The 111,925-nt window shown below is 61.2% G+C and carries 108 protein-coding genes and 1 pseudogene (2 of these 109 only partly in view); 68 read left to right on the top strand and 41 right to left on the bottom strand.

What is annotated here, in order from left to right:
• From PverR02_RS06230 to recX, 11 genes are all read left to right on the top strand, one after another.
• A protein-coding gene (locus PverR02_RS06230; RefSeq protein WP_046384528.1) for a phage tail assembly protein crosses the window boundary here: on the top strand, nt 1-198 show its 3' end. The gene continues 375 nt to the left of window position 1, outside the view; 198 of the gene's 573 nt are visible here — the last part of the coding sequence; the start codon falls outside the window, past its left edge; the stop codon is at nt 196-198.
• A complete protein-coding gene (locus PverR02_RS32855; RefSeq protein ID WP_017844653.1) occupies nt 195-320 on the top strand; it encodes a hypothetical protein in 126 nt (41 codons plus the stop codon). Before PverR02_RS06230 ends, PverR02_RS32855 begins: the two co-directional genes overlap by 4 nt.
• A gap of 5 nt (nt 321-325) precedes the next feature.
• Nucleotides 326-1,498, top strand: coding sequence for a hypothetical protein (locus PverR02_RS06235; protein ID WP_079442962.1), 1,173 nt, complete (start codon nt 326-328; stop codon nt 1,496-1,498).
• Nucleotides 1,498-1,881: a phage tail protein gene (locus PverR02_RS06240; protein ID WP_079442963.1), complete on the top strand. Its 384-nt coding sequence runs from the start codon at nt 1,498-1,500 to the stop codon at nt 1,879-1,881. Before PverR02_RS06235 ends, PverR02_RS06240 begins: the two co-directional genes overlap by 1 nt.
• Nucleotides 1,874-2,086 (top strand): tail protein X, encoded by a 213-nt coding sequence (locus PverR02_RS06245; protein WP_017844656.1) that lies wholly within the window; start codon nt 1,874-1,876, stop codon nt 2,084-2,086. Before PverR02_RS06240 ends, PverR02_RS06245 begins: the two co-directional genes overlap by 8 nt.
• Nucleotides 2,087-2,098: 12 nt before the next feature.
• Nucleotides 2,099-3,109: a contractile injection system protein, VgrG/Pvc8 family gene (locus tag PverR02_RS06250; protein ID WP_079442964.1), complete on the top strand. Its 1,011-nt coding sequence runs from the start codon at nt 2,099-2,101 to the stop codon at nt 3,107-3,109.
• Nucleotides 3,110-3,131: 22 nt separating this feature from the next.
• Complete coding sequence (locus PverR02_RS06255) at nt 3,132-3,689, top strand: glycoside hydrolase family 19 protein (RefSeq protein ID WP_079442965.1); 558 nt, start codon at nt 3,132-3,134, stop codon at nt 3,687-3,689.
• Nucleotides 3,677-4,177, top strand: coding sequence for a lysis system i-spanin subunit Rz (locus tag PverR02_RS06260; RefSeq protein WP_079442966.1), 501 nt, complete (start codon nt 3,677-3,679; stop codon nt 4,175-4,177). The genes PverR02_RS06255 and PverR02_RS06260 overlap by 13 nt, the downstream gene beginning before the upstream one ends.
• A gap of 81 nt (nt 4,178-4,258) precedes the next feature.
• Entirely contained in the window at nt 4,259-4,759 is a 501-nt protein-coding gene (locus PverR02_RS06265) for a CinA family protein (RefSeq protein ID WP_017844660.1), read from the top strand.
• Between the two features lie 83 nt (nt 4,760-4,842).
• Nucleotides 4,843-5,901 carry a recombinase RecA gene (gene recA / locus PverR02_RS06270; RefSeq protein ID WP_017844661.1) on the top strand — a complete coding sequence of 353 codons (1,059 nt, stop codon included), beginning with the start codon at nt 4,843-4,845 and terminating at the stop codon, nt 5,899-5,901.
• Between the two features lie 8 nt (nt 5,902-5,909).
• Nucleotides 5,910-6,377, top strand: coding sequence for a recombination regulator RecX (gene recX / locus PverR02_RS06275; protein ID WP_079442967.1), 468 nt, complete (start codon nt 5,910-5,912; stop codon nt 6,375-6,377).
• Between the two features lie 60 nt (nt 6,378-6,437).
• On the opposite strand, the gene PverR02_RS06280 is transcribed toward recX, so the two are convergent.
• Together PverR02_RS06280 and PverR02_RS06285 are read right to left on the bottom strand one after the other, a co-directional pair.
• Nucleotides 6,438-7,550 carry an LOG family protein gene (locus PverR02_RS06280; protein ID WP_046384508.1) on the bottom strand — a complete coding sequence of 371 codons (1,113 nt, stop codon included), beginning with the start codon at nt 7,548-7,550 and terminating at the stop codon, nt 6,438-6,440.
• Between the two features lie 379 nt (nt 7,551-7,929).
• The gene (locus PverR02_RS06285) at nt 7,930-8,370 is read right to left on the bottom strand and encodes a PA3611 family quorum-sensing-regulated virulence factor (RefSeq protein WP_046384507.1); all 441 of its coding nucleotides are present in this window, start codon (nt 8,368-8,370) and stop codon (nt 7,930-7,932) included.
• A 198-nt stretch (nt 8,371-8,568) separates the two neighbouring features.
• Here PverR02_RS06285 and PverR02_RS06290 point away from each other — a divergent pair, with 198 nt between their 5' ends.
• The 3 genes from PverR02_RS06290 (at nt 8,569) to PverR02_RS06300 (ending at nt 10,629) form a co-directional block, all read left to right on the top strand.
• Complete coding sequence (locus PverR02_RS06290) at nt 8,569-9,288, top strand: tRNA-uridine aminocarboxypropyltransferase (protein WP_026139758.1); 720 nt, start codon at nt 8,569-8,571, stop codon at nt 9,286-9,288.
• 252 nt (nt 9,289-9,540) lie between these two features.
• The gene (erdR, locus tag PverR02_RS06295) at nt 9,541-10,191 is read left to right on the top strand and encodes a response regulator transcription factor ErdR (RefSeq protein WP_017844666.1); all 651 of its coding nucleotides are present in this window, start codon (nt 9,541-9,543) and stop codon (nt 10,189-10,191) included.
• 75 nt (nt 10,192-10,266) lie between these two features.
• The gene (locus tag PverR02_RS06300; protein ID WP_017137081.1) at nt 10,267-10,629 is read left to right on the top strand and encodes a diacylglycerol kinase; all 363 of its coding nucleotides are present in this window, start codon (nt 10,267-10,269) and stop codon (nt 10,627-10,629) included.
• 3 nt (nt 10,630-10,632) lie between these two features.
• Here the strand turns inward: PverR02_RS06300 and PverR02_RS06305 are convergent, their stop codons facing one another.
• Nucleotides 10,633-11,559 (bottom strand): LysR family transcriptional regulator, encoded by a 927-nt coding sequence (locus tag PverR02_RS06305; RefSeq protein WP_046384505.1) that lies wholly within the window; start codon nt 11,557-11,559, stop codon nt 10,633-10,635.
• A gap of 125 nt (nt 11,560-11,684) precedes the next feature.
• On the opposite strand from PverR02_RS06305, the gene fpr reads away from it, so the two are divergent.
• Nucleotides 11,685-12,464 carry a ferredoxin-NADP reductase gene (fpr, locus tag PverR02_RS06310; protein ID WP_017844669.1) on the top strand — a complete coding sequence of 260 codons (780 nt, stop codon included), beginning with the start codon at nt 11,685-11,687 and terminating at the stop codon, nt 12,462-12,464.
• Between the two features lie 117 nt (nt 12,465-12,581).
• Here fpr and tsaA read toward each other — a convergent pair whose 3' ends face one another.
• The 5 genes from tsaA to rimO form a co-directional block, all read right to left on the bottom strand.
• Entirely contained in the window at nt 12,582-13,277 is a 696-nt protein-coding gene (tsaA, locus tag PverR02_RS06315; protein ID WP_046384504.1) for a tRNA (N6-threonylcarbamoyladenosine(37)-N6)-methyltransferase TrmO, read from the bottom strand.
• A 3-nt stretch (nt 13,278-13,280) separates the two neighbouring features.
• Nucleotides 13,281-13,742: a YehS family protein gene (locus PverR02_RS06320; RefSeq protein ID WP_017844671.1), complete on the bottom strand. Its 462-nt coding sequence runs from the start codon at nt 13,740-13,742 to the stop codon at nt 13,281-13,283.
• A 68-nt stretch (nt 13,743-13,810) separates the two neighbouring features.
• A complete protein-coding gene (locus PverR02_RS06325) occupies nt 13,811-14,521 on the bottom strand; it encodes an rRNA pseudouridine synthase (protein WP_017844672.1) in 711 nt (236 codons plus the stop codon).
• Between the two features lie 71 nt (nt 14,522-14,592).
• Nucleotides 14,593-15,066 carry a GNAT family N-acetyltransferase gene (locus tag PverR02_RS06330; RefSeq protein WP_046384503.1) on the bottom strand — a complete coding sequence of 158 codons (474 nt, stop codon included), beginning with the start codon at nt 15,064-15,066 and terminating at the stop codon, nt 14,593-14,595.
• A gap of 115 nt (nt 15,067-15,181) precedes the next feature.
• Complete coding sequence (rimO, locus tag PverR02_RS06335) at nt 15,182-16,522, bottom strand: 30S ribosomal protein S12 methylthiotransferase RimO (RefSeq protein ID WP_046384502.1); 1,341 nt, start codon at nt 16,520-16,522, stop codon at nt 15,182-15,184.
• A 313-nt stretch (nt 16,523-16,835) separates the two neighbouring features.
• Here rimO and PverR02_RS06340 point away from each other — a divergent pair, with 313 nt between their 5' ends.
• From PverR02_RS06340 to PverR02_RS06350, 3 genes are all read left to right on the top strand, one after another.
• On the top strand, nt 16,836-18,737 hold the full coding sequence (locus PverR02_RS06340; RefSeq protein ID WP_046384501.1) for a potassium transporter Kup: 1,902 nt from the start codon (nt 16,836-16,838) through the stop codon (nt 18,735-18,737).
• Between the two features lie 225 nt (nt 18,738-18,962).
• Nucleotides 18,963-20,069, top strand: coding sequence for an NADH:flavin oxidoreductase/NADH oxidase (locus PverR02_RS06345; RefSeq protein WP_079442968.1), 1,107 nt, complete (start codon nt 18,963-18,965; stop codon nt 20,067-20,069).
• A 271-nt stretch (nt 20,070-20,340) separates the two neighbouring features.
• Nucleotides 20,341-20,526: a hypothetical protein gene (locus tag PverR02_RS06350; protein WP_017844677.1), complete on the top strand. Its 186-nt coding sequence runs from the start codon at nt 20,341-20,343 to the stop codon at nt 20,524-20,526.
• Nucleotides 20,527-20,585: 59 nt separating this feature from the next.
• Here the strand turns inward: PverR02_RS06350 and PverR02_RS06355 are convergent, their stop codons facing one another.
• The 8 genes from PverR02_RS06355 to PverR02_RS06390 form a co-directional block, all read right to left on the bottom strand.
• Nucleotides 20,586-22,211 carry a glucan biosynthesis protein D gene (locus PverR02_RS06355; RefSeq protein WP_046384499.1) on the bottom strand — a complete coding sequence of 542 codons (1,626 nt, stop codon included), beginning with the start codon at nt 22,209-22,211 and terminating at the stop codon, nt 20,586-20,588.
• Between the two features lie 355 nt (nt 22,212-22,566).
• Nucleotides 22,567-23,991: a gamma-aminobutyraldehyde dehydrogenase gene (locus PverR02_RS06360; RefSeq protein WP_017844679.1), complete on the bottom strand. Its 1,425-nt coding sequence runs from the start codon at nt 23,989-23,991 to the stop codon at nt 22,567-22,569.
• A gap of 82 nt (nt 23,992-24,073) precedes the next feature.
• Nucleotides 24,074-24,883: an ABC transporter permease gene (locus PverR02_RS06365; RefSeq protein ID WP_010563467.1), complete on the bottom strand. Its 810-nt coding sequence runs from the start codon at nt 24,881-24,883 to the stop codon at nt 24,074-24,076.
• A complete protein-coding gene (locus tag PverR02_RS06370; protein ID WP_057005800.1) occupies nt 24,873-25,796 on the bottom strand; it encodes an ABC transporter permease in 924 nt (307 codons plus the stop codon). The genes PverR02_RS06365 and PverR02_RS06370 overlap by 11 nt, the downstream gene beginning before the upstream one ends.
• A 1-nt stretch (nt 25,797) precedes the next feature.
• Complete coding sequence (locus tag PverR02_RS06375) at nt 25,798-26,832, bottom strand: ABC transporter ATP-binding protein (RefSeq protein WP_079442969.1); 1,035 nt, start codon at nt 26,830-26,832, stop codon at nt 25,798-25,800.
• Nucleotides 26,833-26,952: 120 nt separating this feature from the next.
• Nucleotides 26,953-28,104: a putative ABC transporter substrate-binding protein YdcS gene (ydcS, locus tag PverR02_RS06380; RefSeq protein WP_017844682.1), complete on the bottom strand. Its 1,152-nt coding sequence runs from the start codon at nt 28,102-28,104 to the stop codon at nt 26,953-26,955.
• Nucleotides 28,105-28,177: 73 nt separating this feature from the next.
• Nucleotides 28,178-29,635: a gamma-aminobutyraldehyde dehydrogenase gene (locus tag PverR02_RS06385; RefSeq protein WP_169881156.1), complete on the bottom strand. Its 1,458-nt coding sequence runs from the start codon at nt 29,633-29,635 to the stop codon at nt 28,178-28,180.
• A gap of 132 nt (nt 29,636-29,767) precedes the next feature.
• Nucleotides 29,768-30,679 (bottom strand): LysR family transcriptional regulator, encoded by a 912-nt coding sequence (locus PverR02_RS06390; RefSeq protein WP_017844684.1) that lies wholly within the window; start codon nt 30,677-30,679, stop codon nt 29,768-29,770.
• A gap of 168 nt (nt 30,680-30,847) precedes the next feature.
• Here PverR02_RS06390 and PverR02_RS06395 point away from each other — a divergent pair, with 168 nt between their 5' ends.
• Nucleotides 30,848-31,558: a tellurite resistance TerB family protein gene (locus tag PverR02_RS06395; RefSeq protein WP_017844685.1), complete on the top strand. Its 711-nt coding sequence runs from the start codon at nt 30,848-30,850 to the stop codon at nt 31,556-31,558.
• A gap of 368 nt (nt 31,559-31,926) precedes the next feature.
• Here the strand turns inward: PverR02_RS06395 and PverR02_RS06400 are convergent, their stop codons facing one another.
• Complete coding sequence (locus PverR02_RS06400; protein ID WP_057005795.1) at nt 31,927-32,538, bottom strand: hypothetical protein; 612 nt, start codon at nt 32,536-32,538, stop codon at nt 31,927-31,929.
• Complete coding sequence (locus PverR02_RS06405; RefSeq protein ID WP_152031988.1) at nt 32,535-33,974, bottom strand: PAAR domain-containing protein; 1,440 nt, start codon at nt 33,972-33,974, stop codon at nt 32,535-32,537. Before PverR02_RS06405 ends, PverR02_RS06400 begins: the two co-directional genes overlap by 4 nt.
• A gap of 218 nt (nt 33,975-34,192) precedes the next feature.
• On the opposite strand from PverR02_RS06405, the gene PverR02_RS06415 reads away from it, so the two are divergent.
• From PverR02_RS06415 to PverR02_RS06485, 15 genes are all read left to right on the top strand, one after another.
• The gene (locus tag PverR02_RS06415) at nt 34,193-35,815 is read left to right on the top strand and encodes a methyl-accepting chemotaxis protein (RefSeq protein ID WP_046384494.1); all 1,623 of its coding nucleotides are present in this window, start codon (nt 34,193-34,195) and stop codon (nt 35,813-35,815) included.
• On the top strand, nt 35,815-36,327 hold the full coding sequence (locus PverR02_RS06420) for a chemotaxis protein CheW (RefSeq protein WP_046384493.1): 513 nt from the start codon (nt 35,815-35,817) through the stop codon (nt 36,325-36,327). The genes PverR02_RS06415 and PverR02_RS06420 overlap by 1 nt, the downstream gene beginning before the upstream one ends.
• Nucleotides 36,324-37,583, top strand: a complete 1,260-nt coding sequence (locus tag PverR02_RS06425; protein ID WP_079442971.1) for a CheR family methyltransferase — start codon at nt 36,324-36,326, stop codon at nt 37,581-37,583. Before PverR02_RS06420 ends, PverR02_RS06425 begins: the two co-directional genes overlap by 4 nt.
• The gene (locus PverR02_RS06430) at nt 37,576-38,277 is read left to right on the top strand and encodes a chemotaxis protein CheW (RefSeq protein WP_079442972.1); all 702 of its coding nucleotides are present in this window, start codon (nt 37,576-37,578) and stop codon (nt 38,275-38,277) included. Before PverR02_RS06425 ends, PverR02_RS06430 begins: the two co-directional genes overlap by 8 nt.
• Nucleotides 38,274-40,553, top strand: a complete 2,280-nt coding sequence (locus PverR02_RS06435) for a hybrid sensor histidine kinase/response regulator (RefSeq protein WP_079442973.1) — start codon at nt 38,274-38,276, stop codon at nt 40,551-40,553. Before PverR02_RS06430 ends, PverR02_RS06435 begins: the two co-directional genes overlap by 4 nt.
• On the top strand, nt 40,550-41,560 hold the full coding sequence (gene cheB / locus PverR02_RS06440; RefSeq protein ID WP_046384489.1) for a chemotaxis response regulator protein-glutamate methylesterase: 1,011 nt from the start codon (nt 40,550-40,552) through the stop codon (nt 41,558-41,560). The genes PverR02_RS06435 and cheB overlap by 4 nt, the downstream gene beginning before the upstream one ends.
• A 51-nt stretch (nt 41,561-41,611) precedes the next feature.
• Nucleotides 41,612-42,613 carry a response regulator gene (locus PverR02_RS06445; protein ID WP_046384488.1) on the top strand — a complete coding sequence of 334 codons (1,002 nt, stop codon included), beginning with the start codon at nt 41,612-41,614 and terminating at the stop codon, nt 42,611-42,613.
• A gap of 240 nt (nt 42,614-42,853) precedes the next feature.
• A protein-coding gene (gene prfB, locus PverR02_RS06450) for a peptide chain release factor 2 (RefSeq protein WP_098100956.1) occupies nt 42,854-43,949 on the top strand; the annotation gives its coding sequence in 2 pieces (ribosomal slippage) (nt 42,854-42,925 and nt 42,927-43,949; 1,095 coding nt in all).
• Nucleotides 43,950-44,019: 70 nt separating this feature from the next.
• Nucleotides 44,020-45,522, top strand: coding sequence for a lysine--tRNA ligase (gene lysS / locus PverR02_RS06455; protein WP_024073787.1), 1,503 nt, complete (start codon nt 44,020-44,022; stop codon nt 45,520-45,522).
• Between the two features lie 106 nt (nt 45,523-45,628).
• Nucleotides 45,629-46,345, top strand: a complete 717-nt coding sequence (locus tag PverR02_RS06460; RefSeq protein ID WP_017844698.1) for a TetR/AcrR family transcriptional regulator — start codon at nt 45,629-45,631, stop codon at nt 46,343-46,345.
• A gap of 15 nt (nt 46,346-46,360) precedes the next feature.
• Nucleotides 46,361-46,909, top strand: a complete 549-nt coding sequence (locus PverR02_RS06465) for a hypothetical protein (protein WP_079442974.1) — start codon at nt 46,361-46,363, stop codon at nt 46,907-46,909.
• 21 nt (nt 46,910-46,930) lie between these two features.
• Nucleotides 46,931-48,208 (top strand): flavohemoglobin expression-modulating QEGLA motif protein, encoded by a 1,278-nt coding sequence (locus tag PverR02_RS06470; RefSeq protein WP_017844700.1) that lies wholly within the window; start codon nt 46,931-46,933, stop codon nt 48,206-48,208.
• Between the two features lie 106 nt (nt 48,209-48,314).
• Nucleotides 48,315-49,220 (top strand): alpha/beta hydrolase, encoded by a 906-nt coding sequence (locus PverR02_RS06475; RefSeq protein ID WP_046490139.1) that lies wholly within the window; start codon nt 48,315-48,317, stop codon nt 49,218-49,220.
• On the top strand, nt 49,217-49,543 hold the full coding sequence (locus PverR02_RS06480) for a hypothetical protein (protein ID WP_017844702.1): 327 nt from the start codon (nt 49,217-49,219) through the stop codon (nt 49,541-49,543). The genes PverR02_RS06475 and PverR02_RS06480 overlap by 4 nt, the downstream gene beginning before the upstream one ends.
• Before the next feature lie 119 nt (nt 49,544-49,662).
• Nucleotides 49,663-50,013: a hypothetical protein gene (locus tag PverR02_RS06485; RefSeq protein WP_046384486.1), complete on the top strand. Its 351-nt coding sequence runs from the start codon at nt 49,663-49,665 to the stop codon at nt 50,011-50,013.
• Nucleotides 50,014-50,060: 47 nt separating this feature from the next.
• On the opposite strand, the gene PverR02_RS06490 is transcribed toward PverR02_RS06485, so the two are convergent.
• From PverR02_RS06490 to PverR02_RS06500, 3 genes are all read right to left on the bottom strand, one after another.
• Nucleotides 50,061-50,846: an OmpA family protein gene (locus tag PverR02_RS06490; RefSeq protein WP_017844704.1), complete on the bottom strand. Its 786-nt coding sequence runs from the start codon at nt 50,844-50,846 to the stop codon at nt 50,061-50,063.
• Nucleotides 50,847-50,902: 56 nt separating this feature from the next.
• On the bottom strand, nt 50,903-51,328 hold the full coding sequence (locus tag PverR02_RS06495) for a DUF4398 domain-containing protein (protein ID WP_026139763.1): 426 nt from the start codon (nt 51,326-51,328) through the stop codon (nt 50,903-50,905).
• 284 nt (nt 51,329-51,612) lie between these two features.
• A complete protein-coding gene (locus PverR02_RS06500) occupies nt 51,613-51,957 on the bottom strand; it encodes a hypothetical protein (protein ID WP_017844706.1) in 345 nt (114 codons plus the stop codon).
• Nucleotides 51,958-52,155: 198 nt separating this feature from the next.
• Between PverR02_RS06500 and ppc the strand changes: the two genes are divergently transcribed.
• The 6 genes from ppc (at nt 52,156) to PverR02_RS06530 (ending at nt 58,680) form a co-directional block, all read left to right on the top strand.
• Complete coding sequence (ppc, locus tag PverR02_RS06505; protein ID WP_079442975.1) at nt 52,156-54,801, top strand: phosphoenolpyruvate carboxylase; 2,646 nt, start codon at nt 52,156-52,158, stop codon at nt 54,799-54,801.
• Between the two features lie 279 nt (nt 54,802-55,080).
• A complete protein-coding gene (adk, locus tag PverR02_RS06510; RefSeq protein ID WP_017844708.1) occupies nt 55,081-55,728 on the top strand; it encodes an adenylate kinase in 648 nt (215 codons plus the stop codon).
• A 90-nt stretch (nt 55,729-55,818) separates the two neighbouring features.
• Nucleotides 55,819-56,505: a tRNA (adenosine(37)-N6)-threonylcarbamoyltransferase complex dimerization subunit type 1 TsaB gene (gene tsaB / locus PverR02_RS06515; protein ID WP_079442976.1), complete on the top strand. Its 687-nt coding sequence runs from the start codon at nt 55,819-55,821 to the stop codon at nt 56,503-56,505.
• 160 nt (nt 56,506-56,665) lie between these two features.
• The gene (locus PverR02_RS06520) at nt 56,666-56,965 is read left to right on the top strand and encodes a hypothetical protein (RefSeq protein WP_079442977.1); all 300 of its coding nucleotides are present in this window, start codon (nt 56,666-56,668) and stop codon (nt 56,963-56,965) included.
• Entirely contained in the window at nt 56,965-57,825 is an 861-nt protein-coding gene (locus tag PverR02_RS06525) for a DUF72 domain-containing protein (RefSeq protein ID WP_046384482.1), read from the top strand. The genes PverR02_RS06520 and PverR02_RS06525 overlap by 1 nt, the downstream gene beginning before the upstream one ends.
• 27 nt (nt 57,826-57,852) lie before the next feature.
• Nucleotides 57,853-58,680: an isocitrate lyase/PEP mutase family protein gene (locus PverR02_RS06530; protein WP_079442978.1), complete on the top strand. Its 828-nt coding sequence runs from the start codon at nt 57,853-57,855 to the stop codon at nt 58,678-58,680.
• A gap of 40 nt (nt 58,681-58,720) precedes the next feature.
• On the opposite strand, the gene PverR02_RS06535 is transcribed toward PverR02_RS06530, so the two are convergent.
• Nucleotides 58,721-59,341, bottom strand: a complete 621-nt coding sequence (locus tag PverR02_RS06535; protein WP_046384481.1) for a hypothetical protein — start codon at nt 59,339-59,341, stop codon at nt 58,721-58,723.
• 96 nt (nt 59,342-59,437) lie between these two features.
• Between PverR02_RS06535 and PverR02_RS06540 the strand changes: the two genes are divergently transcribed.
• On the top strand, nt 59,438-60,220 hold the full coding sequence (locus tag PverR02_RS06540) for a class I SAM-dependent methyltransferase (protein WP_079442979.1): 783 nt from the start codon (nt 59,438-59,440) through the stop codon (nt 60,218-60,220).
• A gap of 18 nt (nt 60,221-60,238) precedes the next feature.
• Here the strand turns inward: PverR02_RS06540 and PverR02_RS06545 are convergent, their stop codons facing one another.
• The gene (locus PverR02_RS06545) at nt 60,239-60,898 is read right to left on the bottom strand and encodes a TetR/AcrR family transcriptional regulator (protein WP_026139764.1); all 660 of its coding nucleotides are present in this window, start codon (nt 60,896-60,898) and stop codon (nt 60,239-60,241) included.
• A 93-nt stretch (nt 60,899-60,991) separates the two neighbouring features.
• Between PverR02_RS06545 and PverR02_RS06550 the strand changes: the two genes are divergently transcribed.
• Complete coding sequence (locus PverR02_RS06550; RefSeq protein WP_046384480.1) at nt 60,992-62,092, top strand: efflux RND transporter periplasmic adaptor subunit; 1,101 nt, start codon at nt 60,992-60,994, stop codon at nt 62,090-62,092.
• 6 nt (nt 62,093-62,098) lie between these two features.
• Entirely contained in the window at nt 62,099-65,170 is a 3,072-nt protein-coding gene (locus PverR02_RS06555; protein WP_079442980.1) for an efflux RND transporter permease subunit, read from the top strand.
• Nucleotides 65,171-65,295: 125 nt separating this feature from the next.
• Here the strand turns inward: PverR02_RS06555 and PverR02_RS06560 are convergent, their stop codons facing one another.
• Both PverR02_RS06560 and PverR02_RS32185 read right to left on the bottom strand, forming a co-directional pair.
• On the bottom strand, nt 65,296-65,751 hold the full coding sequence (locus PverR02_RS06560; RefSeq protein ID WP_046490157.1) for an Lrp/AsnC family transcriptional regulator: 456 nt from the start codon (nt 65,749-65,751) through the stop codon (nt 65,296-65,298).
• Between the two features lie 196 nt (nt 65,752-65,947).
• Nucleotides 65,948-66,103 (bottom strand): hypothetical protein, encoded by a 156-nt coding sequence (locus PverR02_RS32185; RefSeq protein ID WP_161493715.1) that lies wholly within the window; start codon nt 66,101-66,103, stop codon nt 65,948-65,950.
• Between the two features lie 53 nt (nt 66,104-66,156).
• Here PverR02_RS32185 and PverR02_RS06565 point away from each other — a divergent pair, with 53 nt between their 5' ends.
• Both PverR02_RS06565 and PverR02_RS06570 read left to right on the top strand, forming a co-directional pair.
• On the top strand, nt 66,157-66,774 hold the full coding sequence (locus PverR02_RS06565) for a LysE family translocator (protein ID WP_079442981.1): 618 nt from the start codon (nt 66,157-66,159) through the stop codon (nt 66,772-66,774).
• A 49-nt stretch (nt 66,775-66,823) separates the two neighbouring features.
• On the top strand, nt 66,824-67,417 hold the full coding sequence (locus PverR02_RS06570; RefSeq protein ID WP_057004712.1) for a LysE family translocator: 594 nt from the start codon (nt 66,824-66,826) through the stop codon (nt 67,415-67,417).
• Between the two features lie 477 nt (nt 67,418-67,894).
• Here the strand turns inward: PverR02_RS06570 and PverR02_RS06575 are convergent, their stop codons facing one another.
• The 3 genes from PverR02_RS06575 to plsB are packed head-to-tail and all read right to left on the bottom strand — an operon-like array spanning nt 67,895 to nt 71,583.
• Nucleotides 67,895-68,584: a DUF4197 domain-containing protein gene (locus PverR02_RS06575; protein WP_017844721.1), complete on the bottom strand. Its 690-nt coding sequence runs from the start codon at nt 68,582-68,584 to the stop codon at nt 67,895-67,897.
• Nucleotides 68,585-68,611: 27 nt separating this feature from the next.
• Nucleotides 68,612-69,013: a YbaY family lipoprotein gene (locus PverR02_RS06580; protein ID WP_046384477.1), complete on the bottom strand. Its 402-nt coding sequence runs from the start codon at nt 69,011-69,013 to the stop codon at nt 68,612-68,614.
• Nucleotides 69,014-69,063: 50 nt separating this feature from the next.
• The gene (gene plsB / locus PverR02_RS06585) at nt 69,064-71,583 is read right to left on the bottom strand and encodes a glycerol-3-phosphate 1-O-acyltransferase PlsB (protein ID WP_046384476.1); all 2,520 of its coding nucleotides are present in this window, start codon (nt 71,581-71,583) and stop codon (nt 69,064-69,066) included.
• A gap of 180 nt (nt 71,584-71,763) precedes the next feature.
• Between plsB and PverR02_RS06590 the strand changes: the two genes are divergently transcribed.
• Nucleotides 71,764-71,973, top strand: a complete 210-nt coding sequence (locus tag PverR02_RS06590; protein ID WP_017844724.1) for a cold-shock protein — start codon at nt 71,764-71,766, stop codon at nt 71,971-71,973.
• Nucleotides 71,974-72,116: 143 nt separating this feature from the next.
• On the opposite strand, the gene PverR02_RS06595 is transcribed toward PverR02_RS06590, so the two are convergent.
• From PverR02_RS06595 to dapE, 3 genes are all read right to left on the bottom strand, one after another.
• Nucleotides 72,117-72,494 carry a hypothetical protein gene (locus PverR02_RS06595; protein ID WP_079442982.1) on the bottom strand — a complete coding sequence of 126 codons (378 nt, stop codon included), beginning with the start codon at nt 72,492-72,494 and terminating at the stop codon, nt 72,117-72,119.
• A 71-nt stretch (nt 72,495-72,565) separates the two neighbouring features.
• Nucleotides 72,566-73,375 carry a putative RNA methyltransferase gene (locus PverR02_RS06600; protein ID WP_017844726.1) on the bottom strand — a complete coding sequence of 270 codons (810 nt, stop codon included), beginning with the start codon at nt 73,373-73,375 and terminating at the stop codon, nt 72,566-72,568.
• Nucleotides 73,375-74,526: a succinyl-diaminopimelate desuccinylase gene (dapE, locus tag PverR02_RS06605; RefSeq protein ID WP_046384474.1), complete on the bottom strand. Its 1,152-nt coding sequence runs from the start codon at nt 74,524-74,526 to the stop codon at nt 73,375-73,377. The genes PverR02_RS06600 and dapE overlap by 1 nt, the downstream gene beginning before the upstream one ends.
• Nucleotides 74,527-74,579: 53 nt before the next feature.
• On the opposite strand from dapE, the pseudogene PverR02_RS32495 reads away from it, so the two are divergent.
• A pseudogene (locus tag PverR02_RS32495) lies at nt 74,580-74,684 on the top strand (outer membrane lipoprotein carrier protein LolA); the annotation flags it as partial.
• 68 nt (nt 74,685-74,752) lie between these two features.
• Here PverR02_RS32495 and PverR02_RS06610 read toward each other — a convergent pair.
• Nucleotides 74,753-77,344 carry a glycosyltransferase gene (locus PverR02_RS06610; protein WP_046384473.1) on the bottom strand — a complete coding sequence of 864 codons (2,592 nt, stop codon included), beginning with the start codon at nt 77,342-77,344 and terminating at the stop codon, nt 74,753-74,755.
• A 218-nt stretch (nt 77,345-77,562) separates the two neighbouring features.
• Between PverR02_RS06610 and tcdA the strand changes: the two genes are divergently transcribed.
• Nucleotides 77,563-78,372 carry a tRNA cyclic N6-threonylcarbamoyladenosine(37) synthase TcdA gene (gene tcdA / locus PverR02_RS06615; protein ID WP_407691834.1) on the top strand — a complete coding sequence of 270 codons (810 nt, stop codon included), beginning with the start codon at nt 77,563-77,565 and terminating at the stop codon, nt 78,370-78,372.
• Nucleotides 78,373-78,494: 122 nt separating this feature from the next.
• Here tcdA and PverR02_RS06620 read toward each other — a convergent pair whose 3' ends face one another.
• The 4 genes from PverR02_RS06620 to PverR02_RS06635 form a co-directional block, all read right to left on the bottom strand.
• Complete coding sequence (locus tag PverR02_RS06620; RefSeq protein ID WP_079442984.1) at nt 78,495-78,902, bottom strand: SufE family protein; 408 nt, start codon at nt 78,900-78,902, stop codon at nt 78,495-78,497.
• Entirely contained in the window at nt 78,899-80,104 is a 1,206-nt protein-coding gene (locus PverR02_RS06625; protein ID WP_079442985.1) for an aminotransferase class V-fold PLP-dependent enzyme, read from the bottom strand. The genes PverR02_RS06620 and PverR02_RS06625 overlap by 4 nt, the downstream gene beginning before the upstream one ends.
• A 64-nt stretch (nt 80,105-80,168) precedes the next feature.
• Nucleotides 80,169-81,203, bottom strand: a complete 1,035-nt coding sequence (gene dapD, locus PverR02_RS06630; protein ID WP_046490174.1) for a 2,3,4,5-tetrahydropyridine-2,6-dicarboxylate N-succinyltransferase — start codon at nt 81,201-81,203, stop codon at nt 80,169-80,171.
• Between the two features lie 32 nt (nt 81,204-81,235).
• Nucleotides 81,236-81,598, bottom strand: a complete 363-nt coding sequence (locus PverR02_RS06635) for an ArsC family reductase (protein WP_026139766.1) — start codon at nt 81,596-81,598, stop codon at nt 81,236-81,238.
• A 212-nt stretch (nt 81,599-81,810) separates the two neighbouring features.
• Here PverR02_RS06635 and PverR02_RS06640 point away from each other — a divergent pair, with 212 nt between their 5' ends.
• Nucleotides 81,811-83,454, top strand: coding sequence for a Na+/H+ antiporter (locus tag PverR02_RS06640; RefSeq protein ID WP_046384470.1), 1,644 nt, complete (start codon nt 81,811-81,813; stop codon nt 83,452-83,454).
• Between the two features lie 44 nt (nt 83,455-83,498).
• Here the strand turns inward: PverR02_RS06640 and PverR02_RS06645 are convergent, their stop codons facing one another.
• The 5 genes from PverR02_RS06645 to map all read right to left on the bottom strand — a co-directional run bounded on the left by PverR02_RS06645 (nt 83,499) and on the right by map (nt 89,986).
• Nucleotides 83,499-84,281 carry a M12 family metallopeptidase gene (locus PverR02_RS06645; RefSeq protein ID WP_079442986.1) on the bottom strand — a complete coding sequence of 261 codons (783 nt, stop codon included), beginning with the start codon at nt 84,279-84,281 and terminating at the stop codon, nt 83,499-83,501.
• 113 nt (nt 84,282-84,394) lie between these two features.
• Complete coding sequence (locus PverR02_RS06650) at nt 84,395-85,108, bottom strand: M12 family metallopeptidase (RefSeq protein ID WP_079442987.1); 714 nt, start codon at nt 85,106-85,108, stop codon at nt 84,395-84,397.
• 89 nt (nt 85,109-85,197) lie between these two features.
• Entirely contained in the window at nt 85,198-86,397 is a 1,200-nt protein-coding gene (gene dapC / locus PverR02_RS06655; protein WP_046490180.1) for a succinyldiaminopimelate transaminase, read from the bottom strand.
• A gap of 39 nt (nt 86,398-86,436) precedes the next feature.
• On the bottom strand, nt 86,437-89,139 hold the full coding sequence (locus PverR02_RS06660) for a [protein-PII] uridylyltransferase (RefSeq protein ID WP_046384468.1): 2,703 nt from the start codon (nt 89,137-89,139) through the stop codon (nt 86,437-86,439).
• Nucleotides 89,140-89,203: 64 nt separating this feature from the next.
• Nucleotides 89,204-89,986: a type I methionyl aminopeptidase gene (gene map, locus PverR02_RS06665; RefSeq protein ID WP_017844739.1), complete on the bottom strand. Its 783-nt coding sequence runs from the start codon at nt 89,984-89,986 to the stop codon at nt 89,204-89,206.
• A 389-nt stretch (nt 89,987-90,375) separates the two neighbouring features.
• Here map and rpsB point away from each other — a divergent pair, with 389 nt between their 5' ends.
• The 19 genes from rpsB to PverR02_RS06760 form a co-directional block, all read left to right on the top strand.
• Nucleotides 90,376-91,113 (top strand): 30S ribosomal protein S2, encoded by a 738-nt coding sequence (rpsB, locus tag PverR02_RS06670; RefSeq protein WP_017844740.1) that lies wholly within the window; start codon nt 90,376-90,378, stop codon nt 91,111-91,113.
• A gap of 191 nt (nt 91,114-91,304) precedes the next feature.
• Nucleotides 91,305-92,168 (top strand): translation elongation factor Ts, encoded by an 864-nt coding sequence (gene tsf, locus PverR02_RS06675; protein ID WP_046384467.1) that lies wholly within the window; start codon nt 91,305-91,307, stop codon nt 92,166-92,168.
• Nucleotides 92,169-92,378: 210 nt separating this feature from the next.
• Nucleotides 92,379-93,122 (top strand): UMP kinase, encoded by a 744-nt coding sequence (gene pyrH / locus PverR02_RS06680; protein ID WP_003172271.1) that lies wholly within the window; start codon nt 92,379-92,381, stop codon nt 93,120-93,122.
• Nucleotides 93,119-93,676 carry a ribosome recycling factor gene (gene frr, locus PverR02_RS06685; RefSeq protein ID WP_046384466.1) on the top strand — a complete coding sequence of 186 codons (558 nt, stop codon included), beginning with the start codon at nt 93,119-93,121 and terminating at the stop codon, nt 93,674-93,676. The genes pyrH and frr overlap by 4 nt, the downstream gene beginning before the upstream one ends.
• 16 nt (nt 93,677-93,692) lie before the next feature.
• Nucleotides 93,693-94,448, top strand: a complete 756-nt coding sequence (gene uppS / locus PverR02_RS06690) for a polyprenyl diphosphate synthase (RefSeq protein ID WP_017844743.1) — start codon at nt 93,693-93,695, stop codon at nt 94,446-94,448.
• Nucleotides 94,448-95,254, top strand: coding sequence for a phosphatidate cytidylyltransferase (locus tag PverR02_RS06695; protein ID WP_017844744.1), 807 nt, complete (start codon nt 94,448-94,450; stop codon nt 95,252-95,254). Before uppS ends, PverR02_RS06695 begins: the two co-directional genes overlap by 1 nt.
• The gene (gene ispC, locus PverR02_RS06700; protein WP_017844745.1) at nt 95,251-96,441 is read left to right on the top strand and encodes a 1-deoxy-D-xylulose-5-phosphate reductoisomerase; all 1,191 of its coding nucleotides are present in this window, start codon (nt 95,251-95,253) and stop codon (nt 96,439-96,441) included. Before PverR02_RS06695 ends, ispC begins: the two co-directional genes overlap by 4 nt.
• Before the next feature lie 53 nt (nt 96,442-96,494).
• Entirely contained in the window at nt 96,495-97,847 is a 1,353-nt protein-coding gene (gene rseP, locus PverR02_RS06705; RefSeq protein WP_017844746.1) for a sigma E protease regulator RseP, read from the top strand.
• A 74-nt stretch (nt 97,848-97,921) separates the two neighbouring features.
• Nucleotides 97,922-100,309: an outer membrane protein assembly factor BamA gene (bamA, locus tag PverR02_RS06710; RefSeq protein ID WP_046384464.1), complete on the top strand. Its 2,388-nt coding sequence runs from the start codon at nt 97,922-97,924 to the stop codon at nt 100,307-100,309.
• A gap of 44 nt (nt 100,310-100,353) precedes the next feature.
• Complete coding sequence (locus PverR02_RS06715; RefSeq protein WP_003172279.1) at nt 100,354-100,857, top strand: OmpH family outer membrane protein; 504 nt, start codon at nt 100,354-100,356, stop codon at nt 100,855-100,857.
• 3 nt (nt 100,858-100,860) lie between these two features.
• Complete coding sequence (gene lpxD / locus PverR02_RS06720) at nt 100,861-101,916, top strand: UDP-3-O-(3-hydroxymyristoyl)glucosamine N-acyltransferase (protein ID WP_017844748.1); 1,056 nt, start codon at nt 100,861-100,863, stop codon at nt 101,914-101,916.
• 110 nt (nt 101,917-102,026) lie between these two features.
• The gene (fabZ, locus tag PverR02_RS06725) at nt 102,027-102,467 is read left to right on the top strand and encodes a 3-hydroxyacyl-ACP dehydratase FabZ (protein WP_003172281.1); all 441 of its coding nucleotides are present in this window, start codon (nt 102,027-102,029) and stop codon (nt 102,465-102,467) included.
• Entirely contained in the window at nt 102,464-103,240 is a 777-nt protein-coding gene (lpxA, locus tag PverR02_RS06730; protein WP_046384462.1) for an acyl-ACP--UDP-N-acetylglucosamine O-acyltransferase, read from the top strand. The genes fabZ and lpxA overlap by 4 nt, the downstream gene beginning before the upstream one ends.
• Nucleotides 103,241-103,242: 2 nt before the next feature.
• Nucleotides 103,243-104,382 (top strand): lipid-A-disaccharide synthase, encoded by a 1,140-nt coding sequence (gene lpxB / locus PverR02_RS06735; RefSeq protein WP_017844750.1) that lies wholly within the window; start codon nt 103,243-103,245, stop codon nt 104,380-104,382.
• On the top strand, nt 104,379-105,011 hold the full coding sequence (rnhB, locus tag PverR02_RS06740) for a ribonuclease HII (RefSeq protein ID WP_079442988.1): 633 nt from the start codon (nt 104,379-104,381) through the stop codon (nt 105,009-105,011). The genes lpxB and rnhB overlap by 4 nt, the downstream gene beginning before the upstream one ends.
• A gap of 76 nt (nt 105,012-105,087) precedes the next feature.
• Entirely contained in the window at nt 105,088-108,609 is a 3,522-nt protein-coding gene (dnaE, locus tag PverR02_RS06745) for a DNA polymerase III subunit alpha (protein ID WP_046384461.1), read from the top strand.
• Nucleotides 108,610-108,747: 138 nt separating this feature from the next.
• Nucleotides 108,748-109,695, top strand: a complete 948-nt coding sequence (locus tag PverR02_RS06750; RefSeq protein ID WP_017844753.1) for an acetyl-CoA carboxylase carboxyltransferase subunit alpha — start codon at nt 108,748-108,750, stop codon at nt 109,693-109,695.
• 161 nt (nt 109,696-109,856) lie between these two features.
• Nucleotides 109,857-111,176 (top strand): tRNA lysidine(34) synthetase TilS, encoded by a 1,320-nt coding sequence (gene tilS / locus PverR02_RS06755; protein WP_079442989.1) that lies wholly within the window; start codon nt 109,857-109,859, stop codon nt 111,174-111,176.
• A 273-nt stretch (nt 111,177-111,449) separates the two neighbouring features.
• On the top strand, nt 111,450-111,925 hold the start of the coding sequence (locus PverR02_RS06760; RefSeq protein WP_026139768.1) for a CTP synthase. Its footprint extends 1,156 nt past the window's final position; only the first 476 of its 1,632 coding nucleotides appear in the window; the start codon lies at nt 111,450-111,452; its stop codon lies off the right edge, out of view.

Raw genomic sequence — 111,925 nt, forward strand, 5'->3', positions numbered from 1 at the left:
GCCCTGCGCGCGACCAAAGTGATGAAAAAACTCGCCACCAACAAAGAGCGCGCCGAGTTCATCACCGCCCACTGCACTGGCCTGATGATCCCCGACCTGGCCGGCCTGACCGTGCCTGACTGGACGGAATTGCAGGAGCGCATCGATGATTTTTTAAACAAACCGGCGGACTTCTTTCGGAGCGCGACATCGAAGTGATCCTCGACGTGGTGCCGCTGATTTACTCGGTCAATGAAGCGGAAATCCTCGACTGGGACGCCGGAAAAGCACTGCGCCGCTACGACATCGCGATCACTCGCCTTGGCGTCAAACAGGAGTAAGCGGGATGCAAGAGACTCAATACGAGATCAGACTCGCCGAAGAAGACAAGCGCTGGATGACCTTTGCGGCCCTGTCCAACGAGGCGACACTCAACAGTGTGCTGAGCCCCCTTCCTGATAGTTTTGTCGGGCCTTCCAGCCTGGATGCCGAACCGCAGCCATCGTCGGAACTCGGTCTGGCGCTGGTCACGGTGAGCCTGGATATCAACGCCTTGACCCTTGAGCAAGTGCGGTTGCGCGAGACGTTGGAAACGCTCAACAGCACATTATTCATTACCAGTGATTCACTGGCGCTCAGGACGGTCGATAGCGCCTCGCAGGCGCAGAACAGTCAACCCAAGGAGCCGTCGCCGGCCGCAGACTCCTGGGTCGACAAAAGCCTGCAGTTCGGGGCCGATGCGGCGAAGACCATTGCCAAGGATGTGGGCTCGAGTTTGTGGGATACGGCCAAGAGCAGGGTCTCGGGCAAGGCCATCGATGCACTGGCGCAAAAGTTTCCCAAAGCCGGCAAGTGGCTTAAAGACGACAAAGACAAAGACAAAGACAAAGACAAGGACTGCTGCTGCAGCGGCGAGTCTCTTCGTGGCGCCGTTACCCCGAGCATCATCTTGCCGCCTGGCTATGAGCGTTCTGGCGGGAAAAAGACTTCCGCGAAAAAAACCGCCAAGTCGACGCGGTGGCGGGAGTTGCCCGTCCCCCGTGGCCTCGGCCCGTTGAAGTATGCCGACACCGCCATCAATGTGATCCAGGGCATACGCGATGGCGACGCAAAAGCAGTCACCACCGGCCTGTCTACGGCCGGTGGTGCCTGGGCCGGCGCCTCTGCCGGCGCGGCCATTGGCACTCTGGTTTTGCCTGGCATCGGCACGGCTGTAGGCGGCGCAATCGGCGGCTTGCTCGGCAGCGAAGCGGGCGCTTGGCTTGGGGACAAACTGTTCAGCCCCGCTGACCGCCTACCCGCACCCAATGCCGTCAGCAAGGAACTCAACAGCGCACGCACGGACAACGTGCAAGTCACCCTGGCCCCCAGCATCCAGATCACCGGCGTCAACCCCGCCGATGCCCAGCAGGTGGTCAATCAGGTGATCCAGGCTCTGCAATTCCAATGCCTGCCGATGCTCTCCGACACCCTCGGGGTTCGGCGCAATGCGGCACTGGCCGATCCAGGAGGTGATTGATGCGACAACAGATGGTGCTGGGCGATTTTATTTTTGGGCTGTCCCGTGGGTTTGCCTATTCCTCGCTGACCCGTAACAGTGACGGCGGCTGGGCTGACCTGACGATTATCGCGAGCAAACCGCAGTCGCGACAGAACGGTCAGAAGCTGGAAAAACTCACCTTCAGCGGCACGGCGATGTACGGCGTGGGCATGCAACGCCTGGACGAGTTGCGCGCCCTGCAAAATCTACGCGTGCCGCTGCCACTGGTGGATGGCATTGGCCGCAACTGGGGCCTGTGGCGGATCAATTCGGTGATGGAAACCCAAAGCAACGTGATCGATGACGGTACCGCCATGCTCATGACCTGGAGCCTTGAATTGGAGGAATTCATCAATGCGTAGAGTGCGAAGTATTGCCGGTGATTCGGTCAACCTGCTGCTCTACCGCGAGCTGGGGCGTTGCGATGATGCCGCGGAAGAAACCCTCTGGCGCTTGAACCCCACGCTTGCCGAATACGGCCCGGTGCTACCGGCTGGCGTGTGGGTGATCGTGCCCGAAATGGCTTCGCGGCCGGCGGCGTTGCGCCTCGTTTCGGCGTGGGATTAAGAAGGAGGCTACATGGCTCAGGGATTTACGCCCATTGTGGAGTTCTATGGCGCCAACGCGGCGCTGCTCAATCAACGTCTGATGCACTGGAGCCATACCGACGCGGCGGGCCTTGAGTCCGACCGCCTTGAACTGACGCTCAACATCGAGGGCCTGGAGGGCCTGCCCAGCCTGAGTGGCAAGATCGGTTTGCGCGTCGGTTATCAAGAGTCCGGCTTGGTGGAAAAAGGCGAATTTGTCATTACCCAGCGCACGCCGGTGCTGTTTCCCATGCGCTTGCTGATCGTCGCCACCGCGGCGCCCTTCAGCGCGGGCGATGCCAGTGGTTACCGCCAGCGTCGATCCGCCAGTTATGGACCGATCACCCTGGGCGCGCTGTTTCGCCAGCTGGTCAGCCGCCACGGCTATTCGCCGAGGGTGGCACCGGCGCTGGAGGGCATTGCGATTGCCCACATCGACCAATCCAATGAAAGCGACATGGCGTTCATCACCCGCCTTGCCAAACGTTATGGCGCCGTCACCAAACCGATCAACGAACTGTACGTGCTCGCCGAGGCCGGGCAGGTCAAGTCACTCTCCGGCCAGCAACTGCCGGACGTGACACTGTCGGTCACCGAGGACAATCGCCCCGGCGATCAAGCATTCATCACCGCCAAGCTCGACGAAACCTCGCGCGCCAAATACCAGGGCAGCCGCGTCACCTGGTGGGATGCCGCCGCGGGCAAGCAGCGGGTGGTTCAGGTCGGGGTTGCGCCCTTCAAGACCTTGCGCCAGCGCTGCCAGAACGAAGCCGAGGCGCGGGCGGTGGCTGAGGGTGAATTGCGCCGCGTGGGCCGTGAAGACCTCAAGCTGCAGATCGATTGTCCGGGGAACCCGCTGTTATCGGCCGAAGGGCTGTTGCTGCTGGATGACACCTGGCCTTCCTACATGCAGGGGCGCTGGTCGATCACCAAGGTGACGCATGTCGGTGACCCGGTGACGGGCTATCGCAGTTCGGTCACGGCCGGCGGGTTGTCGGCGTAGTACCTTTTACGGAGTAGGCACCATGCTGATAACACTGCCCCAGCTTCTTTACATCATGCCGGGCGCCCGCCTCAGCGCGGGCATTTTTCTATCCCCGTTAAATGCGGCATTCGCTCGCTACGCGATCGACAATCCGAAACGCCTCGCCGCCTGCCTCGCCCAGATCGGCCACGAATCCGGCGAGTTGCACTACGTCCGCGAACTGGGCAGCGATCAATACCTGAGCAAATACGACACCGGCAGCCTGGCCGTTCGCCTGGGCAACACCGCCGACGCGGATGGCGACGGCCAGAAGTACCGGGGCAGGGGGCTGATTCAGGTCACCGGGCGTCGCAACTATTTAATCTGCAGCCAAGCGCTGTTTGGCGATGAGCGCCTGCTGCTGCAACCGGAACTGTTGGAGCAGCCGCAATGGGCCGCCGAATCCGCCGCCTGGTTCTGGCAAAGCAACGGCCTGAACGAACTGGCGGACAACGACCAGTTCACCACCATCACTCGGCGTATCAACGGCGGGCTCAATGGTTTGGAAAACCGCCTGCAGCTGTGGGCACGGGCGAAGGCGGTGTTATGCGTTTCCTAGGGGCTTGGCGCCTGATCGGTGTGTGCCTGTTGGTGGCGCTGACTTGGCAGGTGCAGGCCTGGCGATTGGGTGCGCAGATGGAGCGGCAATCAACTGCTCATGCCCAGGCGCTCAGTCAGCAAAATCAGGCGGCCTTGCGTCAACAACAGGCCGAATACGACAAACGGCTGGCCCTGGAGCAACAACTCAGCGCCATTGACCAACAACATGCTCGGGAGTTGAGCGATGCACAACGTCATCAGGCCGCTCTGCGCGATCGCCTGGCCACTGCTGATGTGCGGTTGTCAGTCCTTCTCGACGCCAGCGACAGCGCCAGTGGTTGCGCAATGCCTGCCGCCACCGCCGCCGGCGGCGTGGTTCATGCAGCCACGCGAGCCCGACTTGACCCGGCGCATGCTCAGCGAATTATCGCCATCACCGACGACGCGGATAACGCCGTGATCGCCTTGCGCGCCTGTCAGGCGTATGTGCGGGCCATCGTGCGTTAGTGTCTTGATGCACGCTGCAACTTGCATGGCCGATGGGCTCATGTAGGGTAGGCCAATGCCCGCTCATTCCAGGAGACCTCCGTGAAAGAAATCACCCAACTGGCCGCTGAACTGGGTCGACGTCTACAGGTGCTCAATGCCCACGTCACCACCGCCGAGTCCTGTACCGGCGGCGGCATCGCCGAAGCCATCACGCGCATACCGGGGAGTTCGGCGTGGTTCGAGGCGGGATATGTCACCTATTCCAACCGGCAGAAAACTCGGCAGCTGGATGTGCCGGAGGCACTGTTCGGCAAAGTGGGGGCGGTCAGCCGCGAGGTGGTGGAGGCCATGGTCAGGGGCGCCCAGGAAAAAAGCCTGGCGCGCTTTGCCGTGGCGGTCAGCGGCGTGGCCGGGCCCGATGGCGGCTCGCCGGAAAAACCGGTGGGCACGGTATGGCTGGCGTTCGGCGTGGGTGACGAGGTCACGGCCGAGCGCCAGCACTTCCCCGGCAACCGCGATGAGGTCCGCCGACAAACGGTAAAGGCCGCGCTAGAGGGCTTGTTGCGACGAGCTGCAGCAGAAATAGAAAATCAGGGGTAGGCGATCTCCGATCTTTGTGGAACAATACTGTCTACTTATACAGGTGTTGGCCGTCAGGCCTTATTGATTACGTGAGGACTTTAATGGACGAGAACAAGAAGAAAGCCTTGGCTGCGGCCCTGGGTCAGATCGAACGTCAATTCGGCAAGGGTGCCGTAATGCGTATGGGCGATCACGACCGTCAGGCGATCCCGGCTATTTCCACTGGCTCTCTGGGTCTGGACATCGCGCTCGGCATTGGCGGCCTGCCAAAAGGCCGTATCGTTGAAATCTACGGTCCTGAATCTTCCGGTAAAACCACCCTGACGCTGTCGGTGATTGCCCAGGCGCAAAAGATGGGCGCGACCTGCGCGTTCGTCGACGCCGAGCACGCCCTGGACCCTGAATACGCCGGCAAGCTGGGCGTGAATGTTGACGACCTGCTGGTTTCCCAGCCGGACACCGGTGAGCAAGCCCTGGAAATCACCGACATGCTGGTGCGCTCCAACGCCATCGACGTGATCGTGGTCGACTCCGTGGCGGCCCTGGTGCCAAAAGCTGAAATCGAAGGCGAAATGGGCGACATGCACGTCGGCCTGCAGGCCCGTCTGATGTCCCAGGCGCTGCGTAAAATCACCGGTAACATCAAGAACGCCAACTGCCTGGTGATCTTCATCAACCAGATCCGGATGAAGATCGGCGTCATGTTCGGCAGCCCGGAAACCACCACCGGTGGTAACGCGCTGAAGTTCTACGCGTCGGTCCGTCTGGACATCCGCCGTACCGGCGCGGTGAAGGAAGGTGACGAGGTTGTCGGTAGCGAAACCCGCGTCAAAGTCGTTAAGAACAAAGTGGCCCCGCCATTCCGTCAGGCTGAGTTCCAGATCCTCTACGGCAAGGGTATCTACCTGAACGGCGAGATGATCGACCTGGGCGTGCTGCACGGTTTCGTCGAGAAATCCGGTGCCTGGTATGCCTACAACGGCAGCAAGATCGGTCAGGGCAAGGCCAACTCGGCCAAGTTCCTGGCGGACAACCCGGATGTCGCCGCCGCGCTTGAGAAGCAGATCCGCGACAAGCTGCTGACCCCCGCGCCGGACGTGAAAGCTGCAGCCAACCGTGCGCCGGTTGACGAAATGGAAGAAGTCGACACTGACGTCTGAAGCAAACGATGACCGTTGTGCTGGATACACTCGTCGCCGTTCGGCGCACTGCGATGGACCTGCTCGCGCGTCGCGAGCATGGTCGAGTCGAACTGACGCGTAAACTGCGTCAGCGCGGTGCGTCCGCTGAGATGATCGACACTGCCCTCGACCGGTTGACGGAAGAAGGGCTGCTGTCGGAAGCCCGTTACCTCGAAAGTTTTGTGTCCTACCGAGCGCGCTCCGGCTACGGCCCGGCGCGAATTCGTGAAGAGCTGAGCCAGCGCGGCCTGCAACGCGCCGACATCGACCTCGCCCTGCGCGAGTGCTGTATCAGCTGGCAGTCACAGCTGGAAGATACCTGGCGTCGCAAGTTTTCTGGGCATCTTCCGATTGATGCCAGGGAACGCGCGAAACAAGGGCGCTTCCTGAGTTATCGCGGGTTTTCGATGGAAATGATCAATCGGTTGTTCAGCGGTCGGGACATGGACGACTGAACAACGCAAAAAATAAAAGGCCCGCTATGAAAATAGCGGGCCTTTTTTTTTGCTCAAAAATCACGCCGGCTCCGGCGCCACCCGTTGTTGTGTCTTGCCCTGAGCCTGCGCCCAGTTCTCCGGCAAGTTGATGTAGTCCACCAACTCCCGCAACCGACCCTGATCACGCCCGTTGAAGTTGAACACCAGTCGCGTCAGATGACTGAACTGCGGCTCATCGTGCTCTTCTCCGGTGTAGGCGAGCTGCTGGAAGTCTCCACTCAGTCGCAGGCTGGCGAACTCTTTTTGCACCTGAGCCAGCGCCCGCTCACTGAGCGGATGATTCATGCGTATCACAAACTCACGCTTCAGCCAGCGGGTAGAGTGGAAGTTGGCATAAAACTGGTTGATCTCGTCTACCGCGGCTTCAGCGCTGTACACCAGGCGCATCAGCTTCAGGTCGGTGGGCAGCACATAGCGATTGGCTTCCAGCTGGCTGCGGATAAAGTCCAGGGCGCCTTGCCAGAAACCGCCACCTGGTGCATCGAGTAACACCACCGGCACCAGTGGGCTCTTGCCGGTCTGGATCAGCGTCAGTACTTCAAGCGCTTCATCCAGGGTGCCGAAACCGCCGGGGCACAACACCAGCGCATCGGCCTCCTTGACGAAGAACAGCTTGCGCGTAAAGAAGAAGTGGAACGACAGCAGGTTCTCGGTGCCGTCGATGGTCGGGTTGGCATGCTGTTCGAACGGCAGGGTAATGTTGAAGCCCAGGCTGTGCTCCAGGCCGGCACCTTCGTGGGCGGCGGCCATGATCCCGCCGCCGCCGCCGGTGATCACCATCAGATCGGAGCGCGCCAGTGCCGCGCCCACTTCCCGGGCCAGGGCATAGAGCGGGCTTTCCACCGGCGTGCGCGCCGAGCCGAACACCGTGACTTTGCGCCGCCCCTTGAACTGTTCCAGCACGCGGAAGGCGTGGTCCAGTTCGCGGATGGCTTGCAAGGTGATTTTGGCGTTCCAGCGGCTGCGGTCGTCCTGCGCCATGCGTAGCGCGGTGAGGATCATGTCGCGATAAAGGGGGATATTCGGGCTGTTGGGTGCGATCAACTGGAGTTGAGCTTCGACCTGCTGCGTGAGGTCGACCCCGTTTGCTTCAAAATGCTGGAGCAGGCGGTCATTCGGTTCGTAAGGCATTCAACTTCTCCTTCTTCACAGAGCCTGGGCGGGCGGCGAAATATTCGTCCGTGGCCACGACACTGCATGTGTCGCTGCATGCCCATGGCATTGCACAGTGTTCGCCAAGCGGCAAAGCGCGACTCTGTATGTTCCTTGTGATTTAAAAACCTTTGCACTGCACATGGCAGGAGGACAACTCTGTTTTGCCCTGAAAATGTTACAGAACAGCATGGGAACTGGGCTGAGCGGGTTGTGGGAATGAGACGATCATGGGCCGAAAAACCCTTGGCTGGCAACCGCTTATTGGTCTCACGTCACAGCGTGCAGCGTTCGGCGGCAAACACAAACGAGGGAATTGCGCGCCACTGGACAGCAGCGCGCGGGGGGCATGCGCGAGTTACTTTTTCTTCTTCGCCGCAGTCGGTGCCGGGCAGTCTGCTTCGACGAATTTCACCGAAGCCACCGGGCGGTTGGTCTTGTTTTCGGTGATCTCGTAGCGCATCACCGCGCCCTTGGCCATCAGCTCGCGGTAGCCGTGGTTCAGGCACACGCTTTGTCCGAGCTGGAAATACACCGCCTTGGGGTTGGCACGCATCTGTTCGGCACGATCGGGCAGCACGCTGAGGTGATCGATCAACTGCATGCCTTCAACGGTGTAGGCGACTTCCAGGGTTTTTTCATCGATTTCCCGGGGCAGGTCTTTGTTGCTTTCAGCCGCGACGCTTTGCAGCTTCTTGTTCATTTGGGCCTCCAGCAGCGAGGCCGCCTGGGCGCCAACAGGCAAGACCAGCGCGAGGGCGACGGATGGGGCGACAAGACGCAGCATGGAACGCAGCATGAAACTCTCCTGATTCGGTTACTGGTGCATAGACCAGCCACTGGGCTGTGCGTTCAGTGGCGCGCAATTATAGGTGAGCCCTGGCCGGTACAGCCAGGCGTATTGCTGGGAAGTGCGTGTGGCTCTGGTAAACTGCGGCCACTTAAGCCTTCCTCGAGTTCCCCCAGTGTCGATTTTCCTTTCCGTGCGGCGCATCCGATGAGCCACGCCGTCTCTCGTCTGCGTACCCAGCGCCTGGCGCGCGCCATCAGGCCTTTCGTCAATCGGGGGTCGCGTGCCGAGCGCTGCCCCGGCTGCCGGGTGATCCCCGCGTATTGCTTGTGTGCCTGGCGGCCCAAGGTCCAGGCCCGGTCTGCAATGTGCCTGTTGATGCACGACGTCGAACCGATGAAGCCCAGCAACACCGGCTGGCTGATCGCCGATGTGATTGACGACACCAGCGCGTTCGCCTGGTCACGCACCGAGGTCGACCCCGGGCTGCTCACTTTGCTGGCGGACCCGCAGTGGCAACCCTACATCGTGTTCCCCGGCGAATTCGTCGCGCCGGAACGGGTTGTCAGTGAGGTCAAGGTGGGGGAGGGCAAGCGCCCGCTGTTTATCCTGCTGGACGGCACGTGGAGCGAAGCGCGCAAGATGTTCCGCAAAAGTCCCTATTTGGAGCATTTGCCGGTCCTCAGCCTGGCCCCCGAGCAGCTGTCGCGCTACAAACTGCGTCGTTCCAAGCGGGATGATCATTTCTGTACCGCCGAAGTCGCCGCGCTGTGCCTGGAGCTGGCCGACGACGGCGCGGCCAGCGAAGTGCTGGACGCTTACCTCGACGTGTTCAGCACCCATTATCTGGCCGCCAAGTTCCAGTTACCGCTGGACTCGACGGATATCGTCCATACTCGTCTAGCGCCCTACATCCCGGCGGTATAACCAGACGACGTTTGCATGATGGCACCGTAAATCCGACAACCGCTAAACTGCCCATTGGCGTAGTGCTTGACCACCCAGGCTACGCTGGGCATGCTGGGCGCCGATCAGGGCGCAACCGTGAATTTCCAACGTCGTTTCAGGTGCTTTTGACGTTGAGCATGCCCTGTGGTGATGGCTGCCTGGCCGTTACCTTGTGTATTGGCGAACCCTGAACCCATCAGGGCTGCCATAAAAAACAGGATCATTTAATCAATGGCCACATACGAAATCCTGATAGCTGATGACCACCCGCTGTTTCGCAGTGCGCTGCATCAGGCAGTAACGCTGGGCTTGGGCCCCGATGTCCGTCTGGTTGAAGTGGCCAGCATTGCCGAGCTGGAAACCCGCCTCACCGAAAAATCCGACTGGGACCTGGTGCTGCTCGACCTGAACATGCCTGGCGCCTATGGGTTTTCGGGGCTGGTGCTGTTGCGCGGGCAATACCCGCAGATTCCCGTGGTGATGGTCTCGGCTCAGGAAGAAGCCGATGTAGTGGTGCGCTCCAAGGAGTTTGGCGCCAGCGGTTTCATTCCCAAGTCGAGCTCCATGGAAGAGATCCAGAAAGCCGTGCGCGCGGTGCTGGAGGGCGATGTGTCCTGGCCGCCGCAAGCGTTTGAAGAGATCAACGTGTCCGACGAAGCCAAGGCTGCCCGCGATGGCCTGGCCAGCTTGACGCCCCAGCAGTTCCGGGTGCTCACCATGGTCTGCGAAGGCTTGTTGAACAAGCAGATCGCTTACGAGTTGAGCGTGTCGGAAGCGACCATCAAGGCCCATGTCACCGCGATCTTTCGCAAGCTGGGGGTGCGAACGCGAACCCAGGCGGCGTTGCTCTTGCAACAACTTGAGTCAATTTCGCAGCATTAAGCTATTGTCGATTCACGCTTTTTTGACTTTGCGTGATCTAGTTTTCCCACTTCTTTGGTTCAGTTGCCTACATCTATGTCGCCTTTCAAGGGTCAAACCGGTATCAAACGTATCTTCAACGCAGGGGGCTATTCCCTGGATGGCCTGCGCGCAGCCTTCACCGGTGAGGCGGCCTTCCGTCAGTTGGTGTTGCTGAACGTCATCCTGATCCCGCTGAGTTTTTTCCTGCATGTCAGCCGCGTCGAACGGGCGCTGTTGATCGCGGTGTGCCTGCTTGCGTTGATCGTCGAGTTGCTCAACTCGGCCGTGGAAGCGGCCATCGACCGCATTTCCCTGGACCGTCACCCACTGTCGAAAAACGCCAAGGACATGGGCAGCGCCGCGCAATTCGTGGCACTGACCATGATCACCCTGGTGTGGGCCGTGATCCTGATCTAAGCCTCAGGCAATGTTCGGCAGCACGATTTCGTCGCTGCGCTGAACCCCGGCGGTGAAGGCGCGGCACAGCTCGAGAAACTCGCGCATCGCCGAGGTTTGGTACTTTTGCTTGTGCCAGATGAAGTAGAACTGCCGGGCCAGGTCCAGGTCCGGGGTTTCTACCGGTACCAGGCTGCCGCGGCGGAAAGCATCGCGCAGCGCCAGCCGGGAAATGCAGCCAATCCCCAGCCCCGACTCCACCGCACGCTTGATCGCTTCGGTGTGTTCCAGCTCGAGGCGAATGTTCAGCGCGCTGCGATGATGGCGCATGGCCTGATCAAAGGTCAGGCGCGTGCCCGAGCCCTGTTCGCGCAGGATCCACGCTTCGTGGGTCAATTCTTCCATGCTGGCGACACCGCGCTGGGCCAGGTGATGCTGAGGCGCGCAAAATACCACCAGCTCATCTTCCACCCAGGTCTGCACTTCGATATCCGGGTGGCTGCAGTCGCCTTCGATTAGACCCAAGTCAATTTCATAATGCGCAACCTGGTGCACGATATGTGCAGTGTTCTGCACGTGCAGCTTCACCTGGCTCTCGGGGTGCTGCTGCATGAAGCTGCCGATCAGCAGCGTGGCCAGGTAATTGCCGATGGTCAGCGTGGCGCCGACGGCCAGTGAACCGAAGCCAGACTTGCCGTTGAGCAGGTCTTCGATCTCCTTGGCCTGGTCCAGCAGGGCTACCGCCTGGGGCAACAACTGACGGCCGAGGGCGTTGAGGCTCAGGCGTTTACCCGCCCGGTCGAACAACTGACAGCTGGATTGACGCTCCAGCTCGGTGATTGAGGTGCTGGCGGCGGATTGAGATAAGGCCAGAAGGCCAGCAGCGCGTGAGACGCTTTCCTGCTGGGCGACGGCGACGAAGACTTGCAGCTGACGGAGAGTAAATCGCATATCGATATAACCGATAACCCTTATCTTAATAATCCAGTTAACAGATATTGTCGCCGCCATTAGAATGCTGTGCAATTGCGCACTTATCATTTTGGCGCAGACCCATCTCCAGGAGTCCCCCGTACATGAGCAACATGAACCACGAGCGTGTCCTCAGTGTTCATCACTGGAACGACACTCTGTTCAGCTTCAAGTGCACCCGCGATCCGGGCTTGCGCTTCGAGAACGGTCAGTTCGTGATGATCGGCCTGCAACAACCCAACGGCCGCCCGCTCATGCGCGCTTATTCGATTGCCAGCCCGAACTGGGAAGAGCATCTGGAGTTCTTCAGCATCAAGGTGCCTGATGGCCCGCTGACCTCCCAGTTGCAGCATCTGAAGGAAGGCGACGAGATCATCATCAGCAAAAAACCGACAGGCACCCTGGTGCTTGACGATTTGAAGCCGGGTAAACACCTGTACCTGCTCAGCACCGGTACCGGCCTTGCGCCATTTATGAGCGTGATCCAGGACCCGGAAACCTATGAGCGTTTCGAAAAAGTGATCCTGTGCCACGGCGTGCGTTACGTCAACGAAGTCGCCTACCGCGAATTCATCACCAAGCACCTGCCGCAGAATGAGTTCTTCGGCGAAGCCCTGCGTGAAAAGTTGATCTACTACCCCACCGTGACCCGCGAACCGTTCGAAAACCAAGGCCGTCTGACCGACCTGATGCGCAGTGGCAAGCTGTTCCGCGATATCGGCCTGCCACCGATCAACCCCCAGGACGACCGCGCCATGCTGTGCGGCAGCCCAAGCATGTTGGACGAGACCAGCGAAGTGTTGAACAGCTTCGGCCTGAAAGTTTCGCCACGCATGCGTGAGCCGGGTGACTACCTGATCGAACGCGCCTTCGTCGAGAAGTAAACGCGGTCAAAAAAATGTGGGAGGGAGCTTGCTCCCGATTGCTGAGTGTCAGTCAATGCATCCGGTGACTGACCCGCCGCTATCGGGAGCAAGCGCCCTCCCACATTGGTTTTTGGTTTATTTAGCTGCAATCACTTCCAGCACACAGATGACGCCCGCCTCGGGATAGTGCCAGCGCACATCCACGTCCCAGAACTGCGCGCCATATTCCCGCTCGGGCCCGGGTGTTTGATAGGCCGGCCGCGGGTCTTGCGCCAAACACTGTTCGATCAACGCCACCAGCGGTTCAGCAAGGCGCTGAGCGTGGCCTTGCGCCTGGTGCAGAGCCGTCTTCAGCCATTGCACGGGAATCAGTGGCGGCGTGCCATTGGCGATGCCGTTGGTGGCGTTGTCGACAATGTCGGCATACGGCACATACGGCTTGATATCCAACACCGGCGTGCCATCGAGCAGATCGATCCCGGAGATCCACAACCGGCCCGGTTCGACCTTGTCCAGCTTCACCACCGACTGGCCAATCCCGTTGGGCCGATGGGTCGCACGGGTGGCAAACACGCCCATGGACTTATTGCCGCCCAGACGGGGCGGGCGCACTTTCAGGCGGGGTTTGTCTTCCAGGGCCTGGTGGAACAGAAACAGCAGCCACACATGGCTGACCTGCTCCAGGCCCTGCACCGCCTCGCCGTGGTCGAACGGCGCGACCAGCTCCAGCACGCCGCGGGCGGCAGGCGCCAGTTGCGGTTGGCGCGGGATGGCGAACTTCTCCTTGAAGCAGGAGCGCACGAAGCCGACGGGCGAGACCTGGTAACTCATGGCTTACGCGCGAACCCGCAGGGTCAGGCCCTTGAGGAAGTTGCGCAGCAACTGGTCGCCGCAGGTGCGGTAATTGGTGTGGCCGAACTTGCGGAACAGCGCGCTCAGCTCAGGCTTGGACACCGGGAACTCGGCCGCCTTGAGGATGGCGTGCATGTCGTCTTCCTTCAGTTCGAAGGCCACGCGCAGCTTCTTGAGGATGATGTTGTTGGTCACCGGGGTTTCGATCGGTTGCGGCGGACGGCTGTCGTCCTTGCCGCGCTTGAAAATCACCAGGCCGTCAAGGAAGTGCGCCATGACCTCGTCCGGGCAGAACACAAAGCCTTCTTCCTCGTCTTTCTTGAGGTAAGTCAGCAGGTCTTCCTTGGTCACGTCCATGCCGCCGAGTTTGATCAGCTCGACCATCTTGTTGTCGCTGATGTCGAGCATGTAGCGCACGCTGCGCAGTACGTCGTTGTGAATCATGGTGGGCAATCCTGGTTTTCAACGGTGGACACCGCCCACGCAGGCGGTGTCGAAAAAGGGGGAGTGGCTCAGAACTTCTCTTTGCCGGACAGGTAACGCCATTGGCCGACCGGCACCTTGCCGATGGACACGCCGCCGATGCGGATACGACGGATGGCGATGACTTTCAAGCCGACAGCTTCGCAGAACAAGGCGATCACCCCCGGTTGCGGGTTTTTCATCGCAAAGCGCAGGCGGTTTTCGTTCTGCCAGCTGGCTTTCACCGGCGGCAGCTCTTTGCCTTTGTAGGTCAGGCCATGGTTGAGGCGGTTCAGGCCGTGAGCAACCATGTCACCTTCGACCTCCACCACGTATTCCTGCTCGATCTTGGCGGCATCGGCGGTCAGTTTGCGCAGAATCTTCCAATCCTGGGTGAACACCAGCAGGCCGCTGGCCTTGGCTTGCAGGTCAGCGCTGGCGGTCAGGCGCAGGAAGTGGCCCTTGAGCGGGCGCTTGCTGAAGCGGTGTTCTTCCGACAGCGTTTCGGCGCTGATCGACGCCATTGCCGTCTCGGCATCCACGCCCACCGGCGCGTGCAGCAGGATGGTCACAGGCTCTGGCGCGGTGGCCTTGGCCTCGGGGTCCAGTTCGACCTTCTGGGTGGTGACCTTGAACTGTGGCTCGTCGATCACTTCACCGTCCACCGAGACCCAGCCGCCTTCGATAAACAGCTCAGCCTCCCGACGGGAGCAACCGACCAGTTCGATAAGGCGTTTGGAGAGGCGTATGGGGTCAGTCATGACAAGGGCCGTAGCAAAAGGGGGCCGCTATTGTACCTGTGTGGGCGCGGTTAATCCCGGCCCCATTTCATTTAGCCCCGACGCGCCTCTTGCTGCACCTGGCGCAAACGCATGTGCAGCAGCGGATAAGGCTGCCCCAGGCCATCATGCTCCGTGCGGCCGATGACTTCGAAGCCTTGCTTGAAGTAAAAGCCCAGCGCCTGCGGGTTCTGTTCGTTGACGTCCAGCTCATCGGCGTTCATGCGCTCGATCGCGTAACGCAGCAATTGCCGGCCGAGGCCCTGGCCACGGTGCTGCGGGTCGATGAACAGCATCTCGACCTTGCCCGCGGCCACCCCGGCGAACCCGGTGATGCGCTGGCGCGTGTCCTTGGTGCAGATCAGCATCACCGCATCGAGGTAGCGGGTCAGCACCAGGTTTTTCAGCAGCGTGATGTAGCTGTCCGGTAGAAAGTCATGGGTGGCGCGCACCGACGCCTCCCAGATCCGCGCCAACTCGGCGTAGTCGCTGGTTTTTGGGGTGTGGATAACCGAATGCTGACGCATGCCCGCTGCCCTTTGTGGATGTTCGGTGTCGATGGGCAAAACGATAGACCTAAAAAAGCCCCGCATCTTGTCCAGAAGCAGGGCTTTTTCACTTTTTTATCCGCGCCTGATGCGATCAGTCGCGCTTTTCGGCCCACAGGTCGTATTCGTCGGCATCGGTCACCGTACACCAGACCTTGTCGCCGGGTTTCAAACCGCTGGCATCGTCGATAAATACGTTACCGTCGATTTCCGGGGCGTCGAAGAAGCAGCGGCCTACGGCGCCTTGCTCGTCGACTTCGTCGATCAGCACTTCGATTTCCTTGCCGATGCGCAGTTGCAGGCGCGCCGAGCTGATCGCCTGCTGGTGCGCCATGAAGCGCTCCCAACGGTCTTGCTTGACGTCATCCGGTACTACGGCCAGGTCCAGCAGGTTGGCCGGTGCGCCTTCGACCGGCGAGTACTGGAAGCAGCCGACGCGGTCCAGTTGGGCTTCGGTCAGCCAGTCGAGCAGGTACTGGAAGTCTTCTTCGGTTTCGCCCGGGAAGCCGACGATGAAGGTCGAACGGATGATCAGTTCCGGGCAGATCTCGCGCCAGTTCTTGATGCGCGCCAGGGTCTTGTCTTCGAAGGCTGGGCGTTTCATGGCCTTGAGCACTTTCGGGCTGGCGTGCTGGAACGGGATGTCCAGGTACGGCAGGATCTTGCCGGCGGCCATCAACGGGATCAGCTCGTCCACGTGCGGGTACGGGTACACGTAGTGCAGGCGCACCCACACGCCCAGGCTGCTCAAGGCTTCGCACAGCTCGGTCATGCGGGTTTTCACCGGCGCGCCGTTCCAGAAACCGGTGCGGTATTTCACGTCGACGCCGTAGGCGCTGGTGTCCTGGGAGATCACCAGCAGTTCTTTAACGCCGGATTTGACCAGGCGCTGGGCTTCGTCCAGCACATCGCCCACCGGGCGGCTGACCAGCTTGCCGCGCATCGACGGGATGATGCAGAAGCTGCAACTGTGGTTGCAGCCTTCGGAAATCTTCAGGTACGCGTAGTGGCGCGGGGTCAGCTTGATGCCTTGCGGCGGCACCAGGTCGATCAGCGGGTTGTGGTCCTGGCGCGGCGGCACCACTTGATGCACGGCGTTGACCACCTGCTCGTACTGCTGCGGACCGGTCACGGCCAGCACGCTCGGGTGTACGTTGCGGATATTGCCTTCTTCCACGCCCATGCAGCCGGTGACGATGACCTTGCCGTTTTCCTTGATGGCCTCGCCGATCACTTCCAGGGATTCCGCCTTGGCCGAGTCGATGAAGCCGCAGGTGTTGACCACCACCACGTCCGCGTCCTGGTAAGTGGACACGACGTCATAACCTTCCATGCGCAGTTGCGTCAGGATGCGTTCGGAGTCGACCAGAGCCTTCGGGCAGCCCAGGGAAACAAAGCCGACCTTGGGGTTGGCTTTTGCGATGGTGGTGGACATGTCTAACCTCGGTATTGAATGACGCCGCCAGTCGGGCACGACAAGGCGGTAGACGGGCACTTAGCGCGCTCGTAAAAGAGCATGCTTTTGTGCCTCTGATCAAAAAGTGCGCAATTCTAGCGACGGGCAACGCACTTGACCAGCTTTATGCAGGGAAATACGACGAGTGCTGCGCTATGCTTCGCGCCGTTGCGAACGGGTGAAATCCTTGGGTCAACAAAACGTCTGTTACGAGAAGTAAAACAGCGCATGCTAAGGTCAGCTTAGATGCGTTGTTTATAAGAGACCTCAGGTCATAGGGCAGGAGTGGTTGATGGGTCAGGCAAGTAGTCAGGCAGCGGGTGCCGAGCATTCCAATGCCAAGCCGATTGGCATGCTGGTGGCAGCGGTCGGGGTGGTTTATGGCGATATCGGGACCAGCCCGCTCTATACCCTTAAAGAGGTGTTCGGTGGAGGGTATGGGGTTCAGGTCAACCAGGACGGAGTCTTCGGGATCCTGGCGCTGATCTTCTGGTCGCTGATCTGGGTCGTTTCGATCAAGTACGTGTTGTTCATCCTGCGCGCCGATAACCAGGGCGAGGGCGGCATCATGGCCCTCACCGCGTTGGCGCGGCGAGCGGCGTCGCCGTATCCGAAGCTGCGTTCGGTGCTGGTGATTCTCGGGTTGATCGGCGCGGCGCTGTTTTACGGCGACAGCATGATCACCCCGGCAATCTCGGTGCTCTCGGCGGTAGAAGGCCTGGAACTGGCCTTCGAAGGGCTTGAACGCTGGGTCGTACCGCTGTCGCTGGTGGTGCTGGTGGGGCTGTTCCTGATCCAGAAACATGGCACCGACCGTATCGGCAAGCTGTTCGGGCCGGTCATGGTGTTGTGGTTCCTGGTGCTGGCGGGCCTGGGCGTGCATGGCATCAGCCAGCATCCGGAAGTGCTCAACGCATTGAACCCGGTGTGGGGTGTGCGTTTCTTCATGGTCCACCCTGGCATGGGTGTGGCGATTCTCGGCGCCGTGGTGCTGGCATTGACCGGTGCCGAAGCGCTGTACGCCGACATGGGCCACTTCGGGCGTAAACCCATTGCCCGTGCCTGGTTCGCCCTGGTGCTGCCGGCGCTGGTGCTCAACTATTTCGGCCAAGGTGCGTTGCTGCTGGAAAACCCCGAAGCGGCGCGTAACCCGTTCTACCTGCTCGCACCGAGCTGGGCGCTGATTCCGTTGGTGGTGTTGTCTACCCTGGCCACGGTGATTGCGTCCCAGGCGGTGATTTCCGGCGCGTTCTCCCTGACCCGTCAGGCGATCCAACTGGGTTACATCCCGCGCATGCACATTCAGCATACGTCCAGCGCCGAACAGGGCCAGATCTATATCGGCGCGGTGAATTGGTCGCTGATGGTCGGCGTGATCCTGCTGGTGCTGGGCTTCGAGTCGTCCAACGCGCTGGCTTCGGCCTACGGCGTGGCGGTGACCGGCACCATGCTGATCACCAGCATCCTGGTGTCGGCAGTGATGCTGTTGCTGTGGAAATGGCCACCGGTGTTGGCGATTCCGGTGCTGATCGGTTTCCTGTTGGTCGACGGGCTGTTCTTCGCCGCCAACGTGCCGAAAATCGTCCAGGGCGGTGCATTCCCGGTATTGGCGGGGATTGTGCTGTTTATCCTGATGACGACGTGGAAACGCGGCAAGGAACTGCTGATGGACCGCCTCGACGAAGGCGGCCTGCCGCTGCCGATCTTTATCAGCAGTATCCGCGTGCAGCCGCCCCATCGCGTGCAGGGCACCGCGGTGTTCCTCACCGCGCGGCCCGACGCGGTGCCCCATGCGCTGTTGCATAACCTGCTGCATAACCAGGTGTTGCACGAGCAAGTGGTGTTGCTGACGGTGGTCTACGAAGACATTCCCCGCGTTCCCGCCGCACGGCGCTTCGAGGTGGATGCCTACGGCGAAGGGTTCTTCCGCGTGATCCTGCACTTCGGTTTCACCGATGAGCCGGACGTGCCCGAAGCGCTGAAGCTGTGCCACCTGGATGATCTGGATTTCAGCCCGATGCGTACCACGTACTTCCTCAGCCGCGAAACGGTCATCGCCTCGCGCATCAAAGGCATGGCCCGTTGGCGCGAAGGCTTGTTCGCGTTCATGTTGAAGAATGCCAACGGCAACCTGCGGTTCTTCAAACTCCCGGTCAACCGGGTGATCGAGCTGGGCACCCAGGTCGAAATGTAAGCGGTTGTTGGACGGGAGCCGGCAATCGGCTCCCGCTTTGTCTTCTGAACCCTGTGCAATCCCCCGTTGTCGACTAGGCTCTAAGCACTGTTGTGTAGGAGCGGGCTTGCCCGCGAAAAACCTTAACGGTAACGCGTCGATCCTGGATAAACGCGGCGCCCATGAGGCTTTCGCGAGCAAGCGCGCTCCTACAGAAGTGCCCAAAAAGCCAAGAAGAGGTGCGCCATGAGTCAGTTGCTCGAACCGTATACCCTGCGCCAATTGACCCTGCTCAATCGCATTGCCGTGTCGCCGATGTGCCAGTACTCCAGCGTCGATGGCCTGGCCAACGACTGGCACCTGGTCCACCTCGGCAGCCGCGCTGTCGGCGGGGCGGGGCTGATTTTCACCGAAGCCACCGCCGTGACCGCCGAGGGCCGTATCACCGCCGAAGACCTGGGCCTGTGGAACGACGCACAGATCGCCCCGCTGCAACGTATCACGCGCTTTATCACTGCCCAGGGCGCCGTGGCCGGGATTCAACTGGCTCACGCCGGGCGCAAAGCCAGCACCCATCGGCCGTGGATCGGCAAACACGGCAGCCTCAAGCCGCAAGACGGCGGCTGGGTGCCGGTGGGGCCCTCGCCGATTGCCTTTGACCCGAACCATACGCAACCCCGGCCGCTGGATGAGGCGCAGATCGAGCAAGTGATCGCCGACTTCGTCACCGCCGCCAAGCGCGCGTTGACCGCCGGTTTCAAAGTGGTGGAGATCCACGCCGCTCACGGTTACCTGCTGCATCAATTCCTCTCGCCCATCAGCAATCAGCGTCAGGACCAGTACGGCGGCACCTTTGAAAACCGTATCCGCCTGGTGCTGCAAGTCACCGAAGCGGTGCGCGAAGTCTGGCCGCAAGACCTGCCGCTGTTTGTGCGGGTGTCAGCCACCGATTGGGTGGAGGACGGCTGGAACCCCGATGAAACCGTGGAACTGGCACGTCGCCTGAAAGCTTTGGGAGTCGACCTGATCGACGTGTCCTCCGGCGGCACCGCCGCCAACGCCGAGATCCCCATCGGCCCCGGCTACCAGACGCGGTTTGCCGAGCGTGTGCGCAAGGAGTCGGGCATCGCTACCGGCACCGTGGGCATGATTACCGAGCCGGCCCAGGCCGAACACATCCTGCGCACCTGCCAGGCCGACATCATCTTCCTCGCCCGCGAGCTGCTGCGTGACCCGTATTGGCCATTGCATGCCGACGATGACCTGGGCGGGCGCAAGGCGACCTGGCCGGCCCAGTACCAGCGGGCGACCCATCGGGAGCAGCCGATTCATGAATCTGATCTCAGGGATTGAGCCTTCTTAGGTTCCAACAAAACCCACCCTTATCCGGTGGGTTTTTTTTGCCAGGAGCTGTGGGATAGGGCTGTAGGTATTTATTCCTGACCCAATTATTTAAGTGAATACTCTAAAAAAATCCCACACGTCATGAGATTGTTTCTACGCTTAGAGTACGCCTGATTTCTGGCCCAGGGAGCCAGTCGGTTTGTCTACCGAGGCATTGCGCTTCACGGCAGGCGGGTAATGGGCACACGGAGTTTTTGATCGATATCAGGAGAAACAGTCCATGGCCAAGTCCTATGGTGTAGCGGGTGTGGTGGCGTCTTTTCTGACCCGCAGGGTGTCCTTGCGTGCCCGAAGGTTGAGTTCCGATGAAGCTGAATTGCTCGCGCAGTATCGCGCTCTGACCGAGAACGATCAGGTGGCGATGCGCTATTTGATTGGGGCGATGAAGAGTGTGTCGCGGTTCTGAGCGGGCTGTGACCCCATGTGGGGGCGGGCAAGCCCGCGCTCACATGGTCGGTCACGGTGTCAGGTGTATTTACGCTGCTCCGGTGCCGGCGGGAAGTACTGATACAACCAGGTTTCACTCAAGGTGCGGTCCTGCGTGCGGATAAACAGGCGCAGTTCCACTGGCTCCACGCTGTCGCTGGTCGGGTACCAGTCGAAGAGGATGCGATAGCCCTTGATGCTGTCGAGCACCAGCACGCTGAAGTCTTTCACCTCGCCGTGGGAACAGGTCACCACCGGCTCGATCCCGGTGCCGGCTGCCAGGCGATCCAGGCCGCCGCCCTTGAAGTCCACGGCAAACCGCCGCGCCCAGACTGGCGGGTAATGTTCGCCCGGTGCCCAGCCTTCGGTGAAGCCGCCCATGCCTGAACGCGTGGCGTCGACTTGCGCCAACGGCGTGCTCACTGGTGGCAGGGCGCTCCAGTACAACTTGTAGCCATAGTTGAGTGAATCACCGGCGGCCACCGGTTTTTTCGGGGTCCAGAAGGCCACGATATTGTCCAGGGTCTCGCCGGTGGTCGGGATCTCCAGCAGGTCGATCGAGCCTTCGCCCCACGCGGTGGTCGGTTCGACCCACAGGCTTGGGCGCTTGCTGTACCAGTCGACGGTGTCCTGGTAGCTGGCGAATTCATGGTCGGTCTGCACCAGGCCGAAGCCTTTCGGGTCGGTGTCGGCGAACGCATTGAATTGCAGCTTGGCCGGGTTGTTCAGCGGGCGGCAGATCCACTCGCCGTTGCCGCGCCACATCGCCAGGCGGTCCGAGTCGTGGATCTGCGGGTGGATGGTGTCGCACATGCGCCGCTCGTGGGTGCCGCAACTGAACATGCTGGTCATCGGCGCGATGCCCAGTTGTTCGATGGCGGTGCGCGCATTGATATGGGCGTCGATTGCCATGACCACCTGGTTGGCCTGGCAGTCGATATCGAAACGGTAGGCGCCGGTGGCGCTCGGCGAGTCGAGCAGGGCGTAGACCACAAAGCGCGTGGCATTTTTATCCGGGGTTTCGAACCAGAACTGCGTGAAGTCGGGGAATTCCTCGCGCTTTTTCGCGTAGGTATCGATCGCCAGGCCGCGTGCGGAAAGGCCATATTGCCCCGTGGAATCCACCGCGCGGAAGTAGCTGGCGCCGAGAAACGACAGCACGTCATGGCGATCCAGTTCCGGCGCCTTGAACAGCTTGAAGCCGGAGAAACCCAGGTCGCCGGTCAGTTGTTGGGTGTCGACCGTGGTTTTTTCATAGTTGAACAGCGAAGGGCGGAAATGCACTTCGCGGGCCTCGCGGGTCGTGGGGTCGACGGCGTGCATGCGAACGGGCGTCTTGAAGCCCATGCCGACGTGGAAAAACTGCACGTCCAACTGGCCGTTCACTTCCTTCCACAGCGAGTGTTTGCCGTCGTAGCCGATGGCGTTGAAATTTTGCGGGGTCATGGTCGCCAGGGTGGGCGGCAGCACCTGTTTGGTGTCTTTATACGCGGTCCCGGCGAGTTGCCTGGCCTGGGCCTTCAGCGTTTCGAAGTCGAACGCCACGGCCTTGCCGTCGGCGGCGCGGTTCCCGGCCCAGGCTTGCGCAGCCAACAGGCCGCTGGCCGATAAACCGGTGTAAGCCGCAATGGCCATGGACGCTTTAAGCAAATTCCTGCGGTGCATAGAGACAACCTGTCGTGAGCAAATCCCGCGCCGGCCCTGGCGCGTGCTGGATCAAAGATAACGGTTCGGACATGCCTTCGGCCAAACGCAACGGACATTAAACAGACGCCGCATAGCTTAAGCGGTTCGATGGCGTAGGAAAAATGATTGATGGCGGGATGATGGCTTGGCAAATGAGACAAGACATTTCCGGGCTTTGAGAGAGCACATTACCCAGGAATTATGAAGATCCAATGTAGGCGGGGGCTTGCTCGCGACAGGCGCCTGGACACCGCGTTTAATCGGATGCCCCGCATTATCATTGGCGTTCTTCGCGAGCAAGCTTGCTCCTACAGTCAAGGTATCAGGGCGAGGTTCAGTGCTTGAACATCACGTGGCGCACGGTGGTGTAGTCCTCCAGCCCGTACATGGACATGTCCTTGCCATACCCCGACAGTTTCTGACCGCCGTGAGGCATTTCGCTGACGAGCATGAAGTGGGTGTTCACCCAGGTGCAGCCATACTGCAAGCGCGCAGCCAAGCGATGGGCGCGTCCCACGTCGGCGGTCCATACGGATGACGCCAGACCGTAGTCCGAATCGTTGGCCCAGCCCAGCACCTGTGCTTCATCGGCGAACTTGGTCACCGACACCACCGGCCCGAACACCTCGCGGCGCACGATCTCGTCGTCCTGCTGCGCATCGGCCAAAACCGTCGGCTCAAAGAAGAAGCCATTGCCTTCCACCGCCTTGCCACCAGTCACCAGACGGATATGCGGCTGCGCCACGGCACGTTCGACGAAACCGGCCACGCGGTCGCGGTGTTGCGCGGTGATCAGCGGGCCCAGCTCGGTGGTCGGGTCGTCCTGCAAGCCGTACTTGATACTGGCGACTGCCGCGCCGAGCTTCTCGACGAACGCGTCATAGATTTCCGCTTGGGCATAGATACGGCACGCCGCGGTGCAATCCTGGCCGGCGTTGTAGAAACCGAAGGTGCGGATGCCTTCCACCGCCGCGTCGATGTCCGCGTCGTTGAAGATGATCACCGGCGCCTTGCCGCCCAGTTCCATGTGCATGCGCTTCACGCGGTCGGCGGTGTTGGAAATGATGTTGGCGCCCGTGGCGATGGAGCCGGTCAGCGACACCATGCGTACTTTCGGGTGGTTCACCAACGGGCTGCCCACGGTGGGCCCACGGCCGAAGACCAGGTTGAGCACGCCGGCCGGGAAGATCTCCGACGCCAGTTCGACCATACGCAACGCGGTCAGCGGGGTTTGTTCCGACGGCTTGAGCACCACGGTATTACCGGCGGCCAGGGCTGGGGCGATTTTCCAGGCGACCATCATCAGCGGGTAGTTCCACGGGGCGATGGAGGCGATCACGCCCACCGGATCGCGGCGGATCATCGAGGTGTGGCCCGGCAGGTATTCACCGCCGGCCGAGCCGCTCATGCAGCGGCTGGCACCGGCAAAAAAGCGGAACACGTCGGCAATCGCCGGGATCTCGTCGTTCAGTGCCGCACTGTAGGGTTTGCCGCAGTTGTCCGATTCCAGCTTGGCCAGTTCTTCGCCGTGGGCTTCGATCACGTCCGCCAGTTTCAGCAGCAACAGCGAGCGATCCTTGGGCGTGGTCTGTGACCAGCTTTCAAACGCTGCATCGGCGGCCCGCACGGCGGCGTCGACCTGGGCTTCGCTGGCTTCGTTGATTTCCACCAGCACACGGCCCAACGCCGGGTTGAATACGGCCTGCGCCGGGCCTTCGCCTTTGACCAGTTGGCCGTTGATCAAGAGTTTGGTTTGCATGGTTCACTCCTCCAAAAAACTGTTGTTATTGCCCTGAAGAAACCGGCTCTGAGTGTGGGGGGGCACTTCTCCAATACCCACATTATTTACCGCCACTGCCTGCCACGCTTTCACCGCCGCGGGTCAGGTAATAGGCACCCAGAATCGGGAACATCGTCACGATCATCACCAGCATCGCCACCACGTTGGTCACCGGCACATCCCGTGGGCGACTCAACTGGTTGAGCAGCCACAGCGGCAAGGTGCGCTCATGCCCGGCGGTGAAGGTGGTGACGATGATTTCGTCGAACGACAGCGCAAACGCCAGCATGCCGCCGGCCAGCAGCGCCGAGCCGAGGTTGGGCATGATGATGTAGCGGAAGGTCTGCCAGCCGTCGGCGCCCAGGTCCATCGAGGCTTCGATCAGGCTGTGGGAGGTGCGGCGCAAGCGGGCGATGACGTTGTTGTAGACGATCACCACGCAGAAGGTCGCGTGGCCGACGATGATGGTGAACATCCCCGGCTCGATGCCCAACGTCTTGAACGTCGCCAGCAGGGCGATACCGGTGATGATCCCCGGCAGCGCGATCGGCAGGATCAGCATCAGCGACACGCCTTGCTTGCCGAAGAACTCGCGGCGATACAGCGCGGCTGAAGCGAGGGTACCGAGGACCATGGCGATCAGGGTAGCGATCGCCGCGATCTGCAGCGACAGCTTGATCGCTTCGAGCACGTCCGGGCGGGCGAACGCCACGCTGAACCACCTCAGGGTGAAGCCCTGGGGTGGAAAGCTGAACGCCGCCTCTTCGGTGTTGAAGGCATACAGGAAGATGATCAGGATCGGGAAGTGTAGAAACACCAAGCCGCCCCAGGCCGCGATCTTCAGGCCGATGGATGATTTCTCAGAGTGCATCGAAGGCCCCCAGGCGTTTGACGATGGACAGGTAAACCGCGATCAGCACGATCGGCACTAGGGTGAACGCCGCGGCCATTGGCATGTTGCCGATGGCGCCTTGCTGGGCGTACACCATGCCGCCGACGAAGTAACCCGGCGGCCCGACCAGTTGCGGCACGATGAAGTCGCCCAGGGTCAGCGAAAACGTGAAGATCGAACCGGCGGCAATCCCCGGCACCGACAGCGGCAGGATCACCTGCATGAAGGTCTGGCGCGGCTTGGCGCCCAGGTCGGCCGAGGCTTGCAGCAACGACGGCGGCAAACGCTCCAGCGACGCCTGGATCGGCAGGATCATGAACGGCAGCCAGATGTAGACGAACACCATGAACCGCCCCAGGTGCGAGGTGCTCAAGGTGCTGCCGCCCACGCCGGGGATTCCCAGCACGAACTGCAACAGCGGCTCCAGCCCCAGGTGCTGCACAAACCATTGCGCCACGCCGCCCTTGGCCAGCAGCAGGGTCCAGGCATATGCCTTGACGATATAGCTGGCCCACATCGGCATCATCACCGCGATATAGAAGAACGCCTTGGTCTTGCCCGTGGTGTAGCGCGCCATGTAATAGGCGATGGGGAAGGCGACGATGGCGCTGGCGAGCGACACCACGATCGCCATGCTCAGGGTGCGCAGGATGATGTCGAAGTTCGATGGCTGGAACAGTGCGGCAAAGTTGGCCAGGGTCAGGTCCGGCGTGACCGCCATGGTGAAGTCGTCGAACGTGTAGAAACCCTGCCACAGCAAGGTCAGCAACGAGCCCAGGTAGATCGCGCCGAACCAGATCAGCGGCGGTATCAGCAGCATTGCCAGGTAGAGGTTGGGTCTGCGATACAGCAGGTTGGAAAACCTGCGCATCGGCGCTTGGGTCAGGCTCATGTCACACCTCGCCTGCGTGGTCGGTCAGGGTGGTCATGGCGGCCCGCGCCCAGCGTGCGGTGATGGTCTGGCCGACCTGATAGCCGTTGCTGATGTCCAGCCACTGGTTATTCGCCTGGCTGATGTTCAACGCCTGGCCGTTCGCCAGTTTCAGTTCGTAGCGGGTGGCGCTGCCCTGGTACTGGATGTCATGCAACAGGCCGCTGATTTCCACTTCGTCGGCCGCCAGCGGGCCTTCGGCAAAGCGCACGTGCTCCGGGCGGATCGAGAACGGCTGCGGGCTGCCGCTGAGGCGCTGGGCCAAATCGCCGCGAATCACATTGGAGGTGCCGACGAATTCGGCGACGAACGCGGTGGCCGGTTTCATATAGAGGTTGCGCGGGGTGTCGACCTGTTCGATGCGGCCCTTGTTGAACACGGCCACGCGGTCGGACATCGACAGCGCTTCGGTCTGGTCGTGGGTCACGAAGATAAACGTGATGCCGAGCTGGCGTTGCAGCTTTTTCAGCTCGCTTTGCATCTGTTCGCGCAGCTTGAGGTCGAGGGCACCCAGCGGTTCATCCAGCAGCAACACGCGCGGGCGATTGACCAGCGCGCGGGCCAGGGCGACCCGTTGGCGCTGGCCGCCGGAGAGCTGCACCGGCTTGCGCTCGCCGTAGCCGCCGAGGGCGACCATGGTCAGGGCTTCTTCGGCGCGGTCGAGGCGCTCGGTCTTGCCCACGCCTTTGACTTTCAGGCCGTAGGCCACGTTGTCGCGTACATTCATGTGGGGGAACAGCGCGTAATCCTGGAATACCGTGTTGACGTCACGCTGATACGGCGGCAAGCCGGCGGCTTCCTCGCCATGAATCCGGATCGAGCCTGCGCTCGGCTGCTCGAACCCGGCGATCAGGCGCAGGCAGGTGGTCTTGCCGGAGCCGGAAGGGCCGAGCATGGAAAAGAACTCGCCGTCCTGGATATCGATGGAAACCCGGTCAACGGCTTTCACTTCGCCGAACTGACGGGAAACGTGGGTGAATTGGACTGCAAGCGTCATGGTGCGGTGCTCCCAAAAGGCGCGGGTCGTCGCAGCGGCCCGGCCTGGACTTCTGAAAAAACAGAACATCTGTGAATGCGCTCAATGTGGGAGGGAGCAAGCCCCCTCCCACAGGGGGGATTAGCGCCCGCCCATGATCGCGATGTAATCCTGGGTCCAGCGGCTGTACGGCACGAACTTGCCGCCCTCAGCCTGCGGGGTTTTCCAGAAGGCGATCTTGTCGAACTGGTCGAAGCCGTTGGTCTTGCAGCCCTCGGCGCCGAGCAATTCGCTACCGGTGCAGGCCGCCGGCACCGCCGGCAGGGAGCCGAACCAGGCGGCGACATCGCCCTGGACCTTCGGCTGCAGCGACCAGTCCATCCATTTGTAGGCGCAGTTCGGGTGCTTGGCCTCGCTGTGCAGCATGGTGGTGTCGGCCCAGCCGGTGGCGCCTTCCTTGGGAATGGTCGAGGCAATCGGCTGCTTCTCGTTGATCAGGCCGTTGACCTGATACGGCCAGGCGCTGGAGGCGACCACGCCTTCGTTCTTGAAGTCACTCATCTGTACGGTGGTGTCGTGCCAGTAGCGGTGGATCAACGGTTGCTGTGCGCGCAACAGGTCGAGCACGGCTTTGTATTGGGTTTCGGTCAGTTCGTAGGGGCTCTGGATGCCCAGCTCCGGCTTGGTCGACTTGAGGTACAGCGCCGCATCGGCGATGTAGATCGGGCCGTCGTAGGCTTGCACGCGGCCTTTGTTCGGCTTGCCGTCCGGCAGGTTCTGCGCCTCGAACAGCACATTCCAACTGGTGGGCGCGGTCTTGAACACGTTGGTGTTGTACATCAGCACGTTCGGCCCCCACTGGTACGGAGTACCGTAGGTTTGCTGGCCGACCACGTACCACGGCGCGTCTTTCAGGCGCGGGTCGATAGTCTTCCAGTTGGGAATCAACGCGGTATTGATCGGCTGCACCCGCTTGCCGACGATCAACCGCAGCGACGCATCGCCTGACGCGGTGACCAGGTCGTAACCGCCCTTGGCCATCAAGCTGACCATTTCGTCAGAGGTAGCGGCGGTTTTCACATTGACCTTGCAGCCGGTTTCCTTCTCGAAACCTGTGACCCAGTCGTAAGCCTTGTCGCTTTCGCCCCGTTCGATATAGCCGGGCCAGGCGACGATATCCAGCTGGCCTTCGCCGGCGCCTACCGCTTTGAGCGGTTCGGCGGCCTGCAGGCTGGCGCTGGCCAGCAGCGCGGTGGTCAGGGCACTGAGCAGTGCGGTCTTATGCGCGGACATGGGGAATCCCTCTTCTTTAATTATGGTCGGGGCAGTTTTTTGCAGCCGGTGACGCTTGAGCTTAGTTGTTGTTTTAAAGGTGCTGGCCGTGGCGAGCCATGATGTGCCGCACCACGCTGTAGTCCTGTAGCGAATCGCTGGACAGATCTTTGCCATACCCGGAGCGCTTCAAGCCGCCGTGGGGCATTTCGCTGACCAGCATGAAATGACTGTTGATCCAGGTGCAGCCGTATTGCAGGCGCGCCGCGACCTGCATGGCCTTGTCCAGGTTCTGCGTCCACACCGACGAGGCCAGGCCGTATTCGGAGTCGTTGGCCCAGTCCACCGCTTGTTCCAGTTCGTCGAAGCGGGTCACGGTGACCACCGGGCCGAACACTTCGCGCTGGACGATTTCATCACTTTGTTTACAGCCGGCGAGCAACGTCGGCTGATAAAAGAAGCCCGCGCCGGAATGCACGGCGGCGCCGGTGACGCGTTCGATATGCGGCTGGCCGAGGGCGCGTTCGACAAAGCTGGCGACGCGGTCGCGCTGGCGCGTGCTGATCAGCGGGCCGAGTTCGTTGTCGGCATCGCGCTTGCCGGCAAAGCGCAGGCTGCTGACCGCCGCGCCCAGGTCGGCGACCAATTTGTCGTGAATCCCCGCCTGGGCGTAGATACGGCACGCGGCGGTGCAGTCCTGGCCGGCGTTGTAGTAACCGTAGGCGCGCACGCCTTCGACCACGGCTTGCAGGTCGGCGTCGTTGCACACAATCACTGGCGCCTTGCCGCCCAGTTCCAGGTGCGTGCGTTTAAGGGTTTTCGACGCGGCTTGCAGGATCTTTTGTCCGGTGACGATATCGCCGGTCAACGACACCATCCGCACCTTCGGGTGGCTGACCAGATGGCTGCCGACGCCTTCGCCGCCGCCGCACACAATGTTGATCACCCCGCGCGGCAACAACTGGTTGAGCGCTGGAGCGAGGGCGAGGATCGACAGCGGCGTGTGTTCCGACGGCTTGAACACCAGGGTATTACCGGCGGCCAGGGCGGGGGCGATCTTCCACGCGGCCATCATCAGCGGGTAATTCCACGGCGCAATCGAGGCCACCACGCCAATCGGGTCACGCCGCACCATGCTGGTGTAGCCCGGCAGGTATTCGCCGCTGAGCTGGCCGGTCTGGCAGCGCACGGCGCCGGCAAAGAAGCGGAACACATCGACGGTGGCGCTCAAGTCATCCTGGCGGGCCAGGTGCAACGGTTTGCCGCAGTTCAGGGATTCGAGGCGAGCCAGGTAGTCAGCTTGGTGCTCGATGGCATCGGCGATGCCCAGCAGAATGTTCGAACGTTGCTGCGGCGTGGTGCGGGACCAGCCGGCAAATGCGCGGTGGGCGGCAAGGATCGCGGTTTCGACCTGTTCGATGCTGGCTTCGGCGATCTGAGTCAGCACTTCGCCCGTGGCTGGGTTGAGAATCGGTTCGACAAAGCCCTGGCCCTGGACCAGTTCGCCGTCGATCAGCAACGCAGTGAGCAGCGGGGTGGGCGCAGCGGACATTTTTCGCGATCTCTTTTCTTGTGTGGCCATGGGCGTTCTCTTACAAGGCGCCCGACTTTCTCTTATGGATGCACAGAGACTAGAGGTCAGGCGCGAGGTCAACAAATACTAAATACTGAATGCAGCATTCGATTAAATAGATGGCTTGCGTGGGTGCGGCTGTTCCCGCGCCACGGTCAGGAACGGGTCGACCAGCGCCGGGCGCGCGGTGCCACGGCGCCAGGCGAGGCCGACGTCGAGGGTCTGGCTGAGGTCGGCGATGGGGCGCGCTTCGATAATGTCGCCCTCCAGGGACCAGGGGCGGTAGGTCATGTCCGGCTGGATCGACACGCCCAGGCCGGCGGCCACCAGGCTGCGCACGGCTTCGGTGGAGGCGGTGCGCAAAGTGACGTGTGGTTGCAGGCAGGCAGAGGCCCACATGCGTTGAGCGTTGTGGCCCATTTCGTCGACGTTCAGCTGAATCAACGGCTCACGCGCCACATCGGCCAGGTTGATGCTGTCGTGCTCCAGCAGCGGATGTTGCGCCGGCAGCCACAGGCGGTGGGGCGAGTGGGTGAGTACTTCGGTCTGCAGGGCGTGGCGGTCTTCGAGGTTGGAGAGGATCAACACGCCCACATCGATCTCGCCGCTGACCAGCAAATGCTCGATGTACGGGCGCTCATCCTCCATCACGCGGATTTCCACATTGGGGTAGGCGCGTTGGAAGCGGGTGAGCAGGTCGGCCAGGTAATAACCGGCCACCAGGCTGGTCACGCCGACGATCAATTGCCCGGCCACCTGGTCGGTGCTCTGCTGCAGGCTGCGCTTGGCGTTGTCGACGGTGGCCAGGATCAAGTGCGCCTGGCGCAGGAACTGATGGCCCTGGTGGGTCAGGGTCATGCCCTTGGCGTGGCGGTTGAACAGGTTGACGCCGATTTCCTGTTCCAGTTGCTGGATCGCCAGGGTCAGGGTCGACTGCGAAATAAACGCGGTTTGCGCAGCGGCGGAGATCGAACCGGTCTCGGCCACGGCGATGAAGTGGCGGATCTGACGCAAGGTCATCATGCTGGAATTACCAGTGGGGTGTTTTTATCGATTTGCTCGAGTGTATATCGATTTAACCGAAGGATAGCCGCGTTACATCTGGAAGCACTCTAGATCGGGGTTTTTTGGCGCTAAGTTTTACGCTGGGAGTCTATTGGTCTTATGAACCCTGGTGTCTGGAGGCTACGCATGAATACCCGTGGATTACTCGAACAACTGCTCAAGTCTGGTCAGGACATGTTGCAGAACAAGGCCGGCGGCCAGCGCAAATCCGACGACAAAGGCGCCCTTGGCGGCCTGCTCGGCAGTGGCGGGCTCGGCAGTTTGCTCGGCGGCGCTGGCGGCGGGGCCCTGGCCGCTGGGGCCATGGGCCTGCTGCTGGGCAATAAAAAAGCGCGCAAATTCGGCGGCAAGGCCCTGACCTATGGCGGGTTGGCGGCATTGGGCGTGATCGCCTACAAAGCCTATGGCAACTGGCAGGCGCAACAGGCCAGCGCGCCCCAAGGCGAACCGCAGACCATCGACCGCCTGCCGCCAGCCCAGGTCGAGCAACACAGCCAGGGCATCCTCAAGGCATTGGTGGCGGCGGCCAAGGCCGACGGGCATGTGGATGAGCGCGAGCGCGCGCTGATCGAAGGTGAATTCAACAAGCTGGATAACGACCGTGAATTGCAAAGCTGGCTGCACGGCGAGCTGAACAAACCCCTCGACCCGGCCGACGTGGCGCGGGCCGCCGGCACCCCGGAAATGGCCGCCGAGATGTACATCGCCAGTGTGATGCTGGTGGATGAGGAGAACTTTATGGAGAAGGCGTACCTGGATGAGCTGGCGCGGCAGCTCAAGTTGGAGCCCGGTTTGAAGGTTGAATTGGAGAAACAGGTGCGCCAGGCGACGCTTTAGGGATCGTTCCTCCTCATAAATGTTCTGGCGCGACCGCAAGCAGGTCTCAAGTGAGCCCAACCCCCGGTCCTCACCTTCAAGGGCGATGTCCACTTGGGTGATGCGAAAGCCCGTCAAACCGCCGACGACGGTCCCGCCAGCGGTGGTCTTGGCTCCTCGGGTAATCAAATAGCGGCGCATGCCAGCGATGTCCTTTTGTTCGCAGGGACCAGCACGCTAGGCTCGGCGAGAAAAGCCTGGTAGTCGGACGCTTCGCGGGTTTTTGTAGGTTGGTTCTGTGAAAAGGGTGCCTCAGGCCACCCTCTAGGCATGCCTGCGCACGATGAAGATCGTTCTCACGTTCTGTGGAAACGATTTAACAAATCTATTTATGGCAGCCCCCACGGTCTGGATAATTCCAGTGTAATGAGGTACCGCTCTTCTGTGGGATGCCGATAGTCCTTGAAGCGCCCAACTACCAACATGACTTGGTATTTGTTTTCTGCCCGCCAGTAAGACTTGCCACCCCGGTTCACATTTCGCAATCGAGCACGCCATTCAGGTGTGTCGGCGAATGGAGGGTTGGAGGCGACTCGGATGGGCAGCCAGCCGGCATTGCTCCATTGTTTTTGCAAATACAGCACGACGTTGAGGGTGTCATCGAGCAATAGCGGTTCGATTTGGGGGGACATGCGGATACTACCAACGCGCTCCTTGTCGAAACTTACCGCGAGGAAGCGGGCAGGCGGGGTAACGAATCCATATTGAGGGTCTATGAAGCGTAGACGGGCGTCGGACTTTGGTAGCCTCCCCCATATTTCTCCGGGAATAGCAGGGGCGATTGCTGCACTGGAGCGCTGACGCATGTCTTCCCAAGGCTCCCCAAGCATCAGTGCGATTTCTGGCGTACTGGTGAAGAAACGTATCATTCCTACCAGTAGTACGGCAGCGAACAATACAAGTGCGGCATGTCGCCAGTTTACTTGTGAGAGCCGGTTCATCGCATGCCCCGACCTGCAGCGACATCATCCAGCGCTTGTTCGATTCGATGCCGCTCACCGCTATTTAACAGCTTGTCAAATTGCGCCGCGGCCTTGAGCACAAAGGTCATGCGTTGATCGATATCGGCCAAGTTGGCGATGGGGTTGTTGCTGAACTCAATGACCCTGCCGTCATCAACAGAGCGGCATTGGCTTGCCAGCGTTAGCTCAATGGCCTGTGCTGCTCCGGACGGTATGCCCGTGACGTATGAAAGATGGTTGCTACGTAGCAGAGCCACTAATTTTTGGTCGGTATACATGGTTGGCTGAAGGATATTCTGCTGTTCATGCCAAGCCAGATACTTAACACTTTCGGCGATATTTCCTTCGTCAATGGCCTGAAAGGCTTGCAGAATGTAGTCGTGGTCAAGCCCAAACCTTAAATTTTCCTGCCCCACCGGCCACAACACCCGCTGCAGCCCATCCTCAAAAATGTTCTGGCGCGAGGACAGGCAGGTCTCAAGCAACCCCAATCCCCGCTCCTTATAAAACGCATGCAACGGAAAAACATCCAAAAACAGCGTGGTATTGCCCATCGCCATCCTCTCGTACACATGTTGATAAAGCTGCTGCACGCTCGATAACGGTTCACCCTCGCGCCGCCAATCAACATCAGGCACCGGGTTATTACGGCTGGCCTGTTCATACTCCCGCAGGCGCCGCTCGTACTCCCGCAGCTTTGCCTGCCGTTCACGCTCCTCGGCGCTGAACAATCCCCAAACCCCTTTCCGGGCACTTCTTCGCAATTGCTCCGCCGCTTCAAATTCCGCCTGAATTTTCTCGATGGACTCTGCCGCGTGCAGCAAACCGCACCCCACTTGCTTGGAGGCAAACGCCGCAAGGCCCGCCCACTGAAAACGGTTATCGAGGCGCCAGAGCTGGGCATACGCCGAGTTGATGAGCCGGTTGCGCAACCTGGGGTCGGCGATCAGCTTGCCGCCGGGGGCGATCACGTCTTCTGCCTGCTTCTGGTAGAAGCGCCAATTGCGCTCGCAGGCTGACTCGAGTATTTCGCTGAAAGCGGAAGGCGTTGAGCTCGGGGTGGGATTTTTCGCGGGCGCTGGCGCTTCCGATGCGGTCGCGCTTCGGCGGTGTACCGCGGAGTCTTCGGCGGTAAGGGTCTGAAACCGCTCGAACTGGTCGGCCAGCAGGCGAGGGGGCGGGTCGCATTGGCAGCGGCAGAGATCGTCCGAGAGCGCCACCCGTCGCCCTCGTGCCCACTGCTCCAGGCGCGGGCCAACACAAACTATGACCCCGGTGGTTTTGCACATCGGGCAAAGCACCTCATGACCTTCAAGGGCGATGTCCACTTGGGTGATGCGAAAGCCCGTCAAACCGCCGACGACGGTCCCGCCAGCGGTGGTCTTGGCTCCTCGGGTAATGAAATAGCGGCGCATGCCAGCGATGTCCTTTTGTTCGCAGGGACCAGCACGCTAGGCTCGGCGAGAAAAGCCCGGTAGTCGGACGCTTCGCGGGTTTTTGTAGGTTGGTTCTGTAATTACCTTCAGGGATGTTTTTGCATTCTGTGGGCACCACGTCGAAACCCATTGATAAATGAAGGCTTGTGCTCAGCTATACTCCCCCCCCCATTTGAATGGCTCTTCGAGGAAACACTGTGAAGAATTGGACCTTGCGCCAGCGGATTTTGGCGAGCTTTGCGGTCATTGTCGCGATCATGCTGCTGATGGTTGTGGTGTCCTACTCGCGGTTGCTGAAGATCGAAGCCAGCCAGGAATCGGTCCGGGACGATGCGGTTCCGGGGGTTTACCTCAGTTCGATGATCCGCAGCGCATGGGTCGACAGCTATCTGCTGACCATCGATATCATCGGCCTGCGCGCAGATAAAACCCTCACCAGTGCCGATAAGACGGACTTCAAGTCTTTCGAAGCGCGTATTGAACAGCAGATGGCCAATTACGAAAAAACCGTCAACAGCCAGGCTGATCGCATGGAGTTCGATAACTTCAAGGCGGCGCATATCAACTACAACAAGGCCCTCGCCGAGGTGCTGGCGCGCATTGAAGCCAATGATTTGCCGGGTGCGAGCGTGCTGGTCGAAGAGCAATTGACGCCGATCTGGACCGAAGGGCGCATGAAGCTCAACGACATCATCACCGAAAACAAGAGCGTGTCTGACCGCGCCACATCGGCCATCGACGAGTCGGTGATGTCGGCCAAGCTCAGCATGGCGGTTTCGCTGATCATCGCCATCTTCGCCGCTGGCCTGTGCGGTCTGCTGTTGATGCGCGCAATCATGGCGCCGATGCAGCGTATCGTCGAGATCCTCGACGTCATGCGTACCGGTGACCTGAGCAAGCGCTTGAACCTGGAGCGCAAGGACGAATTCGGCGCGGTCGAAACCGGCTTCAACGACATGATGACCGAACTGACAGCCCTGGTGTCCCAGGCCCAGCGTTCGTCGGTGCAGGTGACTACCTCGGTCACCGAGATTGCCGCCACCTCCAAGCAACAACAGGCCACGGCCACGGAAACCGCGGCAACTACCACCGAGATCGGCGCCACTTCGCGGGAGATCGCCGCCACTTCCAAGGACTTGGTCCGTACCATGACCGAAGTCTCCACTGCCGCCGACCAGGCCTCGGTCGCCGCCGGTTCCGGCCAGCAAGGCCTGGCGCGCATGGAAGAAACCATGCACTCGGTGATGGGCGCGGCTGAGCTGGTCAACGCCAAGCTGGCGATCCTTAACGAGAAGGCCGGCAACATCAACCAGGTGGTGGTGACCATCGTCAAAGTTGCCGACCAGACCAACCTGTTGTCCCTCAACGCCGCCATCGAGGCCGAGAAGGCCGGTGAGTACGGCCGCGGCTTTGCCGTGGTGGCCACTGAAGTGCGCCGCCTGGCCGACCAGACCGCCGTGGCCACCTACGACATCGAGCAGATGGTGCGCGAGATCCAGTCGGCGGTGTCCGCCGGGGTGATGGGCATGGACAAGTTCTCCGAAGAAGTGCGCCGGGGCATGTTCGAGGTGCAGCAAGTGGGCGAGCAACTGTCGCAGATCATCCACCAGGTCCAGGCCCTGGCGCCGCGGGTGTTGATGGTCAACGAAGGCATGCAGGCCCAGGCCACCGGGGCCGAGCAGATCAACCACGCGCTGGTGCAATTGGGCGATGCCAGCAGCCAGACGGTGGAGTCCTTGCGCCAGGCCAGCTTTGCCATTGATGAACTGAGCCAGGTTGCGGTCGGTCTGCGCAGCGGCGTGTCGCGTTTCAAAGTCTGATGAGCGACCTCGCGGCTAAACTCGGCGTCGTCCCGGCAGCGAAAAAGGCGTTGTTCCTGGTGTTCCACATCGGCCACGAACGGTATGCCCTCAAGGCCACCGAAGTGGCCGAAGTGCTGCCGCGCCTGCCGCTCAAACCCATCGCCCATGCACCGCTGTGGGTGGCGGGTATCTTTGCCCATCGTGGCGCGATGGTGCCGGTCATCGACCTCAGTGCCTTGACCTTCGGCGAGCCGGCCCAGGCGCGGACCAGCACGCGGCTGGTGCTGGTCAACTATAAACCTGAGCCCTGGCTCGAGGCGCGTTGGCTGGGACTGATTCTGGAGCAGGCCACCGAAACCCTGCGTTGCGACCCGGCGGAGTTCAAACCCTACGGCCTGGACAATCCCCTGGCGCCCTACCTGGGGCCGGTGCGCGAAGATGCCTTGGGCTTGATGCAATGGATCGGCGTCGCGGATATGCTCACCGATGACGTGCGCGCCTTGCTGTTTTCTGCCGAGCCGAGCCTATGAGCAACGACCCGCGCTTCTTTGCCTTCTTGAAGGAACGCATTGGCCTGGACGTGGCCTCGGTGGGCGAAGCCATCATCGAACGCGCCGTGCGCCAGCGCAGCCAGGCCGTCGCGGCCCACACGGCGGATGAGTACTGGCAGCACCTGCAGCACTCCCACGACGAACAGCAAGCGCTGATCGAAGCGGTGATCGTGCCCGAGACCTGGTTTTTCCGTTACCCCGAATCCTTTGCGACCCTGGCCCGTCTGGCCAAGGCGCGCCTGGCCGAGATCAACCAGTTGCGCGCGCTGCGCATCCTCAGCCTGCCCTGTTCCACCGGCGAAGAACCCTATTCGATCGCCATGGCCTTGCTCGATGCCGGCCTGGCGCCGCACCAGTTCAAGGTGCAGGGCATGGACGTCAGCCCGCTGTCGGTGGAGCGTGCCCAGCGCGGCGTGTATGGCCGCAACTCGTTTCGCGGCGGCGACCTTGAGTTTCGCGACCGCCACTTCACCGAGCAGGCCGATGGTTATCGCATCGAAGACCGCGTGCGCGAACAGGTGCGCCTGCAAGTCGGCAACCTGCTCGACCCGGGGTTGCTCGCCAATGAGCCGAGCTACGACTTTGTGTTTTGCCGCAACCTGCTGATCTATTTCGACCAACCCACGCAAAAACAAGTGTTCGACGTGCTCAAGAACCTGACCCACGTGGACGGCGTGCTGTTTATCGGCCCGGCCGAAGGCAGCCTGTTGGGGCGTCATGGCATGCGTTCGATCGGCGTGCCGCAGTCGTTTGCATTCAGCCGGCACACCGAGCCGGTCAAGCCTGAGCCGATATTCGTGCCGATACCCGCGCCCGCGCCTCGGCGCAGCATCGCAGCGGTCCCGCCCAAGCCGCGACCGTTCAGCACGCTCAATGCCCAGGTGGTGCCGATCAAGGCGCCGGCGTCGGAGGCCGGCGACCTGCTCAGCCAGATCGCGACCCTGGCCAACGAAGGCAAAAGCGCCGAGGCCCGTGCCGCCTGCGAGCGTTATTTAAGTCAACACCCGCCGGCCGCCCAGGTGTTTTACTGGTTGGGGCTGCTCAGCGATGTGGCCGGCAACGCCCTGGACGCCCAAGGGTTTTATCGAAAAGCCTTGTACCTGGAACCGCAGCATCCGCAGGCCCTGATGCAACTGGCCGCGTTGCTCGAAGCCCAGGGCGACATTGCGGCGGCGCGTCGGTTGCAGGCGCGGGCCGCGCGTAGCGAGCTGACAGTGAGCAAAAACCATGAGTAGCCCCAACGCGCTCGACACTGCGGGCCTGGCCCTGACGATGGACGACACCCAGGCCATCGACGATTGCTGGAACCGGATCGGCATTCACGGCGACAAGTCCTGCCCGTTGCTGGCGGACCATATCCACTGCCGCAACTGCTCGGTGTACTCCGCCGCCGCTACCCGCTTGCTGGATCGCTATGCGTTGCAGCAGGACGATCATCGTCCGGTCGCCGATACCCAGGCGAACGAAGACATCGTCACCCGTTCCCTGCTGATATTCCGCATCGGCGAAGAATGGCTGGGGATCGCCACCCGATGCCTGGTGGAAGTGGCAACCCTGCACCCGATCCATTCCCTGCCGCACCAACGTTCCCGCGCGTTGCTTGGCGTGGCGAACGTGCGCGGCGCGCTGGTGGCGTGCCTGTCGCTGGTCGAGCTGTTGGGCCTGGACGCCATCAACCACGGCACGCCGGGCGGGCGCATCATGCCGCGCATGTTGATCATCGCCGCGCAGGATGGCCCGGTGGTGGTGCCGGTGGATGAAGTCGACGGTATCCATGCCATCGATGAGCGTACTTTGACGGCGGCATCAGCCTCCGGCACCCAGGCCAGCGGCCGCTTCACTCAGGGCGTGTTGCAGTGGAAGGGCCGCAGCCTGCGTTGGCTGGACGAGGCTCAGTTGCTGTCTGCCGTGACCCGGAGCCTCACATGACCCCCGACCAGATGCGCGATGCCTCGCTGCTGGAATTGTTCAGCCTGGAAGCCGATGCCCAGACCCAGATACTGAGCGCGGGCCTGCTGGCCCTGGAGCGCAACCCGACCCAGGCCGACCAGCTCGAAGCCTGCATGCGCGCCGCGCACTCGCTCAAAGGCGCGGCGCGGATTGTCGGGGTGGACGCCGGGGTCAGCGTGTCCCATGTCATGGAGGATTGCCTGGTCAGCGCCCAGGAAAGTCGCCTGTATCTGCAGCCGGAACACATCGACGCGCTGTTGCAAGGCACCGACCTGCTGATGCGTATCGCCACGCCGGGCAACACCGTGGGGCCGGCGGATGTCGAGGCGTATGTGGCCTTGATGGAGCGCCTGCTCGACCCGTCGCAGCCCACCGCCAAGGTGGCGCCGCCGCCCGCGCCTGCTCCAGCGCCCACTCCGCTGATTGAAGCACTGCCCGCCGAACCCGAGCCTGCGCCGTCCCTCGGCAGCGAACCGCTGCGTCAGAACAAGCGCATGACCGAAGGCGGCGAGCGCGTACTGCGTGTGACCGCCGAGCGTTTGAACAGCCTGCTGGACTTGTCGAGCAAATCCCTGGTCGAAACCCAACGACTCAAGCCATACCTGGCCAGCCTGCAACGCCTCAAGCGTGTGCAGGGTAACGGTGTGCGTGCGCTGGACCACCTCGATGGTCACCTCAAGACCCTCGACTTGAGCCTGGAAGCCCAGGAGTCCCTGGCCGATGCCCGCCGCTTGCTGAGCGAAGCCCAAGCCCTGCTGGCGGAAAAAACCGCTGAGCTCGATGAGTTCGGCTGGCAGGCCGGGCAACGCGCCCAGGTGCTTTACGACACCGCGCTGGCCTGCCGCATGCGCCCGTTTGCCGATGTGCTCGCCGGCCAGGTCCGCATGGTGCGCGACCTCGGCCGCAGCCTGGGCAAGCAGGTGCGCCTGGAGATCGAGGGCGAAAAGACCCAGGTCGACCGTGATGTGCTGGAGAAGCTCGAAGCGCCGCTCACCCACTTATTGCGCAATGCCGTCGACCACGGCATCGAAACGCCGGAACAACGCCTGCTGGCGGGCAAGCCGGCCGAAGGCTTGATCCGCTTGCGGGCCTCCCACCAGGCCGGCTTGCTGGTGCTGGAACTGAGCGACGACGGGAATGGCGTCGACCTCGAACGCCTGCGTGGCACGATCGTTGATCGGCATCTGTCGACGGTGGAAACCGCCTTGAACCTCAGCGAGGAGGAGTTGCTGACGTTTCTGTTCCTGCCGGGCTTCAGCCTGCGCGACAAGGTCACCGAAGTCTCCGGGCGCGGCGTCGGCCTGGATGCGGTGCAGCATATGGTCCGCCAACTGCGCGGCGCGGTGGTGCTGGAGCAAGCGGCGGGGCAGGGCAGCCGTTTCCATCTGGAAGTGCCGTTGACCCTGTCGGTGGTGCGCAGCCTGGTGGTGGAAGTCGGCGAAGAAGCCTATGCCTTCCCGCTGGCGCATATCGAGCGCATGTGCGACCTGGCGCCCGACGACATTGTGCAGCTCGAAGGCCGCCAGCATTTCTGGCACGAAGGCCGGCATGTCGGCCTGGTCGCCGCCAGCCAGCTGTTGCAGCGCCCGCCGGGGCAAGGTAATGACGAGACGTTGAAGGTGGTGGTGATCCGCGAGCGCGATGCGGTGTATGGCATTGCCGTGGAGCGTTTTATCGGCGAACGCACGTTGGTGGTGCTGCCGCTGGATGATCGGTTGGGCAAGGTCCAGGATATTTCCGCCGGGGCGTTGCTGGACGATGGCTCGGTGGTGTTGATCGTCGACGTCGAAGATATGCTGCGCTCGGTGGACAAGCTGCTCAATACCGGCCGCCTGGAGCGTATCGCCCGGCGCAGCCAGCAGGCCGCCGAAGCCCCGCGCAAACGCGTGCTGGTGGTGGACGATTCGCTCACCGTGCGTGAATTGCAGCGTAAATTGCTGCTTAACCGCGGTTATGAAGTGGCCGTCGCCGTCGATGGCATGGACGGCTGGAACGCCTTGCGCTCCGAGGACTTCGACCTGCTCATCACTGACATTGATATGCCTCGTATGGACGGGATCGAATTGGTCACACTCTTGCGCCGGGATGCTCGCCTGCAATCGTTGCCGGTGATGGTGGTGTCCTACAAGGACCGCGAAGAAGACCGACGCCGTGGACTCGACGCCGGCGCCGATTACTATCTGGCCAAAGCCAGTTTCCACGATGACGCCCTCCTTGATGCCGTAGTGGAACTGATCGGAGGCGCGCGGGCATGAGGATTGCAATCGTCAATGACATGCCCATGGCCGTGGAGGCGTTACGCCGCGCCGTGAGCTTCGAGCCCGCGCACCAGGTGGTGTGGGTAGCCAGTAATGGCCTGGAAGCGGTGCAGCGTTGCGCCGAATTGACCCCGGACCTGATCCTGATGGACCTGATTATGCCGGTGATGGACGGCGTGGAAGCCACCCGGCGGATCATGGCCGAGAGCCCGTGCGCGATTGTGATCGTCACCGTCGACCGCCAGGCCAATGTCAGCCGGGTGTTCGAAGCCATGGGCCATGGCGCCCTGGATGTGGTGGATACGCCGGCCCTGGGCGTCGGTAATCCCAAGGATGCCGCCGCGCCGTTGTTGCGCAAGATCCTCAATATAGGTTGGCTGATCGGCCAGCGCGGCAGTCGTGTGCGCGCCGAAACCGCGCCGCCGCGCAGCACCGGCAAACGCCAGAGCCTGGTGGCGATCGGTTCTTCGGCCGGCGGCCCGGCGGCCCTGGAAGTCCTGCTCAAGGGCCTGCCCCGGGACTTTCCCGCCGCCATCGTGCTGGTGCAGCATGTGGACCAGGTGTTCGCCGCCGGCATGGCCGAGTGGCTGAGCAGCGCCTCCGGCCTGCCGGTGCGCCTGGCCCGCGAGGGGGAGCCGCCACAAAGCGGGGTCGTGCTGCTGGCTGGCACCAATCACCACATTCGTCTGTTGAAAAATGGCACGCTAGCCTATACAGCCGAGCCGGTGAACGAGATTTACCGGCCGTCCATCGATGTGTTTTTCGAAAGTGTGGCCAGCCACTGGAATGGTGATGCCGTCGGCGTGCTGCTGACCGGCATGGGTCGCGACGGAGCCCAGGGGCTCAAATTAATGCGGGAACAAGGATATCTGACCATCGCCCAGGACCAGCAGAGTTCGGCGGTGTATGGCATGCCCAAAGCGGCGGCGGCGATTGACGCTGCTGTTGAAATTCGCCCACTGGACAGAATTGCGCCCCGACTGCTGGAGGTATTTGCAAAATGATCAATATCCCCGGCGGTGCTGGTTTGCGGGCAGTAATTCAGGTGATTGCAGATGAATGATTTACAGATCGACGGCATCAAGACCGACGAAAATGCCGCCATGGTGTTGCTGGTCGACGACCAGGCCATGATCGGCGAAGCCGTGCGGCGTGGCCTGGCCCATGAAGAAAACATCGACTTCCACTTTTGCGCCGACCCGCACCAGGCCATCGCCCAGGCGATCCGCATCAAACCCACGGTGATTCTGCAGGACCTGGTGATGCCCGGCCTGGATGGCCTGACGCTGGTGCGCGAATACCGCAACCACCCGGCCACGCAGAACATCCCGATCATTGTGCTCTCCACCAAGGAAGACCCACTGATCAAAAGCGCGGCGTTTTCGGCCGGCGCCAATGATTATCTGGTCAAGCTGCCGGACAACATCGAACTGGTGGCGCGTATCCGCTATCACTCGCGCTCCTATATGACCCTGTTGCAGCGTGATGCGGCCTATCGCGCGCTGCGCGTCAGCCAGCAGCAACTGTTGGACACCAATCTGGTACTGCAACGGCTGATGAACTCCGACGGCCTCACCGGGCTGTCCAACCGCCGGCATTTCGACGAATACCTGGAACTGGAATGGCGCCGCGCCATGCGGGACCAGACCCAATTGTCGCTGCTGATGATCGACGTGGACTTCTTCAAGACCTACAACGACAGCTTCGGCCACGTTGAAGGCGACGAAGCCCTGCGCAAGGTTGCCGCCAGCATCCGTGAAGCCAGCAGCCGGCCTTCGGACCTGCCGGCGCGCTACGGCGGCGAAGAGTTCGCCCTGGTGCTGCCGAGCACTTCGCCGGGTGGCGCACGGCTGGTCGCCGAAAAACTGCGCATGGCCGTCGCCGCCCTGAAAATCCCGCACATCGCTCCGGCCGAGGGTGCGAGCCTGACCATCAGCATCGGCCTGTCGACCATGACGCCGGTGCAAGGCACCGATTGCCGCCAGTTGATCATGGCGGCGGACAAGGGGCTGTATACGGCCAAGAACAACGGGCGCAATCAAGTCGGTATCGAGTGATCCGAGGCCAGTGCCGGTCCAAATGTGCGAGGGGCGGCGCGACGACTCGGCTTGCCCCCCGATGGCGGTGTGACAGTCACCGGGTGTAGGGCTGACACACCGCTATCGGGGGCAAGCCCCCTCTCACAGTGGATATTCACTGTTCTTGAACCTGCCTTTTCGCCAAGCGGACTGCCGTTTGCGCACGTTTGTCGTTATACTCGTCGGCTTTCAAAAGTTCGCCAACGAGTGCTGCCCGCCATGGAAATCAACCCGATCCTTAACACCATCAAGGACCTGTCCGAGCGCTCCGAAACTATTCGGGGGTATCTTTGACTACGATCAAAAGCATGAGCGTCTGACCGAAGTCAATCGCGAGCTTGAAGATCCGAGTGTCTGGAACAAACCCGAATACGCCCAGGAACTGGGCCGCGAGCGCGCAGCGCTGGCGCAGATCGTCGACACCCTCGACGAACTGAACACCGGTCTGGCCGATTGCCGCGACCTGCTGGACATGGCTGTCGAAGAAAACGACGAAGGCGCGGTAGGCGATGTCGTCGCCGAGCTGGCCCGTCTCGAGGAAAACCTCGCCAAGCTTGAATTCCGCCGCATGTTCAGCCACGAAATGGACCCGAACAACGCCTACCTGGACATCCAGGCCGGTTCCGGCGGCACCGAAGCCCAGGACTGGGCCAACATCCTGCTGCGCATGTACCTGCGCTGGGCCGACAAACGCGGTTTCGACGCGACCATCATGGAGCTGTCGGCCGGTGAAGTCGCCGGCATCAAAGGCGCCACCGTTCACATCAAGGGTGAATACGCCTTCGGCTGGCTGCGTACCGAGATCGGTGTGCATCGCCTGGTGCGCAAGAGCCCGTTCGACTCCGGCAATCGTCGCCACACCTCGTTCTGCGCGGTGTTCGTCTCGCCCGAGATCGACGACAAGGTGGAAATCGAGATCAACCCGGCCGACCTGCGGATCGACACCTATCGCTCCTCCGGTGCCGGTGGCCAGCACGTAAACACCACCGACTCGGCGGTACGTATCACCCACGTGCCGACCAACACCGTGGTCAGTTGCCAGAACGAACGTTCCCAGCACGCGAACAAGGACACCGCCATGAAAATGCTGCGGGCCAAGTTGTACGAGCAGGAAATGCAGAAGCGCAACGCCGCTTCCCAGGCGTTGGAAGACACCAAGTCGGATATCGGCTGGGGTCACCAGATCCGTTCCTATGTTCTGGACGCGTCGCGGATCAAGGATCTGCGCACTAACATCGAACGCAGCGACTGCGACAAGGTGCTCGACGGCGACATCGACGAATACCTGGAAGCCAGCCTGAAATCGGGGCTGTAAACCGCCAGCCCGACCTCAAGTCCCCCGTCAGTGGCGGGGGCAACGAACCTGTGATGGAAAATTTAAAGACATGAGCGACCAACAACTCGACCCGCAAGCCCTGCAACAGGAAGAAAACTCCCTGATCGCCCTGCGCAAGGAAAAGCTTGCTGCCGAGCGCGCCAAGGGCAATGCCTTCCCCAACGACTTCCGCCGCGATGCCTACTGCGAAGACTTGCAGAAACAGTACGCGGACAAGACCAAGGAAGAGCTGGCAGAGGCTGCGATCCCGGTCAAGGTGGCAGGTCGCATCATGCTCAACCGTGGCTCGTTCATGGTGATCCAGGACATGTCCGGGCGCATCCAGGTCTACGTCAACCGCAAGACCCTGCCGGAAGAAACCCTGGCCGCCGTGAAAACCTGGGACCTGGGCGACATCATCGCCGCCGAAGGCACCCTGGCCCGTTCCGGCAAGGGCGACCTGTACGTTGAAATGACCAGCGTGCGCCTGCTGACCAAATCCCTGCGCCCGCTGCCGGACAAGCACCACGGCCTGTCCGACACCGAGCAGCGTTATCGCCAGCGCTACGTTGACCTGATCGTCAACGAAGACGTGCGCCACACCTTCCGCGTGCGTTCGCAAGTGATTGCCCACACCCGCGCCTTCCTGATGAAGCGTGACTTCCTGGAAGTGGAAACGCCGATGCTGCAGACCATCCCCGGTGGTGCCGCAGCCAAGCCGTTCGAAACCCACCACAACGCGCTGGACATGGAAATGTTCCTGCGGATCGCGCCGGAGCTGTACCTCAAGCGCCTCGTGGTCGGCGGCTTCGAAAAAGTCTTCGAGATCAACCGCAACTTCCGCAACGAAGGCGTCTCGACCCGGCACAACCCTGAGTTCACCATGTTGGAGTTCTACCAGGCCTACGCCGACTACGAAGACAACATGGACCTGACCGAAGAACTGTTCCGCGAACTGGCGCAACTGGTCCTGGGCAGCACCGACGTGCCGTATGGCGACAAGGTGTTCCACTTCGGCGAGCCGTTCGTGCGGCTGTCGGTGTTCGACTCGATCCTCAAGTACAACCCTGAGTTGACTGCCGACGACCTGACCGACATCGACAAGGCCCGCGCCATCGCCAAGAAAGCCGGCGCCAAGGTGCTGGGCTTCGAAGGCCTGGGCAAGCTGCAGGTGATGATTTTCGAAGAGCTGGTGGAGCACAAGCTGGAACAGCCGCACTTCATTACCCAGTACCCGTTCGAAGTGTCGCCGCTGGCCCGTCGCAACGATGACAACCCGAACGTCACCGACCGTTTCGAACTGTTCATCGGCGGCCGCGAAATCGCCAACGCCTACTCCGAGCTCAACGACGCGGAAGACCAGGCCGAGCGCTTCATGGCCCAGGTGGCCGACAAGGACGCCGGCGACGACGAAGCCATGCACTACGACGCCGACTTCGTGCGCGCCCTGGAGTACGGCATGCCGCCGACTGCGGGCGAAGGCATCGGCATCGACCGCCTGGTGATGTTGCTGACCAACTCGCCGTCGATCCGCGACGTGATCTTGTTCCCGCATATGCGGCCACAAGCGTAACCGTAGCGAAATCCGAAGCCGCCTTTTATAAGGCGGCTTTTTTATGTGGCGTAAATAAGCGTCAAGCAAACAGCGCCAGGTTTTGATCTTTTCAAGGATGTGTGTCGTGAACCGCGTAATCGCTCAGGAAGGAGCCGCTGGCATTGCCGCTGCCGTGGCTGAAAGTGTCCAGTACCAGGGCCGCAAGGCCAGTCGTCGGGGCAGCGAGCAACGCAGGCAAGATATTCTCGATGCCGCCATGCGTATCGTGGTGCGTGATGGCGTGCGAGCCGTGCGTCACCGTGCCGTGGCGGCGGAAGCTGGGGTGCCCCTGTCGGCGACCACCTATTACTTCAAGGACATCGATGACCTGCTCACCGATACCTTCGCCCAATACGTCGAACGCAGCGCCGCATTCATGGGCAAGCTGTGGGTGCGTAACGAAGGCTTGTTGCGCGAGATGGTCGCGTATGGCGATGGCAGCCCGGAGTCGCGTTCGCAACTGGCCGATGACATTGCGCGGTTGACCGCCGATTACGTGCAGCGCCAATTGAGCAATCGTCGCGAGTACTTGATGGCCGAACAGGCCTTTCGCCAGGAAGCCTTGCTCAACCCGCGCCTGGCCGAGCTGGTGCGTTCTCACCAACAGATCCTGTTGCAGGGCACCGGGCAGTTTTTCCAGGTATTGGGCTCGCGCGAGCCGCAACAGGATGCCAAAGTGTTGACGGCGATTATCGGTCGGATGGAATATCAGGGCCTGCTGGACGGCGCGGAACCGCTGAGCGCTGACGACATGCTTGAGATCCTCAAGCGTTACATGCATTTGGTGTTGGCCTCGGTCTGACACCGGGAGTGTCCAATGAAAGCCTGGCGTGTCGCGGTCGTCGCCTTGTCGTTCCTCTTCCTCAGCGGTTGCCTGGTGACCTTCAAGGAACCGCTGCCGGCCAGCGAGGCGGCGCCCGCTGCGCTGGTGGGCCAATGGACGAGCAAGAATGCCTGGGGCGAGCCGCTCAACCTGCAGATCAGCCGCGCCGGCAAACACCGCTACAAAGCCGTGAGCTACCCTCAGGCCAAGCCCGGCCAGCGTGATGAGTACGTGTTCAGCGTCTCGCGCCATGGCAATCGCTGGTATCTGTCGACGCCGTTGCCGGGCAAACTCGGTGGGCATTACGTCCTGGCGGGGTTCGAACTCGACGAAACGCACGAATTAGTGGTCTATGACCTCGACCTCGAGCAAATTCACCAGGCCATCGGGCAGCGGTCGTTGCACGGCAGCACCGTGGACACCGTGGAAGGCCCCGGTGTACTGGTCGACAGCCCGATGGATCAGGTGTTTGCCTACCTGGATGACCCGGCCAATGCCGATGTGTTCGTTGAAGCTGCGCGCTACCGGCGTGCGGATAAATAACGTTTAAAGAGGAAGTACCGGGTGGACGATTACCAGCAGACGATACGCAGTTTGTCCGATCGCATTGTGCTGGCGCAAACACCGATCCGCGTCCTCGACGCAGTGAAATGGGACGACAACATTCGCCAAGGCTTCCTCAAGGCCAAGGGCAAGGCAATGCCCGCGGTAGACCGCGATTACTACCTGAACCGGCCGCTGTCGTTCGATTCGAGCGCGGTGAAGCTGGAGTTCCAGAACATCGAGCGCGACATCACCCGCCGCCTCGGCCAGTTCAGCCCCGTAGGGCAGATCATGCGCCGCATGTGCCGGGAGTACCGCATGGTGGTGCGTATGCTCGAAGCGCGCGGCACCGAGGATTTCGGCCTGATTTCCCAGGAACTCTACGGCGCCGCCTCCGATGCCTTCCATGCCGGCGACCCGACCCTGGCCGACCTCGGCCTGATGCTCTCCGACTACCTGAACAATATCGACGTGCGTGGCGACCTGAAGGACGAGGCCAAGACCCTCACCGCCAAGGACGCGGTCAGCCTGCTGCAAACCCGTCTGAACAAGGTGTTTGGCGAGGCCGAGGAAACCATCCGCGTGTTCGAGTCCGACGGCATCGTCGCCGACGCAGCGGCGGGGGCCGACTACATCAAGATCCGCGCCGATGCGATGTTCAACGAGCGCGACGTGCGCGCCCTCGAAGTGCATGAAGGCCTGGTGCATGTGGGCACCACCCTCAACGGCCTGAACCAGCCGATCTGCACCTTCCTGTCCAAGGGCCCGCCATCGTCGACCGTGACCCAGGAAGGCCTGGCGATCCTGATGGAAATCATCACCTTCGCCTCCTACCCGAGTCGCTTGCGCAAGCTGACCAACCGCACCCGTGCCATCCACATGGTGGAAGAGGGCGCCGATTTCCTGCAGGTGTTCGAGTTTTTCCGCGAGCAAGGTTTTGAAATGGCCGAGAGCTACGGCAACGCCAGCCGGGTGTTTCGCGGCTCGGTGCCGAACGGTCTGCCGTTTACCAAGGATTTGTCCTACCTCAAGGGCTTTATCATGGTCTACAACTACATCCAGCTGGCCGTGCGCAAAGGCAAGCTGGAACAAGTGCCGTTGCTGTTCTGCGGCAAGACCACCCTGGAAGACATGCGTACCCTGCGCCAACTGATCGACGAAGGCCTGGTGGTGCCGCCCAAATACCTGCCGGAGCAGTTCCGCGACATGAACGCCCTGGCGGCGTGGATGTGTTTCTCCAACTTCCTCAACCATTTGAGCCTGGATCGGATCGAGGCGGATTACTCCAACATCCTGTAAAGGCTGAACTGACCCAACCGGTCCAACAAGGTGGGAGGGGGCGTGCTCCCACCTTGTTGGATCTGCACACGCCTGAACATTTCGACTATCAGCGAGGCTTCAACGGATGAGAATCCTCGGCATTCTTTGCCTGTTACTCACACTGAACGGCTGCAGCTCCCTGCTGTTCTACCCGGAGCCCGGCTTGCCGTTCACGCCGCAAAAGGCGCACCTGGCGTATCGCGACGTCACGCTCACCACCGCCGATGGCGTCAAGCTGCATGCCTGGTGGCTGCCGGCCAAGCCGGGAGTGCCGCTCAAGGGCACGGTGCTGCACCTGCACGGCAACGGCGGCAACCTGGCCTGGCACCTGGGCGGCAGTTGGTGGTTGCCGGAGCAGGGCTATCAAGTGCTGTTGCTGGACTATCGCGGCTATGGGCTGTCGCAAGGCAAGCCGTCGCTGCCGGCGATCTATCAGGACGTCGACGCGGCTTTCAGCTGGATCGACAAGGCGCCCGAAACCCAGGGCCAGCCGTTGATCGTCCTCGGCCAAAGCCTGGGCGGCGCGCTGGCCGTGCATTACCTGGCGGCCCACCCCGAGCGGCAGGCCCACCTCAAGGCCCTGGTGCTGGACGGCGTGCCCGCCAGTTATCGTGATGTAGGACAATTCGCCCTGAGCACCTCCTGGTTAACATGGCCGTTTCAGGTGCCCTTGTCTTGGCTGGTGCCCGACGCCGACAGTGCGATCAATGGCATGCCCCAGTTGAGCGGAGTCCCGAAACTGCTGTTCCACAGCCTCGATGACCCGATCGTGCCGCTGTCCAATGGCATCCGCTTGTATCAGGCCGCGCCTGCACCCAGGGTGTTGCAACTGACCCGCGGCGGCCATGTGCAGACCTTTGCCGACAAGACCTGGCAAACTGTGATGCTGCGTTATCTGGACGACCCGCAACACTTCAATGGCCTGCGTCGCCTGGGCGAGATTCCGAATTACCCTATTCCTAAAGTTGACTCATCAGAGAGCCCGCAATGAGCGAAGAACGCAACATGATCCCGCTGATCCTCACCGGTATCGGCACCATCATCGGCACCGTCGGCTGCCTGTGGTTTTATGGCTACCTGCATTTCGCCAAACCGGAAGACGCGTTGCTGCTCAGCGACTTCACCATGCTCAAGACCGTGCCCGGTGAGGACTACAAGATCTCCCTGACCCCGGCGGCGCAAGTGGCGCAATGCGTCGATGGCGTGCTGGTGATGTTCGATACCGAGCAAAAAGGCCTCAGCGGTGTGCTGGTGAACAACAAAAAGCAGGCCGTGCGTTGCGTCGGTCAGGAAACCCCACAGTTGCAGCAATAAACCGTTGCGCGCAGTACCGCCCGGCCTGAAATTTCTGGAACCGTTTTGCGTAAGACGCCACTGATTGGCTTGTCAGCGTTGCTGATAACAATCCTTACGAAAAAATCCGGGAGAGCGGTATGGCTATCAGTGCACTCGATAGAGCAATGGGCATGGTCAATGGGCAGAACAGCCTTGATCAGGGGGGCTTGCAAGAGGTTGGGCAGCAGCCGGGTAAGATGGGGGCCGAGCTGATCAAGAAGCTTCTGGAGAAACTGGAAGGCAGCAACGGTGCTCAGGGCGGTGGCGGAGCTCAGGGCGGTGGCGGTGCTCAGGGCAGTGGCGGTGCTCAGGGCGGTGGCGATTCCTCGGGCTCTGGCGGTTCCGGCGATCAACTGGATATGGAGAAACTGAAGAAGATGATGGCCGGGCGCCAAGGCATGGAAGCGATGATGCCGGACAGCGACAACGGTCGTAAGATCGGCGCCTGACAGGCAAAAAAAACCCACCGTTCAGGTGGGTTTTTTTCCAGCATCGATCAGTAAGCGACGGACGAACGTGGCTTGACCGGCTGGTTGTCGTTGGAGATGGTCACTTCAACGCGGCGGTTCATGGCGCGCCCGGAAACGCTGCCGTTATCGGCCACCGGGTATTCCTTGCCATAGCCCTGGGTCACGATGCGCGAAATGTCCACGCCTTGCTGGGCCAGTGCGCGCTGTACGGAGGCCGCACGGCGCTCGGACAGGCTCTGGTTGTACGAGTCGGAACCGGTGCTGTCGGTGTAGCCTTCGACGATCACTTTACGGTCCGGGTTATCGCGCAGGAACTGCGCCAGTTTGGTGATGTTGACCAGGCCGTTGGACTTCAGGTCGGACTTGTTGGTGGCAAACAGCACGTCACCAAAGGTCACCAGGGTGCCACGCTCGGTCTGCTTGGCGTTCAGGCTGTCTTGCAGTTGCTTGATCTGCGCATCGCGGGCATCGAGCAAGGCGCGGGCGCGCTCGTCACCGGCGTTTTTCAGTTTGGCTTCGGATTCGCGCAGCGCGATGGTGTCTTTGGCCACTTCAACGCGCTGGTTGGTCAGGTAGGCCAATTGGTCGACTTTCTTCTGGTCTTCCTTGTCGCGGTAAGCCTTGTCAGCCTTGTCCAGCCATTCGCTGGCGTCCTTGGTTTCCAGGGCCGCCACTTTGGTGGCTTGCGGGTTGGACTGCAGGGCCGAGAAGTTGGTCCGTGCATTTTCCAGGTTCGCGTTCGGCGGAGTGGAGCATGCTGCCAGAGCAACGCTCATCGCCAGCAGGGCAGGGATCATCAATTGTTTGCGCATAGTCGTGTCGTCCTTTCAATTCGATATCAGGTGCGATGCAGCCAAGGGGCGGCGGCTTATTTCTGTTGGATAGCAGCCGGGCGCATGCCTTCCTTGCGCAGTTCATCAACCGCTTTCTGCGAGTCCTTCACCGCCTGCTCGGCCTTGGCGGCCTGGGCTTTACGCTCAGCGACGCGGGCGTCCCATTCGGCTTGCTCGGCCAGGCGACGGGCTTCGTCATAGTTTTTGTCGTGCATGGCAATTTCGGCTTGCTTGAGCTTGTCCTGGGCCGACTTCATTTCCACGGCGGCGAACTCGGTGCCGCCGGCGCTGACTGCGCTGTTGACCGCAGACTGAGTCACCGCGTATTGCTCGGTCGGTGGGTTGCCAGCGCAGCCCGCCAGGACGAAGCTAGTGCCGATGGCCAACGCGGCCAGTTTGAGCCCGCGCAGGTGGTTAAACGTGGATTTGGCAGTGCTGGTCTTCATCGTCTTCAACTCCATTGGATAACGCCTCAAAAACATCAAAATCCATCGCACTGGTCAGCGGCTGCGGGCCCGGCGGTAAAGCACGAAACGCCTATTCAAACGGCCGTTCCAAGTGATGGCTTACTGGTTGTGACCTGCGGCTTTTTTCAAAAGTTCAGAGAAGATGGCTATTGGCCTGAAAAAATACCTGACTGATCGGTCAGCGCTTTTTGGCTTGAACTTTTGCCGCGCGCAGAGGTATGCCGGGCCCTTGTGAGGCCCGGAAATACGCGGGATGGAGGGTGTTTAAGAACGGCTGATCAGTGCTTCGGTTCGTCGGCGCCGGCCGACATGTCGTGCAGATAGCGGCGCGACAATGTCAGGAAACGCGGGGTGGGGCCAACGTCTTCATACAACGGATCACCCTCTTCGTCGGTGGCAATCACATGCTGGCCCTTGATGTACGGAAAGCTGGTTTCCAGCTCTTCGAGGGCGGCGCCGATCAGCTCGCCGAGCAATTCTTCGGGGTGGCGCTTGGGGTACATCTCCGCAATGGCCGCCAGGCGGGCGGCGGATTCCACGTCCAGATGGATCGCGTACTCCGTCTTGGTCAGGCGACCCTTGGCGTTTTCTTCCCAATGCTGGGCCAGTTCTCGAATTTTCATGGCAACCTCAATAAAACCCTGGGTAACGGGCGGTGATGAGCGACCAGCCGCCAGCGTGGATAAACGCGGCGACTCACTCATGAGACTAGCTGTAAGCCACAAGGTTTAAAGTGGTTTGTGCTTGGCCTTGTCAGAAAGTGACGCGGGCGGCACTCTGGAAGGCCTGCGCGTCCCGGATTTCTGGCTGGAGATTGGCTGATGAGTGATATCGATGCACGCTTGCGTGAGGATGTTCACCTGCTGGGTGAACTGTTGGGCAACACCATTCGAGAGCAGTACGGCGATGATTTTCTCGACAAGATCGAGCAGATCCGCAAAGGCGCCAAGGCTGACCGGCGTGGCGCGGTGGCCGATCAGGCGGCGGGCGAGGAACTCAGCGCCAGTCTGAACCAACTGCAGGAAAACGAACTGTTGCCGGTCGCCCGGGCCTTCAACCAGTTCCTCAACCTGGCCAACATCGCCGAGCAGTATCAGTTGATTCATCGGCGCGATGAGTCGCAACCGGCGCCTTTCGAATCGCGGGTGTTGCCGGAGTTGTTGGCGCGCCTGCAACGCGAAGGCCACAGCAATGAATCCCTGGCCCGTCAGTTGGGGCGCCTGGAGATCGAGCTGGTTCTCACCGCGCACCCCACCGAAGTGGCCCGTCGCACCCTGATCCAGAAATACGACGCGATTGCCGCGCAACTGGCGCTGAAGGATCACCGTGACCTCACCACCGCCGAGCGCGAACAGATCCGCGAGCGCCTGCAACGGCTGATCGCCGAGGCCTGGCACACCGAGGAAATCCGCCGTACCCGGCCCACGCCCGTGGATGAAGCCAAATGGGGCTTCGCGGTGATCGAGCACTCGTTATGGCAGGCGATCCCGAATTACCTGCGCAAGGCCGACCATGCGTTGCAGACCGCCACCGGCCTGCGCCTGCCTTTGGAAGCGGCGCCGATTCGCTTCGCCTCGTGGATGGGCGGCGACCGTGACGGCAACCCGAATGTCACCGCGCCGGTCACCCGCGAAGTCTTGCTGCTGGCGCGCTGGATGGCGGCCGATCTGTACTTGCGCGATATCGATCAGTTGGCCTCGGAGCTGTCGATGCAGCAGGCCAGCCCGGCGTTGCAGGTCAAGGTCGGCGACAGCGTCGAGCCGTATCGCGTACTGCTCAAGCAACTGCGTGATCGCCTGCGGGCGACCCGCCAATGGGCCCAAGCCGCATTGAGCGCGGCCATCCCGGCACCGGCGGATGTGCTGCAACACAACCGCGACCTGCTGGACCCGCTGGAGCTGTGCTACCAGTCGCTGCATGAGTGCGGCATGGGCGTGATCGCCGATGGTCCGTTGCTCGATTGCCTGCGCCGCGCCGTCACCTTTGGCCTGTTCCTGGTGCGCCTGGATGTGCGCCAGGACGCCAGCCGCCACACCGCGGCGATGACCGAAATCACCGATTACCTCGGTCTGGGGCGTTACGAAGACTGGAACGAAGAGATGCGTATCGGCTTCCTGATGAAGGAACTGGTCAATCGTCGACCGCTGCTACCGGGCTATTTCAAGCCGTCGGCGGATACCGCCGAGGTGTTGAACACCTGCCGTGAAATCGCCGCCGCCCCGGCTGCGTCCCTGGGTTCGTATGTCATTTCCATGGCCGGCGCCGCGTCGGATGTGCTGGCGGTGCAACTGTTGCTCAAAGAGTCGGGCGTGCAACGGCCGATGCGCGTGGCGCCGCTGTTCGAAACCCTGGCCGACCTGGACAACGCCGGCCCGGTGATCGAAAAACTGTTGCTGCTGCCGGGTTACCGCGCACGGCTGCAAGGCCCGCAGGAAGTGATGATCGGCTACTCGGACTCGGCCAAGGACGCCGGCACCACCGCCGCCGCCTGGGCGCAGTACCGGGCGCAGGAACGTCTGGTGGATATCTGTCGCGAGCAACAGGTGGAACTGCTGTTGTTCCATGGTCGCGGCGGCACCGTCGGACGAGGCGGCGGCCCGGCCCACGCGGCGATTCTGTCGCAACCGCCGGGCTCGGTGGCGGGGCGGTTCCGCACCACTGAACAAGGCGAAATGATCCGCTTCAAATTCGGCCTGCCGGACATCGCCGAGCAGAACCTCAATCTGTACCTGGCGGCGGTGTTGGAAGCGACGTTGTTGCCGCCGCCACCACCGCAGCCGAACTGGCGCCATTTGATGGATGAATTGGCAGCGGACGGCGTCAGCGCCTACCGCGCGGTGGTGCGGGAAAATCCGCAATTCGTCGAGTATTTCCGCCAGTCCACCCCGGAGCAGGAGCTGGGGCGCCTGCCCTTGGGCAGTCGCCCGGCCAAACGCCGTGCCGGTGGTATTGAAAGCCTGCGGGCGATCCCGTGGATCTTCGGCTGGACCCAGACCCGCCTGATGCTGCCCGCCTGGCTCGGCTGGGAAGCGGCGTTGAGCAAGGCGCTGGAGCGCGGGGAAGGCGAGTTGCTGGGGCAGATGCGCGAGCAATGGCCGTTCTTCCGCACCCGCATCGATATGCTGGAAATGGTGCTGGCCAAGGCCGATGCCGATATCGCGCGGCTCTATGACGAGCGCCTGGTGCAGCCCGAGCTGTTGCCGTTGGGCGCGCATTTACGCGACCTATTGTCGCAGGCCTGCCAGGTGGTGCTTGGCCTGACTGGCCAGTCGCAACTGCTGGCCCATAGCCCGGACACCCTGGAGTTCATCCGCCTGCGCAACACCTACCTCGACCCCTTGCACCTGTTGCAGGCCGAATTGCTGGCGCGCTCGCGTCGCCAGGAAGCGGCACAGGACAGCCCTCTGGAACAGGCGTTGCTGGTGTCCGTGGCCGGTATCGCCGCCGGCTTGCGCAATACAGGCTGAGGTTTTTTGCGTGTGCTCAACGGCTTGCAGATAACCCACGACGGCCGCCCTTAACAGGGCGGTCGGCGTTTAGGGGGGCGGGTTGCACTCAGGCACACCTCTCCTATGACGCATGTGTGGTGCGGGTTTTTCCTACTTTTGGCGGCTTGTGTGGTTAAGGCCTGCTGTGTATCTTGATCAGCCTTTGGCCGTTTGGGCGGCCTGGACCCACATTTTTACGAGATTGGCCCCCGCGGCGAATCCGAGCGTCATCTCTATAAAAAATTGAGGAGCACATCGATGCGCGTCATTCTGCTGGGAGCTCCCGGGGCCGGTAAAGGTACTCAGGCAAAGTTCATCACTGAAAAATTTGGCATTCCACAAATCTCCACCGGTGACATGCTGCGCGCTGCGGTAAAAGCAGGCACCGAGCTGGGCATTAAAGCCAAAAGCATCATGGATGCTGGCGGTCTGGTTTCCGATGACCTGATCATCGCGCTGGTCCAGGACCGTATCGCGCAACCCGATTGCGCCAATGGCTTCCTGTTCGACGGCTTCCCACGCACCATTCCCCAGGCAGAAGCCCTGGTGACGGCAGGTGTCGAGTTGGACGCCGTGGTCGAAATCGCGGTTGAAGACGAAGAGATCGTGCAGCGTATCGCCGGTCGCCGCGTTCACGAGGCCTCGGGTCGCGTGTACCACACCATCTACAACCCGCCGAAAGTCGAAGGCAAGGACGATGTCACCGGTGAAGACCTGGTGCAGCGTAAAGACGACACCGAAGAAACCGTGCGTCATCGCCTGTCGGTCTACCATTCCCAGACCAAGCCGCTGGTGGATTTCTACCAGAAGCTGTCGGCTGCCCAAGGCAAGCCGAAGTACAGCCACATCCCTGGCGTCGGCTCGGTGGAAGCGATCACCGGCAAGGTGCTGCAAGCACTGAGCTGATCGAACGATCGGCTTTACGCACAACGGCCCGCTTGCGGGCCGTTGTTGTTTATACTGGCGCACTTTTTTTCGACTTGGACACCGACACCGATGAGCACCCTGCTGGCCCTGGACACTGCGACTGAAGCTTGCTCGGTTGCCTTGCTGCACGATGGCAAGGTCACCAGCCACTACGAGGTGATCCCGCGCCTGCACGCGCAGAAGCTGTTGCCGATGATCAAGCAACTGCTGGAGGACGCCGGCACGAGCCTGTCGGCCGTGGACGCCATCGCCTTCGGCCGTGGCCCGGGCGCCTTTACCGGCGTGCGTATCGCCATCGGCGTGGTCCAGGGCCTGGCCTTTGCGTTGGAGCGCCCGGTGTTGCCGGTGTCCAACCTTGCCGTACTGGCCCAGCGTGCGTTGCGTGAACACGGTGTACGGCAAGTGGCGGCGGCGATCGATGCGCGGATGGATGAAGTCTATTGGGGCTGCTACCGCGAAACCGACGGCGAGATGCGCCTGGCCGGCGTTGAGGCCGTGCTGCCCCCCGAAGCGGCGGAGTTGCCGAGCGATGCCAGCGGTGATTGGTTCGGTGCCGGTACGGGCTGGGGTTATGGCGAGCGCATCGGTGTGCCGCTGGTTGGCCAGGACGCCACAATGCTGCCGCATGCCGAAGACCTGCTGACCCTGGCGCGCTTTGCGTTCGAGCGCGGCGAAGCGATTGCTGCGGACCAGGCGGCGCCGGTGTATCTGCGCGATAAAGTCGCGCAGACCAAGGCCGAACGCGGGATAATTTGACGTCAAAAATGCGGGTGTTTTTGGCCAAAGCGCGCCAATCGTCAGAATTTGCCCCGGCGTTTAAACCTTTTTCCATTTATGTGTTCTAGTTATCACCAGAGCATTTGCGCGCTACGGATTGCGCCACTAAAATGCCATTACTGATACCGAGTTCGCATCGATGCGTATAGACGGCTTTTCCTCACAGTCCTACCCCCTCAAGCGTAAGCCGCGCAAGGCAAACGTCACGGTAGACGAGTCCGTCGAGGATTCGCCGGACTTCATCGAGGTCCAGTCCGAAGCGTCCAGCCCCCAAGGCGCTGCAAACGCGCGTACCAGTGGTCTTCCTGCCCGCCAGCAAGGCATGGTCTTCCCGCGCTCCATGAGCAAAAGCGTCGCCACCGCCCTGGCCAGCTACCTGACCACCGCCGGCTTTGTCGAATGGGATATGGAAGTGCTGGGTCTCGACATCCACATCTGATGCGCCTGCCTTATTTCATCGGTTGCCCGTCCTGGAGTGAAAACGCCTGGCGCGAGTATCTGTACCCTGTCGATGCCCGTTCCAGCGATTACCTCGCCCTCTACTCGCAAGTCTTCAACGCGGTGGAAGGCAACACCACGTTTTATGCGCGCCCGTCGGCCGCCACCGTGCAACGCTGGGCCGAGATCATGCCCGCGGATTTTCGCTTCACTGCCAAGTTCCCCGGTGACATCAGTCACGGTGGCGACCTGCGTGAGCAACTGCCGGCGGCACATAGTTTCGTCGACTTGATGAGCCCGTTGGGTGAGCGCGTTTCGCCGCTGTGGCTGCAATTGTCGGCCAGCTTTTCGCCGCAGCGCCTCGCTGAACTGGCCGGGTTTATCGACGGGCTGGAACGCCCCCTGGCCGTGGAAGTGCGCCACCCGCAATTCTTCGCCAAGGGCGATGCCGAGCGCATGCTCAACCGCCTGCTGCGCGACCGTGGCGTCGAACGGATCTGCCTCGACCCTCGCGCCCTGTTCAGTTGCACATCCACCTCGGCCGCGGTGCTGCATGCCCAGGCGAAAAAACCCAAGGTACCACCGCGTCCGGCGGCGTTGACCCTGTTTCCCCAGGTGCGCTTCATCGGCCACCCCGAGCTTGAGGCCAACGACCCCTTCCTGATCCCGTGGGTGGAAAAGATCGCCGGTTGGATCGAAGAGGGACGCACCCCCTATGTGTTCCTGCACACCTCGGATAATCGCCTCGCCGCGCAACTGGCGCTGCGTTTTCACGCCAAGCTGATGGCACGTTTGCCCGGCTTGCCCGCGTTGCCGACCTTGCACCGCGAACCCGCAGCGCAGCAACTGGGGTTACTCTAAGGCTCCTTTTCCCGCCAGGAGTCAGTCATGGATGCCCAAACCCTTCGCGCCGAAACCTTCAAGGCCCTGCATGCACGCGATCGTGCGTTTGTGATGCCCAACCCGTGGGACGCAGGCTCGGCGATCATGCTCGCCAGCCTCGGCTTCGAAGCCCTGGCCACCACCAGCGCGGGCTACGCGTTCAGCCTGGGGCGCCCGGATGCCGAAGGAGCGCTGTCCCTGGAAGACACCCTGGTCAACGCCACGATGATCGCCAAGGCCACCGCGTTGCCGGTGGCCGCCGACCTGGAAAACGGCTTCAGCGACACCCCCGACGGTTGCGCCCGGACCATTTTGCGCGCGGCGGCCAGCGGTATCGTCGGTGGCTCCATCGAAGATGCCACGGGTATCGCCGTCGACCCGATCTATTCCTTTGACCTTTCCGTCGAGCGTGTGGAAGCTGCGGTCGTTGCTGCGCGCAGCCTGCCATTCCCGTTCATGCTGACGGCCCGTGCAGAAAACCTCCTGCATGGTCGCCTGGATTTGCCTGACACTATTCGCCGCCTGCAGGTCTACGCCGAAGCCGGTGCGGACGTGCTCTATGCGCCGGGGCTGCGCAGTGCCGAGGAGGTGCTGGCGGTGGTCAAGGCCGTGGCCCCCAAACCGGTGAATGTGTTGATGTCCGGCGGCCTGAAACTCAGTGTGGCGCAGTTGAGCGCGATGGGCGTCAAGCGCATCAGCGTGGGCTCGGCCATGGCGCTGGCGGCGTATGGCGAGTTTTACCGCGCGGCGCAGGAGGTGTACCAGTCCGGCACGTTTACTTTCACCGAGCGCTCGATGCCCTACAGCCAGGCCAGCCAATTCTTCAAGGATTAAGCGGCGCGTGTTCGCACGGCATGGGGCGCGGCGTTGAGGCTTATGCCGCCAGGCGCAGGTTGTTGACGATCAGCGGACGCGCCCAGTGGTAGTCGAAGTCCAAGGCCTTTTGTTGGGCGGCCAGCTCTTCTTGTGGGAACGGCGTGGCGGCCGCTGGCAGCAGGTCCAGTTCGAACTCGGCGATCGGCAAGTGCAATGGGCGCGGTTCCGGCGCGGCGCCGGGTTCCGGTAGCGGTTGGCCGGCGCTCAGCACGATCGGGCGCACCCAAGTGCTTTCGAAATTCTGCTGGCGCTGCTGGGCGACGATCTCTTCTTGCGGGAATGGCGTGGCGGCCGGTGGCAACAACTCGGTTTCGAATTCGGCAATCGGCAGGAACAGCGGTTCAGGCGGGGCGATCTCGGTGTCTTTCACGTCGCACTCACGCTGGGTGAGGATCTGCGACAGCAGGTCAGCGCCAGCGCTGGGTTCCACCGCTGGGTCCAGCGGCGCTGGCGCCTTGGCCGCGAGCGCGTCCGGCGTTTCGCCGAGCTGCTCGGCCAACGCGCGGGCGAAGAAGTCCTGCCACACATGACTGACGCCGGCCAGCGCTTGAGTATTGCGCAGGCCGTAGTGGTTGTGGGTCGGCAGTACACCGATGGTTAGCGGAAGAATGTCTGACATTTTTCTCGGTCGACGCTCAGCTCTGGCAAAATACCTGATCCTTGTTTCTATCGGCCGTTGTTGGCCGATCCTTAATATTTTTGAGCGTAGCGATTCATGAGCGAACAACCAGCGGCCAGCCGCATCCAGGTCGAGGCCTTGGCCGACGGCTTCCAGGCCCGCGCCGAACAGTGGGCTGCGTTGCTGGGCTTGCCGCTACAGCTGGCGGATGCGGAGTTTTCCCTGCAAGTCGGGGAGCAGGGCCTGCAGTTGCAACAGCTCGGGCCTGACGCGCCAGGGCCGGTGCGCGTGGATTTCGTCGAAGGCGGCGCGGCGCATCGGCGGTTGTACGGCGGTGGCAGCGGGCAGATGATCGCCAAGGCCGTGGGCATCGCCCAGGGCGTGCGCCCACGGGTGCTGGACGCCACGGCCGGGCTGGGCAAGGACGCATTCGTGCTGGCCAGCCTGGGCTGCGAGATGAGCCTGATCGAACGTCAGCCGCTGATCGGCGCATTGCTCGAGGATGGCCTGGCACGCGCGGCGGAGGATTCTGAGGTGGCGCCGATCGTGGCGCGGATGACGCTGCTCAAGGGCAACTCCATCGAGGTGATGCTCAATTGGCAAGGCGAGCCGCCCCAGGTGATCTACCTCGATCCGATGTTCCCGCACCGTGAGAAAACCGCCCTGGTGAAGAAGGAAATGCGCCTGTTCCGCCCCTTGGTCGGCGACGATCCAGACGCACCGGCCCTACTGGCGGCGGCGCTGGCCCTGGCCAGTCACCGCGTGGTGGTCAAGCGCCCGCGCAAGGCGCCGAGCATCGAGGGGCCCAAGCCGAGCCATGCGCTGGATGGTAAATCCAGCCGCTACGACATCTATCCGAAAAAGGCACTCAAGTCCTGAGCCTCGCGCTGCAAGCGATCACCCGTTGCCGCTTGCAGCGGGTTCTCGGCGATAGGCCCGCATAAACAATCCCACCACATCCTGCACGTGGGCTTCGGCCGCTTCCTCGCTCAATTGCCCGCCGCAGCCATACAACAAGCAGAAGTTCGCCGTGCCCTTGAGCAGGCAGAAGAAGTGTTCGGCTGCGGTAAAAGGCTTGTCGATGCTCAGCGCGCCGCTCTGGTCGATGTGCCCGAGCAGACGCTCCATACCTTGCAACATCCGCATCGGCCCGGCTTCGAAGAAGATCTGCGAGAGTTTCACGTCCTGATTGCCCGTGGTCATCATCAGGCGGTGCAGGTTCACCGATTCCTTGCTGTTGACCAGGCGATGGAAGCGGCGCCCGATATTCAGCAGCACCGTCTCCACAGGCACACCCTCGGGCAGCTCAAAGTACATCACCGGCAACTGTTCTTCGCACTTGGCCATCACCGCGGCGGTGAACAAGGTCTCTTTGTCGGTGAAGTGGCTGTAGACGGTCAGTTTCGATACGCCGGCCTCAAGGGCCACGGCATCCATGCTGGTATTTGCGTAACCGTTGCTCAAAAACAGGATTTTCGCTGCTTCGAGGATTGCCTGGCGTTTTGCCATGTCCTTGGGACGCCCAGGGCTACTGGTATTGACAAGATTGTCGGACATTTCCACCTTTAATACTGGACTGGTGAGTTTGGTATTAATAACATACTGCCCAGTATAATTATTCCTAGCACCATTTGCGAAAGGTCCTTCAGCATGCGCAGCATTCTCCTGCCCCTTGCGTTGCCTGCCAGCCTGGTCTTTCTACTCGCCGCCTGCGGCCATGAAGAATCGCCCCAGACTACCCTCCGCCCGGCCATGGTGGTGCAACCACAGCCTGCGGCGCAGACGATGGACAGTTATCCAGGCGAGGTGCGTGCCCGGTACGAACCGGACCTGGCCTTTCGCATTGGCGGCAAGGTCAGCAAACGGCTGGTGGAGGAGGGCGAGCGGGTCAAGGCCAATCAACCGCTGGCGGAACTCGACCCTCAGGATGTGCGCCTGCAACTGGAAGCCACCCGCGCCCAGGTGGCCGCCGCCGAGGCCAACCTTCGGCTGGTGCGTGCCGAGCGTGACCGCTACAAGACCCTGATGGATCGTCAGTTGGTCAGCCGTTCCCAGTACGACAATGCTGAAAATCTGTACCGATCAGGTGAGGCGCGCCTCAAGCAGATCAAGGCCGAGTTCGATGTGTCCAGTAACCAGGCCGGTTATGCCGTACTCCGCGCTCCGCAGGACGGCGTGGTTGCCAAGCGCGCGGTGGAAGTCGGCCAGGTGGTGTCCGCCGGCCAGACCGTGTTCACCCTGGCCACCGATGGCGAGCGTGAAGTGCTGATCAGCCTGCCCGAGCAAGGCTTCGGCCGGTTCAAGATCGGCCAGCCGGTGTCGGTCGAGTTATGGAGCCAGCCGGACCAGCGATTTGCCGGACGTATTCGCGAACTGTCGCCCGCAGCCGATCCGAAATCGCGCACCTTCGCTGCGCGCATCGCCTTCACCGGCGGTAAGGTTCCGGCCGAGTTGGGCCAGAGCGCCCGCGTTTTCATACAGGCAGACGGTGTTATTCCGCTGTCGGTGCCGCTGTCAGCCTTGAGCGCGGAGAACGGCGTGTCCTACGTCTGGCGCGTGCAGCCGGATGACACCCTTGTGCGTACCCCAGTGCGTATCGGCGCCTTTGGCGAAAAAACCGTACCCGTGCTCGAAGGCTTGAGCCCTACCGACTGGGTGATTGCCGCCGGGGTTCATGTGCTCCATGAGGGGCAGCAGGTGCGCCCAGTGGATCGCTCCAACCGGGTGGTGAATCTGGCGGTCAAGGAGTAGTCCCCGATGGGTTTCAATCTTTCCGAATGGGCGTTGCGTAATCGCCAGATCGTACTGTTCCTGATGCTCCTGCTGGCGGTGGTCGGCACTTTGTCCTACACCAAGCTTGGGCAAAGCGAAGACCCGCCGTTCACCTTCAAGGCCATGGTGATCAAGACCAATTGGCCCGGTGCCACGGCCCAGGACGTGTCGCGCCAGGTCACCGAACGCATCGAGAAAAAGCTCATGGAGACCGGTGAGTACGAGCGCATTGTGTCTTTCTCGCGCCCCGGCGAATCCCAGGTCACCTTCATCGCCCGCGACGCCATGCGCTCGGCGCAGATTCCCGAGCTGTGGTACCAGGTGCGCAAGAAGATCAGCGATATTCGCCAGACCTTGCCGCCGGATATCCAGGGACCGTTTTTCAACGATGAATTCGGCACCACCTTCGGCAATATCTACGCCCTGACCGGCGACGGCTTTGACTATGCCGTGCTCAAGGACTACGCCGACCGCATCCAGATTCAACTGCAGCGCGTGCCGGATGTGGGCAAGGTCGAACTGCTCGGCCTGCAGGATGAGAAGATCTGGATCGAGCTGTCCAACCTCAAACTCGCCACGCTCGGCTTACCGCTGGCCGCTGTTCAACAAGCGCTGCAGGAGCAGAACGCGGTCTCCACTGCCGGCTTCTTTGAAACCCCGACTGAGCGCGTGCAACTGCGGGTGTCGGGTAACTTCAAGAGTGTGGAAGAGATTCGCAGCTTCCCGATTCGTGTAGGCGACCGAACCTTCCGTATTGGCGATGTGGCCGACATCCACCGTGGCTTCAATGATCCGCCGGCGCCGCGCATGCGCTTTATGGGCGAAGACGCGATCGGTCTGGCCGTCGCCATGCACGAGGGCGGCGACATTCTGGTGTTGGGCAAAGCCCTCGAAGGCGAGTTCGCACGCCTGCAGAAGAACCTTCCGGCGGGCATGCAACTGCGCAAGGTGTCGGACCAACCGGCGGCGGTGAAAACCGGTGTCGGAGAGTTCGTCCGGGTGTTGGCCGAGGCGCTGGGCATTGTCTTGCTGGTGAGTTTTTTCTCCCTCGGTATACGCACTGGCATGGTCGTGGCGCTGGCGATTCCACTGGTGCTGGCGATGACCTTTGCCTGCATGTACTACCTCGGCATCGGCTTGCATAAGATCTCCCTCGGCGCGCTGGTGCTGGCCCTGGGCTTGCTGGTGGATGACGCGATCATCGCCGTGGAAATGATGGCGATCAAAATGGAGCAGGGGTACGACCGCCTTAAAGCGGCCAGTTTTGCCTGGACCAGTACCGCGTTCCCGATGCTGACCGGTACGCTGATCACGGCGGCCGGCTTCCTGCCGATTGCCACCGCGCAGTCGAGTACCGGTGAATACACCCGTTCGATCTTCCAGGTAGTGACCATCGCGTTGCTCGCCTCGTGGGTCGCGGCCGTGGTGTTCGTGCCGTACCTGGGCGAAAAACTCCTGCCGGACTTGGCGAAAATTCATGCGGCTAAACACGGCGCTGACGGTCCCGATCCCTATGGCACACCGTTCTACCAGCGTGTCAGACGTTTGCTGGAGTGGTGTGTCAGTCGGCGCAAGACCGTGATCGTGCTGACGCTGCTGCTGTTTGTCGGCTCGGTCGCACTGTTTCGTTTTGTGCCGCAACAGTTCTTCCCGGCTTCCGGCCGCCTGGAGTTGATGGTCGACCTGAAACTCGCCGAGGGCGCGTCCCTGAGCAACACCGCTGGCCAGGTCAAGCGCCTGGAAGCCCTGCTCAAGGAACACGCCGGCATCGACAACTACGTGGCCTATGTCGGCACCGGTTCGCCGCGCTTCTATCTGCCCCTCGACCAGCAACTGCCGGCCGCCAGCTTTGCGCAGTTCGTGGTGTTGGCCAAGTCCATCGAAGAGCGCGAAAGCTTGCGCATCTGGTTGATCGAAACCCTCAACGAGCAGTTCCCCGACCTGCGTTCACGGGTCACACGCCTGGAAAACGGCCCGCCCGTGGGTTACCCGGTGCAGTTTCGCGTGACCGGCGAGCATATCGACGAAGTCCGTGCCCTGGCGCGCAAAGTGGCGGCCAAGGTGCGCGAAAATACCCACGTGGCTAACGTGCATCTGGACTGGGAGGAACCGAGCAAGATCGTCTACCTCAATATCGACCAGGACCGTGCGCGCGCCCTCGGTGTGAGTACCGCCAACCTGTCGAAATTCCTGCAGAGTTCTCTGACCGGCGCCAGCGTCAGCCAGTACCGGGAAGACAACGAGTTGATCGAAATTCTCCTGCGCGGCACTGTCCATGAGCGCACTGAACTGTCGCTGCTGCCGAGCCTGGCCGTGCCGACCGACAACGGCAAAAGCGTCGCGCTGTCGCAGATCGCCACCCTCGAATACGGCTTTGAGGAAGGCATCATCTGGCACCGTAACCGCCTGCCCACCGTGACCGTGCGCGCCGACATCTACGGCAAGGAACAACCGGCGACCCTGGTTCAGCAGATCCTGCCGACCCTCGAAGGCGTGCGTGCCGAACTGCCGGACGGCTACCTGCTGGACGTCGGCGGTACCGTCGAGGACTCGGCCCGCGGGCAGAATTCGGTCAAGGCCGGTGTGCCGCTGTTTATCGTGGTGGTGCTGACGCTGCTGATGCTGCAACTGCGCAGCTTCTCACGCACGGTAATGGTATTTCTCACGGCGCCCCTGGGGCTGATCGGGGTCACGCTGTTCCTGCTGGTGTTCCGCCAACCCTTCGGCTTCGTGGCCATGCTCGGCACCATCGCCCTGTCAGGAATGATCATGCGCAACTCGGTGATTCTGGTGGACCAGATCGAGCAGGACATCAAGGCAGGGCTGGCGCCGTGGCAGGCGATTATCGAAGCCACTGTCCGACGCTTCCGGCCGATTGTTCTCACAGCCCTCGCGGCGGTACTCGCGATGATCCCGCTGTCACGCAGTGTGTTCTTCGGGCCGATGGCAGTGGCGATCATGGGCGGGTTGATTGTGGCGACGGCATTGACGTTGCTGTTCCTGCCCGCGCTTTATGCTGCATGGTTTCGTGTCAGGAAAACGGGTGACCAAGAGTAAGGAGAACAGGCGTATGTATATAAGTGCCTACGCCTGATGCACGCTGAAGAAAGTGTAAGGTGAGTGGGGAATGCCTGAAGCCGCGACAGCGGTTAATAGCGCCAGGATATCTCCCACAAGACTAATCAGAGGGCCGGCAGTTTCTTCTCGACGGTTTTTATAATCGATGTATTAGTGTCGGCCAGGGGGGCGATCTTTTGAAGGGTCAGGTCCAGGTGGGCAACTGAGTCGATATAAAGATGGCAGACAAAACTGTCGTCCCCGGTGATTTTGTAGCACACCACACATTCAGCCATTTGCGCGAGCAACTGTTCAACCTGTTGGAATTTTCCAGTCAGGGGTTTAACCCTGACCAGCGCTTGCAATGCAAAGCCCAGGGCCTGGGCGTCCAACTCCACGCTGAACCCGCTGATGACCCCCGACCCTTCCAGACGCTTGAGGCGTTCGCTGCAGCCGGGGGCCGATAACCCCACCTGTCGGCCGAGGGCGCGAATAGACGCGCGGGCGTTCTGGTGGAGGGCGACAATCAGCGCGCGATCAATAGGGTCAAGTGTCTGGTCGCCCTTTGTAAGCTTTTTCATTAGATGGACCTTACGAATTTTGATGAAATCGCGTGAAAATCTTACATACCATACACGGATGAAAAAAGAATAGACCTTTTCAAGGTGCCCACCTATTGTTTGATCAGCGGGCCCTGCAATATTGCGCCGCTCACTTAACGCCGTGTTGTGATGTTTCTATTGCAACTTTATCTATATTGTCGAGGCGCGAGATGAACTACATACTTGATGCAAGCTCGCTTGCAATAACTTCACGGTAATAACTTTCCTGCCGAAAAAGTATTTTTGCTGCGTCATGAGTTTGCCCGACATAAGAGGATCCAATGGCGTGATCGACTTCATGAAAAACCACAGAGCCGTCTACTACTGCCATGAACACGGGCTGCCTCGCTAAGCCGTCACGAATGTTCTTCAAAGGGGAAGCGTATGCCCGACATTGCACTGTCCGTTTACCAGGCGATATTTACCTTCGCCGTCGCCGCCATCGCGCTGCTTGCCAGTCCAGGCCCGGCGACCCTGGCGCTGGCGGCGAGTGGGGCTGCTTATGGCATGAGGCGTTCAACTCGGTTTTTCGTGGGGATCACGTTGGGCCTGGTGATCGCGATGGCATTGGTTGCTTCCGGCCTCTATGTGGTTCTGCACAGTTTTCCGATGCTGGCGACGGCACTGACGGTCATCTCCATTGTTTATATTGTGTGGCTGGCCTACCAGATTGCTACCGCGCCGCCCATCAGGGATGAGCAGTCCGTGATCACGCCGGGCTGGGGCGCCGGGTTTGTGCTGGGTGTGGCGAATATCAAGGCCTATGCCGCATTCGCCGCGTTGCTGGGCAGTTTCACCCTGGGCGCCGCACCTGCCTGGGAGCAAGGTGCGAAAGCCTTGATCTGTCTGCTGGTGTGTGTGGTATTCGACGTTCTGTGGCTCTTTGCCGGCAGTCGAATGCGCAAGTTATTCATCCACCCCACTTGGAGCCGACGACTTAACGTAAGCTTCGCGATTTTGATGGTCGCGACGGTCGCCTGGTCAATCACGCTGACGCAATAGCACTTTCGCTGGGAAGACCATTGAATAGTTCCGCCCGAGGATAGTTTTCATGTTTGGGACTGTGTCTGCTCTGGTGTTATTACTGGTCGTGCCTGGACCGACCAATACCCTGTTAATGCGCGCAGGGGTTCTGTTTGGGTTTGCAGCATCATGGCGCATGGCATTTATCGAATGCCTGGCGTACCTGCTTCAGGTCTCTGTTTGGGGGGCGGTGTTGTTCTATGTGTCGGCCTGGTCCCCCTGGGTCGTGAAAGTGACGCAGACGGCTGCCATCTGCTATCTGCTCCAACTGTCCTTCACGTTGTGGCAGCGCAAGAGCACAGCCGTCGACCCAGGTACGGACCGTTTCTCTGGGCTGCACTTCTTCTGGCTGACGGTGATGAACCCCAAGGGCCTGCTGATTGTTTCGTTTATTGCGCCGATCAGCGCATTTGCCACGTTGCAAGGGTACGCCCGGTTCATGACCACGCTCGCGTTGGTGGTGATACCTGTAGGGTTTGCCTGGATCTTGCTGGGCAGTCGGTTCGAAGGGGGGCAAAAGGCGTGGCTGACGCCGTTGAGAATCAACCGGGCAACCTCGATGGTCATCGGGTGTTTTGCCACGGTTCTATTGGGGCGCCTGGCCGATTCTATTTTCAACTGACGCGAGGCAGTATTTCACACGCAGGACGGAACCATTTTTGCCCTTGCTTCCACACAGGATTAGTCGACCGAGCGGTTCCCGTGTATGAGATGCGGGGCAGTGAGTTGGCGCTAATCTGAATAGGAAGGAGTGTGTATGCTTTTACTACCTTTGCTGGCGTTACCGATGCAAGTCGCGGGCTCGATGCTTGGGCTGGGAAATATGTTTGGACAGAATCAGCCAAACGCCAATCGCGATATCAATATTAATATCAACAACGATAGCCATAACTTCAATGCGTCGTCGTCCAGCTCTCATCACTCACACATGTCTCACGGTGGTGCCCGACGAGCGTCGCACATCCACTATTGAGCCTACTCATCGACGCTGCCGGGCGTGAGCGTGCGGCGCCTGGTTCGGGGGCCTGATAGACGGTTCGGCGAAAAATCAAGGCCCTGACGATGTCAGGGCCTTTTTTTCAGCTCAGGTCGCGTGGCGTTACAGCGCGCCAAACACCTTCTTCGCCAGACTGGTCGCCGCTGCCGCCGGGTTTTTGCGAATGGTCTCTTCCTGCTGCGCAATCATCTTGAACAAACCATCCAGCGCTTGTTCGGTCACATAGTTTTCGACGTTGGCACTTTTGGCATCGACCGCGCCAAACGCCGCGGCCTTGCCGGCCAGCGCGTTGTACTGCTGCGCCACGCCGACCTTGTCGGTGGCGGCCTTGACGATCGGCAGGAACTTGGCGCGGATGGCTTCGCGGCTGCTTTTGTTCAGGTACTGGGTGGCCGAATCCTGGCCGCCGGTGAGAATGCCCTTGGCATCGCTCACGCTCATGTTTTTCACCGCGTTGACCAGGATTGGCTGGGCCTGGGTCACGGCGGTTTCGGCGGCTTTGTTCATGCTGGTTTCCAGCTGCTCGACCTGGTCACCCATGCCGAACATCTTCAGCTTGTCGGCGACTTTGCCCAGTTTTCCCGGCAGGCCGATCTTGACGTCGGGGTTGTTGCTGAAACCACCCGGTACACCCAGTTGTTTCACGGCGATCTGTGCGCCTTGGGTCAATGCATCCTTGAGGCCGCCGGCGGCGTCGCCCTGGGACAGGCTGCCAAGATCCAGGGCCATGGCGTTGGCACCGAGCAGCAGGCCGGCGCACAGGGCGGTGAGACGAAGGGAATTACGGAGCATGGGCGCTTCCTTATGATCTGGAAATAATCAGTGTGCGACCGCATCAACCCGCAGGCGCAGCGGTTGAACGTCTTGGCCATTGAGTTGCACAGGGTGCCGCTCGGTGGTGATGAACAGTAGCTTGCCCTCCACTTCGATGCGAGCGCTGACCGAGTAACTGTGGCCCGGCTTGACCTGGGCCGGGTCATAGCTCAAGTGGAACGGCAATGGCACCTGGCCTTTGACCGGGCCTTTCTGTTCGGCCAGGGTCACGGCCGGCGCGTCCATCAGCGATACGTCCTGCAGGCTGACGCTCAAGATGGCTGTCGGCGGCAGCGCGATGCGTTGCAGGTAGAACACTTCGCCATCGAGGCTGGCCTTGGGCGCGGGATTCATGGAATGGCAGGCGCCGAGCAGGGCGGTCAGGCCCAGGAGGATGATCTTTTTCATGGTGCAGCTCCTTTTCAACGGCGCCGTAACCCAGCGACGCCTTATTCAATTTAGCGGCTTTCTTCCGGTTTGCGGGCTTCGGCTTCGACCGGCGCTTCGGCCGCGCCGTCGACGCGGTGCAGGGCAACCTGGCGGATCGACAGGCGAATCTCAGCCGGCAGCACCCGTTTCGCCGCGCCTTCAGCCAGTTCGCCGAGCAGGTCGTGATAGCTCAACTTGCCGGCTTCGTCGCGGCGCAGCACATCTTGCTCCAGCAACGTCTGAATAAAATGTCGGAAAAGGCTCTTGTCGAAGAACTCCGGGGCATTGAGGCCATGCAGGATCGATAGACGCTGGGCCATGATCGTACACAGGTCTTCCAGCTCTTCGGCGCTGATGCTGTTCCGGCCGCTGTTGAGCAGCAGCGAAATCGCCATGTAGAAGCGTTGCAGGGTCTGGGCGATGCTCTTGGACAGCAGTGTCAGCAGCACAAAGTGCCGCGAACTCGGCGCCGGGCGCAGGTACACGTTGTTCTCGAAACGCAGCAGGCCTTGTTCGACAAACGCCTCCAGCCACTGGTCGATCACCGTGTCCAATTCCTCCAGCGACCAGCGGATAAACAGCTCTGACTGCAGGTATGGGTACAGCGCACGGGTGTAGCGCAGAATCTGCTCGCGGCTCATCCGCGAGCTGCTCTGGAAGAAGCTCGCCAGCAGCGCCGGCAAGGCAAAGATATGCAGCACGTTGTTGCGGTAGTAGGTCATCAGGACGGCGTTCTGCTCGTCCAGGTACAGAATCTTGCCGAGGGCATCACTCTGTTCCGACAGCAGGTTCATGTCCTTGACGTGCTTGATCAACGCCATGCCATCCCCTTCGGGCAGGGTGGTATGCGGTGAGTAGGGCACCCGGCGCAGCAGCGCCAGGTACAGGTCCAACTGGCGGGCCATGGCCTGTTCGTCCAGGGCCAGGCGCGTGGTCGACAGCAGCGCCAGGGCCACCAGGTTCACCGGGTTGATCGCCGCCGCTTCGTTCAAATGGCGCGCCACCCGCTCGCCGAGGCGGTTGGTGGTTTGGTTGAGCCACGCCGGTTTGTAGTGCGGGCCCAGTTCCTGGGCACGCCAGCCCGGTTGTTCGGCGTCGAGGAATTGCGCCAGTTTGATCGGTTCGCCGAAGTTGACCGCGACCTGGCCAAAGCGCTGCTTGAGCGCACCGACCACCTTGAAAATATCGAAGATCGACTCTTTCTTCTTGCTCGCGCCGCGCAGCTCACCGAGGTAGGTACGGCCTTCGAGCACACGCTCGTAACCGATATACACCGGCACGAACACGATCGGCATGCGCGAGGAGCGCAGGAAGCTGCGCAACGTGATCGCCAGCATGCCGGTTTTCGGTTGCAGCATGCGCCCGGTGCGCGAGCGTCCGCCTTCGACGAAGTACTCCACCGGGAAACCCTTGGTGAACAGGGTGTGCAGGTATTCGTTGAACACCGAGGTGTACAGCGGGTTGCCCTTGAAGGTGCGGCGCATGAAAAACGCACCGCCGCGGCGCAGCAGGCTGCCGATCACCGGCATGTTCAGGTTGATGCCGGCGGCGATGTGCGGTGGGGTCAGGCCGTTCTTGAACAGCAGGTAGGACAGCAGCAGGTAGTCGATATGGCTGCGGTGGCAGGGTACATAGATCACCTCGTAACCCTGGGCAACCTGTTGCACACCCTCGATGTTATTGACCTTGATGCCGTCGTAGATCTTGTTCCAGAACCAGCTCAGCACCACTTCCAGGAAGCGGATCGCGGTGTAGGTGTAGTCCGAGGCGATTTCGTTGCCGTAGCGCAGGGCCAGGGCCTTGGCTTTTTCCGGGCTGATCTTCTCGCGTTCGGCTTCATCGAGGATGGCCTGGCGCACCAGCGGCATATTCACCAAGCCCTTCACCAGGTTGCGGCGGTGGGACAGGTCGGGGCCGATCACTGCGGTTTTCAGGTTGCGAAAGTGTACGCGCAGGATGCGTTGGGCCATGCGAACGGTGCGTTCGTGGCCTTTATTGTGCTCGATCAATTCACGCAGGTTGATAGGCGCGGAGAATTGGACGCGGGTCTTGCGCCCCAGGATCAGGATGCTCAGCAGCCGGCGCAGGCGCCCGGTGACGGCCCAGCTGTCGGCGAACAGCAGTTTCCATGGGCTGGACTCGCTGTCGGGCGACTGTCCCCAGAACACGCTGACCGGAATGATTTGTGCATTCTCTTGTGCGTGCGCGCTGAGGGTATTGACCAGGCGGGTCAGGGTCGGCGGCGCGCCGCGTTTGTCCTGGCGGCCGAGCCAGTCCGGCTCTGGCGTGAGGTAGAAGAACGCCGCGGGTTCCAGCAACGGCCCGACCGCTACCGGCAGCACCGGGCGCGGCAGGCCGGCCTTGGTGCACTCGGTATCGACCACGGCCAATTCGGTGAGGGAGGGTGATTGCAGGACGTAGAACACCGGCCGGCTGCGGTCGAGGTTAAGGGTAAGGGACGACTGGTTGATCGTCTCTGAGCGAACCCAGAGGTACAACAGTCGGCGCAAGGTGCCAAACACCAGACGGCGGAACGGGGAGCGGGTCATAGGCGAGCTGCTTCAAGTGGAAAAAACCGAGCAGGTGCTCGGGTGGGTAGTGTGCCGTATTCACCGAAAATCGGCAAAAAAGCAGCGATGTAAAGTTGAGTTGATCGTTTTTGAGCCTGTCTTATACTCGGCAGTTCAACGCGACCGACTCGACAATAACAATCATGTGGGAGTGAACAGATGACAACGCGCGAAACCGGTAATGTGAAGTGGTTCAACGATGCCAAGGGATATGGCTTTATTCAGCGTGAAGACGGCAAGGATGTGTTCGTACACTACCGCGCCATCCGCGGTGAAGGGCACCGTTCCCTGGCCGAAGGCCAGCAGGTGGAGTACGCCGTGGTGAGCGGCGAGAAGGGCTTGCAGGCAGAGGATGTGGTGGGTTTGTAATGCGGGTTTTTGTTACACCGTAGAACCCATGTGGGAGGGGGCTTGCTCCCGATCGCGTTGGATCAGTCACTAAATGTATTGACTGGCCCACCGCGATCGGGGGCAAGCCCCCTCCCACATTTGATTGGGTTCGCAATTGCGGATTAGGTGGTTTTCCAGGTGATCTGTTCTTCACCATCCTTGCTGATGCGAATCCAGGTGTCGGCGCTTTCCTCGCCTTCTTCCTCAACCCAGCTGCCCGGTGCGCAACGCACTTCGACGTTCAGCGCGGCAAAGGCGGCGCGGGCGCAGGCGATGTCGTCTTCCCACGGGGTCTGATCGCTTTCCAGGTACAGGCTGTTCCATTTGCCTACCGCCTTGGGCAGCCAGGTGACAGGCACGTCGCCGGCCGTGCACTTGTAGGTCTGGCCGCGCTGGACCCAGGCGGTGCAAGGGCCAAGGGCGGCGCCCAGCCAGGCGGCGATGGCCTTGTGGTCGACGTCGGCGTCCTTCAGGTAAATCTCGATATCAGGTTGGCGCATGGATGTTCCTCGTTGCGGGATTCGAAAATCCATTCGCGGATTCAGGGTGGGCGGAGTGCCCGAAAAGTCGGTTATTGAAGCACGAAATAATCGTAGCGCATTGATACGCTGACCCGCAGCGGCTCGGCATGCTCGATTACCTCGGTGCGGCGCTCGGCGCTGGCGCGCCAGCCGTGAGGGGTCATGGCCAGCAGGTTGGCACGGTCTTTCGGGTCCGCCAGGCTCAGCGTGAACTCGAGGGTTTCGCTGTGCGCAAGGCTCATGCCGTCCGGCACCAGGGCCAGGTGTTTGTCGTCGGTGTACTCGCGCACTTCGTCGTACAGGCGCTCGCGCAGCTCCATCAGGTGACCGCGGGTCGGGCCGACTTTCATCAAGCCGCCGCCGGGGCTGAGCAGGCGTTTGGCCTCTTGCCAGTCCAACGGGCTGAACACGCTGGCGAGAAACTGGCAGCTGGCATCGGCCAACGGCACGCGGGCCATGCTGGCGATCAACCAGGTCAGTGCCGGGTTGCGCTTGCACGCACGCTTGACCGCTTCCTTGGAGATATCCAGGGCATAGCCATCGGCGTGGGGCAGGGCGTCGGCGATTTGTGCGGTGTAGTAACCCTCGCCACAACCGATGTCCACCCAGCGCTGCGGTGCTTGTTGCGCGGCCAGTTGCGCCAGGCGCTTGGCCACCGGGGCGTAGTGGCCGGCGTTGAGGAAGTCGCGGCGCGCCTCGACCATGGCGAGGTTGTCGCCCGGGTCGCGGCTGTTTTTGTGCTGCACCGGCAACAGGTTCAGGTAACCCTGGCGCGCGCGGTCGAAACGGTGTCCGACCGGGCACGCCACGCCATTGTCCACCGCGTGGAGCGGTGCACTGCAAATGGGACAGGCCAGCATCAGGCGAGCAACTTGATCAGGGTCTGGTAGTAGATCTCGGTCAGCACGTCGAGGTCGCTGGCCAGAATGCGTTCGTTGACCTGATGGATCGTCGCGTTGACCGGGCCCAACTCGACCACCTGGGTGCCGAGGGTCGCGATGAAGCGTCCGTCGGACGTACCGCCGCTGGTGGACGCCTGGGTCTCACGACCGGTGACCGCCTTGATGCTGGCGGACACCGCATCGAGCAAGGCCCCCGGTTCGGTGAGGAACGGCAGGCCGGACAGCGCCCAGTCTACGTGCCAGTCCAGGCCGTGTTTGTCGAGGATCGCGGCAACGCGCTGTTGCAGGCCTTCCACGGTGGATTCGGTAGAGAAGCGGAAGTTGAACACCGCTGTCAGGTCACCGGGGATCACGTTGGTCGCGCCGGTGCCGGCGTTGAGGTTGGAGATCTGGAAGCTGGTCGGCGGGAAGAAGGTGTTGCCGTCGTCCCAATGCTCGGCGGCCAGTTCCGCCAGTGCCGGGGCAGCCAGGTGGATCGGGTTCTTCGCCAGGTGCGGGTAGGCCACGTGACCTTGCACGCCGCGCACGGTCAGGGTGGCGCCGAGGGAGCCGCGACGGCCGTTCTTGACCACATCGCCGACCAGGCTGGTGCTGGACGGTTCGCCGACGATGCACCAGTCCAGACGCTCCTTGCGCGCGGCCAGGCGTTCGATCACGGCCTTGGTGCCGTGGTGCGCCGGGCCTTCTTCATCGCTGGTGATCAGAAAGGCCACCGAGCCCTTGTGGTCCGGGTAGTCCTGCACGAAGCGCTCCGACGCCACCAGCATCGCCGCCAGGCTGCCTTTCATGTCCGCCGCGCCGCGGCCGCAGAGCATGCCGTGGTCGTCGATCAGCGCGTCGAACGGATCGTTCTGCCAGGCCTGTACCGGCCCGGTCGGGACCACGTCGGTGTGGCCGGCAAAGCACAGCACCGGGCCGTCGTGCTTGCCGTGGGTGGCCCAGAAGTTATCTACGTTTTCGATACGCATCGGCTCAAGCTGGAAACCGGCGTCGCCCAGGCGCTGCATCATCAGCTTCTGGCAATCGGCGTCGATCGGCGTCACCGAGGGGCGGCGGATCAGGTCGATGGCAAGTTGAAGGGTCGGCGAAAGGTCGGCATGGGCCGTCATGGGAAACTCCGGAAATCGAGGCGGCGACGTTCTAATTGACTGTAGGAGCGAGCTTGCTCGCGAAAATCGTCAACGATCACGCGAACATCTTGAATGAACGCGGTGCTCTTGCGTTTTTCGCGAGCAAGCTCGCTCCTACAGTGATATGTGCAAGGCTTACAAAACGGCCGTTATCTTATAGCAAAACGGCGGCCAGAGGCCGCCGTTTAGTGCATTGCATACGTTTTTACAGCGCTGTGGCCGGCTCTGCCTTCGGCGCCGGTTTCGGCAGCGACGACAGGAACGCCATGATCAACGCCGCCACATACGGCAGCGACTGCACCAGCAGCATCACCACCCAGAAGCGCATGTCGGCGCTCGGCAGGCCCTGCACCAGGTAGATCCCCAGCGCCGCGCCCCACAACAGCAGCATGATGAACATCTCTTCGCGGGCTTCGGAAATCGCTACCCAGAAGCCGTGGTTATCCGCGTTTTTCGGTGTACGAAAGAACGGAATGCTGGTGGTGAAGAAGCCATACAGCACCGCTTTGGCGATGGTGTGGGACAACGCCAGGCCGGCCAGCGCCGCACAGAACGCATCCTTGAGGTTAACCCCCACGGCACGACGGTACAGGAAGATGATCTTGCCCACCTTGAACACGAACAACGCCAACGGCGGGATCGCGAAAATCAGCAACGGCGGGTCGACCCGGGTCGGCACGATGATCATCGCCGCCGACCACAACAGCGCGCCGACGGTGAAGAAGATGTTCATGCCATCCGCGACCCACGGCAACCAGCCCGCGAGGAAGTGGTAGCGCTGGCCACGGGTCAGCTCAGTGTCCTTGCCGCGCAGCAGGCTGGCGGTGTGACGCTTGATGATCTGGATCGCGCCATAGGCCCAGCGGAAACGCTGTTTCTTGAAGTCGATGAAGGTGTCGGGCATCAGGCCCTTGCCGTAGCTTTCGTGGTAATACGCGGCCGACAGGCCTTTCTCGAACACGCGCAGGCCGAGTTCGGCGTCTTCGCAGATGCACCAGTCGGCCCAGCCCAGCTCTTCGAGCACCGAGCGACGGGTCATGGTCATGGTGCCGTGCTGGATGATCGCGTCGCGGTCGTTGCGGGTGACCATGCCGATATGGAAGAAGCCTTTGTATTCGGCGTAGCAGAGCTTCTTGAAGGTGCTTTCGTTCTGGTCGCGATAATCCTGCGGCGACTGCACCACGGCGATTTTCGGGTCGGCGAAGTGCGGCACCATGTGCTTGAGCCAGTTCGGCGACACGCAGTAGTCCGAGTCGATCACCGCGATCACTTCGGCATCCTTGGCGGTGTGCGGGATCAGGTAGTTCAACGCGCCGCCCTTGAAACCGGCCAGGGGCGCGACGTGGAAGAACTTGAAGCGCGGGCCCAGGGTTGCGCAGTAGTCGCGCACCGGTTCCCACACCGCCGGGTCCTTGGTGTTGTTGTCGATGATCAGGACTTCGTAGTCCGGGTAGTCGAGGGCGGCCAGGGCATCGAGGGTCTGTTTGACCATCTCTGGCGGCTCGTTGTAGCACGGCACATGGATCGACACTTTCGGGCGGTAGTCCGAGTCCCCCACGACCGGCAGGAATTCACGCCGACGTTTGTGGGTCCAGACCGCTTCCGCCAGTTCATGGGCTTCGGCCAGCAGCACGATAAACACGCCCAGGGCGCCGAGCGCCAGGAGGAAGCCGACCGTCAGGCTGAACCAGGTGCTGTATTGCTGGCTGTAGTCGTAGCCGATCCACACCAGCACCGAACCGCACAGGAACGCGATAAAGGTCAGGAAGGTCCGGCCGCGTTGGCGCAGGGCCGAGCCGTCGATCATCAGCAGGGTTAACGACAGCAGTGCAAGCACCACCGAACCGATGGCCAGCACGCGCCATTGCGGGATCGCGACCACCGGCCCTTCGAAGTTGAATTTCTGCTGACGCGCGGCGTTGTACACGCCCCAGTAGGCGCCGACCGAGCCTTCGTCGCTGGCTTTCCACGGTTGGTCGAAGGCCTCGATCACGAAGTAGTTGAAGCCCTGGCGGTTCAGCTTGTTCACCAGCGTGCGCAGGTAAATTGCCTGGTCGGCGGGAGACGCATCAGCACCGCCACGCATGCGGCCGTTGCTCGGCCAGCCGACTTCCGACAGCAGCAGCGGCTTTTTCGGGAAGGTCTTCTTCAGATCCCGTGCGCGGTCGAGTACGAATTGGCCCGCCTGGTCCACCGGAATATGTTCCCAGTACGGCAGGATGTGCGCGGCGATCAAGTCGACGTGCTTGGCCAGTTGTGGGTTGTGCTCCCAGATGTGCCATTGCTCGGAGGTGGTCACCGGCACCTTGACGGCCGCGCGCACGCGATCCAGCAACACGATCAGTGCTTCGGGGGTGATCTCTTTACGGAACAACGCTTCGTTGCCGACCACCACGCGCACGACGCTGCGCGAGCTGTTGGCGATCTCGATGGCGCGCTGGATCTCGCGTTCGTTGCGTTCCAGGTCCGGGCTGATCCAGATCCCCAGGGTGACGCGCAGGCCGAACTCTTCCGCCAGCTTGGGGATGTCTTCCAGAGTGCCGTCGACCGAGTAGGTCCGGATGTTGTCCGTCAACTTGCTCATGATCTCCAGATCGCGACGCATCTGGTCGTCGGTCGGGTACTGGTCTTTCTGTGGGTACTGGCCTTGTTGAAACGGCGAGTAGGAAAAACCGGAGATCTGTTCAGGCCAGTTGGGGGCAGTGACCGGGCGGTTGATCAGCGCCCAGAAGCCGGTGAACAGCGCGGCAATTGCCAGCACCACCACCAGGTTGAGTCCAAATTTACGCGATGACATGGCTATTTCGGGTTCCAAAAGGTGTGGAACGAAAAGAGGTGTCGGCCTACGCCGAACGGCGCGCATCCTACACCGGCCCTTCCCTGAGCGTACAGCAGACTGAGAAAAGCCGGACGTTAGTCCGCGAATCTCCAGCTAAGTTCTTTACGTGTATCGCGAAGTTTCGAACTTGTCCTGGCAAAGCCCTATAATGCGCGCCGGTTTTTGGGGTAATGGTCATGAGTACAGAAGATCCGCGGTTTGCAGGCGTCGCCCGCTTGTATGGCATTGAAGGCCTGGAGCGCTTGAAAGCGGCCCATGTGGCGATCGTCGGCGTCGGCGGCGTAGGCTCATGGGCGGCGGAAGCCATCGCCCGTTGTGGGGTGGGCGAGATCTCGTTGTTTGATTTGGATGATGTCTGCGTCAGCAACAGCAACCGTCAGTTGCATGCCCTCGACAGCACCGTGGGCAAGCCCAAGGTCGAGGTGATGGCTGAGCGCCTGCGCGGCATCAATCCGGACTGCATGGTGCATGCCGTGGCGGATTTCGTGACCCGCGAGACCATGGCCGAGTACATCACCCCCAACATAGACTGCGTGATCGACTGCATCGACGCCGTCAACGCCAAGGCGGCACTGATCGCCTGGTGCAAGCGCCGCAAGATCCAGATCATCACCACCGGCGGCGCTGGCGGGCAGATCGACCCGACGTTGATCCAGGTCTGCGACCTGAACCGCACCTTCAACGACCCGCTGGCCTCGAAAGTGCGCTCCACCCTGCGCCGTGACTATGGCTTCTCGCGCACGGTGACCCGCCATTACAGCGTGCCGTGTGTGTTTTCCACCGAGCAACTGCGCTATCCGAAGCCGGACGGCAGCATCTGCTTGCAGAAGAGTTTTGTCGGCGACGGCGTGAAGCTGGACTGCGCCGGCGGGTTTGGCGCGGTGATGATGGTGACGGCTACCTTCGGCATGGTGGCGGCGACCAAGGCGGTGGACAAGATCGTGGCCGGGGTGCGCCGGCCTTCCGATCGGGTCAAACCTTCTTAAACCTTAAGGCCTTGCACCATTCAAATGTGGGAGGGGGCTTGCTCCCGATAGCAGAGTGCCTGTCACTGAATACATTGATTGAACCACCGCTATCGGGGGCAAGCCCCCTCCCACATTGGGTTTTATGTACGGCTTAGTTCGCGCATGCGCTGCAGCACGGCGTTCAGGCCATTGCTGCGCGACGGCGACAACTGGCGGGACAGCCCCAGTTGATTGAACCAGTCCGGCAAGTCGACCGCCTGCAACTCGGCGGCCGACAGCCCGTTGACCCGCGCCAGCAGCAACGCCACCAGCCCACGGATCATGCGCGCTTCGCTGCTGGCGGCGAACTGCCAGTGGCCGTCGGATAAACGCCCGACCAGCCATACCAGGCTCTCGCAGCCCTGCACCAGATTGGCCTCGACCTTGTCTTCGTCCGCCAGCGGCGGCAGCCGTTCGCCCCATTGCATCAGCAGGCGCGCGCGTTGCTCCCAACTGCCCACTGCCTGAAACGACTCAAGCGCGCCGACAGCCTCGGACGGCAGGCTCATCGCAGCATATCCAGGGCCTGGTCCAGCGCTTCGAAGAATCGCTCCAGATCATCGGAATTGTTGTACAGCGCCAGGGACACGCGAATCGCTCCCGACAAGTGCATCGCCTTGAGCAGCGGCATTGCGCAATGATGGCCGGCGCGCACGGCAATGCCCTGTTCGGTCAGCAAGTGCGCAAGATCGGCGTTATGCACGCCTTCCACCACAAAACTGACCAACGCCACCTGCGGCGCGCCCAGTACGCGCACGCCATTGCGCGCTTTCAGCCCGCGCAACAGGTACTCGTGCAGGGCGGCTTCGTGGGCGATGAGCGCCGGTTGATCCAGTGAATTGAGGTAATCCAGGCTGGCGCCCAGGCCGATCACGCTGGCAATCGGTGGGGTGCCGGCCTCGAACCCCAGCGGCGCGGGGCGGAAGCTGGCGCTGTGGTAATCGGCCTGTTGCACCATTTCGCCGCCGAACTGCCAGTGGCGCAGCTGTTGCAGGGCTTGGGTGCGGCCGTACAGCACGCCGACGCCGTCCGGGCCGTAGAGTTTGTGGCTGGAAAATACGTAGAAGTCGCAGCCCAGCGCTTGTACGTCGTGGCGGCCGTGGACGATGCCCTGGGCGCCATCGACCACGGTCAGCGCGCCCTCGGCCTTGGCCATGGCCAGCAAGGGTTCCAGCGGTTGCCAGGTGCCCAGCACGTTGGACAGTTGGCTCACCGCCAGCAGGCGCGTGCGCGGGCCGATCAGCGTGGCGGCGGCCTGAAGGTCGATCATACCGTCGTCGCCAACCGGCAGGATCACCAGTTCCAGCGCGCGACGTTTGGCCAGTTGCTGCCAGGGCAGCAGGTTGGCGTGGTGTTCCAGGGCGCTGATGACTAGTTCATCGCCCGCATTGAATAAGTGCTCGAGGCCGTAGGCCAAGAGGTTCAGCGCCGACGTCGCGCCATGAGTGAAGACGATGTGCCCGCTGTCTCCTGCATTCAACCACTGCGCGACCTTGTTGCGACTGTCCTCGAAAGCCTGGGTCGCGTGGGCGCCCGGCAAATGCTGGGCACGGTGAACGTTGGCGGCGCCATTGGCGTAGTAATGGCTGATCGCGTCCAACAGGGCTTGAGGTTTTTGCGCGGTGGCGGCGCTGTCCAGATAGGTCTGGTCTTGCCGTTGCAGGGCGGCGATGGCCGGAAAGTCGACGCGCCAGGGAGAGGGCACAAGCATGGTGTTCAAGACTCGTATAAACGGGCCCCAGGATCGGGGCCCGCGAGTGGCATCGAGTCGCTGCTTAGTTGTGAGCGTGCAGCGCTTCGTTCAGTTCGATGGCCGACTTGTGGGTTTTGCACTCCACGGCACCGGTCTCGGAGTTACGGCGGAACAGCAGGTCCGGCTGGCCGGCCAGCTCGCGCGCCTTGACCACTTTAACCAGCTGGTTGCGCTCGTCGAGCAGGGCAACCTTGGTCCCGGCGGTGACATACAGGCCCGATTCCACGGTGTTGCGGTCGCCCAGCGGGATACCGATACCGGCGTTGGCGCCGATCAGGCAGCCTTCGCCGACCTTGATCACGATGTTGCCGCCACCCGACAAGGTGCCCATGGTGGAGCAACCGCCGCCCAGGTCCGAACCCTTGCCGACAAATACGCCGGCCGAGACACGGCCTTCGATCATGCCCGGGCCTTCGGTGCCAGCGTTGAAGTTGACGAAACCTTCGTGCATCACGGTGGTGCCTTCGCCCACGTAGGCGCCCAGGCGGATACGCGCGGCGTCAGCGATACGCACGCCGCTGGGTACGACGTAATCGGTCATTTTCGGGAACTTGTCCACCGAGAACACTTCCAGCAGCTCGCCACGCAGGCGCGCTTCGAGTTGGCGTTCGGCCAGCTCATTGATGTCGATCGCGCCCTGGCTGGTCCAGGCCACGTTCGGCAGTTGCGCGAATACACCGGCCAGGCTCAGACCGTGGGGCTTGACCAGGCGGTGGGACAGCAGGTGCAGCTTGAGGTAGGCCTCAGGCGTGGAAGTCAGTGCGGCGTCTTCGGCCAGCAGGGTGGCGACCAGCGGGGTATGGCTTTCAGCCAGGCGGGTCAGCAGGGCTGCCTGGGTCGCGTCGACGCCTTTGAGCGCGTCAGCCAGTTGCAGGGCTTGGGCGACGGTGAAGGTGATCGCCTGGTTGCCTTCGCTGTAACCGAGGATCGGCGCGATGGCGGCGACGACTTCTGCCGACGGGTTGAGTACGGGTTGTGCGTAAAACACTTCCAGCCAAGCACCTTGGCGGTTCTGAGTGCCGACGCCGAAGCCCAGGCTGAACAGGGAATTGGACATGCTGTTACCTCTACAAAAATGGGATGGCCGGCCTACTTGAGGGCTGCCGAATAAGTATCTGGCTTGAAGCCAATCAGGGTTCTGTCTCCGAGATCAAGCACCGGGCGCTTGATCATCGAGGGTTGTGCGAGCATCAATTCAATGGCTTTCGACTGATCGAGATCGGCTTTGCGTTCGTCTTCGAGTTTGCGAAAGGTGGTGCCCGCACGGTTCAAAACCACCTGCCAACCGTGCTCGTTGCACCATTGGGTCAAGTGTTCGCGGTCGATACCGACGGTTTTGTAGTCATGGAACTCGTAGCTCACGCCGTGCTCGTCGAGCCAGGTGCGGGCTTTTTTCATGGTGTCGCAGGCTTTGATGCCGAAAAGGTGCAAGGTTTTACTTGATACGGTCAAGGAATTGCCCCCCTTTGGACCAATGAAGATGAAAGGTCTGGGATTATGCCACGACCAGCGGGTTTGGGTGCCGCTCGTCTCTAGCGTGGATTGCCCCGTGCGACTATTGTGCGAAAGCCATCGCGCAGCATAGGCGGCTAATATGGCACTTCAATGGTGAGTTGTTGCCTGATGTGTGTCGTTGCAAGTCGATTGTCCGGGAAAACCGCGTTATGCAAACCGCCTACACCGTTCTTATCTTGCTGATGCTGGTCAGCGTTTCGCGGCTGGTCTGGCGAGTCATCCCACTGCCGTTACCGCTGGTGCAGATTGCCGCCGGGGCCTTGCTGGCCTGGCCCACGCTGGGGCTGCATGTCGCGCTGGACCCGGAGTTGTTCCTGTTTCTGTTCCTGCCGCCGCTGTTGTTCTCCGATGGCTGGCGTATGCCTAAGCGTGAACTGTGGCGCCTGCGCGGGCCGATTCTGACGTTGGCAGTGGGGCTGGTGTTGTTCACCGTGGTCGGCGCCGGCTACTTCATTCATTGGTTATTGCCTTCGATTCCATTGCCGGTGGCCTTTGCCTTGGCGGCGGTGTTGTCGCCGACGGACGCCGTGGCGGTGTCGGCCATTTCCCAGAACCGTTTACCCACGCCGTTGATGCATATGCTCCAGGGCGAAGCCTTGATGAACGATGCCTCGGGCCTGGTGACCTTCAAGTTCGCCCTGGTGGCAGCCTTGACCGGGGTGTTTTCCCTGGCGGATGCCAGCCTGACCTTTGTACTGGTGGCCATCGGCGGTCTGGCGGTCGGGATCGCGTTGAGCTGGCTGGTGGGGCGCTTGCGTGTCTGGATGATTGCGCGAGGCTGGGACGACCCGGCCACCCACGTTGTGTTCATGTTGCTGCTGCCGTTCGCCGCCTATGTTCTGGCCGAACGCCTGGGCGCATCGGGGATTCTTTCGGCTGTGGCGGCGGGCATGATGCAAAGCTGGCTGGACCTGCTGCCCCGCCAGACCAGCACGCGCTTGCTCAATCGCAGCGTCTGGTCGCTGCTGGAGTTTGCCTTCAATGGCTTGATCTTCCTGCTATTGGGGTTGCAACTGCCGGACATCATCAAGGCGGTGGTGAGTCATGAAACCACGCTGTGGCCGACCCTGCTGTATCGCTGCCTGGACGTGGTCGCGATCTTCCTGGTGTTGTTGGTATTACGCTTCATCTGGGTACAAAGCATCTGGCGTCTGTCGGGCGTGCTCCGGCGCCTGCGTGGGAAAAGCGAGCTTACCCTGGTGCCGACGGCGCGTTCCTGCTGGCTGTTGACCGTGGGCGGTGTGCGCGGGGCGGTGACGTTGGCCGGTGTGATGTCGGTGCCCTTGCTGCTGGCGCCGGGCAAGGCGTTCCCGGAACGCGATCTGCTGATCTTTATCGCGGCCGGGGTGATCCTGTTGTCGCTCATCGCTGCCTGTATTGCGTTGCCGCTGCTGCTGCGCGGCATTGAAAAAAGCCCCGATGAAAAACACCACAATGAAGTGCGCGAGGCGTGGAAAAAGACCGCCGTGGCGGCGATCCATGCGCTTGAGGTGGAAGAACCCACCGAGAGCGCTCCCGCGGACGCTGCCCAGGCCGCACTGGCTACCGAACTGAAGGCACGACTGATGTCGGAATACCGGCATCAGCTGGACGTCTTCAACGACTCCGCCGAAGCCCAGGCACTGGCGTCGCAGATGGACCAGCTGGAGCGAAAGCTACGGCTCAAGGCGCTGCGGGCGCAGCGCTTGGAGTTGTATAGCCTGAGCCGTCATCACCGGATTGGGGATGACGTGTTGAGGGAGGTGTTGGACGATCTGGACATGAGTGAGGCGAACCTGGGGTCGCCGAAGTAGGCAATTGGGGGCCGCCGTGCCGCCGGCGCTGAGTGTGCAGTGTTTTAAACGGTGCAGTCTGAGTCGGCATCACGAAAGCGTGGATGACGGATCACGGCGGGCATGGGCGCCGCTTGAGGGTAGGTTTTTTTGGCCCAGGCAATGTCTCCGTCACTCAGTGACCTGTTCTCGCTGTGCGCCCGCTTTCCATTGGTCTGGTCCGGGCTGACAGCGTAGTGCATGACCGAGTCAGGGTCATAAGGCAGCAAGTCATAAGCGCTGCTGCGAGTCAGCGGCAGGACGTTGTCCTCCACCTCATGCGGGTTGGGGGTGTTGCGGTAGGTCTGGTGGATGGTTTCACGGTTCCACGGAATGTTGGCATCGGGGTGCTGGTGGGCGTGATGGGCACCGAGCATATGCCCGAATTCATGCAGGACGGTGTCTTCGAAGCGGGGCGCGTTGTGATCCATGGGCAGGCTCATGGTCGGCAGCCCGAACGGAATGTTGCGCGCATCGGTGCCTATGGATGAAGCGCCGCCGTTATCGCCCGGCGGATTCTGCGCAATACGGATATCGCCTCTCGCCCCCGAGACAAAATCAAACTTCAGGTTGATATGGGGCAGCCAACGGCTGGCGGCTTTTTTCACGGCCAGCACGTATTCGTCGTCCACCCCATACTCATACATGGCGATCGTGAGCGTAGTGTTCTGGGGCCAGTATTTGCCCGGCTCGCCGACATTGCGTCGACGTCTCGAAAGACTGTGCGTTGGCGTAGCGCTATCGGTGCTTTCGCCAGGCGACCAGTGCGTGCCAGGCTGATACGAGGCTTCGGGGGCGGGGTTTATCATTGAGCGTTTCCTGCGGCAGGTCGAGACGAGACACTGGTTGATTCGTGCCAATTGCAGGAAAGTTCCTGGCGGTGTTGAGTGAATACGTGAGCCGATGTTTACTCCTGGGCCCGCTACGTCGGGTTGACCGGGGGGTACAGCGTTCTGATCGTTTGCTTGTCGCCCGCGGAAAGGGTTGTGTTTTTAGGAATGGCCTGGCCGTTGCGCCTCAATGCTGCCGGAATTTCATAATGCATCACGGACTGTGGATCGTATGGGGTGATCTGCAGGCCGGGCCGGTTGTCTGGCTCAAGGATATGCTCGCGTACCATGGCTTCGTTGAAAGAGTCGCTGGTGTAGTAGTCATATACTTGGGGGCTGTCCCAATCCAGGCTGTTCTGCGGGTGTTGGTGTTCGTGCAATAACCCGAGGGCGTGGCCGAATTCGTGCAGGGCCGTACTGCGCAACTTCTTCGAGTCGTCGGTCCGGTTGAGGTGCATCGTGGGTTGATCTTCATCGATGCGCTTGGCCTCTGTGCCAATGGCGGACCAATTGCCCTTGAGCCCTTCATCGTCAGAAATACGAATATCGCCCGTCTTGCCTTCGACGATATTGAAGCGCAGGGCCGGCGTGTGGTGGGCCCATTCGCGGATAGCGTCCACCACCAGCGCTTTGCTTTTTTCGCTGCTCAGGTCGAGCGCAACGGTGACCACGCCGGCCGGCCAGCGCTTGTCGCTGTCGGCGATGCCTCTTTTGGTTCGCCCGGCGGATTCGGGAGGGGAGGTGTGGTTATCCGGGAGCGGCTCATAAGCGGGGGGAGGGGCGAGCGACGGGGTGATTAGGCTCATAGGCATTACTCGTAGGAAGTTTGCCTATTGGTGGTGAGCGAGTGAACAAGGTTCCCGCACTGTGCGGCACAGTGCGGGATGTGGCGAGGTTACTTCCTGCGTTGAATGAAATCGCGAATGCGCTCAGCCGCTTCCACGCACTCCGCCAGTGGTGCAACCAATGCCATGCGAACGCGCCCGGCGCCTGGGTTGACGCCGTCCACCTCCCGCGACAGGTACGAGCCGGGTACTACGGTCACGTGTTCTTGCACAAACAGATCGCGACAGAAGGCGGCGTCGTCACCCTCAACATTCGGCCACAGGTAGAAACCACCATCGGGGGCTTGTACGTCCAGCACCGGCTTGAGGATCGCCAGCACGGCGTCGAATTTTTCCCGATACAGGTCGCGGTTGGCCTGGACGTGGGCTTCGTCCTGCCAGGCGGCGATGCTTGCCAGTTGGGTTTGCACGGGCATCGCGCAGCCGTGGTAGGTGCGGTACAGCAGGAAGGCCTTGAGGATGTCGGCGTCGCCGGCCACGAAGCCGGAACGCAGGCCCGGCAGGTTGGAGCGCTTGGACAGGCTGTGGAACACCACGCAGCGTTTGAAGTCCTGGCGGCCGAGTTCGACGCAGGCGCTCAACAGGCCCGGCGGCGGGCTTTGTTCGTCGAAGTACAGCTCGCTGTAGCACTCGTCGGCGGCAATCACGAAGTCGTATTCGTCGGCCAGGGCGATGAGCTTTTTCAGCGTGTCGACCGGGATCAGCGCGCCGGTCGGGTTGCCGGGGGAGCACAGGAACAGGATCTGGCAGCGCTTCCAGACGTCTGGCGACACGGCGTCGAAATCCGGGTTGAAGCCATTGGCGTCCAGGCACGGCAGGTAGTGCGGCTTGGCGCCGGCCAGGAACGCCGCGCCTTCATATATCTGGTAGAACGGGTTCGGGCTTACCACCAGCGCGTCGTCACTGCGATTGACCACGGCTTGGGTGAAGGCGAACAGTGCCTCGCGGGTGCCGTTGACCGGCAGGATGTTACGCGCCGGGTCCAGCCAGCCCTTGGGTACATTGAAGCGGCGTTCGCACCAGGCCGCGATGGCTTCGCGCAGCGCCGCAATGCCCAGGGTGGTCGGGTACACCGCCATCTGGTCGAGGTTATTGCTCAACGCCTCGGCGACGAAGGTCGGCGATTTATGCTTGGGCTCGCCGATGGACAGCGCGATCGGACGTTTGTCCGGGTTCGGCGTGACGCTGCCGAGCAGGGCGCGCAATTTTTCGAACGGGTAGGGCTGCAACTGGTTCAGGGCGTTGTTCATCGGTGGATCTCGTGCAAGGCGTTAAAAACTGGGCGGGTATCAAATCGTCAGGCGCGTCAGCTCGACCCCGGGCTCCTGGTGAACGCTCAACTGCTGGACGATTGCATCCTGCAGGCGGCGGCACAGTTCGGGGTCGGACAGCGGCTGGTTGTCGGCGTCGGTAATGAAGAACACGTCTTCCACGCGCTCGCCGAGGGTCGCAATCTTGGCGTTCTGCAACGACAGGTCGAACTCCAGGAAAATCCCGCCGATCCGCGCCAGCAGGCCCGGGCGATCCGGCGCGCTGAGTTCCAGCACGGTTACCGGGCGCTGGGCGTCGTTGGAAATGGTCACCTGGGGCGCAAACGCAAAATGCTTGAGCTGGCGTGGCACGCGGCGCTGGATGATGGTCGGGTAGTCGTCTGGGTTGCGCAAGGCTTCGGTCAGGCCTTCGCGGATCTTTTTCACCCGCGCCGGGTTATCGCCGATGGACTCGCCCTCGGTGTCGAGCACGATGTAGGTGTCGAGGGTGAACTGGCTGCTGGAGGTGATGACCCGGGCGTCGTGGATGTTCAGGTTGAGCTGGTCCATGGCCGCTACGGTCACGGCGAAGAAGTCGTGCTGGTCGGGGGCGTAGATGAAAATCTGCGTGCCGCCTTCGAACTCGCGTTGGGTCGTCTCTTTGATCAGCACCAGCGGGCCGCCATCGGCCGGTTGCTGCAGGATTGCATCGCTGTGCCAGGCCACGTCGCCGGCGGTGTGGCGCAGGAAGTAATCGTCGCCCAGTTGCGACCACAATTGTTCGACGTCGTCCGGGTCGTTGCCGCCGCGCACCAGGATATCCAGGGCCGCGCTTTGGGTGCGGCGGATCTGTTCTTCGCGGTCCACCGGGTTTTCCAGGCCCCGGCGCAGGGCGCGCTTGGTCTCGGTGTACAGCTGGCGCAACAGGCTCGCGCGCCAGGAGTTCCAGAGGGTCGGGTTGGTGGCATTGATATCGGAAACCGTCAGCACATACAGGTAGTCGAGACGGGTTTCATCGCCGACGATCCCGGCGAAGTCGTGGATCACCTGCGGGTCGGACAGGTCCTTGCGCTGGGCGGTCGTCGACATCACCAGATGGTTCTGCACCAGCCAGACAATCAGGCGGCTGTCCCACAACGGCAACTGGTGACGCTGGCAGAACGCCTCGGCATCGACTGCACCGACTTCCGAGTGATCGCCGTGGCGGCCTTTGCCGATGTCGTGGTACAGGCCGGCCAGGTAGATCAGTTCGGGTTTGGGCAGCTTGGCCATCAGCTTACTGGCCAGCGGGAATTTCTCTGACACCTGGGTGTACTGCAGCTTACGCAGGTGCTTGATCAGGTTCAGGGTGTGGGCGTCGACGGTGTAGATGTGGAACAGGTCGTGCTGCATCTGCCCGACGATAAAACCGAACTCCGGCAGGTAACGCCCGAGGATGCCGTAGCGGTTCATCCGCCGCAGGTTGCGGTGGATGCCGATCTTGCACTTGAACAGCTCGATGAACAGGCTGGTGTTGCGGATGTCGTTGCGAAAGTCATCGTCGATCAGGTGACGGTTTTCTCGCAGCAGGCGAATCGTGTCGGCGCGCACGCCTTTGATTTCCGGCTGCTGGGCCATCAGCACGAAAATTTCCAGCATGGCAAACGGCGTGCGGCGGAACACGTTGTCGTTGCGCGCCTCGATATAGCCGTCGTGCAGCTGGAAACGCGGGTTGATCGGCTGCGGCGGCGCTTCGTCTTCCGGGGCCAGGATCACTTCTTCGAAGTGCTGGATGATCAGGTCGCTGAGCTGGGCGATGCTCATGACCACCCGGTAGTACTGCTGCATGAAACTTTCGATGCTGGTCTTCGCGTCTTCGCCCTCGAAACCCAGCAGGGTGGCGATGGAGCGCTGATGGTCGAACAGCAGGCGGTCTTCGGCGCGCCCGGCGAGCATGTGCAGGGCGTAGCGCACTTTCCAGAGGAATTCCTGGGACGAGGCGAGCAGGGCGTTTTCGCTTTCCACCAGAAAGCCTTCACCGGCCAGGGCGCGCAGGTTCAGGGTGCCGTACTGGCGACGGGCGACCCACAAAATCGTCTGGATATCGCGCAAGCCCCCGGGGGAGCCTTTGACGTTGGGTTCCAGGTTGTATTCGGTGTCGTTGTACTTGTGGTGCCGGGCTTTCTGCTCGGCGCGCTTGGCCAGGAAGAACTCCTTGCTCGGCCACATGTGCGCGGTGCTGGTGACTTCGAGCATGCGTTGGCGCAGACGCTCGGGACCGGCGATGGTGCGGCTTTCCATCAGGTTGGTGATGACGGTGAGGTCGGCGCGGGCTTCTTCGCCGCATTCGGCCACCGAGCGCACGCTCTGGCCGACTTCCAGGCCGATGTCCCACAGCAGCGTCAGAAAACGCTCGATGGAATCGCGAAAGATCTCATGGTCGGCGCTGTCCAGCAGGATCAGCAGGTCGATGTCCGAGTAGGGGTGCAGCTCGCCGCGACCGTAGCCGCCGACCGCCACCAGGGCGATATCGGCGTCTTCGCTCCAACTGAACTGTTCCCAGGCCTTTTGCAGGATGTTATCGACGAACCAGGCACGGTCCTCGATCAGCCGACGGATGTCCCGGCCGCTGCGAAAGCGCTCGTCGAGCACCTCGCGGGCCTGGCGGATAGCCTTCTTGAAGGCGGCGATAGGGCTGGCCTTCAGCGCCAGTTCGGCCTGGAACTGGCCACGGTCGAAGAGTTCGGGATCCACCTGGGGCATCGTTCGGCTTTCCTTTCTATCTATCAGTCAGTCACAACACAGTCTGGGAAAACCAGGGCAGCCGTTACGCCGAGATGCGTGGGATGGTGTCGTCCGCGCGCAGGGTGAAGATCTCGTAGCCGGTGTCGGTGACCAGCAGGGTGTGTTCCCACTGGGCGGAGAGCTTGCGGTCCTTGGTGATGGCGGTCCAGCCGTCGCCCAGCACCTTGGTGTCGGCCTTGCCCTGGTTGATCATCGGCTCGATGGTAAAGGTCATGCCGGCTTTGAGTTCCATGCCGGTGCCGGCGCGGCCGTAGTGCAGGATCTGCGGCTCTTCGTGGAACACCTTGCCGATGCCGTGGCCGCAGAACTCACGGACCACCGAGAAGCCGTTCTTTTCAGCGTGCTTCTGGATCACTTCACCGATATCGCCCAGGCGGCAGCCGGGTTTGACGATTTCAATGGCCTTGTACATGCATTCCTGGGTCACCTGGGACAGGCGCTCGGCCCAGACCGGCACGGTGCCGACATGGAACATGCGGCTGGTATCGCCGTGGTAGCCGTCTTTGATGACGGTGACGTCGATGTTCAGGGTGTCGCCGTCTTTCAGCGGTTTGTCGCCGGGAATCCCGTGGCAGACCACGTGGTTGATCGAGGTGCAGATCGACTTGGGGAAGCCCTTGTAGTTCAGCGGGGCAGGGATAGCTTTTTGCACGTCGACTATATAGTCGTGGCAAATGCGGTCCAGCGTTTCGGTGGTGACGCCGGGCTTGACGTGTTCGGCAATCATTTCCAGCACGTCGGCCGCCAGTTTGCCGGCAACGCGCATGCCGGCAATGTCTTCGGCGGTTTTCAAGGTAACGGTCATACAGGCTCTCTCTCTAGCGCGAGGCGCTGAAATCAATACGGTTTACGGGTGTGCGACAAAAGGTTGCAGAATTCGCACAAGCCCTGAAAAACGCGATTCTACCAGACGCGGGCGGCAAACCATGAGCGTCTGGCCATCGGTTATCTCTATAAGGTGGGGCTATAGTGGCGCGATTCAAAGGGTTGCGCAAAAGTCGTTGGCGGCAAATGTGATTGCGGGTTTCGTTTTTTCCCTTCGTGTGGTATAAAATGCGCCGCTTTCCGGGGATACCCCGCGAAGCTTAAATCCACACACGTGTCGACACGATGACCTGGGTGCCGGAGGCCTTGATGCCGCTGGTTGGTCATTGGGATACGTGGAGGCCAAACCCGACTTATTAAGGAACTATCATGTCCCAAGTCAACATGCGCGATATGCTGAAGGCCGGTGTGCACTTCGGTCACCAGACCCGTTACTGGAACCCGAAAATGGGTAAATACATTTTCGGCGCGCGTAACAAGATCCACATCATCAACCTTGAAAAAACCCTGCCAATGTTCAACGAAGCTCTGACTTTCGTAGAGCGTCTGGCCCAGGGCAAAAACAAGATTCTGTTCGTCGGCACCAAGCGTTCCGCTGGCAAGATCGTTGCTGAAGAAGCAGCACGTTGCGGTTCGCCGTACGTCGATCACCGCTGGTTGGGCGGCATGCTCACCAACTTCAAAACCATCCGTGCTTCCATCAAGCGTCTGCGTGACCTTGAAGTGCAAGCCGAAGACGGTACTTTCGCCAAGCTGACCAAGAAAGAGGCGCTGATGCGTACTCGCGACCTGGAAAAGCTCGATCGTTCCCTGGGTGGTATCAAGGACATGGGCGGTCTGCCTGACGCACTGTTCGTTATCGACGTTGATCACGAGCGCATTGCGATCACCGAAGCCAACAAGCTGGGCATCCCTGTTATCGGCGTAGTCGATACCAACAGCAGCCCAGAAGGCGTTGACTACATCATCCCAGGCAACGATGACGCCATCCGCGCTATCCAGCTGTACATGGGTTCGATGGCTGACGCTGTCATCCGCGGTCGCAACCACGTTGCTGGTGGTACCGAGCAGTTCGCTGAAGAAGCTCCGGTAGCCGCAGCTGAGTAATTGACGCCCTGGCGTTGACTCAGTAAGCAAAAAGGGGGCTTGGCCCCCTTTTTGCCCCCTCGAAAACCATTTGTCGGCAGCGCAGCTACAACATCTGTAACGTGCAGCGGCCTACAAGGGTGATTCGGGAAGAATTGATCGCCCGTTTGATCGGGTGGAATGGTTGAAAACCTATCCAAGAGGATTTTGAAATGGCAGAGATTACTGCAGCGTTGGTTAAAGAACTGCGTGAGCGTACCGGCGAAGGCATGATGGATTGCAAAAAAGCCTTGACCAAGGCTGGCGGCGACATCGAAAAAGCCATTGATGACATGCGTGCTTCGGGCGCCATCAAGGCTGCCAAGAAAGCAGGCAACGTTGCTGCTGAAGGCGCCATCGCGCTGAAAGAAGACGGTAAATCCGCAGTTCTGCTGGAAGTGAACTCGCAGACCGACTTCCTGGCTCTGCAGGACGACTTCAAGGCATTTGTTGCTGCCAGCATTGAGAAAGCGTTCGCTGACAAGCTGACTGACGCCGCTCCGCTGATCGCCGCTCAAGAAGCTGATCGCCTGGTACTGGTCGGCAAGGTTGGCGAAAACGTCAACATCCGTCGCCTGGCTCGCGTTGAAGGTGATGTTGTCGGTGGTTACCTGCACGGCAACAAGATCGGCGTTGTGGTTGCCCTTAAAGGCGGCAGCGTTGAGCTGGCCAAAGACATCGCTATGCACGTAGCGGCCAGCAACCCTGAATTCCTGCTGCCATCGGAAGTGTCCGCTGAAGCCATCGAACGCGAAAAAGCCGTGTTCCTGAGCCTCAACGCTGACAAGATCGCGGGCAAGCCAGAAAACATCGTTGAAAACATGATCAAAGGCCGTATCAGCAAGTTCCTGGCTGAAGCGAGCCTGGTTGAGCAGGCGTTCGTCAAGAACCCTGAAATCAAGGTTGGCGAACTGGCCAAGAAAGCCGGTGCTGAAATCGTTTCCTTCACTTACTACAAAGTAGGCGAAGGCATCGAGAAGCCGGTCGACAACTTCGCTGAAGAAGTTGCTGCCCAGCTGGCTGCCGCCAAGCAATAAGACGGTTTTCAACTGTCGCCCGAAAGAGGCTGCCCGCTCACGCGCGCAGCCTCTTTTCAAATGGGAAGGCTAATTTTATTTGGCTTCCCTTCGGAACTGGCTTACAAAGCCGTGTTCCGATGGCGCTGTGATAGCGTCCAGCTAGAGTGAACGCAAGCCGTAAACGGCTCGCCAAGAATTTTTTAAAATACGCCGCAGGAGAGATTCGCAATGGCTCAGCAGGGCAGTGGTTATCAGGCTCGCTATAAACGCATTCTACTCAAGCTCAGCGGCGAGGCCCTGATGGGCTCGGAAGAGTTCGGGATCGATCCCAAGGTACTCGACCGCATGGCGCTGGAAGTTGGCCAATTGGTCGGCATCGGCGTGCAGGTCGGCCTGGTGATTGGCGGTGGCAACCTGTTCCGCGGTGCCGCACTGAGTGCGGCGGGCATGGACCGGGTCACCGGCGACCACATGGGCATGCTGGCCACTGTGATGAACGCCCTGGCCATGCGCGATGCGCTGGAGCGCGCCAACATCTCGGCGATCGTGATGTCGGCTATTTCCATGGTAGGCGTGACCGATCACTATGACCGTCGCAAAGCCATGCGCCACCTGAACGCCAAGGAAGTGGTCATCTTCGCCGCCGGTACCGGCAACCCGTTCTTCACCACCGACTCGGCCGCATGCCTGCGTGCGATTGAAATCGATGCTGACGTCGTGTTGAAAGCGACCAAAGTCGACGGCGTATACACTGCAGATCCATTCAAAGACCCGCATGCCGAGAAGTTCGATCATCTGACCTACGATGAAGTGCTGGATCGCAAGCTGGGCGTGATGGACCTGACGGCAATTTGCCTGTGCCGCGACCACAAGATGCCGCTGCGCGTATTTAACATGAACAAGCCCGGCGCCCTGCTGAACATCGTACACGGCGGCGCGGAAGGCACTCTGATCGAGGAAGGCCAACAATGATCAACGAAATCAAGAAAGACGCCCAAGCGCGTATGCACAAATCCCTGGAGTCTCTGGCCCATGCATTCGGCCAGATTCGTACAGGCAAGGCGCACCCCAGCATTCTGGGTAGCGTGATGGTGCCGTACTACGGTGCCGACACCTCCATCACCCAAGTGGCCAATATCACCGTAAAAGACTCGCGCACCCTGCAAGTCGTTGCCTTCGAGCGCAACATGCTCGCGGCGGTCGACAAGGCGATCCAGAGCGCCGGCCTGAACCTCAACCCGACCAACCTGGGCGAGTTGCTGCTGATTTCCATGCCTGCCCTGACTGAAGAAACCCGCAAGGGCTTCACCAAGCAGGCGCGCAGCGCAGCAGAAGATGCACGTGTTGCCGTGCGCAACATCCGTCGCGATGCCCTGGGCGAGCTGAAGAAGCTGGTCAAGGACAAGGAAATCAGCGAAGACGAAGAGCGCCGTGCGGCGGCTGACATCCAGAAGCTGACCGACAAGGCCGAAGCTGATATCGATGCGGCCACCAAGCAAAAAGAAGCGGACTTGATGGCCGTATAAGGGTCAGGGCGCTTTCATGGAAAAGACCAAGCAGACTGTGCCCTCCGTGGTGCCGCGCCATGTCGCGATCATCATGGATGGGAATAATCGCTGGGCGAAAAAACGCTTCCTGCCTGGCGTCGCCGGGCACAAAGCGGGTGTCGATGCGGTACGGGCAGTGATCGAGGTGTGCGCCGAGGCCAAGGTCGAAGTATTGACCTTGTTCGCGTTTTCCAGTGAAAACTGGCAGCGCCCGGCCGAGGAAGTCAGTGCCTTGATGGATCTGTTCTTCAGGGCTCTGCGTCGTGAGGCCAAGCGCCTCAACGACAACAACATCACGCTGCGCATCATTGGTGATCGCTCGCGGTTCCACCCGGAGCTGCAAGCGGCCATGCGTGAGGCCGAAGCCATTACCGCCGGCAGTAACCGTTTTGTGCTGCAGATTGCTGCCAACTACGGTGGTCAGTGGGACATCGCCCAGGCTGCGCAACGGCTTGCCCGCGAAGTGCAGGCCGGCCACCTGCAGCCGGACGAAATCACGCCCGAACTGTTGCAGACCTGCCTGGTTACCGGCGACCTGCCGCTGCCGGACTTGTGCATCCGTACCGGTGGCGAGCACCGCATCAGTAATTTCCTGTTGTGGCAGTTGGCCTATACCGAGCTGTATTTCTCCGACCTGTTCTGGCCGGACTTCAAACACGATGCCATGCGTAAAGCGCTGGCCGATTTCGCTTCCCGTCAGCGTCGCTTCGGTAAAACGAGCGAGCAGATCGAAGCTGGAGCCCGGGTTTAATGCTTAAACAACGAATCATCACTGCACTGATCCTGCTGCCGATTGCCTTGTGTGGCTTTTTTCTGCTCGACGGATCCGGCTTTGCGCTGTTCATCGGCCTGGTCGTGACGCTTGGTGCCTGGGAATGGGCGCGCCTGGCCGGCTTCAGTGCGCAGTTGCCGCGGGTGGTGTATGCCGCCATCGTGGCGCTGTTGCTGTTCCTGATGTACATCCTCCCCGATCTCGCTCCTTGGGTGTTGGGTGCGGCGGTGCTGTGGTGGGCGTTGGCGACCTTCCTGGTGTTGACTTATCCGCGCACCAGCAGCCAGTGGTCCAGTGTTGCCTGCAAGCTGGTGATCGGCTTGTTGATTCTGCTGCCGGCCTGGCAAGGGCTGGTGGAGATCAAGCGTTTTCCGATCGGCAATGAGTTGATCCTGGCGGTGATGGTGTTGGTCTGGGGTGCCGATATCGGTGCCTACTTCTCCGGTCGGGCCTTCGGCAAGCGCAAGCTGGCGCCGGCGGTCAGCCCGGGCAAGAGCTGGGAGGGCGTGTACGGCGGCCTGGCCTTGACCTTGGTGATCACGCTCGTGGTTGGTGTTGTGCGTGGCTGGTCGGTGAAAGAGCTGTGCCTGGCCTTGCTGGGCGCGGCCATCGTCGTATTGATCTCGGTCGTGGGCGACCTCACCGAGAGCATGTTCAAGCGCCAGGCCGGGATCAAGGACAGCAGCAATCTGTTGCCGGGCCATGGCGGCGTGCTGGACCGTATCGACAGTCTGACCGCTGCGATCCCGATCTTTGCCGTGCTGTTGTGGATGGCTGCGTCGTGAGCCGCCTGCAACAGGTCACCGTGCTGGGTGCGACCGGCTCGGTAGGGTTGAGCGCCCTGGATGTGATCGCGCGCCACCCGGAACGCTATCAAGTTTTCGCATTGACCGGCTTCTCTCGCCTGACTGAGCTGCTGGCGTTGTGCGTGCGCCATGCGCCACGTTTTGCCGTCGTGCCTGGGGTCGCCGCCGCGCGAGGCTTGCAGGATGACCTGCGCGCCGCCGGCCTGGCTACTCAGGTGCTGGTGGGCGAGGAAGGGTTGTGCCAGGTGTCGGCCGATGCCGAGGTGGATGCCGTGGTGGCGGCCATCGTCGGCGCCGCTGGCTTGCGCCCGACCCTGGCCGCCGTCGATGCGGGCAAGAAGATCCTGCTGGCTAATAAAGAAGCGTTGGTCATGTCCGGCACGCTCTTTATGCAGGCGGTGCGCAAGAGCGGGGCGGTATTGCTGCCGCTCGACAGTGAGCACAACGCGATTTTCCAGTGCATGCCCGGCGATTTTGCCCGCGGCCTGAGCCAGGTCGGTGTACGCCGGATTTTGCTGACAGCATCCGGTGGGCCTTTTCGCAAAACTCCGCTGGCGGACCTGGAGCATGTGTCTCCGGATCAGGCGTGCGCCCATCCGAACTGGTCCATGGGGCGCAAGATCTCCGTGGATTCGGCCAGCATGATGAACAAGGGCCTGGAGTTGATCGAGGCCTGCTGGTTGTTCGATGCGCGGCCCGATCAGGTCGAGGTGGTGATTCATCCGCAAAGTGTGATTCATTCCCTGGTCGACTATGTGGATGGCTCGGTGCTGGCGCAGTTGGGTAACCCCGACATGCGGACGCCGATCGCCAATGCCCTGGCCTGGCCTGAGCGGATCGATTCTGGTGTTGCACCGTTGGACCTGTTCGCGATTGCACGCCTGGACTTCGAGGCGCCGGACGAGCAGCGCTTTCCATGCCTGCGCCTGGCGCGGCAAGCCGCGGAGGCGGGCAACAGCGCGCCGGCGATGCTCAATGCGGCTAACGAGGTGGCGGTGGCGGCGTTTCTCGAACAGCGCATCCGCTTTCCGCAGATCGCGAGTATCATCGAGGATGTTCTGAGTCTTGAACCCGTGGTGGCTGTGAATGATCTGGGGGCAGTGTTCGAGGCGGATGCCAAGGCCCGCGCCCTGGCCGAACAATGGTTGAACCGCAACGCGCGTTAGTCTTTGGGCGTGTTTGCGTCTTCAGGCACTGGATTGGAATGCGGAGAAATTAGATGAGTGCGCTTTACATGATTGTCGGCACCCTGGTTGCTCTGGGTGTGCTGGTTACCTTCCACGAGTTCGGCCACTTCTGGGTGGCGCGTCGTTGCGGCGTCAAGGTACTGCGCTTTTCCGTTGGTTTCGGCATGCCGTTGCTGCGTTGGCACGACCGCCGCGGCACCGAGTTCGTGATCGCGGCCATCCCCTTGGGCGGCTACGTCAAGATGCTCGATGAGCGCGAAGGCGAAGTGCCGGCGGATCAACTGGATCAGTCCTTCAATCGCAAGACCGTTCGTCAGCGCATCGCTATTGTCGCCGCCGGCCCGATCGCCAATTTCCTGTTGGCCATGGTGTTCTTCTGGTTCCTGGCCATGCTCGGCAGCGAACAGATACGTCCGGTGATCGGCGCGGTTGAAGCGGACAGCATGGCGGCGAAGGCGGGATTGGTCGCCGGGCAGGAAATTGTTTCCATTGATGGCGAACCAACCACCGGTTGGGGTGCGGTCAATTTGCAGTTGGTACGTCGCCTGGGCGAAAGCGGCACCGTCAAGGTGGTGGTGCGCGAGCAGGACTCTTCCGCCGAGACCCCGCGTGAACTGGCCCTCGACCATTGGCTCAAGGGGGCCGATGAGCCGGACCCGATCAAGTCCCTGGGCATTCGCCCATGGCGCCCGGCCTTGCCGCCGGTGCTCGCCGAGCTTGACCCGAAAGGCCCGGCCCAGGCCGCAGGTCTGAAAACCGGCGACCGCCTGCTGGCCCTCGATGGCCAGGCGCTGGGCGACTGGCAGCAAGTGGTCGACCTGGTGCGTGTACGGCCTGATACCAAAATTGTGCTGAAAGTTGAGCGCGATGGTGCTCAAATCGACGTCCCCGTAACCCTGGCGGTTCGCGGGGAAGCCAAGGCGGCCGGGGGTTACCTCGGTGCCGGCGTGAAAAGCCCGGAGTGGCCGCCGTCGATGATGCGCGAAGTCAGTTTCGGGCCGTTGGCGGCAATTGGCGAGGGTGCGAAACGCACTTGGACCATGAGCGTGCTGACTCTCGAATCGCTCAAGAAAATGTTGTTCGGCGAGCTCTCGGTAAAAAACTTGAGTGGGCCGATAACCATTGCTAAAGTGGCGGGCGCTTCTGCCCAGTCGGGTGTCGCGGATTTCCTGAATTTCCTGGCTTATCTGAGTATTAGCCTGGGTGTTCTGAATTTGTTGCCCATTCCAGTATTGGATGGGGGGCATCTGTTGTTTTATCTGGTCGAGTGGGTGCGTGGTCGCCCCTTGTCGGATCGGGTGCAGGGTTGGGGGATACAGATCGGTATCAGTTTGGTGGTCGGGGTGATGTTGTTAGCCTTGGTCAACGATCTGGGACGACTGTAACGCTTCGCTGAATTGCGAATCTGCCGCATTTTGCGGCAGTTTGTTTATTGCCAGTTGGAATAAGAAAGGACTTCATGAAACGTCTGCTGCTAACTGCGGTTCTCACCGTATTGATGATCGCCGAAGTTCACGCCGAGTCCTTCACTATCTCCGATATTCGCGTCAACGGCCTCCAGCGGGTTTCCGCGGGTAGCGTCTTTGGTGCCTTGCCGTTGAACGTCGGGGAACAGGCTGATGACCGTCGCCTGGTGGAATCCACTCGTGCGCTGTTCAAAACGGGGTTCTTTCAAGATATCCAACTGGGTCGCGAAGGTAACGTCCTGGTCATCACCGTCGTCGAGCGACCTTCCGTCGCCAGTATCGAGATCGAGGGTAACAAGGCGATCTCCACTGAAGACCTGATGAAGGGCCTCAAGCAATCCGGCCTGGCCGAGGGCGAGATCTTCCAGCGCGCCACCCTCGAGGGTGTGCGTAACGAGCTGCAACGCCAGTACGTTGCCCAGGGCCGCTACTCCGCGACCGTGGAAACGGAAGTGGTCCCGCAGCCTCGTAACCGTGTCGGCCTCAAGGTCAACATCAACGAAGGCACCGTGGCGGCCATTCAGCACATCAACGTGGTGGGCAACACCAAGTTCCCTGATGAAGACCTGATCGGCCTGTTCGAGCTCAAGACCACCAACTGGCTGTCGTTCTTCAAGAACGACGACAAGTACGCCCGTGAAAAACTCTCCGGTGACCTGGAGCGCTTGCGTTCCTACTACCTGGACCGTGGCTATATCAACATGGATATCGCTTCGACCCAGGTGTCCATCACCCCTGACAAGAAGCATGTGTACATTACCGTCAACGTCAACGAGGGTGAGAAGTACAAGGTCCGCGACGTCAAGCTCAGCGGCGACTTGAAAGTGCCTGAAGACCAGGTCAAGGCCCTGTTGCTGGTGCAGAAAGACCAGGTGTTCTCGCGCAAGCTGATGACCACCACGTCCGAACTGATCACCCGTCGCCTGGGTAACGAAGGCTATACCTTCGCCAACGTCAACGGCGTGCCGACTCCGCACGATGACGACCACACCGTGGACATCACCTTCGTGGTCGACCCGGGCAAGCGTGCCTACGTGAACCGCATCAACTTCCGTGGCAACACCAAGTCTGCGGACGAAGTGCTGCGTCGTGAAATGCGTCAGATGGAAGGTGGCTGGGCGTCGACCTACCTGATCGACCAGTCCAAGACCCGTCTTGAACGTCTGGGCTTCTTCAAGGAAGTCAACGTCGAAACCCCAGCCGTACCGGGTGTGGACGACCAGGTTGACGTGAACTACGCCGTTGAAGAACAAGCCTCGGGCTCGATCACCGCCAGCGTCGGTTTCGCACAGAGTGCCGGCCTGATCCTCGGTGGTTCGATCACCCAGAACAACTTCCTCGGTACTGGTAACAAGGTTTCCATCGGCTTGACCCGCAGCGAATACCAGAGCCGCTATAACTTCGGTTATGTCGACCCCTACTGGACCGCTGACGGTGTGAGCCTGGGCTACAACGCCTTCTATCGCACCACCGACTACAAAGACCTCGACGTCAACGTTGCCAGCTATGCGATCGACAGCCTGGGTGCTGGCGTCAACATCGGTTACCCGATCAGTGAGACCTCGCGTCTGACCTTCGGCCTGACCGCGCAGCAGGATGAGATCAAGACCGGTGTGTACACCGTGGATGAGATCTTCGACTTCACCCGTCGCGAAGGCGACAAGTTCCTGAACTTCAAGGCGTCTGCCGGCTGGTCCGAGTCGACCCTGAACAAAGGCGTACTGGCCACCCGCGGTCACTCCCAGAGCGTGACCCTGGAAGCCACCACGCCGGGCAGCGACCTGTCGTTCTTCAAGCTCGACTACCGTGGCCAGTTGTTCCAGCCTTTGAGCGACAACTACACCATGCGCCTGCACACTGAACTGGGCTATGGCGACGGTTATGGTTCGACCAACGGCTTGCCGTTCTATGAGAACTACTATGCAGGTGGTTTCAACTCGGTTCGCGGCTTCAAGGACAGCACCTTGGGTCCTCGTGGTACCCCTAGCCGTGGCGCTGGCGTGACCGGTAACACCGGTACCGTGGCGGATACGGACACTAGCGCACTGCCATTCGGTGGTAACGTGCTGATCCAGGGTGGTGCCGAGATCCTGTTCCCACTGCCGTTCGTGAAAGATCAGCGGTCCCTGCGTACTTCGGTTTTCTGGGATGTGGGTAACGTATTCGACTCCAAGTGCGATCAGGTCACCAACCCGACTGGCGTGAAGTCCAATACCCAGTGTAACGAAGTAAGCCTCAGCAACCTGGCGAGCTCCGTAGGTGTTGGCGTGACGTGGGTGACTGCGCTTGGTCCGTTGAGCTTTGCTCTGGCTATGCCAATCAAGAAACCGGATAACGCTGAAACCCAGATTTTCCAATTCTCCCTCGGCCAGACGTTCTAAGCGTCTGACCCAAGATAACGACAACGGATCTGTAGGAGTACATCGTGCGTAAGTTGACTCAATTGGTTCTGCTGGCCACTGTGCTGGTAACCACCCCGGCCTTCGCCGAGATGAAAATCGCCGTCCTGAACTATCAGATGGCCCTGCTGGAATCCGACGCGGCCAAGAAGTACGCGGTGGATGCCGAGAAGAAGTTCGGTCCGCAACTGACCAAGCTCAAAACGTTGGAAAGCAGTGCCAAGGGCATCCAGGATCGTCTGGTAGCCGGTGGCGACAAGATGCAGCAAGGCGAGCGCGAGCGCCTGGAGCTTGAATTCAAGCAAAAGGCCCGTGACTACCAGTTCCAGTCCAAGGAGCTGAACGAAGCCAAGGCTGTTGCCGACCGCGAAATGCTCAAGCAGCTCAAGCCGAAACTCGACAGCGCTGTGGAAGAAGTCATCAAGAAAGGTGCCTTTGACCTGGTGTTCGAGCGCGGCGCCGTGATTGACGTCAAGCCTCAATACGACATCACCCGCCAGGTGATCGAGCGCATGAACCAGCTGAAGTAAGCCATGACCGCGACTATCAAGCTCGGCGAGTTGGCCGAGTTCCTGGGAGCCACCTTGCGTGGTTCCCCGGAGAAAGAAATCACTGGGCTAGCCACCTTGCAGGAGGCTGGCCCATCTCAGTTGAGCTTCCTCGCAAATCCCCAATACCGTAAATACCTGGCCGATAGCCAAGCCGCAGCCCTGCTGCTGAAGGCTGCTGACGCCGAGGGTTACGCCGGGGATGCGCTGGTGGTGCCTGATCCGTACCTCGCTTATGCGCGGGTATCCCACCTGTTCGATCCGAAACCCAAGGCGGCTGGAGGGATTCACCCGACGGCGGTGATCGCCGATGATGCCCAGGTTGATCCTGCGGCGAGCATTGGCGCCTTTGCCGTGATCGAAAGTGGCGCGCGCATTGGCGCCGGTGTCACCGTGGGCGCTCAGTGCTTTATCGGCGCACGCTGTGAAATCGGTGCCGATGGCTGGTTGGCGCCCCGCGTGACCCTGTACCACGATGTGCGTATCGGGCAGCGGGTGGTCATTCAGTCGGGCGCGGTGATCGGTGGTGAAGGCTTCGGTTTTGCCAATTCGAAAGGCGTTTGGCACAAGATTGCCCAGGTCGGCGGCGTATTGATCGGCGACGATGTGGAAATCGGCGTCAATACCGCTGTTGATCGCGGGGCTTTGGCCGATACCGTGATCGGTAATGGCGTGAAGCTCGATAACCAGATCCAGATTGCCCACAACGTACAGATTGGCGATCACACCGCCATGGCGGCCTGCGTAGGCATATCCGGCAGCACCAAGATCGGCAAGCATTGCATGCTCGCCGGTGGCGTAGGGCTGGTTGGGCACATCGATATTTGCGACAACGTCTTCATCACCGGCATGACCATGGTCACCCACTCGATTACCGAGCCCGGTGCCTATTCGTCCGGTACCGCCATGCAGCCTGCGGCTGAATGGCGCAAGAGTGCGGCGCGTTTGAGGCACATCGACGACATGGCTCGACGTCTCAAGCAGCTGGAAAAGCGTGTTGGGGACGTGACCCCTGGCGGTAATGCTTCATCAGAAGGCTGATACCATTTCCATATCAAGTGTGCACAGCCGCTAGACTGCCTCCTTGATTTGCTAGCGGGGCGTGCGTTTAGTCGCCCGCCCCCAATCTTTATTACAGGCTTCCCCCCGAAATGATGGACATCAACGAGATTCGCGAATACCTGCCTCACCGTTACCCGTTCCTGCTGGTGGACCGTGTAGTGGACCTCAATGTTGAGGAAAAGCGCATTCGTGCCTACAAGAATGTCAGCATCAACGAACCGTTCTTCAATGGCCACTTTCCCGCGCATCCGATCATGCCGGGCGTGTTGATCATCGAAGCAATGGCCCAGGCTGCCGGTATCCTTGGTTTCAAAATGCTCGACCTCAAGCCTGCCGACGGCACGCTTTATTATTTCGTGGGCTCCGACAAGTTGCGTTTCCGCAACCCGGTCACCCCGGGTGACCAGTTGATCCTGGAAGCCAAGTTCATCAGCTGCAAGCGCCAGATCTGGAAGTTCGAATGCCAGGCCTCGGTGGATGGCAAGCCGGTGTGCTCCGCCGAAATCATCTGCGCGGAACGCAAACTATGAGTTTGATTGACCCTCGCGCAATCATCGATCCGTCGGCCGTACTGGCCGCCGACGTTGAGGTCGGCCCTTGGTCGATCGTCGGCGCAGGTGTGGAAATCGGCGAGGGGACTGTCATCGGGCCGCACGTGATCCTCAAGGGACCGACCCGCATTGGCAGGCACAATCGCATCTATCAGTTTTCCTCGATAGGCGAAGACACCCCCGACATGAAGTACAAGGGGGAAGAAACACGCCTGGTAATCGGTGATCACAACATCATTCGTGAAGGCGTGACCATTCACCGTGGCACCGTGCAGGACCGTGCCGAGACCACGTTGGGTGATCACAACCTGGTCATGGCTTACGCGCATATCGGCCACGACAGTGTGATCGGCAACCACTGCATCCTGGTCAACAACACCGCGTTGGCAGGCCATGTACACGTTGACGATTGGGCGATCCTGTCCGGTTTCACCCTGGTGCATCAGTACTGCCACATCGGCGCCCATAGTTTTTCCGGCATGGGCACGGCTATCGGCAAGGATGTCCCGGCGTTCGTCACGGTGTTCGGCAACCCTGCCGAAGCCCGCAGCATGAACTTCGAAGGCATGCGCCGTCGTGGTTTCAGCGACGATGCGATCCACGCCCTGCGTCGCGCCTACAAGGTGGTTTACCGCCAGGGCCTGACGGTTGAGCAGGCATTGGCTGAACTGACCGAGCCGGCAATGTTGTTCCCGGAAGTCGCGGTGTTCCGTGACTCGATCCAGGCGTCGACCCGCGGCATCACGCGCTGATCATGGCCAATCTGCGTATCGCATTGGTCGCCGGGGAAGCTTCCGGCGATATCCTGGGCGCGGGGCTGATGCGGGCGCTCAAGGCCCAGCATCCGGCGGTCGAGTTCATTGGCGTGGGCGGCCCGTTGATGCAGGCTGAGGGCCTCACCTCCTACTTCCCCATGGAGCGCTTGTCGGTCATGGGGTTGGTGGAAGTGCTGGGCCGTCTGCGTGAGCTGCTGGCACGGCGCAAGCTGCTGATTCAGACCCTGATCCAAGAAAAGCCTGACGTGTTCATCGGAATCGACGCGCCGGATTTCACCCTCAATATCGAGCTCAAGTTGCGTCAGGCCGGGATCAAGACCGTGCATTACGTCAGCCCGTCCGTGTGGGCGTGGCGGCAGAAGCGCGTGCTGAAGATCCGCGAAGGCTGTGATTTGATGCTGACCTTGCTGCCGTTCGAAGCCCGTTTCTACGAAGAGAAGGGCGTGCCGGTGCGGTTTGTCGGGCACACGCTGGCCGACACCATCCCGCTGCACGCCGATCGTGCTGCGGCGCGTGCCGAACTGGGCTTGCCGGACGGCCCGCTGGTCGCGCTGATGCCGGGCAGTCGGGGTGGCGAAGTGGGCCGCCTGGGCGCGCTGTTTTTTGATGCCGCCGAGCGCCTGCTGATCATGAAGCCTGGCGTGCGCTTTGTGCTGCCGTGTGCGAGCCCGCAACGTCGCGCACAGATCGAAACCTTGCTGCAAGGGCGCAACCTGCCGTTGACCCTGCTTGATGGTCAGTCGCACCTGGCCCTGGCGGCGTGCGACGCGGTGCTGATCGCTTCGGGTACCGCGACCCTGGAGGCGTTGCTGTACAAGCGTCCGATGGTCGTGGCTTACCGCCTGGCGCCGCTGACCTTCTGGATTCTCAAGCGCATGGTTAAAAGCCCCTACATCTCCTTGCCCAATCTGCTGGCCCAGCGCCTGTTGGTGCCGGAATTGTTGCAGGACGATGCAACGCCCGCAGCCCTGGCGCAGACGCTACTCCCCTTGATCGACGGCGGCGAAGAGCAGACCCGCGGCTTTGACGAGATCCACCGCACCCTGCGGCGCGATGCGTCAAACCAGGCGGCGGATGCCGTGTTGACCTTGATCGGCCATAAACAGGAAGCCCTATGACGACGGAAATGGGGCTGGATTTCAGCCTGGTCGCGCAAGCCCACGAACTGGTGGCCGGCGTGGATGAAGTCGGGCGCGGCCCGCTCTGTGGTGCCGTGGTGACGGCGGCGGTGATTCTTGATCCGAATCGGCCGATCCTCGGCCTCAACGACTCGAAGAAACTCACCGAAGCGCGTCGGGAAAAACTCTTCGACGAGATCTGTGAGAAAGCCCTGAGCTGGCATATCGCCCGGGCCGAAGTCGAAGAGATCGACGAGTTGAATATCCTCCACGCCACCATGCTTGCCATGCAGCGCGCCGTCGAGGGCCTGCATATCACCCCGAAACTGGCGATGATCGATGGCAATCGCTGCCCGAAACTGGCGATGCCGGCTGAAGCGGTGGTCAAGGGTGATAGTAAGGTGCCTGCCATCGCGGCCGCCTCGATTCTGGCCAAGGTCAGCCGTGACCGTGAAATGGCTGCGTTCGAATTGATCTACCCCGGCTATGGCATCGCGGGCCATAAAGGCTACCCGACGCCCGTTCATCTGGAAGCGCTGGCCCGTCTCGGCCCGACGCCGATCCACCGCCGCTCGTTCGCCCCGGTGCGCCTGGCTTACGAACAGCGCGAGAGCCTCAGCGAGGTTTAGTCGCGAGGCTGATGTTTTTGCCCAGGCCCGGTACAATCCCGGGCCTTGTTGTTTCTACGTTTAAGACAGGATCACTATGCCGGCTTCATTCGTTCACCTACGCCTGCACACTGAATACTCCCTGGTCGACGGCCTGGTACGGATCAAACCGCTGGTCAAAACCCTGGTGGGCATGAACATGCCTGCCGTCGCGGTCACCGATCAGAACAACATGTGTTCCCTGGTCAAGTTCTACAAGAACGCCATGGGCGCCGGCATCAAGCCGATCTGCGGCGCCGACCTGTGGCTGTCGAACAAAGACCCGGATAACCCTCTGAGCCGCATCAGCCTGTTGGCGATGAACGGCGTCGGTTATCGCAACCTCACCGAACTGATTTCCCGTGGCTTCATCGACGGCCAGCGCAACGGCGCGGTGATCATCGAGCGCGAGTGGGTGGCCGAGGCCAGCGAGGGCGTGATCATGCTCTCGGCGGCCAAAGAGGGTGAGATCGGGATCGCGCTGCTGGGCGGCAACCCGCAGGAAGCCGAAGTACTGGCCCGCGAGTGGATGGCCGTGTTCCCTGACCGCTTCTACCTGGAAGTCCAGCGCACCAACCGCCCCAACGATGAGGAACATCTGCACGCCGCCGTGGCCCTGGCCGACAAGCTGGGCGCGCCGCTGGTGGCGACCAACGATGTGCGCTTCATCAAGAAAGAAGATTTCGAAGCCCACGAAACCCGCGTGTGCATCGGCGAAGGCCGGGCCCTGGATGACCCGCGCCGCTCGAAAAACTACAGCGAAGAGCAATACCTCAAAAGCGCCGAGGAAATGGCCGAGCTGTTCAGCGACCTGCCCGAGGCCCTGGAAAACTCCGTCGAAATCGCCAAGCGCTGCAATATCGAAGTGAAGCTGGGCAAGCACTTCCTGCCCAACTTCCCGATTCCCGAAGGCATGACCATCGATGAGTATTTCCGCAAGGTGTCGTTCGATGGCCTGGAGGAACGCCTCTCGGTCCTGCTGCCCAAGGACACCACCGAAGATTACGAAGCCAAGCGTCAGGTCTACGTCGACCGGCTGAATTTCGAGCTGGATATCATCATCCAGATGGGGTTCCCCGGTTACTTCCTGATCGTGATGGACTTTATCCAGTGGGCCAAGAGTAACGGCGTGCCGGTCGGTCCAGGCCGGGGCTCGGGTGCCGGCTCGCTGGTTGCCTATGTGCAGAAGATCACCGACCTCGACCCGCTGGAATATGACCTGCTGTTCGAACGCTTCCTTAACCCGGAACGGGTCTCCATGCCCGACTTCGACGTCGACTTCTGCATGGACGGTCGCGACCGCGTGATCGAATACGTGGCCGATAAGTATGGCCGCAACGCCGTGAGCCAGATCATCACGTTCGGTTCCATGGCGGCCAAGGCGGTAATCCGCGACGTGGCCCGGGTGCAGGGCAAGTCCTACGGCCTGGCGGATCGCCTGTCGAAGATGATCCCGTTCGAAGTCGGCATGACCCTGGAAAAGGCCTACGAGCAGGAAGAAATCCTGCGCGACTTCATCAAGGTCGACGAAGAAGCCGCCGAAATCTGGGAGATGGCGCGCAAGCTCGAAGGCGTGGTGCGTAACGTCGGTAAACACGCCGGTGGCGTGGTGATCGCGCCGACCAAGCTCACCGACTTTTCGCCGATCTATTGCGACGAAGAAGGCGATGGCCTGGTGACCCAGTTCGACAAGGACGACGTGGAGGCGGCCGGCCTGGTGAAGTTCGACTTCCTCGGCCTGCGGACTCTGACGATCATCGACTGGGCGCTCAAGACGATCAACCGCGACCGTGCCAAGGTCGGCGAAGCACCGCTGGACATCGCGTTTATCCCGCTGGATGACAAGCCGACCTACAGCCTGCTGCAAAAAGCCGAAACCACGGCGGTGTTCCAGCTGGAATCCCGCGGCATGAAAGAGCTGATCAAAAAGCTCAAGCCCGACTGCCTGGAAGACTTGATCGCACTGGTCGCCCTGTTCCGTCCGGGCCCGCTGCAATCGGGCATGGTGGATGACTTCATCAACCGTAAGCACGGTCGCGCCGAACTGGCCTACCCGCACTCGGACTACCAGTACGAAGGCCTCAAGCCGGTACTGGCACCGACCTACGGCATCATCCTGTACCAGGAACAGGTGATGCAGATCGCCCAGGTCATGGCCGGTTACACCCTCGGTGGTGCGGACATGCTGCGTCGCGCCATGGGTAAGAAAAAGCCCGAGGAAATGGCCAAGCAGCGCGGCGGTTTCATCGAGGGTTGCGCCACCAACAATATTGACGCCGACCTTGCCGGTAACATTTTCGACCTGGTGGAAAAATTCGCCGGTTATGGCTTCAACAAATCCCACTCCGCTGCCTACGGCCTAGTGTCGTACCAGACCGCCTGGCTGAAGGCCCACTACCCGGCGCCGTTCATGGCCGCGGTACTCTCGGCGGATATGCACAACACCGACAAGGTCGTGACCTTGATCGAGGAAGTGCGAACCATGAAGCTGCGCCTCGACGCGCCGGACGTGAACGCCTCGGAGTTCAAGTTCACCGTGAACGACGAAGGCCGCATCATCTATGGCCTGGGCGCGATCAAGGGGGTGGGCGAGGGCCCGGTGGAAGCGATCACCGAGGCGCGCCAAAACGGCCCGTTCAAGGATCTGTTCGATTTCTGCGCGCGGGTCGACCTCAAGCGCATCAACAAACGTACCCTCGATGGCTTGATCCGCAGCGGCGCCCTCGACCGTCTCGGCCCGTATTTCCATGATGAGCCGAAGGCCTACCAGGCGAATATCGACCGCAATCGCGCGGTGCTGCTGACCGCCATGGAAGAAGCGATCAAGGCCGCCGAACAGACCGCCCGCACCCACGACAGCGGTCACGCCGACCTGTTTGGCGGGTTGTTCGTCGAAGAAGACGCGGATGTCTACGCCAACCATCGCAAGGCCAAGGAGCTGACCCTCAAGGAACGCCTCAAAGGTGAGAAAGACACCCTGGGCCTGTACCTGACAGGTCACCCGATTGACGAATACGAAGGGGAAATCCGTCGTTTCGCCCGTCAGCGCATCATCGACCTGAAACCGGCGCGCGACACCCAGACCGTCGCCGGCATGATCATCGCCCTGCGGGTGATGAAAAACAAAAAGGGCGACAAGATGGGCTTTATCACCCTCGACGACCGCTCCGGCCGGATCGAGGCGTCGCTGTTTGCCGATGCGTTCCATTCGGCGCAGTCGCTGTTGCAGACCGACGCCATGGTGGTGGTGGAAGGGGAGGTCAGCAACGACGACTTCTCCGGCGGCCTGCGCCTGCGGATCAAGCGCGTGATGAGCATGGAAGACGCGCGCACCAACCTGGCCGAAAGCCTGCGCTTGAAGGTCAAGACCGAGGCGCTCAAGGGCGATCAGCTGCGCTGGTTGGGGGACTTGCTCAAACGCCACCGTGGCGCATGCCCGGTGACCATGGAATACACCGGTAACGACGCCAAGGCCATGCTGCAGTTCGGCGAGACCTGGCGAATTGATCCCGCTGATGGCTTGATTCAAGCATTGCGTGACCAGTTCGGTCGTGACAACGTCTTCCTCCAATACCGTTGACGATCAGGTGATGGCAAATAGCCTGATCTCGACCAAACATTTAATCTCGACCTAGACGCGCCTCTCCCTTAAGGTAGGGCGCGAATAGACAACCGGCTGGCCAGGCACTCCTTGGCCGTCGACCCAAGACGGACGCTTATGAACCCGAATTTTCTTGATTTCGAACAGCCGATCGCTGACCTGCAAGCCAAGATCGAAGAACTGCGCCTGGTCGGCAATGACAACTCGCTGAATATCGGCGATGAAATCGCTCGCCTGCAAGACAAGAGCAGCTCGCTCACCGAAGACATCTTCGGCAAGTTGACCAGCTGGCAGATTGCGCGCCTGGCCCGCCATCCGCGCCGTCCGTACACCCTGGACTACATTCAGCACATCTTCACCGAGTTCGACGAGCTGCACGGCGACCGCCACTTCTCCGACGACGCCGCCATCGTGGGCGGTATCGCTCGCCTGGACGACCAGCCGGTGATGGTGATCGGTCACCAGAAAGGCCGTGAAGTGCGCGAGAAAGTCCGCCGTAACTTCGGCATGCCGCGTCCGGAAGGCTACCGCAAGGCTTGCCGCCTGATGGAAATGGCCGAGCGCTTCAAGATGCCGATCCTGACGTTCATCGACACCCCGGGCGCGTACCCGGGTATCGACGCCGAAGAGCGCAACCAGAGCGAAGCGATCGCCTGGAACCTGCGCGTCATGTCCCGCCTGAAAACCCCGATCATTGCCACCGTGATTGGTGAAGGTGGTTCCGGCGGTGCGTTGGCCATTGGTGTCTGCGACCAACTGAACATGTTGCAATATTCGACCTACGCGGTGATCTCGCCAGAAGGTTGCGCCTCGATCCTGTGGAAAACCGCCGAGAAAGCGCCGGACGCTGCCGAAGCGATGGGCATCACCGCCGATCGCCTCAAGGGCCTGGGTATCGTGGATAAAGTCATCGCCGAACCATTGGGCGGCGCCCACCGCGATCCGGCCGCCGCTGCCGCGACCATCCGTGCCGAACTGGGTTCGCAACTGGCGATGCTCAAGAAGCTGGATACCGAAGCACTGTTGGCCCGGCGTTACGAGCGCCTGATGAGCTACGGTCTCTAAACCGCAGCCGTAAAAAATGTGGGAGGGGGCTTGCTCCCGATTGCCGAGTGTCAGTCAATGCATCTGGTGACTGACCTGCCGCAATCGGGAGCAAGCCCCCTCCCACATTTGCTTTGTGTATGCTTGGCCAACGTATTCCAGGTTTGCGGCGGTAACATCTGATGAAACCATTACTCTCCGCCAAACTCCTGCAAACCCTGGCGCCCTGGCGCAACGCTCCGGTCTGGCATATCGCTTTTTCCGGCGGGCTTGATTCCACCGTCCTGCTGCACCTTCTGGCAAATCTCGCCAAAACTGAGAAGCTTCCTACGCTCGACGCTGTTCATGTCCACCATGGCCTGCAAGCTGCGGCCGATGCCTGGCCCGCTCATTGTCAGTCGGTCTGTGACGCCCTTGGCGTGCCGTTGCGGGTGATGTGCGTGCAGGTGCGGGCTGGCGCAAGCCTGGAGCGTGCGGCCCGTGATGCGCGCTATCAGGCATTCAGTGAGGTGGTCGGGGTAGGGGAAGTGTTGCTCATCGGCCAGCACCGCGACGATCAGGCCGAAACCTTGCTGTTTCGTCTGTTGCGCGGCGCGGGGGTGCAAGGGTTGGCGGCCATGCCGATGCAGCGTGCGCTGGCGGGCGGTCATCTGCTGCGGCCGTTGCTGCGCAGTTCACGCGCGCAGCTGCAGGCCTACGCCGAGGAGCACCAACTGACGTGGATCGAGGACCCTTCCAACGCCGATCCCCGCTTTTCGCGCAATTACCTGCGCCATCGTGTATTCCCGCGGCTGACCGAGCGCTGGCCCCAGGCCGTGGCCAACCTGGCCCGTGCCGCTGAACATTTGAGCGAAGCCCAAGGTCTGTTGGACGAGTTGGCGCACATCGACCTGCAAGCCGCCGAGCAGCCTTCGCCTTTTCCGTGGCTGCCCTTGCCGTCCTTGGCCCTGGCGCCGTTGTGTGAGCTTTCCGACGCGCGTCAACGCAACGCCCTGCGCCATTGGCTGAGCCCGCTGACGCGTTTACCCGACAGCGACCACTGGGCCGGCTGGCATTCCCTGCGCGACGCCAAGCTCGATGCACAACCCCTGTGGCGCTTGGCCAACGGCGATCTGCACCGTTGCGGCGAGCGCATCTGGTGGCTGCCCTCCGGTTGGTCGGAGTTTTCCGACGCATCGGTGAGCTGGGCACAGCCGCAAAACCCGCTAGAGTTACCGGGTAATGGCCAACTCCGGTTGATCGGTCGGGTTCCCGAGGGCGTGTTGCAGGTTCGCTATCGCCAGGGCGGCGAAATCATCGACATTCCGGGGCGCGGTCGGCGCGATTTGAAGCGTCTGCTCAACGAAAGTGGGCTGCCGGGTTTTGTCCGTGGCAGATTGCCGCTGCTGTATCGGGGCGAGCAATTGCTGGCTGTGCCCAGCCTTGCAGGGCTTTGGAAGACGTCGAATGACGGCTGGCAATTACATTGGATGCCACAGACCTGCGATCAAGGTTTGAGCTGATAGCGCCTTTCCGGTAGACTACGCTCCCTTCTTGATACAACTTCTGTGGATTCGCCTGAATCGCAGCAGTTGCCGATTACCAAGCAGTCTTTGCTGGGCGATTCCAAAAAATGTGTAGCGATCAACGTACCGGTGTTTCATTGCTGGTCTGTCACCACGCGGCGGTTTTTTTGAAAGGTGCACTGTGATTAATGCAGGTGATCGGGGGCTTCGGCCTTCCTTCGCTTTCCCCGGCGGCTCGGACCGCTTTAACGCAGACTTCTAGGGTTTTTCATGACGCGCTACATATTCGTCACGGGCGGTGTTGTTTCTTCATTGGGGAAAGGCATTGCCTCCGCTTCATTGGCGGCCATCCTGGAGGCGCGGGGACTTAAGGTCACCATGCTCAAGCTGGACCCGTACATCAACGTTGACCCGGGCACCATGAGCCCGTTCCAGCACGGTGAAGTGTTCGTCACCCACGACGGCGCCGAGACCGACCTGGACCTGGGCCACTACGAGCGGTTCATCCGCACGACCATGACCCAGAACAACAACTTCACCACCGGCCGTGTCTACGAACACGTGCTGCGCAAGGAGCGTCGTGGTGACTACCTGGGTGCAACCATCCAGGTGATCCCGCACATCACCGACGAAATCAAGCGCCGCATCATCAAGGGCGCGGGCGATGCCGACGTGGCGATGGTCGAGATCGGTGGCACCGTGGGTGACATCGAATCCCAACCGTTCCTCGAAGCCATCCGCCAGTT

Source organism: Pseudomonas veronii, assembly GCF_002028325.1.
Lineage (GTDB): Bacteria > Pseudomonadota > Gammaproteobacteria > Pseudomonadales > Pseudomonadaceae > Aquipseudomonas > Aquipseudomonas veronii.

Excerpts from the sequence above, each read along its gene's own strand:
- PverR02_RS06425 (WP_079442971.1), top strand. The coding sequence starts at position 36,324 with ATGAGCAACGACCCGCGCTTCTTTGCCTTCTTGAAGGAACGCATTGGC.
- tilS (WP_079442989.1), top strand. The coding sequence starts at position 109,857 with ATGAAACCATTACTCTCCGCCAAACTCCTGCAAACCCTGGCGCCCTGG.
- rpsB (WP_017844740.1), top strand. The coding sequence starts at position 90,376 with ATGTCCCAAGTCAACATGCGCGATATGCTGAAGGCCGGTGTGCACTTC.
- PverR02_RS06640 (WP_046384470.1), top strand. The coding sequence starts at position 81,811 with ATGCAAACCGCCTACACCGTTCTTATCTTGCTGATGCTGGTCAGCGTT.
- PverR02_RS06645 (WP_079442986.1), bottom strand. The coding sequence starts at position 84,281 with ATGATAAACCCCGCCCCCGAAGCCTCGTATCAGCCTGGCACGCACTGG.
- ppc (WP_079442975.1), top strand. The coding sequence starts at position 52,156 with ATGAGTGATATCGATGCACGCTTGCGTGAGGATGTTCACCTGCTGGGT.
- bamA (WP_046384464.1), top strand. The coding sequence starts at position 97,922 with ATGAAACGTCTGCTGCTAACTGCGGTTCTCACCGTATTGATGATCGCC.
- lpxA (WP_046384462.1), top strand. The coding sequence starts at position 102,464 with ATGAGTTTGATTGACCCTCGCGCAATCATCGATCCGTCGGCCGTACTG.
- recX (WP_079442967.1), top strand. The coding sequence starts at position 5,910 with ATGACCGTTGTGCTGGATACACTCGTCGCCGTTCGGCGCACTGCGATG.
- PverR02_RS06555 (WP_079442980.1), top strand. The coding sequence starts at position 62,099 with ATGGGTTTCAATCTTTCCGAATGGGCGTTGCGTAATCGCCAGATCGTA.
- PverR02_RS06540 (WP_079442979.1), top strand. The coding sequence starts at position 59,438 with ATGAGCGAACAACCAGCGGCCAGCCGCATCCAGGTCGAGGCCTTGGCC.
- PverR02_RS06285 (WP_046384507.1), bottom strand. The coding sequence starts at position 8,370 with ATGCTGCGTTCCATGCTGCGTCTTGTCGCCCCATCCGTCGCCCTCGCG.
- PverR02_RS06235 (WP_079442962.1), top strand. The coding sequence starts at position 326 with ATGCAAGAGACTCAATACGAGATCAGACTCGCCGAAGAAGACAAGCGC.
- PverR02_RS06350 (WP_017844677.1), top strand. The coding sequence starts at position 20,341 with ATGGCCAAGTCCTATGGTGTAGCGGGTGTGGTGGCGTCTTTTCTGACC.
- PverR02_RS06475 (WP_046490139.1), top strand. The coding sequence starts at position 48,315 with ATGAGAATCCTCGGCATTCTTTGCCTGTTACTCACACTGAACGGCTGC.
- PverR02_RS06430 (WP_079442972.1), top strand. The coding sequence starts at position 37,576 with ATGAGTAGCCCCAACGCGCTCGACACTGCGGGCCTGGCCCTGACGATG.
- PverR02_RS06245 (WP_017844656.1), top strand. The coding sequence starts at position 1,874 with ATGCGTAGAGTGCGAAGTATTGCCGGTGATTCGGTCAACCTGCTGCTC.
- PverR02_RS06650 (WP_079442987.1), bottom strand. The coding sequence starts at position 85,108 with ATGAGCCTAATCACCCCGTCGCTCGCCCCTCCCCCCGCTTATGAGCCG.
- PverR02_RS06465 (WP_079442974.1), top strand. The coding sequence starts at position 46,361 with ATGAAAGCCTGGCGTGTCGCGGTCGTCGCCTTGTCGTTCCTCTTCCTC.
- tsaB (WP_079442976.1), top strand. The coding sequence starts at position 55,819 with ATGAGCACCCTGCTGGCCCTGGACACTGCGACTGAAGCTTGCTCGGTT.
- tcdA (WP_407691834.1), top strand. The coding sequence starts at position 77,563 with ATGAGTACAGAAGATCCGCGGTTTGCAGGCGTCGCCCGCTTGTATGGC.
- PverR02_RS06255 (WP_079442965.1), top strand. The coding sequence starts at position 3,132 with ATGCTGATAACACTGCCCCAGCTTCTTTACATCATGCCGGGCGCCCGC.
- PverR02_RS06625 (WP_079442985.1), bottom strand. The coding sequence starts at position 80,104 with ATGCTTGTGCCCTCTCCCTGGCGCGTCGACTTTCCGGCCATCGCCGCC.
- recA (WP_017844661.1), top strand. The coding sequence starts at position 4,843 with ATGGACGAGAACAAGAAGAAAGCCTTGGCTGCGGCCCTGGGTCAGATC.
- PverR02_RS06610 (WP_046384473.1), bottom strand. The coding sequence starts at position 77,344 with ATGTCATCGCGTAAATTTGGACTCAACCTGGTGGTGGTGCTGGCAATT.
- PverR02_RS06530 (WP_079442978.1), top strand. The coding sequence starts at position 57,853 with ATGGATGCCCAAACCCTTCGCGCCGAAACCTTCAAGGCCCTGCATGCA.
- PverR02_RS06345 (WP_079442968.1), top strand. The coding sequence starts at position 18,963 with ATGAGTCAGTTGCTCGAACCGTATACCCTGCGCCAATTGACCCTGCTC.
- PverR02_RS06570 (WP_057004712.1), top strand. The coding sequence starts at position 66,824 with ATGTTTGGGACTGTGTCTGCTCTGGTGTTATTACTGGTCGTGCCTGGA.
- PverR02_RS06370 (WP_057005800.1), bottom strand. The coding sequence starts at position 25,796 with ATGAGCCTGACCCAAGCGCCGATGCGCAGGTTTTCCAACCTGCTGTAT.
- lysS (WP_024073787.1), top strand. The coding sequence starts at position 44,020 with ATGAGCGACCAACAACTCGACCCGCAAGCCCTGCAACAGGAAGAAAAC.
- PverR02_RS06695 (WP_017844744.1), top strand. The coding sequence starts at position 94,448 with ATGCTTAAACAACGAATCATCACTGCACTGATCCTGCTGCCGATTGCC.
- dapD (WP_046490174.1), bottom strand. The coding sequence starts at position 81,203 with ATGTCCAATTCCCTGTTCAGCCTGGGCTTCGGCGTCGGCACTCAGAAC.
- PverR02_RS06575 (WP_017844721.1), bottom strand. The coding sequence starts at position 68,584 with ATGCTCCGTAATTCCCTTCGTCTCACCGCCCTGTGCGCCGGCCTGCTG.
- PverR02_RS06400 (WP_057005795.1), bottom strand. The coding sequence starts at position 32,538 with ATGAACCGGCTCTCACAAGTAAACTGGCGACATGCCGCACTTGTATTG.
- PverR02_RS06385 (WP_169881156.1), bottom strand. The coding sequence starts at position 29,635 with ATGTCCGCTGCGCCCACCCCGCTGCTCACTGCGTTGCTGATCGACGGC.
- PverR02_RS06480 (WP_017844702.1), top strand. The coding sequence starts at position 49,217 with ATGAGCGAAGAACGCAACATGATCCCGCTGATCCTCACCGGTATCGGC.
- PverR02_RS06490 (WP_017844704.1), bottom strand. The coding sequence starts at position 50,846 with ATGCGCAAACAATTGATGATCCCTGCCCTGCTGGCGATGAGCGTTGCT.
- PverR02_RS06320 (WP_017844671.1), bottom strand. The coding sequence starts at position 13,742 with ATGATTCACAACGACGTACTGCGCAGCGTGCGCTACATGCTCGACATC.
- PverR02_RS06445 (WP_046384488.1), top strand. The coding sequence starts at position 41,612 with ATGAATGATTTACAGATCGACGGCATCAAGACCGACGAAAATGCCGCC.
- PverR02_RS06330 (WP_046384503.1), bottom strand. The coding sequence starts at position 15,066 with ATGCGTCAGCATTCGGTTATCCACACCCCAAAAACCAGCGACTACGCC.
- tsf (WP_046384467.1), top strand. The coding sequence starts at position 91,305 with ATGGCAGAGATTACTGCAGCGTTGGTTAAAGAACTGCGTGAGCGTACC.
- PverR02_RS06250 (WP_079442964.1), top strand. The coding sequence starts at position 2,099 with ATGGCTCAGGGATTTACGCCCATTGTGGAGTTCTATGGCGCCAACGCG.
- PverR02_RS06325 (WP_017844672.1), bottom strand. The coding sequence starts at position 14,521 with ATGACTGACCCCATACGCCTCTCCAAACGCCTTATCGAACTGGTCGGT.
- uppS (WP_017844743.1), top strand. The coding sequence starts at position 93,693 with ATGGAAAAGACCAAGCAGACTGTGCCCTCCGTGGTGCCGCGCCATGTC.
- PverR02_RS06365 (WP_010563467.1), bottom strand. The coding sequence starts at position 24,883 with ATGCACTCTGAGAAATCATCCATCGGCCTGAAGATCGCGGCCTGGGGC.
- frr (WP_046384466.1), top strand. The coding sequence starts at position 93,119 with ATGATCAACGAAATCAAGAAAGACGCCCAAGCGCGTATGCACAAATCC.
- PverR02_RS06355 (WP_046384499.1), bottom strand. The coding sequence starts at position 22,211 with ATGCACCGCAGGAATTTGCTTAAAGCGTCCATGGCCATTGCGGCTTAC.
- PverR02_RS06565 (WP_079442981.1), top strand. The coding sequence starts at position 66,157 with ATGCCCGACATTGCACTGTCCGTTTACCAGGCGATATTTACCTTCGCC.
- PverR02_RS06435 (WP_079442973.1), top strand. The coding sequence starts at position 38,274 with ATGACCCCCGACCAGATGCGCGATGCCTCGCTGCTGGAATTGTTCAGC.
- lpxB (WP_017844750.1), top strand. The coding sequence starts at position 103,243 with ATGGCCAATCTGCGTATCGCATTGGTCGCCGGGGAAGCTTCCGGCGAT.
- PverR02_RS06390 (WP_017844684.1), bottom strand. The coding sequence starts at position 30,679 with ATGATGACCTTGCGTCAGATCCGCCACTTCATCGCCGTGGCCGAGACC.
- dapE (WP_046384474.1), bottom strand. The coding sequence starts at position 74,526 with ATGACGGCCCATGCCGACCTTTCGCCGACCCTTCAACTTGCCATCGAC.
- PverR02_RS06550 (WP_046384480.1), top strand. The coding sequence starts at position 60,992 with ATGCGCAGCATTCTCCTGCCCCTTGCGTTGCCTGCCAGCCTGGTCTTT.
- PverR02_RS06545 (WP_026139764.1), bottom strand. The coding sequence starts at position 60,898 with ATGTCCGACAATCTTGTCAATACCAGTAGCCCTGGGCGTCCCAAGGAC.
- tsaA (WP_046384504.1), bottom strand. The coding sequence starts at position 13,277 with ATGAGTTACCAGGTCTCGCCCGTCGGCTTCGTGCGCTCCTGCTTCAAG.
- plsB (WP_046384476.1), bottom strand. The coding sequence starts at position 71,583 with ATGACCCGCTCCCCGTTCCGCCGTCTGGTGTTTGGCACCTTGCGCCGA.
- PverR02_RS06560 (WP_046490157.1), bottom strand. The coding sequence starts at position 65,751 with ATGAAAAAGCTTACAAAGGGCGACCAGACACTTGACCCTATTGATCGC.
- PverR02_RS06660 (WP_046384468.1), bottom strand. The coding sequence starts at position 89,139 with ATGCCCCAGGTGGATCCCGAACTCTTCGACCGTGGCCAGTTCCAGGCC.
- pyrH (WP_003172271.1), top strand. The coding sequence starts at position 92,379 with ATGGCTCAGCAGGGCAGTGGTTATCAGGCTCGCTATAAACGCATTCTA.
- rseP (WP_017844746.1), top strand. The coding sequence starts at position 96,495 with ATGAGTGCGCTTTACATGATTGTCGGCACCCTGGTTGCTCTGGGTGTG.
- dnaE (WP_046384461.1), top strand. The coding sequence starts at position 105,088 with ATGCCGGCTTCATTCGTTCACCTACGCCTGCACACTGAATACTCCCTG.
- dapC (WP_046490180.1), bottom strand. The coding sequence starts at position 86,397 with ATGAACAACGCCCTGAACCAGTTGCAGCCCTACCCGTTCGAAAAATTG.
- PverR02_RS06750 (WP_017844753.1), top strand. The coding sequence starts at position 108,748 with ATGAACCCGAATTTTCTTGATTTCGAACAGCCGATCGCTGACCTGCAA.
- PverR02_RS06300 (WP_017137081.1), top strand. The coding sequence starts at position 10,267 with ATGTCGCCTTTCAAGGGTCAAACCGGTATCAAACGTATCTTCAACGCA.
- PverR02_RS06590 (WP_017844724.1), top strand. The coding sequence starts at position 71,764 with ATGACAACGCGCGAAACCGGTAATGTGAAGTGGTTCAACGATGCCAAG.
- PverR02_RS06375 (WP_079442969.1), bottom strand. The coding sequence starts at position 26,832 with ATGACGCTTGCAGTCCAATTCACCCACGTTTCCCGTCAGTTCGGCGAA.
- map (WP_017844739.1), bottom strand. The coding sequence starts at position 89,986 with ATGACCGTTACCTTGAAAACCGCCGAAGACATTGCCGGCATGCGCGTT.
- rimO (WP_046384502.1), bottom strand. The coding sequence starts at position 16,522 with ATGTCCACCACCATCGCAAAAGCCAACCCCAAGGTCGGCTTTGTTTCC.
- PverR02_RS06395 (WP_017844685.1), top strand. The coding sequence starts at position 30,848 with ATGAATACCCGTGGATTACTCGAACAACTGCTCAAGTCTGGTCAGGAC.
- PverR02_RS06500 (WP_017844706.1), bottom strand. The coding sequence starts at position 51,957 with ATGAAAATTCGAGAACTGGCCCAGCATTGGGAAGAAAACGCCAAGGGT.
- PverR02_RS06280 (WP_046384508.1), bottom strand. The coding sequence starts at position 7,550 with ATGCCTTACGAACCGAATGACCGCCTGCTCCAGCATTTTGAAGCAAAC.
- PverR02_RS06340 (WP_046384501.1), top strand. The coding sequence starts at position 16,836 with ATGGGTCAGGCAAGTAGTCAGGCAGCGGGTGCCGAGCATTCCAATGCC.
- PverR02_RS06290 (WP_026139758.1), top strand. The coding sequence starts at position 8,569 with ATGAGCCACGCCGTCTCTCGTCTGCGTACCCAGCGCCTGGCGCGCGCC.
- rnhB (WP_079442988.1), top strand. The coding sequence starts at position 104,379 with ATGACGACGGAAATGGGGCTGGATTTCAGCCTGGTCGCGCAAGCCCAC.
- cheB (WP_046384489.1), top strand. The coding sequence starts at position 40,550 with ATGAGGATTGCAATCGTCAATGACATGCCCATGGCCGTGGAGGCGTTA.
- erdR (WP_017844666.1), top strand. The coding sequence starts at position 9,541 with ATGGCCACATACGAAATCCTGATAGCTGATGACCACCCGCTGTTTCGC.
- lpxD (WP_017844748.1), top strand. The coding sequence starts at position 100,861 with ATGACCGCGACTATCAAGCTCGGCGAGTTGGCCGAGTTCCTGGGAGCC.
- PverR02_RS32185 (WP_161493715.1), bottom strand. The coding sequence starts at position 66,103 with ATGGCAGTAGTAGACGGCTCTGTGGTTTTTCATGAAGTCGATCACGCC.
- PverR02_RS06420 (WP_046384493.1), top strand. The coding sequence starts at position 35,815 with ATGAGCGACCTCGCGGCTAAACTCGGCGTCGTCCCGGCAGCGAAAAAG.
- fabZ (WP_003172281.1), top strand. The coding sequence starts at position 102,027 with ATGATGGACATCAACGAGATTCGCGAATACCTGCCTCACCGTTACCCG.
- PverR02_RS06580 (WP_046384477.1), bottom strand. The coding sequence starts at position 69,013 with ATGAAAAAGATCATCCTCCTGGGCCTGACCGCCCTGCTCGGCGCCTGC.
- PverR02_RS06260 (WP_079442966.1), top strand. The coding sequence starts at position 3,677 with ATGCGTTTCCTAGGGGCTTGGCGCCTGATCGGTGTGTGCCTGTTGGTG.
- PverR02_RS06305 (WP_046384505.1), bottom strand. The coding sequence starts at position 11,559 with ATGCGATTTACTCTCCGTCAGCTGCAAGTCTTCGTCGCCGTCGCCCAG.
- fpr (WP_017844669.1), top strand. The coding sequence starts at position 11,685 with ATGAGCAACATGAACCACGAGCGTGTCCTCAGTGTTCATCACTGGAAC.
- PverR02_RS06360 (WP_017844679.1), bottom strand. The coding sequence starts at position 23,991 with ATGCAAACCAAACTCTTGATCAACGGCCAACTGGTCAAAGGCGAAGGC.
- PverR02_RS06535 (WP_046384481.1), bottom strand. The coding sequence starts at position 59,341 with ATGTCAGACATTCTTCCGCTAACCATCGGTGTACTGCCGACCCACAAC.
- adk (WP_017844708.1), top strand. The coding sequence starts at position 55,081 with ATGCGCGTCATTCTGCTGGGAGCTCCCGGGGCCGGTAAAGGTACTCAG.
- PverR02_RS06525 (WP_046384482.1), top strand. The coding sequence starts at position 56,965 with ATGCGCCTGCCTTATTTCATCGGTTGCCCGTCCTGGAGTGAAAACGCC.
- ydcS (WP_017844682.1), bottom strand. The coding sequence starts at position 28,104 with ATGTCCGCGCATAAGACCGCACTGCTCAGTGCCCTGACCACCGCGCTG.
- PverR02_RS06495 (WP_026139763.1), bottom strand. The coding sequence starts at position 51,328 with ATGGAGTTGAAGACGATGAAGACCAGCACTGCCAAATCCACGTTTAAC.
- PverR02_RS06620 (WP_079442984.1), bottom strand. The coding sequence starts at position 78,902 with ATGAGCCTGCCGTCCGAGGCTGTCGGCGCGCTTGAGTCGTTTCAGGCA.
- PverR02_RS06600 (WP_017844726.1), bottom strand. The coding sequence starts at position 73,375 with ATGCTGGCCTGTCCCATTTGCAGTGCACCGCTCCACGCGGTGGACAAT.
- PverR02_RS06520 (WP_079442977.1), top strand. The coding sequence starts at position 56,666 with ATGCGTATAGACGGCTTTTCCTCACAGTCCTACCCCCTCAAGCGTAAG.
- PverR02_RS06485 (WP_046384486.1), top strand. The coding sequence starts at position 49,663 with ATGGCTATCAGTGCACTCGATAGAGCAATGGGCATGGTCAATGGGCAG.
- PverR02_RS06595 (WP_079442982.1), bottom strand. The coding sequence starts at position 72,494 with ATGCGCCAACCTGATATCGAGATTTACCTGAAGGACGCCGACGTCGAC.
- PverR02_RS06405 (WP_152031988.1), bottom strand. The coding sequence starts at position 33,974 with ATGCGCCGCTATTTCATTACCCGAGGAGCCAAGACCACCGCTGGCGGG.
- PverR02_RS06240 (WP_079442963.1), top strand. The coding sequence starts at position 1,498 with ATGCGACAACAGATGGTGCTGGGCGATTTTATTTTTGGGCTGTCCCGT.